Annotated in this window: 103 protein-coding genes and 2 tRNA genes (2 of these 105 running past the window's edge); 41 read left to right on the top strand and 64 right to left on the bottom strand. The window is 68.4% G+C overall.

Annotated features, from left to right (window positions below; translation table 11 throughout):
- The 4 genes in view from ASF76_RS10135 to ASF76_RS10120 are tightly spaced (at most 57 nt apart) and all read left to right on the top strand, a layout consistent with a single transcriptional unit that may run on beyond the window.
- Positions 1–900: the 3' portion of a hypothetical protein gene (locus tag ASF76_RS10135; protein WP_156459215.1), read on the top strand. It extends 195 nt beyond the left edge of the window; only the last 900 of its 1,095 coding nucleotides appear in the window; the start codon falls outside the window, past its left edge; the stop codon is at positions 898–900.
- Positions 897–1,763, top strand: coding sequence for an ABC transporter ATP-binding protein (locus tag ASF76_RS10130; protein ID WP_082484981.1), 867 nt, complete (start codon positions 897–899; stop codon positions 1,761–1,763). The genes ASF76_RS10135 and ASF76_RS10130 overlap by 4 nt, the downstream gene beginning before the upstream one ends.
- Positions 1,763–3,058: an ABC transporter permease gene (locus ASF76_RS10125; RefSeq protein WP_055956857.1), complete on the top strand. Its 1,296-nt coding sequence runs from the start codon at positions 1,763–1,765 to the stop codon at positions 3,056–3,058. The genes ASF76_RS10130 and ASF76_RS10125 overlap by 1 nt, the downstream gene beginning before the upstream one ends.
- Before the next feature lie 57 nt (positions 3,059–3,115).
- Positions 3,116–3,544, top strand: coding sequence for a VOC family protein (locus tag ASF76_RS10120; RefSeq protein WP_055956854.1), 429 nt, complete (start codon positions 3,116–3,118; stop codon positions 3,542–3,544).
- Here the strand turns inward: ASF76_RS10120 and ASF76_RS17355 are convergent.
- On the bottom strand, positions 3,504–3,785 hold the full coding sequence (locus ASF76_RS17355; protein WP_055956850.1) for a hypothetical protein: 282 nt from the start codon (positions 3,783–3,785) through the stop codon (positions 3,504–3,506). The genes ASF76_RS10120 and ASF76_RS17355 overlap by 41 nt on opposite strands.
- A gap of 61 nt (positions 3,786–3,846) precedes the next feature.
- On the opposite strand from ASF76_RS17355, the gene ASF76_RS10110 reads away from it, so the two are divergent.
- The 5 genes from ASF76_RS10110 to ASF76_RS10090 all read left to right on the top strand — a co-directional run bounded on the left by ASF76_RS10110 (position 3,847) and on the right by ASF76_RS10090 (position 9,012).
- Positions 3,847–5,217 carry an ABC transporter substrate-binding protein gene (locus ASF76_RS10110; RefSeq protein WP_055956847.1) on the top strand — a complete coding sequence of 457 codons (1,371 nt, stop codon included), beginning with the start codon at positions 3,847–3,849 and terminating at the stop codon, positions 5,215–5,217.
- A gap of 78 nt (positions 5,218–5,295) precedes the next feature.
- Positions 5,296–6,171 (top strand): carbohydrate ABC transporter permease, encoded by an 876-nt coding sequence (locus ASF76_RS10105; RefSeq protein WP_156459214.1) that lies wholly within the window; start codon positions 5,296–5,298, stop codon positions 6,169–6,171.
- Positions 6,158–7,048, top strand: coding sequence for a carbohydrate ABC transporter permease (locus ASF76_RS10100; protein WP_082484980.1), 891 nt, complete (start codon positions 6,158–6,160; stop codon positions 7,046–7,048). Before ASF76_RS10105 ends, ASF76_RS10100 begins: the two co-directional genes overlap by 14 nt.
- A gap of 31 nt (positions 7,049–7,079) precedes the next feature.
- Positions 7,080–8,243 carry a mandelate racemase/muconate lactonizing enzyme family protein gene (locus ASF76_RS10095; protein ID WP_055956840.1) on the top strand — a complete coding sequence of 388 codons (1,164 nt, stop codon included), beginning with the start codon at positions 7,080–7,082 and terminating at the stop codon, positions 8,241–8,243.
- 10 nt (positions 8,244–8,253) lie between these two features.
- On the top strand, positions 8,254–9,012 hold the full coding sequence (locus tag ASF76_RS10090) for a FadR/GntR family transcriptional regulator (protein ID WP_055956837.1): 759 nt from the start codon (positions 8,254–8,256) through the stop codon (positions 9,010–9,012).
- On the opposite strand, the gene ASF76_RS10085 is transcribed toward ASF76_RS10090, so the two are convergent.
- From ASF76_RS10085 to ASF76_RS10020, 14 genes are all read right to left on the bottom strand, one after another.
- The gene (locus ASF76_RS10085) at positions 9,002–9,352 is read right to left on the bottom strand and encodes an L-rhamnose mutarotase (RefSeq protein ID WP_235561282.1); all 351 of its coding nucleotides are present in this window, start codon (positions 9,350–9,352) and stop codon (positions 9,002–9,004) included. The genes ASF76_RS10090 and ASF76_RS10085 overlap by 11 nt on opposite strands.
- A 211-nt stretch (positions 9,353–9,563) precedes the next feature.
- Positions 9,564–12,797 (bottom strand): ricin-type beta-trefoil lectin domain protein, encoded by a 3,234-nt coding sequence (locus tag ASF76_RS10080; protein ID WP_082485010.1) that lies wholly within the window; start codon positions 12,795–12,797, stop codon positions 9,564–9,566.
- 270 nt (positions 12,798–13,067) lie between these two features.
- Entirely contained in the window at positions 13,068–13,394 is a 327-nt protein-coding gene (locus ASF76_RS10075) for an LPXTG cell wall anchor domain-containing protein (protein ID WP_156459213.1), read from the bottom strand.
- Between the two features lie 11 nt (positions 13,395–13,405).
- Positions 13,406–14,491 (bottom strand): hypothetical protein, encoded by a 1,086-nt coding sequence (locus tag ASF76_RS10070; RefSeq protein ID WP_055956830.1) that lies wholly within the window; start codon positions 14,489–14,491, stop codon positions 13,406–13,408.
- A 60-nt stretch (positions 14,492–14,551) separates the two neighbouring features.
- Complete coding sequence (locus ASF76_RS10065) at positions 14,552–15,172, bottom strand: hypothetical protein (RefSeq protein WP_055956827.1); 621 nt, start codon at positions 15,170–15,172, stop codon at positions 14,552–14,554.
- Between the two features lie 81 nt (positions 15,173–15,253).
- The gene (locus ASF76_RS10060) at positions 15,254–19,390 is read right to left on the bottom strand and encodes a glycosyl hydrolase family 95 catalytic domain-containing protein (protein WP_162240817.1); all 4,137 of its coding nucleotides are present in this window, start codon (positions 19,388–19,390) and stop codon (positions 15,254–15,256) included.
- Positions 19,391–19,440: 50 nt separating this feature from the next.
- Entirely contained in the window at positions 19,441–20,763 is a 1,323-nt protein-coding gene (locus ASF76_RS10055; protein WP_055956818.1) for a leucine-rich repeat protein, read from the bottom strand.
- 36 nt (positions 20,764–20,799) lie between these two features.
- Complete coding sequence (locus ASF76_RS10050; protein ID WP_055956815.1) at positions 20,800–25,320, bottom strand: glycoside hydrolase family 2; 4,521 nt, start codon at positions 25,318–25,320, stop codon at positions 20,800–20,802.
- A gap of 50 nt (positions 25,321–25,370) precedes the next feature.
- Positions 25,371–29,642 carry a family 43 glycosylhydrolase gene (locus ASF76_RS10045; protein ID WP_082484977.1) on the bottom strand — a complete coding sequence of 1,424 codons (4,272 nt, stop codon included), beginning with the start codon at positions 29,640–29,642 and terminating at the stop codon, positions 25,371–25,373.
- Positions 29,643–30,008: 366 nt separating this feature from the next.
- A complete protein-coding gene (locus tag ASF76_RS10040; protein WP_055956810.1) occupies positions 30,009–30,995 on the bottom strand; it encodes an ABC transporter substrate-binding protein in 987 nt (328 codons plus the stop codon).
- Positions 30,996–31,136: 141 nt separating this feature from the next.
- Positions 31,137–32,162 carry an ABC transporter permease gene (locus ASF76_RS10035; RefSeq protein WP_235561281.1) on the bottom strand — a complete coding sequence of 342 codons (1,026 nt, stop codon included), beginning with the start codon at positions 32,160–32,162 and terminating at the stop codon, positions 31,137–31,139.
- 5 nt (positions 32,163–32,167) lie between these two features.
- Positions 32,168–33,685 (bottom strand): sugar ABC transporter ATP-binding protein, encoded by a 1,518-nt coding sequence (locus tag ASF76_RS10030; protein WP_055956807.1) that lies wholly within the window; start codon positions 33,683–33,685, stop codon positions 32,168–32,170.
- Complete coding sequence (locus ASF76_RS10025; protein ID WP_235561280.1) at positions 33,682–34,623, bottom strand: aldo/keto reductase; 942 nt, start codon at positions 34,621–34,623, stop codon at positions 33,682–33,684. Before ASF76_RS10025 ends, ASF76_RS10030 begins: the two co-directional genes overlap by 4 nt.
- An 8-nt stretch (positions 34,624–34,631) precedes the next feature.
- Complete coding sequence (locus ASF76_RS10020; protein ID WP_055956801.1) at positions 34,632–35,927, bottom strand: enolase C-terminal domain-like protein; 1,296 nt, start codon at positions 35,925–35,927, stop codon at positions 34,632–34,634.
- A 128-nt stretch (positions 35,928–36,055) separates the two neighbouring features.
- Here ASF76_RS10020 and ASF76_RS10015 point away from each other — a divergent pair, with 128 nt between their 5' ends.
- Positions 36,056–36,922: a fumarylacetoacetate hydrolase family protein gene (locus tag ASF76_RS10015; protein WP_055956798.1), complete on the top strand. Its 867-nt coding sequence runs from the start codon at positions 36,056–36,058 to the stop codon at positions 36,920–36,922.
- Positions 36,915–37,682: an SDR family NAD(P)-dependent oxidoreductase gene (locus ASF76_RS10010; RefSeq protein WP_055956795.1), complete on the top strand. Its 768-nt coding sequence runs from the start codon at positions 36,915–36,917 to the stop codon at positions 37,680–37,682. Before ASF76_RS10015 ends, ASF76_RS10010 begins: the two co-directional genes overlap by 8 nt.
- A gap of 126 nt (positions 37,683–37,808) precedes the next feature.
- Here the strand turns inward: ASF76_RS10010 and ASF76_RS10005 are convergent, their stop codons facing one another.
- Together ASF76_RS10005 and ASF76_RS10000 are read right to left on the bottom strand one after the other, a co-directional pair.
- Entirely contained in the window at positions 37,809–38,669 is an 861-nt protein-coding gene (locus ASF76_RS10005) for an amidohydrolase family protein (RefSeq protein WP_082484976.1), read from the bottom strand.
- A 79-nt stretch (positions 38,670–38,748) separates the two neighbouring features.
- Positions 38,749–39,432, bottom strand: a complete 684-nt coding sequence (locus tag ASF76_RS10000; protein ID WP_055956788.1) for a FadR/GntR family transcriptional regulator — start codon at positions 39,430–39,432, stop codon at positions 38,749–38,751.
- A 91-nt stretch (positions 39,433–39,523) separates the two neighbouring features.
- Here ASF76_RS10000 and ASF76_RS09995 point away from each other — a divergent pair, with 91 nt between their 5' ends.
- The 3 genes from ASF76_RS09995 (at position 39,524) to ASF76_RS09985 (ending at position 41,395) form a co-directional block, all read left to right on the top strand.
- Positions 39,524–40,018, top strand: coding sequence for a MarR family winged helix-turn-helix transcriptional regulator (locus ASF76_RS09995; RefSeq protein ID WP_055956784.1), 495 nt, complete (start codon positions 39,524–39,526; stop codon positions 40,016–40,018).
- Positions 40,019–40,160: 142 nt separating this feature from the next.
- Positions 40,161–40,967 (top strand): MBL fold metallo-hydrolase, encoded by an 807-nt coding sequence (locus ASF76_RS09990; protein WP_055956781.1) that lies wholly within the window; start codon positions 40,161–40,163, stop codon positions 40,965–40,967.
- Positions 40,958–41,395 carry a nuclear transport factor 2 family protein gene (locus ASF76_RS09985; protein ID WP_055956778.1) on the top strand — a complete coding sequence of 146 codons (438 nt, stop codon included), beginning with the start codon at positions 40,958–40,960 and terminating at the stop codon, positions 41,393–41,395. Before ASF76_RS09990 ends, ASF76_RS09985 begins: the two co-directional genes overlap by 10 nt.
- Before the next feature lie 214 nt (positions 41,396–41,609).
- On the opposite strand, the gene ASF76_RS09980 is transcribed toward ASF76_RS09985, so the two are convergent.
- From ASF76_RS09980 to ASF76_RS09965, 4 genes are all read right to left on the bottom strand, one after another.
- On the bottom strand, positions 41,610–42,014 hold the full coding sequence (locus ASF76_RS09980) for a winged helix-turn-helix transcriptional regulator (protein WP_055956775.1): 405 nt from the start codon (positions 42,012–42,014) through the stop codon (positions 41,610–41,612).
- Positions 42,015–42,186: 172 nt separating this feature from the next.
- On the bottom strand, positions 42,187–42,864 hold the full coding sequence (locus ASF76_RS09975; RefSeq protein ID WP_055956772.1) for an NADPH-dependent F420 reductase: 678 nt from the start codon (positions 42,862–42,864) through the stop codon (positions 42,187–42,189).
- A 12-nt stretch (positions 42,865–42,876) separates the two neighbouring features.
- Entirely contained in the window at positions 42,877–43,905 is a 1,029-nt protein-coding gene (locus ASF76_RS09970) for an LLM class flavin-dependent oxidoreductase (RefSeq protein WP_055956770.1), read from the bottom strand.
- The gene (locus ASF76_RS09965) at positions 43,898–44,947 is read right to left on the bottom strand and encodes an LLM class flavin-dependent oxidoreductase (RefSeq protein ID WP_055956767.1); all 1,050 of its coding nucleotides are present in this window, start codon (positions 44,945–44,947) and stop codon (positions 43,898–43,900) included. Before ASF76_RS09965 ends, ASF76_RS09970 begins: the two co-directional genes overlap by 8 nt.
- A gap of 75 nt (positions 44,948–45,022) precedes the next feature.
- On the opposite strand from ASF76_RS09965, the gene ASF76_RS09960 reads away from it, so the two are divergent.
- Complete coding sequence (locus ASF76_RS09960; RefSeq protein ID WP_055956764.1) at positions 45,023–45,508, top strand: MarR family winged helix-turn-helix transcriptional regulator; 486 nt, start codon at positions 45,023–45,025, stop codon at positions 45,506–45,508.
- Between the two features lie 169 nt (positions 45,509–45,677).
- Here the strand turns inward: ASF76_RS09960 and ASF76_RS09955 are convergent, their stop codons facing one another.
- The 5 genes from ASF76_RS09955 to ASF76_RS09935 form a co-directional block, all read right to left on the bottom strand.
- Complete coding sequence (locus tag ASF76_RS09955) at positions 45,678–46,250, bottom strand: NADPH-dependent FMN reductase (protein ID WP_055956762.1); 573 nt, start codon at positions 46,248–46,250, stop codon at positions 45,678–45,680.
- Between the two features lie 170 nt (positions 46,251–46,420).
- Entirely contained in the window at positions 46,421–47,914 is a 1,494-nt protein-coding gene (locus tag ASF76_RS09950; protein ID WP_055957220.1) for a multicopper oxidase family protein, read from the bottom strand.
- Positions 47,915–48,222: 308 nt separating this feature from the next.
- Complete coding sequence (locus ASF76_RS09945; protein ID WP_055956759.1) at positions 48,223–48,831, bottom strand: DUF305 domain-containing protein; 609 nt, start codon at positions 48,829–48,831, stop codon at positions 48,223–48,225.
- Positions 48,832–48,928: 97 nt separating this feature from the next.
- Positions 48,929–49,414 (bottom strand): DUF6153 family protein, encoded by a 486-nt coding sequence (locus ASF76_RS09940; protein WP_055956755.1) that lies wholly within the window; start codon positions 49,412–49,414, stop codon positions 48,929–48,931.
- Between the two features lie 261 nt (positions 49,415–49,675).
- Complete coding sequence (locus ASF76_RS09935) at positions 49,676–50,689, bottom strand: carbon-nitrogen hydrolase family protein (RefSeq protein ID WP_082484974.1); 1,014 nt, start codon at positions 50,687–50,689, stop codon at positions 49,676–49,678.
- A gap of 161 nt (positions 50,690–50,850) precedes the next feature.
- Between ASF76_RS09935 and ASF76_RS09930 the strand changes: the two genes are divergently transcribed.
- On the top strand, positions 50,851–51,735 hold the full coding sequence (locus ASF76_RS09930; protein WP_055956752.1) for an AraC family transcriptional regulator: 885 nt from the start codon (positions 50,851–50,853) through the stop codon (positions 51,733–51,735).
- Between the two features lie 285 nt (positions 51,736–52,020).
- On the opposite strand, the gene ASF76_RS09925 is transcribed toward ASF76_RS09930, so the two are convergent.
- Positions 52,021–52,947 carry an alpha/beta hydrolase gene (locus ASF76_RS09925; RefSeq protein WP_055956749.1) on the bottom strand — a complete coding sequence of 309 codons (927 nt, stop codon included), beginning with the start codon at positions 52,945–52,947 and terminating at the stop codon, positions 52,021–52,023.
- 86 nt (positions 52,948–53,033) lie between these two features.
- Here ASF76_RS09925 and ASF76_RS09920 point away from each other — a divergent pair, with 86 nt between their 5' ends.
- The 3 genes from ASF76_RS09920 to ASF76_RS17070 all read left to right on the top strand — a co-directional run bounded on the left by ASF76_RS09920 (position 53,034) and on the right by ASF76_RS17070 (position 54,931).
- Complete coding sequence (locus ASF76_RS09920) at positions 53,034–53,372, top strand: ArsR/SmtB family transcription factor (RefSeq protein ID WP_200936111.1); 339 nt, start codon at positions 53,034–53,036, stop codon at positions 53,370–53,372.
- 70 nt (positions 53,373–53,442) lie between these two features.
- The gene (locus tag ASF76_RS09915; RefSeq protein ID WP_055956746.1) at positions 53,443–54,522 is read left to right on the top strand and encodes an NADH:flavin oxidoreductase; all 1,080 of its coding nucleotides are present in this window, start codon (positions 53,443–53,445) and stop codon (positions 54,520–54,522) included.
- 169 nt (positions 54,523–54,691) lie between these two features.
- A complete protein-coding gene (locus tag ASF76_RS17070) occupies positions 54,692–54,931 on the top strand; it encodes a hypothetical protein (protein WP_156459212.1) in 240 nt (79 codons plus the stop codon).
- A 77-nt stretch (positions 54,932–55,008) separates the two neighbouring features.
- On the opposite strand, the gene ASF76_RS09910 is transcribed toward ASF76_RS17070, so the two are convergent.
- The 4 genes from ASF76_RS09910 to galU all read right to left on the bottom strand — a co-directional run bounded on the left by ASF76_RS09910 (position 55,009) and on the right by galU (position 58,000).
- Positions 55,009–55,084, bottom strand: a tRNA-Ala gene (locus ASF76_RS09910).
- Between the two features lie 214 nt (positions 55,085–55,298).
- A complete protein-coding gene (locus ASF76_RS09905) occupies positions 55,299–56,384 on the bottom strand; it encodes a hypothetical protein (protein WP_055956742.1) in 1,086 nt (361 codons plus the stop codon).
- Between the two features lie 87 nt (positions 56,385–56,471).
- On the bottom strand, positions 56,472–57,095 hold the full coding sequence (locus ASF76_RS09900; RefSeq protein ID WP_055956739.1) for a GNAT family N-acetyltransferase: 624 nt from the start codon (positions 57,093–57,095) through the stop codon (positions 56,472–56,474).
- A gap of 14 nt (positions 57,096–57,109) precedes the next feature.
- A complete protein-coding gene (gene galU / locus ASF76_RS09895; RefSeq protein ID WP_055956736.1) occupies positions 57,110–58,000 on the bottom strand; it encodes a UTP--glucose-1-phosphate uridylyltransferase GalU in 891 nt (296 codons plus the stop codon).
- A gap of 62 nt (positions 58,001–58,062) precedes the next feature.
- On the opposite strand from galU, the gene ASF76_RS09890 reads away from it, so the two are divergent.
- The 3 genes from ASF76_RS09890 to mscL are packed head-to-tail and all read left to right on the top strand — an operon-like array spanning position 58,063 to position 59,412.
- Entirely contained in the window at positions 58,063–58,659 is a 597-nt protein-coding gene (locus ASF76_RS09890; protein ID WP_055956733.1) for a 5-formyltetrahydrofolate cyclo-ligase, read from the top strand.
- A 17-nt stretch (positions 58,660–58,676) separates the two neighbouring features.
- Entirely contained in the window at positions 58,677–58,958 is a 282-nt protein-coding gene (locus ASF76_RS09885) for an FmdB family zinc ribbon protein (protein WP_055956730.1), read from the top strand.
- Positions 58,959–58,992: 34 nt separating this feature from the next.
- Complete coding sequence (gene mscL / locus ASF76_RS09880) at positions 58,993–59,412, top strand: large conductance mechanosensitive channel protein MscL (RefSeq protein ID WP_055956727.1); 420 nt, start codon at positions 58,993–58,995, stop codon at positions 59,410–59,412.
- 60 nt (positions 59,413–59,472) lie between these two features.
- Here the strand turns inward: mscL and ASF76_RS17485 are convergent, their stop codons facing one another.
- Both ASF76_RS17485 and ASF76_RS09870 read right to left on the bottom strand, forming a co-directional pair.
- The gene (locus ASF76_RS17485) at positions 59,473–59,835 is read right to left on the bottom strand and encodes a hypothetical protein (RefSeq protein WP_235561279.1); all 363 of its coding nucleotides are present in this window, start codon (positions 59,833–59,835) and stop codon (positions 59,473–59,475) included.
- Positions 59,836–59,842: 7 nt separating this feature from the next.
- A complete protein-coding gene (locus ASF76_RS09870) occupies positions 59,843–63,547 on the bottom strand; it encodes an AAA family ATPase (RefSeq protein WP_156459211.1) in 3,705 nt (1,234 codons plus the stop codon).
- Between the two features lie 200 nt (positions 63,548–63,747).
- On the opposite strand from ASF76_RS09870, the gene ASF76_RS09865 reads away from it, so the two are divergent.
- A complete protein-coding gene (locus ASF76_RS09865; protein WP_055956725.1) occupies positions 63,748–64,281 on the top strand; it encodes a methylated-DNA--[protein]-cysteine S-methyltransferase in 534 nt (177 codons plus the stop codon).
- 123 nt (positions 64,282–64,404) lie between these two features.
- On the opposite strand, the gene ASF76_RS09860 is transcribed toward ASF76_RS09865, so the two are convergent.
- A complete protein-coding gene (locus ASF76_RS09860) occupies positions 64,405–66,021 on the bottom strand; it encodes a solute symporter family protein (RefSeq protein ID WP_200936110.1) in 1,617 nt (538 codons plus the stop codon).
- The gene (locus tag ASF76_RS09855; RefSeq protein WP_200936109.1) at positions 66,018–66,371 is read right to left on the bottom strand and encodes a DUF485 domain-containing protein; all 354 of its coding nucleotides are present in this window, start codon (positions 66,369–66,371) and stop codon (positions 66,018–66,020) included. The genes ASF76_RS09860 and ASF76_RS09855 overlap by 4 nt, the downstream gene beginning before the upstream one ends.
- A 139-nt stretch (positions 66,372–66,510) precedes the next feature.
- Here ASF76_RS09855 and ASF76_RS09850 point away from each other — a divergent pair, with 139 nt between their 5' ends.
- Together ASF76_RS09850 and ASF76_RS09845 are read left to right on the top strand one after the other, a co-directional pair.
- The gene (locus tag ASF76_RS09850) at positions 66,511–67,362 is read left to right on the top strand and encodes a helix-turn-helix transcriptional regulator (RefSeq protein WP_055956722.1); all 852 of its coding nucleotides are present in this window, start codon (positions 66,511–66,513) and stop codon (positions 67,360–67,362) included.
- A 113-nt stretch (positions 67,363–67,475) separates the two neighbouring features.
- Positions 67,476–67,760, top strand: coding sequence for a Fe-S cluster assembly protein HesB (locus ASF76_RS09845; protein WP_055956720.1), 285 nt, complete (start codon positions 67,476–67,478; stop codon positions 67,758–67,760).
- A gap of 229 nt (positions 67,761–67,989) precedes the next feature.
- Here ASF76_RS09845 and ASF76_RS09840 read toward each other — a convergent pair whose 3' ends face one another.
- The 12 genes from ASF76_RS09840 to ASF76_RS09785 form a co-directional block, all read right to left on the bottom strand.
- Entirely contained in the window at positions 67,990–68,718 is a 729-nt protein-coding gene (locus ASF76_RS09840) for a hypothetical protein (protein WP_055956717.1), read from the bottom strand.
- Positions 68,719–68,942: 224 nt separating this feature from the next.
- Positions 68,943–69,713 (bottom strand): enoyl-CoA hydratase/isomerase family protein, encoded by a 771-nt coding sequence (locus tag ASF76_RS09835; RefSeq protein ID WP_055956714.1) that lies wholly within the window; start codon positions 69,711–69,713, stop codon positions 68,943–68,945.
- A gap of 10 nt (positions 69,714–69,723) precedes the next feature.
- Entirely contained in the window at positions 69,724–70,893 is a 1,170-nt protein-coding gene (gene paaE / locus ASF76_RS09830) for a 1,2-phenylacetyl-CoA epoxidase subunit PaaE (protein WP_235561278.1), read from the bottom strand.
- A complete protein-coding gene (gene paaD, locus ASF76_RS09825; protein ID WP_055956711.1) occupies positions 70,893–71,372 on the bottom strand; it encodes a 1,2-phenylacetyl-CoA epoxidase subunit PaaD in 480 nt (159 codons plus the stop codon). The genes paaE and paaD overlap by 1 nt, the downstream gene beginning before the upstream one ends.
- Positions 71,372–72,226 carry a 1,2-phenylacetyl-CoA epoxidase subunit PaaC gene (paaC, locus tag ASF76_RS09820; protein WP_055956708.1) on the bottom strand — a complete coding sequence of 285 codons (855 nt, stop codon included), beginning with the start codon at positions 72,224–72,226 and terminating at the stop codon, positions 71,372–71,374. The genes paaD and paaC overlap by 1 nt, the downstream gene beginning before the upstream one ends.
- 104 nt (positions 72,227–72,330) lie before the next feature.
- Positions 72,331–72,636, bottom strand: a complete 306-nt coding sequence (paaB, locus tag ASF76_RS09815; protein WP_055956705.1) for a 1,2-phenylacetyl-CoA epoxidase subunit PaaB — start codon at positions 72,634–72,636, stop codon at positions 72,331–72,333.
- Positions 72,636–73,610, bottom strand: coding sequence for a 1,2-phenylacetyl-CoA epoxidase subunit PaaA (gene paaA / locus ASF76_RS09810; protein WP_200936108.1), 975 nt, complete (start codon positions 73,608–73,610; stop codon positions 72,636–72,638). The genes paaB and paaA overlap by 1 nt, the downstream gene beginning before the upstream one ends.
- Before the next feature lie 73 nt (positions 73,611–73,683).
- On the bottom strand, positions 73,684–75,747 hold the full coding sequence (paaZ, locus tag ASF76_RS09805) for a phenylacetic acid degradation bifunctional protein PaaZ (RefSeq protein ID WP_200936107.1): 2,064 nt from the start codon (positions 75,745–75,747) through the stop codon (positions 73,684–73,686).
- On the bottom strand, positions 75,744–76,634 hold the full coding sequence (locus ASF76_RS09800; RefSeq protein WP_055956700.1) for a 3-hydroxyacyl-CoA dehydrogenase family protein: 891 nt from the start codon (positions 76,632–76,634) through the stop codon (positions 75,744–75,746). Before ASF76_RS09800 ends, paaZ begins: the two co-directional genes overlap by 4 nt.
- Entirely contained in the window at positions 76,631–77,416 is a 786-nt protein-coding gene (locus ASF76_RS09795) for an enoyl-CoA hydratase/isomerase family protein (protein WP_055956697.1), read from the bottom strand. Before ASF76_RS09795 ends, ASF76_RS09800 begins: the two co-directional genes overlap by 4 nt.
- A gap of 257 nt (positions 77,417–77,673) precedes the next feature.
- A tRNA-Arg gene (locus ASF76_RS09790) sits at positions 77,674–77,746 on the bottom strand.
- Positions 77,747–78,110: 364 nt separating this feature from the next.
- Positions 78,111–78,851, bottom strand: a complete 741-nt coding sequence (locus ASF76_RS09785) for an NRDE family protein (RefSeq protein WP_055956694.1) — start codon at positions 78,849–78,851, stop codon at positions 78,111–78,113.
- 286 nt (positions 78,852–79,137) lie between these two features.
- Here ASF76_RS09785 and coaBC point away from each other — a divergent pair, with 286 nt between their 5' ends.
- On the top strand, positions 79,138–80,349 hold the full coding sequence (coaBC, locus tag ASF76_RS09780) for a bifunctional phosphopantothenoylcysteine decarboxylase/phosphopantothenate--cysteine ligase CoaBC (RefSeq protein ID WP_055956691.1): 1,212 nt from the start codon (positions 79,138–79,140) through the stop codon (positions 80,347–80,349).
- A 54-nt stretch (positions 80,350–80,403) separates the two neighbouring features.
- Here the strand turns inward: coaBC and ASF76_RS09775 are convergent, their stop codons facing one another.
- The 7 genes from ASF76_RS09775 to ASF76_RS09745 all read right to left on the bottom strand — a co-directional run bounded on the left by ASF76_RS09775 (position 80,404) and on the right by ASF76_RS09745 (position 89,931).
- On the bottom strand, positions 80,404–81,069 hold the full coding sequence (locus ASF76_RS09775) for a peroxiredoxin-like family protein (RefSeq protein WP_055956688.1): 666 nt from the start codon (positions 81,067–81,069) through the stop codon (positions 80,404–80,406).
- 207 nt (positions 81,070–81,276) lie between these two features.
- A complete protein-coding gene (locus tag ASF76_RS17480) occupies positions 81,277–82,614 on the bottom strand; it encodes a DUF2510 domain-containing protein (protein ID WP_055956685.1) in 1,338 nt (445 codons plus the stop codon).
- Positions 82,615–82,869: 255 nt separating this feature from the next.
- Positions 82,870–83,454, bottom strand: a complete 585-nt coding sequence (locus ASF76_RS09765) for a LamG-like jellyroll fold domain-containing protein (RefSeq protein ID WP_055956682.1) — start codon at positions 83,452–83,454, stop codon at positions 82,870–82,872.
- Positions 83,455–83,466: 12 nt separating this feature from the next.
- Positions 83,467–86,940: an error-prone DNA polymerase gene (locus ASF76_RS09760; RefSeq protein ID WP_055956678.1), complete on the bottom strand. Its 3,474-nt coding sequence runs from the start codon at positions 86,938–86,940 to the stop codon at positions 83,467–83,469.
- Between the two features lie 15 nt (positions 86,941–86,955).
- Positions 86,956–88,500 carry a DNA polymerase Y family protein gene (locus ASF76_RS09755; RefSeq protein WP_055956675.1) on the bottom strand — a complete coding sequence of 515 codons (1,545 nt, stop codon included), beginning with the start codon at positions 88,498–88,500 and terminating at the stop codon, positions 86,956–86,958.
- Positions 88,500–89,231 carry a hypothetical protein gene (locus ASF76_RS09750; protein ID WP_055956672.1) on the bottom strand — a complete coding sequence of 244 codons (732 nt, stop codon included), beginning with the start codon at positions 89,229–89,231 and terminating at the stop codon, positions 88,500–88,502. Before ASF76_RS09750 ends, ASF76_RS09755 begins: the two co-directional genes overlap by 1 nt.
- A 202-nt stretch (positions 89,232–89,433) precedes the next feature.
- Positions 89,434–89,931: an HNH endonuclease gene (locus ASF76_RS09745; protein WP_055956669.1), complete on the bottom strand. Its 498-nt coding sequence runs from the start codon at positions 89,929–89,931 to the stop codon at positions 89,434–89,436.
- Positions 89,932–90,102: 171 nt separating this feature from the next.
- Here ASF76_RS09745 and ASF76_RS17730 point away from each other — a divergent pair, with 171 nt between their 5' ends.
- The gene (locus tag ASF76_RS17730; RefSeq protein WP_374108639.1) at positions 90,103–90,303 is read left to right on the top strand and encodes a MerR family transcriptional regulator; all 201 of its coding nucleotides are present in this window, start codon (positions 90,103–90,105) and stop codon (positions 90,301–90,303) included.
- On the opposite strand, the gene ASF76_RS09740 is transcribed toward ASF76_RS17730, so the two are convergent.
- Together ASF76_RS09740 and ASF76_RS09735 are read right to left on the bottom strand one after the other, a co-directional pair.
- Positions 90,273–91,055, bottom strand: a complete 783-nt coding sequence (locus ASF76_RS09740; RefSeq protein WP_235561276.1) for a M23 family metallopeptidase — start codon at positions 91,053–91,055, stop codon at positions 90,273–90,275. The genes ASF76_RS17730 and ASF76_RS09740 overlap by 31 nt on opposite strands.
- 386 nt (positions 91,056–91,441) lie before the next feature.
- Positions 91,442–92,140 carry a metal-dependent transcriptional regulator gene (locus ASF76_RS09735; RefSeq protein WP_055956666.1) on the bottom strand — a complete coding sequence of 233 codons (699 nt, stop codon included), beginning with the start codon at positions 92,138–92,140 and terminating at the stop codon, positions 91,442–91,444.
- 98 nt (positions 92,141–92,238) lie between these two features.
- Between ASF76_RS09735 and serC the strand changes: the two genes are divergently transcribed.
- Positions 92,239–93,360 (top strand): phosphoserine transaminase, encoded by a 1,122-nt coding sequence (gene serC, locus ASF76_RS09730; protein ID WP_055956663.1) that lies wholly within the window; start codon positions 92,239–92,241, stop codon positions 93,358–93,360.
- Here serC and ASF76_RS09725 read toward each other — a convergent pair.
- Positions 93,314–94,093: a DUF3027 domain-containing protein gene (locus ASF76_RS09725; protein ID WP_082484972.1), complete on the bottom strand. Its 780-nt coding sequence runs from the start codon at positions 94,091–94,093 to the stop codon at positions 93,314–93,316. The genes serC and ASF76_RS09725 overlap by 47 nt on opposite strands.
- Positions 94,077–94,460 carry a cold-shock protein gene (locus tag ASF76_RS09720; RefSeq protein WP_055957202.1) on the bottom strand — a complete coding sequence of 128 codons (384 nt, stop codon included), beginning with the start codon at positions 94,458–94,460 and terminating at the stop codon, positions 94,077–94,079. The genes ASF76_RS09725 and ASF76_RS09720 overlap by 17 nt, the downstream gene beginning before the upstream one ends.
- Positions 94,461–94,566: 106 nt before the next feature.
- On the opposite strand from ASF76_RS09720, the gene ASF76_RS09715 reads away from it, so the two are divergent.
- The 5 genes from ASF76_RS09715 to ASF76_RS09695 all read left to right on the top strand — a co-directional run bounded on the left by ASF76_RS09715 (position 94,567) and on the right by ASF76_RS09695 (position 100,863).
- A complete protein-coding gene (locus tag ASF76_RS09715; RefSeq protein ID WP_055956660.1) occupies positions 94,567–94,848 on the top strand; it encodes a hypothetical protein in 282 nt (93 codons plus the stop codon).
- A 1-nt stretch (position 94,849) separates the two neighbouring features.
- The gene (locus ASF76_RS09710) at positions 94,850–96,577 is read left to right on the top strand and encodes a helicase-associated domain-containing protein (RefSeq protein ID WP_055956657.1); all 1,728 of its coding nucleotides are present in this window, start codon (positions 94,850–94,852) and stop codon (positions 96,575–96,577) included.
- 58 nt (positions 96,578–96,635) lie between these two features.
- Entirely contained in the window at positions 96,636–98,285 is a 1,650-nt protein-coding gene (locus tag ASF76_RS09705; RefSeq protein WP_055956654.1) for a DNA repair helicase XPB, read from the top strand.
- Positions 98,286–98,354: 69 nt separating this feature from the next.
- Complete coding sequence (locus ASF76_RS09700; RefSeq protein WP_055956651.1) at positions 98,355–99,047, top strand: response regulator transcription factor; 693 nt, start codon at positions 98,355–98,357, stop codon at positions 99,045–99,047.
- Positions 99,048–99,141: 94 nt separating this feature from the next.
- Entirely contained in the window at positions 99,142–100,863 is a 1,722-nt protein-coding gene (locus ASF76_RS09695) for a sensor histidine kinase (protein WP_055956649.1), read from the top strand.
- Between the two features lie 342 nt (positions 100,864–101,205).
- Here the strand turns inward: ASF76_RS09695 and groL are convergent, their stop codons facing one another.
- From groL to ASF76_RS09670, 5 genes are all read right to left on the bottom strand, one after another.
- Positions 101,206–102,825, bottom strand: coding sequence for a chaperonin GroEL (gene groL / locus ASF76_RS09690; protein ID WP_055956647.1), 1,620 nt, complete (start codon positions 102,823–102,825; stop codon positions 101,206–101,208).
- Positions 102,826–102,993: 168 nt separating this feature from the next.
- Positions 102,994–103,194 carry a cold-shock protein gene (locus ASF76_RS09685; RefSeq protein ID WP_055956643.1) on the bottom strand — a complete coding sequence of 67 codons (201 nt, stop codon included), beginning with the start codon at positions 103,192–103,194 and terminating at the stop codon, positions 102,994–102,996.
- Between the two features lie 130 nt (positions 103,195–103,324).
- Positions 103,325–103,927: a LytR C-terminal domain-containing protein gene (locus ASF76_RS09680; protein ID WP_055956641.1), complete on the bottom strand. Its 603-nt coding sequence runs from the start codon at positions 103,925–103,927 to the stop codon at positions 103,325–103,327.
- Positions 103,928–103,962: 35 nt separating this feature from the next.
- The gene (locus ASF76_RS09675; protein ID WP_055956638.1) at positions 103,963–104,217 is read right to left on the bottom strand and encodes a DUF3263 domain-containing protein; all 255 of its coding nucleotides are present in this window, start codon (positions 104,215–104,217) and stop codon (positions 103,963–103,965) included.
- A 9-nt stretch (positions 104,218–104,226) separates the two neighbouring features.
- Positions 104,227–105,216: a DUF2332 domain-containing protein gene (locus tag ASF76_RS09670; RefSeq protein ID WP_055956635.1), complete on the bottom strand. Its 990-nt coding sequence runs from the start codon at positions 105,214–105,216 to the stop codon at positions 104,227–104,229.
- A gap of 73 nt (positions 105,217–105,289) precedes the next feature.
- Here ASF76_RS09670 and msrB point away from each other — a divergent pair, with 73 nt between their 5' ends.
- Together msrB and ASF76_RS09660 are read left to right on the top strand one after the other, a co-directional pair.
- Positions 105,290–105,697 (top strand): peptide-methionine (R)-S-oxide reductase MsrB, encoded by a 408-nt coding sequence (msrB, locus tag ASF76_RS09665; protein WP_055956632.1) that lies wholly within the window; start codon positions 105,290–105,292, stop codon positions 105,695–105,697.
- Positions 105,698–105,711: 14 nt separating this feature from the next.
- The gene (locus tag ASF76_RS09660) at positions 105,712–106,263 is read left to right on the top strand and encodes a nitroreductase family protein (RefSeq protein ID WP_055957199.1); all 552 of its coding nucleotides are present in this window, start codon (positions 105,712–105,714) and stop codon (positions 106,261–106,263) included.
- Positions 106,264–106,336: 73 nt separating this feature from the next.
- Here ASF76_RS09660 and ASF76_RS09655 read toward each other — a convergent pair whose 3' ends face one another.
- On the bottom strand, positions 106,337–107,278 hold the full coding sequence (locus ASF76_RS09655; protein WP_200936106.1) for a DMT family transporter: 942 nt from the start codon (positions 107,276–107,278) through the stop codon (positions 106,337–106,339).
- Positions 107,279–107,476: 198 nt separating this feature from the next.
- Between ASF76_RS09655 and ASF76_RS09650 the strand changes: the two genes are divergently transcribed.
- From ASF76_RS09650 to ASF76_RS09625, 6 genes are all read left to right on the top strand, one after another.
- Positions 107,477–109,327: an amylosucrase gene (locus ASF76_RS09650; protein WP_055957195.1), complete on the top strand. Its 1,851-nt coding sequence runs from the start codon at positions 107,477–107,479 to the stop codon at positions 109,325–109,327.
- A 247-nt stretch (positions 109,328–109,574) separates the two neighbouring features.
- Positions 109,575–111,044 (top strand): O-antigen ligase family protein, encoded by a 1,470-nt coding sequence (locus ASF76_RS09645; RefSeq protein WP_156459209.1) that lies wholly within the window; start codon positions 109,575–109,577, stop codon positions 111,042–111,044.
- On the top strand, positions 111,025–112,521 hold the full coding sequence (locus ASF76_RS09640; RefSeq protein ID WP_055956626.1) for a lipopolysaccharide biosynthesis protein: 1,497 nt from the start codon (positions 111,025–111,027) through the stop codon (positions 112,519–112,521). The genes ASF76_RS09645 and ASF76_RS09640 overlap by 20 nt, the downstream gene beginning before the upstream one ends.
- The gene (locus ASF76_RS09635; RefSeq protein WP_055956625.1) at positions 112,518–113,753 is read left to right on the top strand and encodes a polysaccharide pyruvyl transferase family protein; all 1,236 of its coding nucleotides are present in this window, start codon (positions 112,518–112,520) and stop codon (positions 113,751–113,753) included. Before ASF76_RS09640 ends, ASF76_RS09635 begins: the two co-directional genes overlap by 4 nt.
- A 34-nt stretch (positions 113,754–113,787) precedes the next feature.
- On the top strand, positions 113,788–114,873 hold the full coding sequence (locus ASF76_RS09630; RefSeq protein ID WP_055956622.1) for an acyltransferase family protein: 1,086 nt from the start codon (positions 113,788–113,790) through the stop codon (positions 114,871–114,873).
- On the top strand, positions 114,874–115,343 hold the start of the coding sequence (locus ASF76_RS09625) for an acyltransferase family protein (RefSeq protein WP_082484970.1). Its footprint extends 553 nt past the window's final position; only the first 470 of its 1,023 coding nucleotides appear in the window; it begins with the start codon at positions 114,874–114,876; the stop codon falls past the right edge of the window.

Raw genomic sequence — 115,343 nt, 5'->3', positions numbered from 1 at the left:
GGCACCATCACGAACGACGTCGTCCTCAAGGCCACCGTCTCGGCCGACGCCGCCGTCGCGATGAAGTCGACGGCCGCGGGCACGGTGAACAAGATCTTCGTGGCCCAGGGCGCCACCGTCGCGCAGGGCGACGTGGTCTTCGACGTGAAGGTGCCGATCGAGCGGGACCCCGCCGACAGCGTGGATGCCGAGGGCAGACCCAAGCCGGCGATCTTCCGCTACGTGGAGGTCACCGCCCCCGCTGCGGGCACGCTCAGCTCGCTCTCGGTGATCGCGAACCAGGACGTCACGATCGGCGCGACCACCGGCACCGTGGCACCGCCCACCTTCTCGGTGACGGGCACGCTCGAGCCGTCGCAGCAGTACCGTCTGCTCGATCGCCCCACCGAGGCGACCGTGACGATCACCGGCGGGCCCGCGGCCTTCACGTGCGGCAACCTGCGCATCACGACACCGCTGGCCGGCAGCACCGGCGGCGACACCGCCGGCACCGGCGCCGTCGACGGGAGCGCAGGCGGGGGCGGCACGGCCACCGGGGCCGCCGGGTCCGGCACGACCGCCACGTGCTCGGTCCCGGGCGATGTCACCGCCTTCGCCGGCCTCGCCGCCGAGATGACGATCGCCGGCGGGCGAGCCGAGAACGTGCTGATCGTCCCGACGACCGCCGTGCGTGGGGCGGCGCAGAGCGGCACCGTGTGGGTCACGGCCGCAGACGGCTCCACCGAGGAGCGCGCCGTCGCCCTCGGCCTCACCGACGGCACGCAGGTGCAGGTCACCGAGGGCCTCGCAGAGGGCGACGAGATCCTGGAGTTCGCCCCGGGCGCGATGTCGGTGCCCGACGACGGATGCACCGTCTACCCCGACGGCGGAATGTACTGCGAACAGGCCCCCACGTCGTGAGTCTGCTCACCCTGAGCGAGGTCACCCGCACGGTGATCCCGCCGGACCAGCCCGCGCTGACGATCCTCTCGGGGGTCGACCTGACCATCGAGCCCGGCGACCACGTGTCGATCGTGGGCCGCTCCGGCTCCGGCAAGTCGACGCTGCTGAACATGCTCGGCCTGCTCGATCTGCCCACGAGCGGCGAGATCACCTTCGACGATCGCCCGGTGAAGGCGTACTCCGCGGCCAGGCGCGACCGTCTGCGCGGTGCCGCCATCGGCTTCGTCTTCCAGCAGTTCAACCTTCTCCCCGGGCGCACAGCCCTTGAGAACGTCACCATGCCGCTGCTGTACTCGACGGGGCGCACGTTCTGGCGCCGCAAGAGGATCGCGGCCGAAATGCTCGAGCTCGTAGGTCTCGGGCACCGTCTCAGCAGCATGCCCGACCGCCTGTCCGGAGGCGAGCAGCAGCGGGTCGCCATCGCCCGGTCGCTCGTCCGCGGCCCGCGGCTGATCCTCGCCGACGAACCCACCGGTGCCCTCGACCTCGACACCGGTCAGAGCGTCATGGAGCTCATCGACGAGGTGGCCGTCCGCACCGGGGCTGCCCAGGTGACGATCACGCACGACCCCACGATCGCCCGGCGCGCGCGCCGCCACTTCCGGCTCGACCGCGGCGTGCTCACGCCCGTCGACGATCCGAGCCTCGAACCGCTCACGCGCCGCGACAGGCGCCAGGTGACCCCGGATGCCGAGGGGAGCGGGGCCGCCGATTCCCCCGACGCCGACGCCGACTCCACCCTCGAGCGCCTCGGTCTGCGCGATCAGTCGACCTCGTCTTCCGACGCGCCACCCGTGAGCACCGAGCGGACAGACTCCTGATGCGCGCCCTGACAGCCCTCGTCGGCGCCCTGTTGGAGGCCTGGCAGGAGGTGCGGGTTCATCGCACCCGTGTTCTCCTCTCGCTCGTGGGCGTCGCCGTCGCCGTGTGCTCGCTCACCACCGTCGTCGCCCTCGGGGCGATCGTGCAGCAGGCGAACCAGGAGCTCAGCGAGCGCAGCTCCGGCCGCCCCGCCACGCTTGTCGTCTCCGTGTTCCCGAGCGGCGGCGAACCGCTGGATCCCGAGCGGATGGATGCCGCCTGGGCCGCGGTCGTGGAGCGCTACGACGTGACCTACGCGAGCCGTCTGCAGAACACGACGAACCTCGTGCCCTTCGCCGACGGGACCGTGGAAGTCGGCACACAGGCGGTGGACCAGCCGTACGGCGAGATGCATCGCGTGCAGATGCGCGAGGGCGAGTGGTTCACCGCCCTCGACACGCAGCAGCTCGCGCCGCAAGTCATCGTCAACGAGATCTTCTGGGACCGGATGGGCCGACCGCCGCTGTCGAGCCACCCGGTCGTCGCACTGGGCGGACAGGGAGTGCCGGACTCGGCATCCGGAATCCCGTCCGGCGGCGTGCGCGCTGTCGTGGTCGGTGTCACCCCGTCATCGACGTGGGACACAGCCCCGTCGATGTTCATGCTCATCGATCACATGACCGCGATGCAGGACGCCGCCGCCGGCGAGCGCGGAGCGAGTGCGGCAGCCCCCGTCGATCCGTACGGCGGCGGCGCCCCCCAGACGCAGTACGAGATGTGGGTGCCGACCGAGCTGTCCGACCAGCTGACCACGCTCGTCACGCGCGACCTCGCCGGAGCCCTCGGCGACGGCGTCGAGGTCAACATCAACCGGCAGGACTGGGCGACGTACGGCGACGACCCGTTCGCGGTCACCCGCACCGTCGTCACCGGCATCGCGGTTCTGGTACTGCTGCTGGGCGCCCTGGGTTTGGTGAATATCGCCCTCGTCACGGTGAAGCAGCGCGTGCGCGAGATCGGGATCCGCCGGAGCTTCGGTGCGACGGCGAGCCGGGTGTTCTTCGCGGTGATGATGGAGAGCGTCGTCGCCACGGTGGTCGCGGGCGGGGTGGGCGTGATCGTCTCGATCCTGGTCGTGCAGTCCCCCGCGGTACGCGACCTCATCGGTCAGGGAATGATCAGCGACTTCCCGCCCTTCCCCGCGGATGCCGCCATCACCGGCCTCGTCGCCGCGACCGCCGTCGGCGCTCTGGCGGGTCTTCTTCCCGCGCTCGTCGCGGTGCGTGTGAAGGTCATCGACGCGATCCGCTATTGACGCGAGGGGCCCGGGTCTAGGGTGAGGGCGATTCGTCCCCGCTGGAAGGATGCCCCCGTGTCGACTTCTCTCGTCGTGTACCTCTCGTTCTCCGGCGCCGCGCGCGAAGCGATGACGTTGTACCAGTCCGTGTTCGGAGGGGAACTCACCATCAGCACCTTCGCCGACTTCGGTATGACGGACGCCCCCGCCGACGGCGTCATGCATTCCGAACTCCGTGCCGACGGGTTCACCGTCATGGGCGCGGACGCGTTCCAGGAGCCCGCCGGAGGCTGGGGAACCAGTCGCGCGCAGGCCGCCTTCATGAGCGACGAGCTCGATCGCGTACAGGGGTTCTACGATCGGTTCGTCGAGCAGGGCGCGAAGGTCGTCCAGCCCCTGGAGAAGCAGGTGTGGGGAGACCTCTACGGTGAACTGACCGACCCGTGGGGTGTCGCGTGGATGTTCAACATCGCCGCTCCCGGCGGGTGGGCCGAAGGGATCTGAGCAGCGCTCGCACCTCCGCGGCCCGGCCCACCCCGGGGGCGCCGCGGGCCGTCAGACGCTGCTGCGACACGACGTAGTTCGGGATCGCGTCGAGACGGGTTCCGATCTCACCGTCGACGCCGGTCGTGTGGTGCGGCCGATACCCCGCGAGGACGTCGTACGTCCGGCGGCCGAGCAGGAGAGCGCCCATCCGGGCGATGCCGCGGACGACCTCGTACGGAGCGGTCGAGGTAAACCTCATACGTATGAGCTATATTTGACACCGGTCACCCGACCTCGTCGAAGAAGACAGGAGTTCAGCAATGCCGCAGCACTTCCCCGGCGCCCGTCGCCGTCTCACCCTGGCCGGTGGCCTCGCCGTCGTGTCGGCTCTCGCGCTCAGCGCGTGCAGCCCCGGAGCGACCGGCGGAGGCGACGCGGACAGCGCATACGGCTTCACCGCCGCCGATCAAGATACCTCCGGCGCCATCACCGTGTGGGTGGACTCCTCGCGTGAGCCTCTCGCGCAGGCATTCGAGACGGCCAACCCCGACGTCCCGCTGAACATCGAAACCTATGACGGTGGCGCCGGCGGCTCGGGCTCGTTCCAGCAGAAGGTGGCGCTGTTCGATCAGTCGGGCGAGGGCTGGCCCGACGTGGTCTTCTCCACGCAGCAGAACGACACCTCGTGGGCATCCAAGGAGAACAACGGCGTCCAGGCGTTCGCCGCTCCCCTCAACAAGGGCTTCTTCGATCAGAGCTTCCTCGACGGCTTCACCGACGGCGCACTCACCCCCATGACCGTGGACGACACCGTCTACGGCCTCCGCAACGACCTCGCCCCCGTCGTGTTCTGGTACAACCAGGCGCTGTTCGACCAGTTCGGATACGACGTGCCCACGACCTGGGAGCAGTACAAGGAACTCAGCGACAAGGTCGCTGCCGAGCACCCGGGCTACATTCTCGGCTCGGTGGGCGACTCGTTCCAGGCTCCCTACGTCTACTACTGGGGTGGCGAAGCGCCCATCTTCCAGGTCGACGGCGACACCTTCAGCTCGAACTTCTCCGACCCGAACTCCGAGAAGGTCACCGAACTGATCGACCACATGCTCGGTAATGGCACGCTCGTCACGGACAGCGTCTTCGGCACCGACTTCGTCGCGAAGTACAAGGACAAGATGCTCGGCATCCCGGGTCCGGCCTGGTACTCCGGAGCGCTGTTCGAAAATCCCGAGAGCCTCGGCTACTCCGCGGGCACGATCGGTGTGGGGGCTCCCTTGACCTGGTCGGATGGAGACAAGGTCACCGGCAACGTCGGCGGCGGCGTCTGGTACGCCTCGAGCCACTCGAAGAACCTCGACGCGGTCAAGACGTTCCTCGAGTTCGTCACCAGCTCCGACGACGCCGTGACACTGGCGTCGGGTCTGCCCGCGTACCAGTCGGCAGCGGACTCCTGGCTGGCCGAGCAGGCGGCATCCAACTTCTACACCGGCGACTTCACCGGCAACATCTCCGCCGCCGCGAGTTCGGTGTGGCAGGACTGGGGCTACCCCGGCTTCAGCGTCGAGGCCGCCTACTCCAAGGTCGTGCTGCCTGCCATCACCGCAGGCGACACCGTCGCCAGCGTGAGCGACGCCTGGAAGACCGAGATGGACAATCAGGCGCAGGTGCAGGGCTACACGGTCGCCGAATAGCCGCTCCGCCCCCTCCCCTGAGCTGGCCGCAGCTTTCTTCACCGCTGCGGCCAGCTCTTCCCCCGAACGGAAGTGACCATGCTCTCCCTCCGAAAAGCGCAGTCGACGTTCGCCTACCTCATGGTCGGTGGCTACGTCGTGCTGCTGCTGGCGTTCGGCGTCATCCCGACGCTGTACGCCGCCTTTCTCGCCTTCACCCGCGACGGTGCCTTCGTCTGGTTCGAGAACTTCCAGCGCGTCGTCACCGATTTCCGCTTTCTGCCCGCTGTGGGACACGTCGGGGCCTTCGTGGCGATCTGGCTGACCACCTTGGTGGTCATCGTCGTCATCCTCGCCGTCATCGTCCATGCGATCCGTGTGCGGTGGCTCTCATCCACGGCACGTTTCATCTTCTACATCCCCGGCGCACTCGCCGGCGCCTCCAGCGTGCTGCTCTGGCTGTTCATGCTCGACCCGACAGTGAGCCCTGTGAGCGGTCTCCTGAGGGCGCTCGGCTTCAACACCTTCGTCGACGTCGTCGGCAACGAGGGAAATCTGCCCGTCGTTTTCACCGTCATCGCCTTCTGGGCGGGAGCCGGTGGCTGGATCGTCATCATGTACGGCGCGCTGAACAACATCAGCGTCGAGGTCATGGAGGCCGCCCGCATCGACGGTGCGGGCCCGATCGCCACAGCCTGGTACATCCAGATCCCGCTGCTGCGCAAGTGGATCTCGTACATGGCCGTCATATCGCTCGCCGCCGGTACCCAGCTTTTCGTCGAACCGCGGGTGCTCTCGCAGGCGAGCAAGGGCGTCGTCGGTCTGGACTACTCGCTCAACCAGGTGGCCTACCTCTACGCCTTCCGGCAGAACGACTTCAACGGCTCCGCGGCGATCTCGCTGCTTCTGCTGGTCGTCGCCGCGGGCCTTGCCGCCTTCTTCGTCTTCCGAGGGGGACTCTTTGAACGCGACTAAGCGCGTGCTGACCCCGGCCGCCTTCCTCGGCCGGTCATTGGTCGCCGTGATCATCCTGTTCTTCGTCCTCGTCTTCGGCCTTCCGGTCGTGTGGTTGCTGCTGGCGCCGTCCAAGTCGTCGACCGAGCTGACCGGCCAACCGCCCTTCAGCTTCGGGTCGTTCGCGACGATCGCCGAAAACTGGGCGCGGCTCTCCGAGTTCCAGAACGGCATCATCTGGCAGTGGACCGGCAATGCGGTGTTGTATACCGGCGTCGCCCTGGTTCTCACTCTGCTCGTGACCATCCCCGCGGGCTACGCCCTGGCCATGACGAAGTTCCGGGGCCGCGGACTCCTGCTCGTCGTGACGCTCGTCGTCATGCTCATCCCGAACACCGCACTCGTCCTGCCGGTCTTCCTCGAGATGAGCGCGCTGAAGCTGGTGGGCACACCATGGGCCGTCATCTTGCCCTTCTCCTTCTTCCCGTTCGGGGTGTATCTGACGTACATCTACTTCACGACGAGCGTCTCGAAAGACCTGCTCAACGCCGCTCGCATCGACGGCGCGAGCGAGCTGCGGGTGTTCCGCTCGGTGGCGCTGCCCCTGGCCACCCCCGTGATCGCGCTGGTGGGCTTTTTCAACCTCGTCGGCAACTGGAACAACTACTTCCTGCCGTTCGTGATGGAGCCCGGCCGTAAGGCGCCCATCCAGGTGGGTCTGGCCGAACTGCTGTCGAACGTTCCCCTCTTCAACCCGACCTCGGCCGCATCGGTGACGCTCGATCTGCCCGTGATGGCGCTGGCCACTCTCGTCTCGGTCGCGCCCATCCTGATCGTCTTCCTCTTCTCGCAGAGATTCCTCGTCGAGGGAATGACCGCGGGCGGAACGAAGGAATGACCCCGGCACCCGGGGTCAGAAAGGTCCAGCTATGAAGATCACCGGCTACCGGCTGATCAACACCACCGTCGATTGGGGCCGCCCCGTCGGCGACGTGAACGGCTTCATCGCCTCGGGCATCACTGCCCTCCCCATCGTGATCGTCGAGACCGACGAGGGGATCGAGGGGGTGGGGATGGGGATGCACGACGGTATCCCCCAGCTGTTCGAGGCGGTCGAGGGAGAGGATCCTCGAGCCACCTCGGCGCTGTACGACCGGATGATCTCTCGAATGTTCAAGAACGGCCACGGGGGTGCGACCTTCGGTGGGATCGGCGCCCTCGACACCGCCTTCTGGGACATCAAGGCGAAGTCGGCGGGGCAGCCTCTGTGGCGTCTCCTGGGCGGGCGCGATCGGTTCGTCCCCGGTTACGCATCGGGGCTCGACATCGCCCTCGATTCGGACGCACTCGGCGCCTACTACCGCACCATGAGCGATCGGGGATTCACCGCCGCCAAGCTCAAGGGCGGTCGGGACGTGCAGCACGATTCCGAGCGACTGGCGCTGGTACGCGACGTCCTCGGCCGCGCGACCGACGAACCGTTGGTCATGCTGGATGCCAATGAGTCCTGGAATCTGACTCAAGCCGTTCGCTACATCCGCCACCTCGAAGAGACGGTGGAGCTGGCCTGGATCGAGGAACCACTGCGACGGTGGGATGCGCAAGGACTCCGCCGGCTCCGCGACAGCGTCGCGCCTGCCGTCGCCACCGGAGAGAACCTGACAGGACTGGAGCAGTATCAACAGCTCTTCGACGCCCAGGCGGTCGACATCGTGCAGTCGTCCGCGGTCTGGGGTGTGACGCACGGTCTTCGCGTCGCCATCGCCGCTCATGCGCGCGACCTCGTCGTCAGCCCGATCGGCATGGGATCCAACCCGGCGGTCTCGAGTGTGGCCACCGCCATCCCCAACCACCTCATGACCGAGGTCACGACGCCGCGCATGCCCGCTGGCATCCGCCTCGACTACGAGGTCGCCGACGGTGGACTCGTCCTCGGCGATCTCCCCGGCGCCGGCGTCGTGGTCGATGCCGGAGTCGGACACGGTGCCGCCGATTACGTGTGGGGCGGCGCCACCGGACCGCACGTGCGCAGCAGCCGAGCGGGCCTCGAGTTGAGTGTGCGCCTCCCGTCCCGGACCGTTTCCCCGGAGTAGCATGCACCCTATGCCTTCCGCCTCGTTCGATGAGCATGTGTTGCGCCCGAAGAGGGGACATATCGATCGCATCGGCGTTCGCGTTCTCGAAGAGCTCGTCGAGATGATCGTCACCGGAACCGTCGCTATCGGCGAGTTCCTCCCTCCGGAACAAGCATTGTGCGACGAGTTCGGCGTGAGTCGGACGGTCATCCGAGAGTGCATCAAGCGGATCCAGGAGAAGGGACTCATCCTGGTCACGCAAGGGCGCGGAACGCAGGTGCGCCACTTCAGCGACTGGAATGTGTTGGACCCGGACGTCTTCGATGCTCTCGTGCGACATGATGCCTCGCTCGGCGTGCTCGACGAAGTGAGCGTGGTGCGTGCGGCGCTGGAGGGCGTGATGGCGAGTGAGGTGGCCGCGAACGGAAGCGCTGAGGCGCTCCTCACGATCGAAGAGCACCTGAAGGACATGCGACGTCTGCAAGGCGATAGCGTCGCCTTCCTGGAAGCCGACAAGCAGTTCCACTTCGCCACCATGGTCGCCAGCAAGAACCGGATCGCAGGGATAATCGCGCGCTCGTTCTTCGTCCGACCACTGCAATCAGCCCGGTGGGAGGGAAACATCCCCGCGGATGGATTGAAGCGCACACTGGACGAACACGAACGCGTCTTCGCAGCCATCCACGCTCGCGACGCCCGTGCAGCCCGCGTCGCGATGGAGGAGCACATCCTGGGTTCGTGGCGCCGCCGCCGCCCCCTCGACGGAGACCACCACCTCAGTCCCTGAGGCCATCGAGGTGGAACACCTCGGGTAGCGGAAGCCACCGGGCCTGCTCGGCGCCATCGACGGGTGCCTGGAGCGTCGCCATCAGGGCGTTCCATTCGATGCAGGCGGGTATCAGGTCGAGTGCGGCGAGGTCGCCCTCGTAGTCCGTGCCCTCGTACTCCCAATACGAGAACAGCAGCGTCCCGTACCGATAGATCGAATAGGTGCGGATGCCGGCGGCGGATATCGCCGCGAGCACGTCGGGCCACACCTCGCGGTGGTACCGCTCGTACTCGGCGATTGCGGACCCGCGGAGACCGATGACAGCACCCGCTCGACGCACCGTGGACATCTCGGACATCGTCTTTCCTCCTCCTGTGAAGCACGTACGATTATCGGTCGTTCTCCCGCCGTGGTCGTCGAAACCGGCGGGGCCTCCTCGCCGCGGATCGACGTCCGACGCTCCCGTCCGGGACGGAGTGTCCAGACGGGAGCGTCGTCGACCCGGAGCATGCGCGGGCGGTGAATCGGCCACGTTCCCGCGGCCGATCCTCACGCCACGATTGCGAACCTCATCGGCACTGCACTGCGGCGTACGGGGCCGTCCGCGTCCGCGAACTGCCGCCCGCCTCCACTGTGGCGGTGATCTGCCCCGACGGCAGGACCGCCGTTCGGCTGTTCACCGTCGCGGTGACCGTCTTGTTCGTGGTGACCTGCGCGAACGACTTCTCGCCGTAGGGCGAGGCCAACGTCGCATCGAGCGGAGCCTGCCCGTTGTTGCGGAGGGACATCAGGACGTACGCCTTCCCTCCCACGCACCGCGACTCCGCCTTGACGGTGAATGCCGGGGTGGTGACGAATGCGCTCGCTGTCGATCGAGCACCCTCGCCGACAACATTGACGGCCGACACGACGTAGGCGGCCCTCGTTCCCGGCGCGATCCCCGTCACACGCACCTGCGCAGCCCCGGCTGCCGCGACGGCGACGGGCGCGGCACCGCCCGTGGCGTACACGCGGTACTCGAGCACGGCACTTCCCCCGTTCGACGAGGGGGCAGTCCACGAGACGAGAACGTCATCTCCGTCGGACACCGCGCTGACGGCCGTCGGTGCTGCGGGGGCGGTGGTGACGGGCGGGCTGATGATTCGCCACACCTGGTTGACGGCGTCGGTGCAGGTCCACAAGCCGATCCTCGTTCCCACGCTGTTGCCGCCGCCCAGGCCGTCGGCGCACAGGCCCGACCCGACTCCGACGAGATTGCCGTTGCTGATGATCTCCCATTTCTGGTCGGGCGATCCCGTGCAGTCCTGCGCCGCAAGCGGGGTCTCGAGCGCGCGGTTGCCGCCCTCCGCTGCGAGGCATTTGTCGAGCACGCGCAGCTCACGCTCCGCCGTGTAGGTGAATGACTGGTCGGCTCCGCCGTCGCAATTCGCAAGCGCGCCGCGCGAACCCGAACCGCCGACGTCGATGCACCGGCCCGCTCGGGTTTCGGTGATCTTCGCGTTGGTCGGTGCGGCATCGGTACGCCAGATGACGCCCGTCGAGGGGGACGACGCCGCGCCTGCCGAGTCGAGGGTGAACAGACGGTACTTGCCCGGGGTCGCAGGAACGGCGATGGACTCCGCCGAACCGGACGCCGTCGTGATCGTCGCTCCAGGCACGAACGACGACGTCCCCTCCGGTGCGATCCAGACCGAGCGGGTCGGGTCAGCCGAGCGCCTGATCGGGATCGATGCGCTGCCGCTCTCCACGCGCACGCTCGTCGGCAACACCTGATCGGCCGACGACAGCACCGGTGGTGCCAGGAGGTCCCAGTACTCCGGCTGCAGACCGGAACCGAGGGCGACGTCGTACGCCTCACGCGGCCAGATCTTGTCGGGGAACACCAGCAGGTTGTCGATACGACTCTGGGGAACGACGGCCTCGTAGATCTTGTTGTTGGGCGACCAGGTGTTGGTGATCGTCAGGTTGTTCTGCCGACCCCACACCCCCGAGTTCAAGGCCCACAGCACACCCTCGGAGATGTTCAGGACGTTCTTGTCCCATCGGAGTGAGGCGGATCCCTCGTCAGGGTGCAGGCCGTAGGTGTGACCCGCGCGTACGCCCTGGATGTAGTTGTTCGACAGCTCGGTGCCCGGCTGCGACCCGAGCGTGTAGATGGGAGCGGAGTCAGCGAGTGCGCCCATGGTGTCGTAGAACGCGTTGTATCGAACGGAGTTGTCGCGCGCGACGGTGGTCGGTACTCCGGGGCGGACCGAGTTCGCGTCGCCGTCGAAGTCCTTCCAGCCCCAGCCCAACGAGATTCCGTTCCAGGTCGTCTTCTCTACACGGTTGTGTTCGAAGACGAGCCCGTCCAAGAAATAGGCCGCGACGACGGGCGATCCCGCGAAAAGGGTGCCGGTGTCGTAGAGGTAGTTGTTGGTGACCCGGATGTCGGTGGGCGCACCCTCCACGCCGGGCATGTACTCCTCCCCGTTCGTGGGCGTGCCGTCGCCGATGTAGACATGCTGGGGGTGGCCGATGCTGATCGCCGTTCCGCCGATGTCGCTCGTCGAGTTCCCCGTGACGTCGCTGTCGACGACGTCGTTCATCAGGCTGAGGCCGTCGGCACCGGCGCGGTTCACGCTGTTGCGCGTGAACGAGAGCCCGCTTGCACTGGACACCTCGATGGCTGCCGGAGCAAGATCGACATTTCGGTACTCGTACTGGTGCCAATTGCTCTTGGCATAGGCCACGTTCGACAGGTTGGACTGCGTCGCCTGCTTGACCATCGAACCGTCGACCGTCGCGAGGTTCCAGTCGGTGTGTTCGACCGTCAGACCCTCGAAGCTGAGGTTCTGGATGCGATCTGAAGTCGAGTTTCCGGCGATATCGAGAACGGTCTCGAGCTTGTTGGGCGCCACCACCGGAGTCTTCGCCATGTCCACACCGGACGCGGCCTTGTAGAAGACGGTCTGAGCGGCACGGTCGAAGTAGAACTCGCCCGCGGCGTCGAGGAACTCGTAGGCATTGCTGATCGTGTGCGTGCCCCCCGTGGCGAAGGGCCCGTACATCGCCCCCATCGCGATCGCCGCACCCGGTTGTTGCAGTCGCAGCAGACGTTGGTTTCCTCCCGAGATGGTGTCGACCGCGCGCACACCGACCAGGGCCGTCGTCCAGGTCGTCGCGCTGGTGATCTCCACGTCATTCACGTTGCGAGTGATGGCGGGAACGGACCCCGCGTCATACGCGATGCCATCGCATTCGGTACCCGACTCCCATGCCCAGGGAGCCTGACCGGCTGTGATGGAGTATGTCCCGACGCATCCCCGCGACGACACCGTGGTGCTCGCCATCGTGGCACGCCGCCCATCGACGTAGAGCGACCGGAGCTTGCTGTCCCGGGCGAGAGGCGCCTTCCACACGTCGCCATCGTGCCGCGTCCACCCCGACACCGCGGTTCCGGCTTCCAGCACGGGGCGCTCCCCCTCGGCGGCGGCGTAGATCACGCGGTGCCCGTTGGTGCCGGAATCCTCCACCGTGAAGTCGATGGTCTGCGTGATGGGGTAGGTACCACCTCGGAGGAGGACGCGGATGTCGCCCGTCATGTCGTCGTTGACGGCGCGCACGGCATCCCGTGCCCTTTCCAGGGTCTTGAAGGGTGACGCCGACGAGCCGTCGGCGGAGTCATCGCCTTGAGGATCCACCGTGAACGTTATCGCCGCTGCGGCGTTGGCAGGGGCGGGCTGAGCCCACACCACCCCGGCGAGCGACACAGTGATCGCCGCGAGCCCCGCAATCAGCGCCCGCCACCGAAAAGTACTCATGAACGTCTCATCGTTGAGCATCGTTGATCTCCTCAGACCACTACACCCGCCATTGCAGCAGGCATACCTATGACATCCTACCAATACGGTTTCATTCCGTTCAAGACCGCGTCTCCGGGGCCGCGAACGCCATCTCGCATGCCGAGAGGTCGGATATCGCGGGTGCCTATCGAGTCGGTCGCGGCGTGAGTCCGCCGAACGAACCCGACGCGGATCATGCCGGATCGACGCACACGACCCTGGATCGCCCTGAGGCTCCCCGCCCCGCCATCACGAGCCTCTCGACGACTCGAGGCGTGCACGGCGCCGAGAACGGCGTCGCAGGACGACCCCTCCCGCGAGGGCGACACCGCCTGCCGCGAGAAGGAGGCTCGCCACTGCCCCGCCCGTCCGCGGTAGTGCCTCGATGCCGCAGATGATCGTGCAGTCGTCCTGCGGCAGCGGACTCGACGCGGGTTGAGGTGAGATGCGCACCGTGACGCTGATCGCGGCCGAATCCGGGCGATCCTCGGCACCGATCGACGCGGACCCGCAGAGCAGAGCGGGAACCAGCAGGATGACACCGACCATCGCTGTCGTCCGCGAGGTGGCTCGCACCGTTCGCGTCCTCACGATGCGGATCGGTCGCCGGTCACCGACGCGGCTGCCTCGCGGACGCCCTCCTCACGCGCCTGGGCGATCAACGCGCGCACGCGTCGGCGGTTGCGGATCGTGCTCCAGGTGAGGCCGCCGACGATGAGACCCGCACCGGCCATCAGGAGGAGCTGAGGAAGCGGCGGCGCCCACACGGTCGTCCCGCCACGGGCGACGATCGAGGGCACCTGCTCGCCGTCGAGAGCGATTCCGGTGAGATCGGCAGACGCGTCCACCGGCACCAGGAACAGGGGCACGACGTCGGCGATTCGAACCGCGAAACGTCGACTCTCGCCTGGAAGGAGTTCCTGGGCCTCGGCGCCCGAATCGGGGAAGGCGACCGACGTTCCGCCGATGTCGATACGCCCCGCGATGACGAGGCGAGTGTTGCCGGTGTTGGTGAGGACGACCTCTGCGTCCACCGTTCCACCGGAGAAGGGGTTCCATGCCGTCGTGTACGCCGCGGTGACGGACGTAACCTCCGCGCTCGGCGCGAGCGCCCCCGTCACCCGCGTCATCACCCGAAAACCGACGCGACCGTTCACGCCCACCGCGGCACCCCCCGCATCAGCGGCCGTGGTCGTTACCGACGCGGCAACCCCGGCGGCGTGGTCGCCGGGTTCGGCATTGTCGGGAACGGTCGTGGTGAAGGGGACGATCTCGGTCTCATCGGGCCCCACGGTGATCGAGGGGGCGATCGAGATCCAAGTGCCCGCCGCGACGGATTCCTCGCTCGCGGGGAGCATCGTGAACCGCCCCGTGTCGGTGAAGTAGCCGTCTGCCGCGGTGAGGGCGAAGGTGACCGGCTCGGTGCTGAAGTTACGCAGGACGAGGTGTTCTTCGCTGCGCGCTCCGGGGGCGAGCTCCTGCTCGATCCACGAGCGTCCGTCGGGGCCGGACTCGGTGCCCGGTCGTACCGACCAGGTCACCGGTGATGACGCGGAAGCGTCCGCCGCCTCCGCGTCGGCTGCACCGACCGGCATGACAGACGCGAGAGCGGAGAGGATGACGGCGCTCAGGGCCGTGAATGTGGCGCGACGGATGGCAGAGCTGTACGGCATGGAGGCGGCGGGTCCGGTTCGTTCGGGAGGTGGCGGCGCCGGATGGCGCCGCCACCGGAGTCACTCGAAGAGCGACAGCGTGAGGGTGGAGGAGTACGTTCCGGAGTCCGTGGTGACCGGCACCTTCAGGAACAGATCGGCATCCGCCTTCCACGTTCCGACCGCCTCGGCAGAGTCGTTCGCGAGGGCGAGCAGCTCCTGGTCGACGAGGCCGACGTTGTTCGGTGCCGGGTCGAGGACCGTGCCCACCTCGGGACCGGCCGCGACCAGTCCGGTGCCGTCGGGGTCGGCGACCTCGGGGGTCCAGCCGAAGTGGCCGGCGCTGATCGGGTCCTGGCCGGAATCACCGACGAAGTCCGTCGAGGTACCGACGACGTACCAGAACGCGCCGGCCGGGATCTCGTCAGGGGTGCGCGTGTCGGTCACGGTGACCGTGGGCAGCGCCCCCGTGAACTGACGGACGGTTCCCGTCGATCCCGACTCGGTCAGCGTCGCGGAAGATCCGTCGACCGTCATGGCCAGGACGCCGGGGGTGGTGATGTCGGCGATGTCGACCGAGACGTCGACGTCGCTGTCAGGCCCCACGGGATCGGCGGCGAATGCGGCGCTGGCGACGCCGCCCATCATGACGCATCCGACGACGACGGCCGACGCTCGGATAACGAGGCTACGCGTGCTCATTGGTGTTCTCCATCTCTCGACCGGCGAGACGTCGGTCGGTCCTGGTGCGCGATCGGCGGGTCCGATCGCAGGTTGTGGGGGTCAACCGAGATCGTCGATCGCGGAAGACAGGTCGGCGGTGGCGGTGCTCAGTTGCGTCGCCGTCGCGGAGGGATCGTTCATCACCGACGCAGCGGCCCGGAGGTCGACGGTGAACGCCTCCCAGGCCGCGGCCGAGTACGCCTGCTTGTCGAGAGCGTCGGCACGCTGCAGCTGTGCTTGCAGACCGGCCCGCTCGGCGGACGCGGCGAGAGGAGCGCTGACGGACAGGTAGTCCAGCTCGATCTTCGACCCCCCTTGGGCAGTTGCCGCGTTACGGATCTGCACCGTGTGGGAGCCGTTGCTCAGGCCGGTGACCGAGGCGAGCAGCACCTGATGGGCGTCCGAGGCGTCGTTCGTGGGAACGGCCGCCTTCTCGACCCCGTCGACCGACACGATGACCGTGCCCCAGGTTCGACGGCTGTTCGCGTCGTTCTTGGTTCCGTAGACGTCGACCCCGGTGCCCGTGAAGGTGTAGGTCGCCGTAGCACCCGGCCCACTCTCGACGTAGTGCAGTGTTCCGTTGCGGTTGCGGCTGTCCTGGTTCCAGACGCCCCACCCGGAGGAGTACGTGATCCCGGGATCCGCGTCGTCGACGACGGTTCTCGTCGTGGAGTCACCGTAGACCCTGATCTGCGTGGTCGCGCTGATCCCGCTTCCGTCCGTGGCGGTGGCCGTCACCGTGACCGTTCCGTTCTTGCTCCCGGCGGTCACGGTCCCTGCGGAGTCCACGGTGGCGAGCGACGAGTCGTTCACGCTCCACACGACCCCGCGGTTGCTCGCGTTCGACGGCGAGGCCTCGGCGACCAGCCGCAGCGTTCCCCCCGCGGCGCCGATGCTGCGGGAGCCGGAGAGAGAGTCGATCCGGATGGACTGCACCGGAACAGCGCTGTCATCCCGCACGCGGAACGCGTCGAACTCGATCTTGCTTCCGCCCGCCGGGCTGGACGCCCCGGTGGCGACGACCTTCAGCCGGTGGACTCCCTTCGGGAGGTTGTCGATGATCAGATGCTCCTGCTGAACCTTCGAGGTGGCGGAGTACAGGCTGTACGGCTGAGCACCGACCTTCTCTCCGTCGACGTAGAACTCGACCGACGTGAACGACGTGTTCATGGGCGAGATGAACGAGACACCCGTGCCGACGAAGTCGAGCGAGATGGATTCTCCCCCGGTCGTCTGCTCGATGAACTTGATCGTTCCGTTCAGATGCTTGGACTCGTTCCAGTTCCCCCACGCGCCGGTGTAGGTCAGCCGCGAACTCCGATCATCGATGACACCGATTGCGCGGATGTCCACGACCTGTACCGGCAGGGACGGCCGCGACGTACCGGATCCGACTCGGGTGGAGACCCGGTAGCGGTACTCCCCCGCCCCTGACGCGGCGGACTCGTCGACGAACGACGTTCCGGATGCCGCATCCGTGATCACCTGGAAGTCGCCGTCGCCGACCTTGCGCTCGACCACGAAGCTCGCCGACCCGGGAGCCCCGGCCGCCCAACGGACGTCGACAGCGGTGTCCGAGGTGCGCAGCGCAGCCACGTCGGTCGGCGTGGAGGCGAAGCTGCCGACCGCCGGCAGGGAGGTGACGGTGTAGGTCTGGCCTGCCACGGTCGGGAAGGAGATGCGGTCCTGGGAGATGACCGTCGGAGCGATCCGTTTTCCTGACCCGTCGGTCACCGTGCCGAGAGAGATGCCCGGGTAGTCGCCGACGAAGTCGCCTCCGGACCGCGACGTCACGCTCACCGTTGTGGCACGACCCTGCGCCCAGTCGATGCCCAGCTCGAAGTCGCCCCGAGCCACGATCCCGTCGACCGATCCGGAATCCCAGTCGGTCGGCAACGCGGGGAGGAGAGAGACGTACCCCATGTTGCTCTGCATGAGCATCTCGTTCACTCCGGCGGTGTAGCCGAAGTTGCCGTCGATCTGGAAGGGCGGGTGCGTGTCGAAGAGGTTGGCGTAGATACCCGTGCGCAGGAGCTGCTCGATGATCTTCAGCGAGCGGTCACCGTCACCGATTCGAGCCCAGGCGTTCAAGCGCTGCGCGATTCCCCAGCCGGTCGCGGCGTCGCCGCGATCGTTCAGGGAGACCTCGGCCGCCTGCAGGTACTCGGGGGTTTCGACCGAGATCAAGTCGCCAGGGTACAACCCGAGCAACTGCGAGATGTGGCGGTGATTGGACTGTGCCCCGGACACGCTGCCGAGAGTCGTCTCCTCGTACCACTCCTTGATCTGACCGCTGGCGCCGACCTCCACGGGCACGAGACGCGCCTTGGTCGCCTCCCAGGTCTGGACGAGGTCCGCGTCGAGGCCGAGCTTCTCGGCCGCGGTGATGACGTCGGAATAGAGCTGCCAGATGAGCTGCTCTTCGTAGAAGTTGCCGTTCGTGATGGGACCGTGCTCCGGTGAGTACGTCGGCGACGACACGAGCATGCCGGTCGCGGCATCTTCCACCAGGGTCTGGTCGTAGTACCGGGTCGCTTCTTTCATCATCGGGTAAACGACGTCGCGGAGGTAGGTCTCGTCACCGGTGTACTCGTAGTACTCGTACACGTTCTGCAGGATCCACGGCACGGCCGCTGGTGACCAGCCCCAGGTGAACTGCCACCCCGGGGTCGTCCATCCGAAGGGCGTGTTCTGGGTGTGGGCGGTGAAGCCGTTCTCCGGGTTGTCCGGCGTGCTCGCCACGCCGCCGTAGATCTCCGCGGTCACTCGACCGGGCTCACGCAGGCCCTCCACGTAATCGACGAGAGGCGTGGCGGTCTCGGCGAGGTTGCCCGAGTAGGCCGGCCAGTAATTCATCTGGAGGTTGACGTTCATGTGGTAGTCCGACCCCCAGGGAACGGGACTGCCCGAGTTCCCCGTGTTGCGGTCGGCCCAGATGCCCTGCAGGTTGGAGGGAAGAGTGCCCTCCCGCGAGGACTCGATGCCGAGGTAGCGCCCGTACTGGTACAGCACCACCTCGAGGGTGCGCTTCTCGACGTCGGTGGCGGTGGAGTTGCGGTACTTCGCGAGCAGGTCGTCCGTGGCATCCGTCGACAGCTGTCCACCCAGGGTCAGATCTACGCGCGAGTACAGCTCGCGGTAGTCGGCCAGATGCCGATCGCGCACCGTCGAGTAACCGTCGGCGGCAGCCAGGTCGACGCGGGTGCGCACCTCCGATGCGACATCGGCGTCACTCTGCCCGGTGCGATAGTTCGGGTAGACGTCTTCGTAGTCGGTCGACGCCGTGACGTAGAGCAGCACCTCGTCAGCATCGCGGATGCGCATCTGCGTGCCGTTCGCGCTGACGGTTCCCCCCGAGGGGACCGCCTTCACGATCGCATTGTGCTTGAGCTGGTTGTCGGCCAGCGCACCCGAAACCGTCAGGGTGTCGCCGCTGACGACCGTGGACGCTCCTCCGAGTGCGAAGTCGAAGGCCACGTCGATGTCGAGAGCGCCCGCCTGAGAGGCCGTCAGACGCACCACCATCACGTTGTCGGGGTAGCTCGTGAAGAAATCGCGCGTGTACCGCACCCCGCCGCGGTCGAACGCCACGGAGGCGGTCGCCGTCTCGAGGTCGAGAGAGCGCTGGTAGTTCGAGACCCCGGATCCGTCGAATCCGTAATCGAGCCAGAGATCGCCGTACGACTCGTACGCGCCGTACCCGTTCTCGCCACCGACCAGTGCGCTCTGCGCCAGGCTCTGGGCCTCAGCCGTCTGTCCATTGGCGAACAGTCGCTGGACCTCGCGCAGAGCCTCGCCATTGCGGCCCTTGTCTTCGAGGTTCCCGCCCACATAGTCGGGGCGCGAGCTGCTCGGGCCTCCGGTCCACAACGTCTTCTCGTTGAAGACGAGGTGCTCCTTGCCGATCTCTCCGTAGACGGTGGCACCGATGTTGCCGTTTCCGATCGGCAGCGTGCGCTGCTGCCAGATCTGGTTCTCCGTCGTGCTGGGGAAGGACTCCCCGGGGAAGTTCTCCCGCGCGCCGGCCGAGGCGGGCTCGTCGTACCAGAGACGGGGACCGTACTCGGCGGCCGGCACCGTCTCGGCGTGCGCCTGGTCGCCCGCGCTGACGAACCCGAGCGGTGCCACGAGCGCGGCCGCTACGGCGGCGGTGAGCAAGAGGCGCCGACGAGAGCGGGCTTCAGTGGAATTCGTCATGGTTCCGTTCCTGGAAGTACTCGGGATACGACGTGAGAGGGGGGCGCGCATCAGACCGCTCCGCAGGAGAGAGCGGGATAGGGCGCGCTCATCGTGGAGCTCTGACCGTCCGTGGTCCGAGCAGCGACCGTGACAGCACCGGCGGGCATGTTCGTCAGACGCGAGGTCCACGAGACCGAGGTGGACTTCGACGGCGCGAGGGCCGCCACGGATTTCGAGCCATAGCCCGAAGTCAGTTGCAGCGAAACCGACGCCGTCCCGGTGTTCTTGACCGTGACGTAGACGTAGGCCTTGCCTGCCACGCACTTGGAGGTGGCGACGGCTTCGACGCCGGTCGCCGAAGTGGCCTCCACCGTCATGTCGTTCTTCCCCATGGGAATGGTCACCGTCGGCGAGGCGAGCTGCTCCGGGGTCAGCTGGGCGCCTGTCACCCGCCACCCGCGGAAAGACGCAGGATTGCTGGCGGTGATCGTCACCATGTCCGGGGCGGATCCGGTCGAGCCGTCGGCTTTCACGCCCGGCCCGGCGAAGAGTCCGGTCCCGCCGCGGAAGGGGTTCTGCGCTGCGCCCGCGCTCGGCGCCGCGGTGCCCCCCACGACACGAACGGACGACAGCGGAACGAGTTGCTCGGGCCGCGCACCGTAAACGGCGAGGCCGGTGAATGTGCGTGCAGTGGTGTCCCACCCCGCGGAGCCGGAGCGGAAGTACACGGGCATGCCACGGGTGAGCCCGAGCCGCTGGGCCTGTGCGAGCGGGGCGGCGACGTAGACGCTTCGAAGATTCGCCGCCGAGGTGAAGGGAATCGAGGGGGCCTTCGAGAGGCTGACGGGCAGGGCCCCGTCCAGCAGTGATCGCGTGCTGGCGAACGCACCCGTGCCGATTGCGGAGACGGCGTCGTTGGCCTCGAGACCGGTAGAGGTCAAGGCGGTCGCGCTGGCGAAGGCGAAGTCGCCGATCGACGTCACCGATCGGTTCTGAGCAAGCCCGGTCGAGGTGATCGCCGACGCCCCGCGGAAGGCGTTACGGGCGATCCCCGTGATGCGGTACTGCGCGCCGTCGTGCTGGATGACGGTCGGGATGCCCACATCCCCCGCGGCGGAGGTCCGGATCGCGGGGGAAGAGCCATCTCCGACGCTCACCTCCCCGGGCGCCGAATCCGGCGCCCGGGTGATCGAGAAGGTCGTCGGCAGGGTGGAACCGCCCACGGTGATGCCCGGGGCCGAGAAAGTGTCGCCCTTCTCGGCGGCCGAGACCGCGGTCTGACCCACGAGCGCGGGCACCAGTGCGGCGACCAGGGCAACGGATGCCAGGATCGCCCACCGGCTGCGCGCCGCGAGCGGGGAAGGAGCCGTTGCCGGCGGATAAAGAGCCATTGTTTCGCTTCGCCTCGTTCTCACGTCTTCGTTGGATCAGTTAGCGCAGGTGGTGGCGGGGAAGGAGACCGGCGCGTCGAGGGGGGTACGCCCCTCGGCGGTGGCAGTGACCCTTACGGTGCCCGCGGGGATGGAGCCCTTTCGGGTGCTGAACGACGTGGAACTCGATTTCGTGGGCTGGATGTTCATCCCGCTCTTCGAGCCGTAGACGGAGCTCAACCCGACGGTCGCCGCCGCAGAGTCGACGTTCTTCGCCACCACGTAGAGCGTGACCTTCCCGGCGACACAGCGCGGGGTGACGGTGGTCTGGATGTTCACCGTCGGCGGCGTCGGGTCGAGGCCGTCGAGCGCTGCCCGAAGTGCCGTTGCGCGGGTGGAGTACGCGGCGGTCGTCGCCGCGTTGTCGCGGTAGACCGCGTAGGAGGCATCGAGCTCATCCGCCAGAGTGGCTCGCGGCTGCGGTTCCGCGTCGTTGATCTCCCCGGTTTCGATGACCTCGACCACGTCGGCGACGACCTGGAGCAGGTCACCGTAAGCGCGGGCCGGAGCCGTCGGCACGGGCGCGGTGCCCGTCTCGATGTAGTCGATCCCGATCTTCCCGGCAGAAGTCAGCTCCACCGTGTGCGAGCCCGACGAAAGCCGTTCCGAGGTCCACGCCACACGGTAGGAGTTGCTGCCGTCCGTGACGCGAGTGGACACCGAGCCCACATCGACTCCGTCGATCTTGACGCCGAAGCCGGTCTGGCTGCCGTCGAACTTGGCGCCGATGCGGACGAACTCGCCCGTGAACTGCAGCGACATGGTCGATCCGCTTGCTTCGGTGAACGTCTCGGTACCCGCGAAGGCGGAGCTGGTGGGATAGTTCGCCCAGCTGCCGGTCTTGCGCAGCGACCCGCTCTCGCCGTCGACCTTCTGTCCCCACGTGATCGAACTCGCCGGAGTGGCGATGAGCAGGTCCGGATCCGCACTCACGCGCACGAACGACGACAGGGGCTGAAGGTTCTCGGAGTCCCAGACTCCGACCGTGGCGTAGTGCCCCGCGATGGCGGCATCCACGGGGATGACCAGATCGGCATCCGCCGACTTACCCGGGTCGATCGTGAGCTTCTGCGTGCGGATCTCCCGCAGTCGCCCGGAGCCGTCATAGACCTCGATGCCCGCGGTGACGCCGCGGGCGGTGTCGCCCGTGTTGGCCACGCTGACGGCGGCGCGGTAATCCACGCCGGCCTGGAGCTGGTCGGTCATCCCCACGAAAGAGCTGCGCAGTCCGCTCTGCGGCGCGGTGATGTCACGGATCGCTCCGAGCAGACGCAGATCGGCCCAGTCGGTGTGATCCATGCGGTCGGATCCGTTGGTCTCGGTCACCAACCGCAGCTGCGTGACGTCGCTGACGGAGAGGTCGAATCGCTCGGTCTCGGTCCCCGACAACTCGCGCGAGAAGATCAGCTGGCCGTCGGCGTAGATCTCGAACAGCGCGTCGCCCTGGTCTGCTTCGTCGTCGATGCCGGCGATGCCCACGAGACGCGAGTACTTCGCGTCGAGGTCGACGACCGCCACACTCTCGGCGTGCAGGCCGACGCCCTTCGCGTACGTCGTCCCGCCCACCCGGATGGGGTTCCCATCGGCGGAGCGGTCCTTCTGCTTCGACCCGTAACCGGTGGTCACGTCGTTGGCGTAGTCGAGGATGTCCGAAACGTACACGCCGTCGGCGGAGTACTGCGGGCTCTGAGCGGCGTCGTTACCGAAGACCTGAAGCTCGGCGAGACCCGCGCGCTGGGTCGAGGTGAGCGCGGGGAACGAGACCCGGATCGACTTCGCGTAGAGCCCGTCGAGCGACTCTTCGCGGGGGCGGCTTCCGACGGTGCTCGCCGTGTACGTTGCGACCGTGGTCCAGGCATCGTCCGCCCCCTGCACCTCGAGGGTGTAAGGCAGAGCCGCTCCCTGGAAGTCCAGTCGCACCTTGTAGACGTACTGGGCGACCTCCAAGAACGAGGCGATGCTCTGCCCCGATCCGGTCGACGCTGCCAACCAGCTCGTAGCAGGGTTGCCGTCGGCGGCGAGCGCTCGTCCGTTTCCAGACTGCTCCGAGGTCGCGGTGAGCGGACGCGAGAGGGCCTTGTTCACGTCGCCGTACTGCGTCGGCGCAGCGATAGAGGTCTGCTGGCCGCCCCAGAGGCTGGCGTTCCCGAAGTTCTCCGGCTCCGTGTCATCCGCCGATCCGGCGACCGCTTCGGTGGTCACCTGGAACGTGGCGTCCGCCAGTCCCTCGGATGACGCGGTGATGGTCGACGTCCCCGCGAAGGCTGAGCGGAACGCCACGGCGCCCTTCCCGTCGAACAGGTTCAGTCCGGGGGTGAAGGAGTAGCTCTTGCCCCCGGGCAGGATGCCCGGACCATCGGTCACCGTCAAGGTGACGGGACGCGTGTCGTTCACCCAGGCTCCCGCGCTGTTACGCAGGGTCACGACCAGTTGCGTGTCGGAGCGTCCGTCATCCGTGATGGTGTCGCTGGAGTACTTATACGGAGCGAGCGTCATCGCGGTTGCCGCGCCCTGGACGGACGACTCGCGGGCCACGGAAACGGGGTCGGCGACGATCGCCTCGTCGGTCCACCGCTGCTTGTTGGCACGGAACCAGTACCACTGGTCCTTCGGAAGCCTGCTGAAATCGATCATGCCCATACGAGCGAGACCCGCACCGCCGATGGTGCCGTGATCGAAACCGGCCCAGATGGTGAGTCCGGCGCTGCCGGTGGTGAGGTCGAACTCCTGCCGATCGCCGGAACTGGCCACGTAGTCGTAGTGCGGGTCGTACGAGCCCGGACGATCCGAGGTGTACGAACCGTACTCGGCCACGAGGTTCGGCATCCGCGTGTTCTCGATGTCGCCGCCGTCGCCGTTGTATCCGGCGATGTCGCTGACGCTCAGTTCGTCGTATCCGCTTCGCTGCACACCACCCATGCCGGCCTTCCGCGTGGGATCCAGCTTGTGCGAGAGGTCGCGGAGTCGGCTGACGAGGGCCTTCGCCTTGGCCTGGGTGGAATCGGAGGTGAAGAAGACCTCGTTGCCCATCGACCAGTTGATGATGGAGGGGTGGTTGCGGTTCACCCGGATCATGGCCACGAGGGCGTCTTCGACGCTCTTCTCGAACGCGGCCTCATCGGCGGGGTTCTGCGGGTAGGCGTCGCGCAGCCAGTCGCTGGGACGATCGATCGGGTCGGCATCCTTGCCGGCTTGTCCGCCCATGCCCCAGAACACGCCTTCCGACCAGTACATGACGCCGAGTTCGTCGGTCGCCTGCACGTAGTCAGGGTCGTGAGGATAGTGGGATCCTCGGATGAGGTTCATGCCCGCTTCGCGGATCATCTCCACATCGCGGTGGAAAGCGCTGTTCGGAACGGCGTTCCCCCACCCGGCTTGATCCTGGTGGGCGTTCGCGCCGAACAGCAGGGTCTTCGACCCGTTCAGGTAGAAGCCGTCGGTACGGAACTGCGCGCTGCGGAAGCCGAAGGAGCTGTCGAAGGTGTCGACCACGCGGTCGCCGACGACCACCGAGGTGGTCACGCCGTAGAGCGCCGGGTCGGTGGGCGACCACAGGCGAAGGTCGTCGAGCATGGCGCCCGTGTCGGCGAGTGAACCGCTCGAGGCGTCGATGCTCGCGGTGGCGTCGGCGGCCACCGTGACGCGCTCGGACTCGAAGGTGGCGAGCACCGTGCCGTCCTCATCCGTGACCTCGTGGACGACCGCGACGTCGGCCGAGGTCGAGCCCTCGTTCGTCACCTCGGTCTGCACGCGCACGTTCGAACGACGGGCGTCGATGTTCGCCTGCAGGTCGGTCTGCGACGGGTACTGGCTCAGATCGATGTTGCGGTAGTACGCGGGGTCGCTGGTGTTCCAATCCGGGTTGGTCAGCGCGGGGGTCGTCACCGCGGTGCCGTACCAGTCGACGTGCACCGGGTCGGTGACGTTCAGCGTGACGTCGCGGTAGATGCCGCCGGTGAACTGGTGGTCGCCTGCGCGCGGAGCCAGATCGTGGCGCCACCGGTTGTCGACACTGATGGCGATCTCGTTGGCTCCGGACACGACGTAGTCGGAGATGTCGACTTCGAAGCCCGAGAAGCCGCCTTCGTGGGTGGTGACGTTGCGTCCGTTCACCCAGATGTCGGTGACCTGGAACGAACCCTCGAAGTCGAGCTTCAGGACCTTGCCCGCCCACTCCTCGCCGACCTGGAAGGTCTTGCGGTACCAGCCGACGCCGATGAAGAACTTCTCCCCACCGTTGTCACCGCCCACGTTGTAGGGAGCGTCGAAACTGTGGGGCAGTGCGACATCGACCCAGGCTGAATCGTCGTAGTCGACGTTCTTCGCGTCGGGGACGTCCTGGCGGATGAATTTCCACTCACGGTTGAAGTTCACCTCGTCGCGAGGGGAATCCGCGCCCGCGGCGGCCGCGACGACGGGAGCCGCCGGCGGGGTCGCGGCGGTCGCCGACGTGGCACTGAGTCCGGAGAGCAGCAGTGCGCTGCTCACGGCGACAGCAACGATGCTGAGCCTCTTCATCGGGGTAACTCCTGGGTTGGTCGAACGGCGACGGGACGAGCGGGTGAGGCTCATTGACAGGTGGTTGCGGGATACGCCGCAGCGATGGTGCGAGTCACGGGCGACCCCGCGACGGAGGCGTCGGCACGGACGCTCACGACTCCCGCCGCGACGTTCGCGGAGCGGGTCGTGAACGCTTGAGCGACGGACTTTCCGGGTGCGACGGAGGCGAAGGACTTCTTCCCGAAAGGAGAATCCATCGTGATAGACATCGGAACCGCGTCGGTGTTGGTCGTCTGCACGGTCACCACCACCTTCTTCGCCACACACTTCGTGGTGGCGACGGCGGTGACGGCGAGCGAGGGGGCGGCAGGCTGATCCAAGACCACCATGAGCCAGCTCAGCTGGACGTCGGGTGCGCGGGTCTTGCTGAGGGTGAACGTCACCTGCCGATCGGCACCCACCGTGATGTTGCGGTAGCTCCCCGTGGCATCCGCCGCTCCATAGACATGCTCGGCCTCGACGACAGCACCATGGACTGTCGCCCGGGCTGCCCGGTCCGCCCACTGATCCCACGGGTCGGAGTAACCCGCATAGACGCTGTACGTGCCGGGAGCCAGATCACCGAAGCGGTACGTGAGGTCACGGCCGCTCACCGCGTAGCGCAGTGTCGAGAACATCGTTCCGTCGGCGGAGCCGTAGGGCTGGCTCCCTGCGCTCTCGTATCCCCACGACGCTCCGGATGCCGCGTCGACTCCGTACGGCTGCTCGGGGCGGCTGTTCAGGAGGGGTGCCTGCTGCGCGGCAGCCGACGTGAGAGCGGTCCAGTCAGACGTGGTCTGACCGCCGGCGTTCACCGCGTAACGCACCCCGTCGGGAACAACGGCGACCGTGCGCGTGAAGGTCCTCCCGCCGAAACCGGGCAGTGTCCCGGTCAGGGTGACGACGCCCGGAACGTCGAACGAGCCCGACGTCGCCCACTGCACCGCCTCCGTGCGGGTGGAGCCGTTCTGCGTCACCGTGACGGTGGAGACGTCGAACCGCTGTCCGAGTTTGAGCGTGGCGGGAACTCCAGACACCGTCCAGACCGCCAGCGGGTCGAGGTCCGACAGGGTCCATTCCTGTCTCACATCCACGGAAAGACTGTCCCCCCCTTCGCCCATCGCGATGGGCAACCAGACCATCTGCGCGTTCCGAAGGTCGGTGCCGCCGTTCCAGCGGTCGCCCATGTAGATGTACTTGCCGTTCTCGCGATCGACGGGGATGACGGACGACGGCTGGGAGTTCCACGAGTTGCTCTGGGCCGAGGCCGGGAACGGATCGCCCATCGTGGCCCACTCGCCCATGATGTTCGTGGCCGTTCCCCACCGCGACGGGTTGGGGTTCCACCCGGTCGTTCCCGAGGTGATGAGGAAGTACCGATCGTCGTGCCGGAAGATCGCCGGAGACTCCCGCGATTCGTTGACGAAGATGCGGTTGTAGTCGACGCCCTGGACGGCGCGGTCTGCCGGTGTCGCCAGGTCGGTGTAGTCGGCGTTGAGCTTGGAGATGAACATGGTGGCGTTCTCTTCGCTCGAGTAGATGATGTAGCCGGTTCCGTCGTCATCGACGAAGAGGTTCATGTCGCGCGCCATGCCCTTGTTGTCGGGCGCACGGTTCGGCGGCACCGCGTCTGCCGGCGCGTAGTTCAGCCGGTAGCTGTCGATGTAGCGGAACGGACCCTCAGGGGAATCCGCGATCGCGACGCCGGCGTTCGCCTTGGCGTACTGGGCGGTCGACGTGGCGGACGGGCCGTCCATGTGGGCCCACATGACCCATTTGCCCGTTGCCGCGTTGTAGATCACCTTGGGACGTTCGATGATCGGAGGAGTCGTGCCCGCAACCGGGACGGTTCCGAGATCCCGGTACACCGCGTCGCGCTGCGCCGGGGTGTAGGTGCCGTAGAGCGCCGAGAAGTAGGGCTTCTGGAAATCAGCGGTCGAGCTCAACGACCGCAGCGCGACCCCGCGGTCCTCCCAGTTGTAGAGATCGGTCGAGCGGTAGACGTGGACACCGGGAGATGAGAACGTGCCGTTCGCGCGGTCCTCGCCGTACAGGTAGTAAACCGTCCGCCCCTGCTCGTCCGTGGAGGGGACCACCTGGCCGCCGTGCGCCTGAATGACCTTGCCCTCGGTGTCGAGCCACTCCTGACCCGGGCGGAACGAGTCGTACACGGGGGTGGTGTCTGCCGAGGCGAGGGTCCACGACTGGTTCGCGCCCCAGTTCGATCCCCACAGGCCGACCGACGACCCCGTCGCGGTCTTGGCGTCCGCGACGTCGAGCACGTCTTCGCGGCCGGCGTTGAGAAGGGTGAAGGTCGTACCGTCCGTCGTGCTCAACAGCCACTGGAAGGTTGCATCTGCGGCGGCTTGCTCATCGCTGACCGTTCCGAACGCCGTACTCCCGCCGTTCGACTTCAAGGCCCGGCCGTCGGCCAGGCGAAGGGCGAAACGGTCACGTGAGGTGCCGGGGGCGTCGACCACCCGCGTCGCGGTCCAGCTCTGGGTAGCAGCCGCTTCGCTTCCGGGGGTGCCCAGGACGGCGCCCGACGAGGAAGCGGCGAGCGGCTTGGCGCTCTGAACGCCCGTGATGGTGTACGTACCGCCATCGCGCATCCCGGATGCGGAGTCTGAGACACCCGAGACGCCGGAGACGACGAGCGTCGAGACGGACTTGGCCGGCACGGTGACGACGGCCGTCCGTGAGGCGGCGTCGACGGGCACGGCGGCTCCGGCCACCAGTGCGTTCGCGGTGCGGTCATCGGACGGCGACTGCGTGGTCACGATCGGCGTCACCGTCGCTCCCGCACCGATCTGACCGAACCGCGACAGGTCGACCCGCACCGTGCGGGCGCTGTCACCGTTGTTCGTGTAGACGAGGGTCGCTCCCGACCCATCACCGTCGATTGCGGCCGTGGTGTCGCCGTCGTCGACGGCAACGAGCTGGTCTCCGGGCTCGATGTAGTGGGTGAAGTTGCGCAGCGTGTTGAACTTCGAGTTGACCTCGATGCCACAAGAGGGGTCGGCCTCACCGTCGGCGATGCGACGGGTCGAGTTTCCGTTGGCGTCGCAGTCGAAGTCGATGAAGACGGATCCCCAGTTCTTCTTTTCGACCTTCTCCATGTTGTAGAGGTCCTCGACCGGCTGCCACAGCACCCACGCCTCGGACTCGAGCTCGCGAAGATCGCCGGTGATCCGCGACGCGACACCGAGACCGTTCTCGATGGAGTCGGGGTTCCAGGAGTCGCCGCCCCAGTTCCCTTCGACCTCGCTCATCCACAGCGGCTTGCCGCTGGCCTTGGAGATGTCGCGGGCACGGTTGCGGTCTCCCGTGGAGTACGTGTGGACGTTCAGCTGGTCGACGGCGTCCTTCGTCTGCTGATCCCAGCCGTACCAGTCTTGGACGAAGCGGCTCGGGTTCGTCTCGTCGGGACCGGAGAGCTTGGCGGCGGTCGTCGCACCGGGCTCGGCGAGCTCCGCGGACATCGCCTTCAGAACCTGTGACTGCAGACCCGGACCGGCGTGGGCGCCCTCTTGTCCGCCGCGGTAGGGCCACCCGTTGTTCCCGAGTGTGGTGCTCCAGTAGTCGGTGTTGGGCTCGTTCAGAGGATCGATGCTGTCGAACCGGATGCCATGGGTGTCCTCGACGTGCTCGGTCACCGTTCGCAGGTAGGTGGCGAACTCGTCGACCGAGTCGGTGCGGATCTGGTCGGAGTTACCGTCGAAGCCACCGCTGACGAAACCACTGTTCGTCATGAAGTAGGGCGGTGAGTTGCTGAATGCTTCCCAGGTGTCGACGTCGTCTTTGATCGCATCCACCCACGCCAGCTGCGCAGAATCGGCGGAGAAATCGTAGTCGCTGGCATTCTCGCCGGTCCACGCGGCTCGGAACCGGTCGCGGTCCGCGAAGTTGGAGGAGATCGGGCCCTGAGCGTCGCTCAGGGGGGCCGAGGGGTTCCACCACCCCGGCACGGCTCCACCGGGGCGGAGGTAGCCCGGAACGTCGGATGCGTTCCCGCCGCCGATGTTGTATCGGGCGATGTTGAGGTTCAGGCCGTCGTCGCCGAACACGGCGTCGATGAGCTCGTTGCGCAGCTCCGTGGGATATCCGCCGGTGGCGTTCGCCATCCACACCAGGCTGGTCCCCCAGCCCTTGAACGGAGCGCCTGCGTAGGCGGGGTTCGGGGTGATGGTGCGATCCGGGGTCACGGCGAAAGCGCTGGGAGCGGTGGCGACAATGGTCCCCGCAACGAGTGTGGCGGTGGCCACTGCGCTTGTGGCGCGCAGGGCGTTGAGCCTCGACATTCTGGGCATCTTCATTGATTCCGTTCGTCCGCATGCTGCTTGCGTCATCAGAAGCTAGCAGATACATCCTACCTTATTGAGGGATTCACAGCGTCATTGCATGAACACCCTTAACTTCATGCGGCCCCGTCGAAACCGTCGACAAGATCAGTCCTATGTCTGTGAACACCGCTGCACCCGTACGCCAGTTCTCGTGCTCACTCGCTCAACGACGAGTCGCCCCGGAGGGGTCGCGTGATCGTGCACGGAGACGACCGGCTCTGACGGGCGTCAGCATCGGGCTCCCGCGCCGCCTGCGCGCACGCGGTGAGCCGCCGGCAGCAATGGGGGGAGGCGGCGGAGGACCGCCGCCTCCCCCTCACCGCATTACTTGTAGAGAACGGCCTGGATCTTCGGGTCGTCGATGTTGGTCGCGTCGTACCAGTAGAAGCCCGTGTCGATGGACTTCGGGAGGGACTCACCGCGGATGGCCTCGACGGCCGCCTTGACGGTCTCGTAGCCGATACCCACGGGGTTCTGCGTGATCGCGCCGAGCATCAGCCCATCGGTGATGGCATCCATCTGCGCCTCGCCCGAGTCGAAGCCGACGACGGCGAGGTCACTCGGGCTGAGGCTGAGTTCCTTGACCGCCTGGACGACGCCGATCGCCGAGCCCTCGTTGGTGCCGTAGATCCCCTTGAGGTCGGGGTTGGCGGCGATGATCGCCTTGGCAAGGTCAGCGGACTTGGCCTGGTCGCCCCCGCCGTACTGGATGTCGACGATCTGCACGCCGGGTGCATTCTCTTCGATGTAATCGACGAAACCGTCGCGCCGCTGCTGGCCGGTCAGAGAGGTCTGGTCGTGAGCGACGACCGCGACCTTTCCGGACCCGCCGATGGCTTCGACCAGGTGCTTCGCGGCCTCGGCCGCGGCGGCCGTGTTGTCCGTCGCGGCCGTCGTCAGCGGGATGTCACTGTCGACACCCGAGTCGAACGCGATCACCGGGATGCCGCTGTTCTGTGCCTGAGTCAGCAGAGGCCCGACGGCCTGGCTGTCCAGAGCGGCGATTCCGACCGCGGCGGGATTCTTGTCCAAGGCCGTCTGAAGCTGCTGAATCTGCTGGTCCACGTCGGCTTCGGTGTCGGGCCCCTCGAAAGTCACCTCGACGTCGAACTCCTCCGCCGCCTGCTCCGCGCCCGACTTGACGGCCTGCCAGAACTGGTGCTGGAAACCCTTCGAGACGAGGGCGACGTAGGGCTTGTCCCCGTCGCTACCGCCCGATGCCCCGGGTGCGCCGGACCCGGCGCAGCCCGACAGCGCGATTCCTAGAGCGGCCAGTGCCGCTACTGCGCCGATCGTTCGTTTGGTCCACATGTGATGTCACTCCTTTGTGCTTGGTGTCACGTTCGAAGACGAAAACCGTGTTCGAGGACGTTTCTCTGGATTGCGGGTTTTTGGGTACACGAAACGGACCTGACTCACGCCGGGGTGGTCAGAACGGGTCCTTCGCGACGGTCAGGCTCGTCGACGACGAAGCATGTCGAGATAGACAGCCACGAGAATGACGATGCCGACGGCAACGGACTGCCATTCCTGAGGCACGGAGATGATCCGTAGGCCGTTGGTCAGCACGGCCATGATGAGCGCACCGATGACAGTGCCGACGATGGATCCCTTGCCGCCTTGCAGCGACGTGCCGCCGATCACGACGGCGGCGATCGCCTCGAGTTCCAGCCCCATGCCGCCGGTCGGTTGGGCTGACGACAGTCGCGACGCCGAAAGAACTCCGGCGAGACCGACGAAGAGCCCGGCCATGGTGTAGATCAGAGTCTTCCATCGCCGCACATTCACTCCGGAGAGTGCGGTGGCCGCCTCATTGGAGCCGATCGAGAAGGTGTAGCGACCGACGATCGTCTTCGAGAGGAGGAACGCGGCGATCAGAATCATGACCACGAAGATCACCACGCCGAGCGGGAAGCGCACGCCCGGAATGATCGACAGGTTCATGATCGACTGGAAGTCGGGGTGATTGGGGAAGTAGATGGGCTTCGTCCCCGAGATCACGAGCGACAGTCCCGCGGCGACCAGCATCATGCCCAGCGTCGCGATGAAAGGGGGAATGCCGAGGAATGCGATGTTGGTGCCGTTGATGAGGCCGATGAGTCCGCCGAAGGCGATGGTCGCTGCAACGCCCAACCACAGTGGCCAGCCCCAGTACGTGAGAAAGACACCGCACATGACACCGCACAGGATCATTCCGGTGCCGATGGAGAGATCGATGCCGCCGGTGATGATGACGAACGTCGTTCCGAGCGCGAGAATGCCCGTCACCGTGGCGGCGGTGAAGATCGAGATCAGGTTGTTGGCCGTGAAGAAGTGCGGGCTGGCGACCGAGAAGAAGATGACGATCACCACGAGGCTCGCAGCCGCGAGGAGCTGCTGAAGCGACCCGCGGATCCGAGCGAATCGCGGCCCACGGGCCTGTACGGCCCGCACCGTGGTCGTGGACCTCGCTTCTTCGCGGGGGGGCGAGGATGGCACGGTCATCATGCGATGATCCCTTCGGCAGTGAATCGGGTGGCGTAGTCCATGAGGTTCTCTTGTGTGGCGTCGGCGTTGTCGAGGATCTTCACGAGGCGCCCCTGGGCCATGACCGCCACGCGGTCGGAGAGGCGGAGCACCTCCGGCAGTTCGGACGAGATCATGATGATCGCCTTGCCCTGATCGGCCAGCTGTCGCAGCAGGAGATAGATCTCCTCCTTCGCGCCCACGTCGATACCTCGCGTCGGCTCATCGAAGATGAGGACGTCGCAGTCCTTCACGAGCCACTTCGCAATCACCACTTTCTGCTGATTGCCGCCGGACAGGTTGCCCACGAGTTGCGCCGTCGACGGGGTCTTGATGCGGAGAGTGGAGACGTACTCTCGACCGGTCTTTTCGATCTTGCGCCCGTTGACCACTCCGAGCCCGCCGACGAAAGCAGGCAGCGATGCGAGGACGATGTTTTCTCGGACACTGCGCTCCAAGAGCACGCCGAGCTTCTTCCGATCTTCCGAGAGGTAGCCGATACCCCATCGCGCGGCGTCCGCAGGATTGCTGATCGACGCAACGCGGCCGTTCACCGTGATCGTGCCGCTCGTGGTTCGATCCGCACCGACGATCGCTCGCGCGACCTCCGTCCGACCGGCTCCCATGAGTCCCGCGAAACCGAGGATCTCGCCCTGGCGAACCTCGAAGCTCACATCGCGCAGAAGGTGCTTCGTCGACAGGCTCTCCACTGCGAGCGCGACAGGCGACTCATTCACGGTCGCCGACGGTCGCGCCTCGACCTGGATGGTTCGACCGACCATCATGGAGATGATCTCGCGCTGGTCGGTGGCCGCGGTGTCACGGGTGCCGATGTACTGACCGTCGCGGAGAACGGTGATCCGGTCGGAGATCCGGCTGAGTTCCGGCATCCGGTGGGAGATGTAGATCACACCCGTCTCAGGGGATCGGAATCGCTCGATCAACTCGAAGAGCACATCGACCTCGGCATCGTTCAGCGCCGCCGTGGGCTCATCCATGATGAGAACCTTCGCGTCGAAAGACAACGCCTTGGCGATCTCCACCATCTGCTGCCGAGCGACGGTCAACTGTTCGACGGGCTCGTCGGGATCCAGGTCGATGCCGAGTCGATCGAAGAGCGTCGACGCCCGCCGCGCGAGTGCACGGTTGTCGAGGAGCCAGCCCGCCCGGCGCGGTTCTCGGCCGATGAAGATGTTCTGGGCGACGGTCAGGTCAGGCATCAGGTTGAACTCCTGATGGATGATGCTGATGCCCATCTCCTGCGCGTGGCGCGGGTTCTGTGCGCGGAAGTCGCGACCATCGAGACGGAACGACCCGGAATCCGGGACGTAGATCCCGGCGAGCAGCTTCATCAGGGTCGACTTCCCTGCGCCGTTCTCACCGACGAGTGCGAGAACCTCTCCGTGGCGGAGGTCGAAACCCACGCCGTCGAGAGCCTTCACACCGGGGAAACTCTTGGAGATCCCTTCGGCTTCGAGAAGCAGTGTGGAGTTCATCGCGTTGCCTCCCTGTATGCCTCGATGTCGACCCACAGCTGGTCGGGCACGGGCGCCTCGAGGCGAGCCGCGTTCTCGGCGATCGCCTCGGCACGCGCCGATCCCACGACCACGGATGCCACGAGCGGGTGCCGCAGCGGAAACTGGAGTGCCGCCACGGGCAGCTCCACACCATGGGCCGCACAGATCTCGGCGATGTCACTCACGCGCTCGCGGATGCTGTCCGGTACCGCTCCGTAGTCGTAGGTGGCACCCGCTTGGGGCGTGGCCGTCGCGAGAAGGCCGGAGTTGTAAGGCGCCGCAGCCACGACGCGGGTTCCCTGTGAGGTGCAGGCCGGGAACAACTCCCGCTCCGCCTCCTGATCGAGCAACGTGTAACGCCCGGCGATCATCACGAGATCGAGGCTCGCCTCACGGACGGCGCGCGTGGCGGTCGCGGCGTCGTTGACACCGACACCGATCTGACGGACGAGCCCTTCGTCGCGAAGCGTATCGAGGGCGGGGAGCCCGGACGACAGGCCCGCCTCCAGGTCGTAGACGTCGGGGTCGTGGAGGAACAGGATGTCGAAGCTGTCGAGACCCGTGCGCTCCAGGGACGCCTCCAGGCTCTGGCGCACCCCGGAGATCGTCGGGTCGAAGCGTCGGACGAGATCGTCCGGCACATCGAATCCGTTGTCGAGGTCTGTGCCGCCCGCGAAAGAAGGATTCGGTTCGAGCAGGCGTCCGACCTTGGTGGAGATCACGAACTCATGCCGAGGCTTTTCCTTCAGGAATGCGCCGAGGCGTCGTTCCGAGAGACCGAGTCCGTAGTGCGGGGCCGTGTCGAAGTAACGGATGCCCGCCGCCCAGGCCTGCTCCAACGCATCGTGAGCCTGCTGGTCGGTGACCGCCCGGTAGAGGTTCCCAACCGGCGCTCCCCCGAAGCCGAGCCGACTCATGGGCGCGGTCATACGCGCACCTGCTCCGGCGTCCAGGTGTATTCGGCGATCGAGGCGCGCAACATCTCCGTGCCGGCTCCCGCCGCGATCGGTGCCATGTAGCGTCCCCGGCGGATCACGGTCGGGGTGACGAAATGCTCGTGCAGGTGATCGACGAACTCGATCATTCGCCCGTCCAGAGAACCGGAGACAGCGACGAAGTCGAACATCGAGAGGTGCTGGACCGCTTCGCACAGCCCGACGCCGCCCGCGTGCGGGCACACGGGTACCCCGAACTTGGCCGCGAGCAGAAGGTTGGCGATGTTCTCGGCCACCCCGCCGACCCGAGTCGCATCGATCTGCATCACGGAGATCGCACCCGCCTGCAGCATCTGCTTGAAGACCACACGGTTGGGCACGTGCTCGCCGGTCGCCACACGGATGGGCGCCACCGCGCGGGCGATCGCCGCATGTCCGAGGATGTCGTCGGGGCTGGTGGGCTCTTCGATCCACGCCGGGTCGAACTCGGCAAGCGCCGTCACCCAGTCGATCGCCTCCGCGACATCCCACCGTTGGTTCGCATCGATGGCGACGGGGAAGTCAGGACCGACGCACTCCCGGGCTATGCGCATCCGCCGCTTGTCGTCGTCCAGGTCGGCGCCCACCTTGAGCTTGATCTGGGGGAACCCGTCGGCGACCGCTTCCTTGCACAGCCGAGCGAGCTTCTCGTCCGAGTAGCCCAGCCATCCGGGCGTCGTCGTGTACGCCGGGTACCCGTGCTCGAGGAGCTGATCGATGCGCTCGGCCCTGCCGCTCTCTGCCGCGCGGAGGATGCTGAGCGCTTCCTCGGGCGTCAGCGCGTCGGACAAGTAGCGGAAGTCGACCAGCGAGACGATCTCCTCGCTCGTCAGCCGCGACAGATGCAGCCACAGCGGCTCACCCGCGCGCTTCGCGCGCAGATCCCAGAGCGCGTTGAGGACCGCGCCGACCGCCATGTGCATGACGCCCTTGTCGGGCCCGAGCCACCTCAGCTGCGAGTCGTCCATCAGCAGCCGAGCAGTGGCTGCCATGTCTTTCAGCAGCACGTCGAGGTCTTGCCCGATGAGGTGTCCGCGCGTCGCATCGATCGCGGCGACCTCCACATCGTTGCCTCGACCGATCGTAAAGACGAACGCGTGCCCCTCGAGGTGGTCAGCGGCATCCGTGTGAATGATCACGTACGCCGCCGAGTAATCGGGGTCGAGATTCATCGCGTCGGAGCCGTCAAGACTCAGGGACGTGGGGAATCGGATGTCGATCGTCTCGACATCGGTGATGACAGCCATGTCTTCCTCTCCGCCACCGACTATAAACATGGGATGTATGAAGGTCAAGTCGTCCCAGTTGTGGGACGATTGGCCCATCGGAGCACATCCGTGCTCCGCAGAGTTCCGACCTTAAGGAAGACTCGATTATGCGTTTCGCACGTCTGGGAAGCTTCGGCGATGAAGTTCCCGTTGTCATCGAAGACGATCGCGTCCTCGACCTCCGCCCGCTGACGCCCGACCTCGACGGGGCGTTCTTCGCCTCGGGCGGCATCGCCCGCGCGGCCGACGCCGTCGAACGCGGGATCCTTCCGGAGTTGCCCAGCGGTGGTCGAATCGGCGCTCCCATCGGACGCCCCTCGGCCGTGTACTGCGTCGGTATGAACTATGCGGCCCACGCCGCCGAGTCGGGATCGACGCCACCGGAGAACCTCGTCCTCTTTCTGAAAGCGCCCAACACGGTGGTCGGCCCCGACGACGACGTCGCGATCCCCCCGGGGAGCGTCAAGCTGGACTGGGAGGTCGAGCTGGGAATCGTCATCGGCTCGCGCGCGAGCTATCTCGACTCGCCGGAGAACTCGCGGGAACACATCGCCGGGTTCGTCCTGGCCAACGACCTCTCCGAGCGCGACTGGCAACTGTCTGTCTCGGGGGGCCAGTGGTCCAAAGGGAAGTGCGGACCGGGCTTCCTTCCCATCGGGCCGTGGTTGGTGACACCCGATGAGATCGACGCGGACGACGTGCGGCTGCGGTCGTGGGTCAATGGGGAACCTCGCCAGGATTCTCGTACCAGCGACCTCATCTTCGCGATCGACACCGTGGTGTGGGAGCTCAGCCAGTTCCTCGTCCTCGAGCCCGGTGACCTTATCCTCACCGGGACCCCAGAGGGTGTCGGCTTGTCGGGGAGGTTCCCGTACATCTCGCACGGCGACGTCGTCGAGGTGGAGATCGACGGGTTGGGCCGTCAGCGACAGACGTACGTCGGCTCGGACCGCCGCGGGACGAACCATGGCTGAGCCGCTCGAAGGGCTGGTCGCGATCGTCACCGGAGGCGCTTCCGGAATCGGCAGCGCCATCGCGCGCCGACTGATCGCCGATGGGGCGCGAGTGGCGGTGCTGGATCTGAACCCCGCGGGTGCTCCGTGGGCAGATCTCGCCGTGCACGCCGACGTCTCGAGCGACGGCAGCGTCACCGCTGCCATCGAGGATGTCGTTCGCGGCCTCGGGGGTATCGACATCGTGGTCAACAACGCCGGGATCGGGGCGCAGGGCGACATCGCGGCCAACTCGGACGACGAGTGGCATCGGGTCTTCGACATCAACGTCATCGGCATCGCGCGCGTGACCCGGGCGGCCTTGCCGTACCTACGTGCGTCATCCGCAGCGGCGATCTGCAACACCTCGTCGATCGCGGCTACCGCCGGCCTGCCCCAGCGGGCGCTGTACAGCGCTACGAAGGGCGCCGTGCTGTCGCTGACCAAGGCGATGGCCGCCGACCACCTCCGAGAGGGAATCCGCGTCAACGCCGTGAACCCCGGCACGGCCGACACCCCGTGGGTCCAACGACTCCTGGAGTCCGCCGCCGACCCGGAGGGCGAACGCGTTGCCCTCGCCGCCCGCCAACCCCACGGCAGACTCGTCTCCGCCGAGGAGGTCGCCGATGCGGTCGCGTACCTGGTCAGCCCCCGTGCGGGCTCGACGAGCGGGGTGGCGCTGGCTGTGGACGGTGGCATGCAGGCGCTGCGGATGCGACCCATCCCGTCACCGCAGCACTGACGAGATCGCCGCGATCACAGGTCGAGGAGCCGGCTCCGTCCCCCCGGGAGTGGCTTCCTTCGCGTGATCCTTCCGCGCGAGCGCCGGCCCGACGGAGCCATCAGAGCCGTCGGGCCGAAGCGCTTCTCATCGCGCCGGCGCAAGGCCGTAGAAGCGCTCGCCGACACCACCCGCGAGGAGATCCCACTCCTCGGGGGTGGGAAAGACCGCACGCCGGACTCTCTCGACCCACCCCGACGTCGTGGATCTTCCGCCGAGCACGGCGCTGACGGGCCAATCGCTTCCGATCATCGACCGCTCGACACCGAACGCCTCGACTGCCGCAGCGATGAACGCATCCGCGTTCGCGTCGAAGGACGCTTCGTCCGTCGACTCGGCCGCCAGACCCGAGATCTTGACCGTGACGTTGGGGAGCTCCGCGAGTCGCTGGATGGAGTCCTTCCACGCCAGTCCCTCGGCGCTCGCGATCCCCGCATCGACGGGGGGCTTGCCCAGATGATCGATGACGATCTTGGACCCTGGGCTCGACCGGGCGATCTCGAGGAAGGCGGGAAGCTGCCGATGCCGAACGCACGCATCGAACGTCCACCCTCGACGTGCAAGTTCTGCCAAGCCGGCGGAGATCGCGTCCACCCGCCAAGACTCCGCTGGTTCGGACTGCAGCTGATGGCGTACTCCGACGACCAGGTCGATCTGCGACAGCGCGTCGAGCTGACGCGGAACGTCGCCGCCGAGATCCACGCCTGCCACGATTGCCGCAAGCTCGGGCCACTCATTCTGCAGGCCGGCGATCCACTGCGCCTCACTCAGGCGGTCGGTAGGCGCCGCGTCTGCCTCGACCGCCACCATGCGTGTCGTCAGAGCATCAGCTCGGTCGATCTGGTGCGGCGCGCACACACGACCGAGGTCAGGGACCTCGGCAAGCCAGGGATAGGCGATGGTCGACCCACCCCAGACGTGCACATGGGTGTCAAGAAGTGTCGTCATGGCAGTCCGACCTCTCGCGAGCTGTGCAGGAGGCGACGCGCGATGATCGCGGTCCGAACCGACTCGGCTCCGCCGATCCTCATGCACCACTCGAGGACGCGTCGCGGATCCACTGCTCGATTCCCGCGATATGGGTCAGGCACAGCGCCGCCGACAGTTGTGCATCGCGGCGTCGCAGGGATTCCAAGATCGCCCGATGCTCGGCGATCGTCCGATCGACGGCGCCTTGCTGAGTAATCCCCCGCCAGATGCGCGCTCGCAGGGTGCTGCTCTGCATCGATTCCACCAGCCGGCTCAGATACTCGTTCCCTGCTGCTTCGACGATCCCTTGATGAAAGGCCAGGTCATGCTGCACCAAGTCTTCGATGGTCACGGTCTCGTCGATTTCGTTGAGGAGAGCGTCCAGTCGCGCGAGGTGCTCGTCGGTGAGACGGACCGCCGCGATGCTCGCGGCCGCGGGTTCGAGCATGCGCCGAACTTCGAACGCCTCCAGGATCGAGCGATCCGTGTGGAGGTCGACGACGAAGCTCAGAGCCTCGAGAAGCAGGCGCGGCTCCAGACTGGTCACGTACGTGCCGTCGCCACGCCTGACGTCCAAGACGCGGATGACTTCGAGCGCCTTGACCGCCTCTCGCAGAGAGTTGCGCGACACGCCGAGCTTCTCCCCGAGTTCCTTCTCGGGGGGAAGTCGATCACCGGGACCGAGCTCACCGGAGGTGATCATTCCCTTGATGCGGATGATCGCATCGTCCGTGACAGCCATCTACGAAGTCTAGACATGCGACGCGATCGAACCCACGCGGGGCGGTTGTCGGGCCACGAGGCGAATTGGCGGACCGCCCTATCATCGGGGGGTGACCGCCGACCCCACGTTCCGCACGCCGCTGGAAGCAGCCAACGATCCGCGCATCCTCATCTTCGGCCGGCTGATGGGCGCGGCGAATCGACTCGAATACATTCTCGGTCGCGACCTCGAATCCGAGACGGGCCTCAGCCACACCCTCTTCGAACTCCTGCTCATGGTGGGGCGCAGCGGAGACGGCGGGCTTCCTGTGCGCGACATCGCCCAGGGCAGGGTCCTCACCTCCGGCGGCGCAACCCGTCTCGTCCAGCGCGGGGTGGACCAGGGACTCGTCGCGCGCACCCCGTCGGAGACCGACGCACGCGTGCAGTTGATCACGCTGACACCCGCGGGACGCACCCTCTTACTGCGAGCGAGCGCGCTGCATGCTCGCAACATCGAGCGGCACATCGTCGACGTTCTCGGTGCCGACCAGGCGGCAGACTTCGCGCGTTCCGTTCGCGCCCTCAGCATCAGCGCCGCACGGTCTCTTCCCCCCATGCCATGACCCCGGGACCCCGGGGAACGTGCGGATCGATCCTGCGGGAATAGCTGACTAGTCAGCTATTGTTGAGAGGGTCACACCGCTCAACGGAGCGGATGACCCGGTGCGGTTTCCGGGTGCCCCTCAGGAAGGATCACTCACTGCCATGTCACTCACTTTCGAGGTCTTCGATCTGGACTTCCCGGTCGGATCGAAGAACAAGTCTGCTGTCCTCGTCACCGGCGAGACCGAGGCTGTCCTGATCGACGCCGGTTTCACGCTGGCTGACGGGCACCGCCTGGCTGCCGCCGTACTCGACTCCGGTAAGAAGCTCACGACGGTGTTCGTCAGCCACGCCGACCCCGACTATTACTTCGGCCTCGAGGTCCTCGCGGACGCCTTCCCGGATGCCGAACTGGTCGCCACCCCGATCGTGATCGAGCACATCGCGGCATCCTTCGAGGGCAAGCTGCGGGCGTGGGCGGCGCTCGGCGCGAACCTGCCGACCCGTCTCACCCCCCTGACCCCGTTCGAGGACGACGCCATCCACATCGATGGTGAGCGGCTCGAGCTCCGCGGCGGGTCGGCCCCGCTCTCAGACCGGCATTACCTGTGGCACGCGGAAAGCCGCACCGTCCTGGGTGGCGTTCTGGTCTTCCAGCAGGAGCACGTCTGGACCGCGGATACCGCCACCCCGGAACTCCGCACCGCCTGGATCACCGCCCTCGACGAGATGAAGAGCCTCGACCCGGCGGTCGTGATCGCCGGCCATCGACTCCCCGGAACGCCGAACGACGTCGGCGCGATCGACTACACGCGTGAATACCTCGCGAACTTCGAGAGTCTCGTCGTACCGTCTCCGGATGGCGCAGCCATCACCGCAGCGCTCGTCGATCGATACCCTGAGTCAGGCATGCTGATCGCGGCCCAGATCGGGCCGAAGGTTGCGAAGGGTGAGATGACATGGGGCTGAACACCGAATCCGATTTCGACACGTCGCCAGCGCCTCGCGACGTGGTGCGCCGTCAGTACCTCGCGTCGGCGGCGGGCGACCTCGAGGCGCTCCGCGCCACGATGGCCCCCGACGTCGAGTGGACCGAGATGGCGGGGTTCCCGCTCGCGGGCACGTATCGCACCCCTCACGGCGTCACCTCGAACGTGATGGAGATCCTGGGCAGGGATTGGGACGGATGGGCCGCCCACGACGACACCTATGTCGTCGACGGTGAGAACGTCGTCGTGCTGGCTCGTTACACTGCCACGAACAAGGCCACGAACAAGGACCTCGACGTGCGCGTTGCTCACCACTTCGTGGTGCGGGGCGGACTCATCGTGCGATTCGAGCAGTTCGTCGACACCGCGAAGGTCGCCGAGGCGGCCACGGCCGCCCTCCCCGCCTGAGCGCGCGGCCCGCGCCGGGGCGGCCAGGTCGAAACAACTGGTCACCCCGGCGTGCGGGGCGGTCCCGCCCTCGTCGCCCGTCGACCCGCAGGGCGACGAGGGCGCTGCCGCTTCGGGAGCGAAATCTCACGGATCGCGGGGGCGCGTCCCTGCTACCTCGGCGAGCAACGGATGCCGACCCGTCTTCCGTGAGCGAAGACGAGCAGTCTCGACGTCAGCGGTCGAATCGGTGACGACTGGCTTTGATCTCGGCCTGGTGTTCCAACGTCCAGGAAACGAATACTTCCAGAGGGTGGCGGAACGAAGCTCCCCGTGCGGTCAACTCGTACTCCACACGCGGCGGCGACTCCGGATAGCTGGTACGCGTCACCAGGCCATCGCGCTCCAACCGTCGCAGCGTCTGAGTCAACATCCGGTGCGAGACGCCGGACACGTTCGCCATCAATCTGGTGAATCGGACCGGACCGTCGGACAGCGCGCCGATGACACGCATCGACCAGCGGTCGCTCGTCATGGCCAGCATCTCGCGCACGAGGCCGTGCGCGTCGGTCTCATCGCAACGGGCCTGGATGTCGGCATCCGCGGCGACCGCCGATGGAGGGTTCGGCACGGGGATCACGTCGACCGTGCCTCCCCTCTCGCCCTGCGGACACGGGCGGGCGAGGTGTCCGACAGACGCACTGGGCGCCCGTGCGCGGTCGTCGCACCCGTGATCAAGACACGCTCGAGGCGGTCTTCGAGCTGATCGTCACGGGTGCGCTCGGGCCTCGGCCCCTTCGGCTGAGGATGAGTCACGAGACGGTGACCGAGTCGGCGCGCGCGGCGCGAACGATGGCTTCGATCTCGCGGGCGCCGATGTCGGCTCCGAACAACGGACGGCCGGGCTGGAGGATCGCACCCTCCGCGAGAGTTCCGATGTCGACGGGATCGAAGCCGAGTGCGTCGACGACGGCGGCGACGGCGCGACGGTCGGCGGGATCGTCGCCCGCGACCGCGATGCCTTTGCGGCCGGCCGCCCCCGCCGGACGGGGCTCCTCATCGAGGTCGTGGTAGCCCATGTGGTTGAAAGCCTTGACGACCCGTGATCCGCGGAGGTGATCGCGGATGATCTCGCTCGTGGTGGTGCGCGGATCGTTCAGATCGTCGCGTTCACCATCGACCTCCCACCAGTAGTTCATGGCATCGATGACGAGCTTCCCGCGGAGCGCCTCGACCGGCAGAGTGCGGTACTTGCCGAGCGGCAGAGCGAGGATCACGATGTCGCCTTGCGAAGCCGCGTCCGCGGAAGTGGTGGCCTCGGCACCGGGGGCGAGGACCTCGATGGTGAGAGCGATTGCGGAGGGGTCTCGCGATCCGCTGATCAGCACCCGGTAACCGGCGCTGAGGGCGAGTCGGGCGAGGACGGTGCCGACCTTTCCGGCGCCGAGGATGCTGATCGTCTCGGGGTGGACGACGGGGGTGGTGGTCATCGGATTCTTCTCTCAGCTGGCCAGGATGTCGCGGATCTGCGGGATGACGCGGGTGCCGTAGAGCTCGACGGCACGCATGCGGTCGCTCATCGGGATGGGCCCCGCGGAGTAGATGAGATCGAAACGACCGACACCGAGGGTCGTGATCGCCGATGCGATCCGCCGAGCGACGGTGTCGGGTGAGCCGACGTACATCGAGCCGTGCTCGACCTCCTGGTCGAACTCCTCCCGGCGTACCGGCGGCCAGCCCCGGAGGGCCCCGATCCGGTCGCGGACGATCTTGTAGCGCGGGAAGAAGATCTCGCGGGCTTCCTCGTCGGTGTCCGCGATGAAGCCGGGCGAGTGCATCCCGATCGGATGCGCGGTGGTGCCGAATTGCTCGGCCGCCCGCCTATAGAGGTCGGTGTACGGAGCGAATCGCTCGGGGCTGCCGCCGATGATCGCGAGCATGAGGGGAAAGCCGTACTTCGCGGTACGGATGACCGACTGCGGTGATCCACCCACCCCGACCCAGGTCGACAATCCGGACGCCGTCTTGGGGAAGACATCGGCGTTCGTCAACGCGGGACGTGTGGTGCCGCTCCAGGTGACGGGCGTCTCGGACAGCAGCTGCGAGAAGAGTCCGATCTTCTCCTCGAAGAGGGTGTCGTAGTCGCTGAGGTCGTAACCGAAGAGGGGGAACGACTCGGTGAAGGATCCGCGTCCGAGGATGACCTCGGCGCGGCCGTTCGAGAGCGCATCGACCGTGGCGAAGCGCTGGAAGACGCGCACGGGGTCATCGGAGCTGAGCACCGTGACACCCGAGGCCAGACGGATGCGACTGGTCTGGGTGGCGATGCCGGCGAGCACCGTCTCCGGGGTCGAGATGGCGTACTCGGGCCGGTGGTGCTCTCCGACCGCGAAGACGTCGACGCCGAGCTGATCGGCGAGAACGGCTTCGGCGACGACTTGGCGGATGGCTTCGGGATGGGTGGCGAGCGCCCCGGAATCGGTTTCCGGGATGTCGCCGAACGTGTCGAGTCCGAATTCGATGTCAGGCATGGAGTGCGTCTTTCGTGAGGAGTTCATCGAGGAGAGGGGCTACTTCGCGACCGAGGAGGTCGATGGTCTGTGCGCGGGCGTCGCGGGGAAGCCCGATGAGGTCGTACTTGAGGTCGAAACGGCTGAGATGCAGATCGCGAGCCATCGTGGCGATCTTCGTGGCGACGGTTTCGGGTGAACCCACGAACAGGGCACCGCTGTCGAGCTCGCGAGCGAAGCGCTCGCGTGTCGGAGCGTAGAAGCCGCGCTCGCGCGCGATGGTCTTCACCACGGGCTGCCACCACTCCCACCAGAGGTCCTGGGCTTCCTCGTCGGTTGGCGCGACGAGCCCCAGCGAGTGCTGGCCGATCGGCTGAGGCGCGTGCCCGAACTGCGCGAGGGCTCGTTCGTAGAGCTGCACGTTCCGGCTGAAGCGTTGCGGGATTCCGCCGATGATCGCCATCATCAGCGGCAGCCCGTGACGCGCAGCCCGGACGACGGAGTCCGGGGTCCCGCCCACACCGATCCACGTGGGGATGCCACCCTCCCGCATCCGAGGATGAAGAGTCTGACCGGTGAGCGCCGGTCGGGTCGACCCCGACCACGTGACCGGTCCCCCCTTCTGGAGCTGCATGAACAGGTCGAGCTTCTCGTCGAAGAGCGCCTCGTACTCGGCGACGTCGTAGCCGAAGAGAGGGAACGACTCGGTTGCCGACGCTCGCCCCAGCACCAGTTCGGCGCGGCCGTTCGACGCGGCATCCAGGGTCGAGAATTCGTGGAAGAGGCGCACGGGGTCGTTGGTGCTGAGCACCGTGACCGCCGTCCCCAGGCGGATGCGGCTGGTGACACCCGACATGGCGGCCAGCAGCACGGCCGTGGCCGAGTCCACCTGGTTGGTGCGGTAGTGCTCGCCGACGCTGAAGATGTCGAGGCCCACGTGCTCCGCCGCTTGCACCTCGTCGAGGAGAAGGCGCACCGTCTCGGCGTCGCTGAACATCCGGCCACCGTCGCTCGCCACATCCCCGAAGGAGTTCAGCCCCAACTCGATCCGATGACCGGTCATTCTCTTTCCCCGCTCCATGTTGTTGATGTGTCAATCATGCGATGATGTAGTTGACATGTCAACGAAGGGTCGGTCATGAGTATTCCCCCGTCCGCGCCGCGGCGTCGGCAGTCGCCCACGGCCGCAGAGCTGCGGGCCTGGAGGCTCTTCATCGAGACGTCCGAACAGGTGAAGAACGTCGTGGCCGCACGCCTGCAGAACGATGCCGGGCTGTCCACCGGCGACTACGGGGTTCTGCTCGCGCTCTCGGAGCATCCGGAGAAGCGGATGCGTTCGTCCCTGCTCGCGGAACACATCGGCTGGGAGCGCAGTAGGCTCTCGCACCATCTGGGTCGGATGGAGCGCCGGGGGCTCATTAACCGCGAGCCCGTCGCCGGCGACAGTCGAGGAGCGGAGATCGCGCTCACCGTCGTCGGGGCACAGCTCTTCCGCGCTGGTTCGGCGCCACACCTTCACGCGATTCGCGATGTCTTCTCACGGGCACTCTCTCCGGAGCAGCTCGCCTCGCTCGAGGACGTGATGCGGACGCTCCGAGAACACGTGGACGACCTGCCTCACTGAGGCTGCCCCGCCGGCACCGGTCGACCCGCATCTCCGCGATGTCGCTCCGGGCCGAGGCGGGACCGCGTGACGCACGGTACCCGGGACCGTAAAACCACGGGTTCGGTGGAGTACCGCCATCCGGCCGCGGCGCGTCGGGTGTACGCGCGGCCGGATGGCGACTCGAGGGCTACGCGGCAGCGACGCCAGCCCGAACGGTCTGCAGCGCCTTCGACCACGACACGAGCTGGTCGAGCATCGTGTCGACCTGCGGCAGCAGGTAGTCGTTCGGCTTGAACACCGAGAAGTTCTCGAACTCCGTCATCAGCGAGATGGCGACCTGGCCGCGCACCGTGGCGAGCTGCAGCTCGGAGGCGATGAGGCGGAGGTGTTCCACCGCGCGCGCCCCTCCGACGCCGCCGTAGCTGACGAACGCGGCAGCCTTGTTGTTCCACTCGTTGTACAGGTAGTCGAGGGCGTTCTTCAGCACACCCGACGTGGAGTGGTTGTACTCCGGCGTGACGAAGACGTAGCCGTCGAAAGCGGCGATCCTCGCCGACCAGGCCTTGGTGTGCTCGTTCTGGTAGGCGCCGTACGCGGCGGGGCCGGGCTCGTCGAGGTGGGGAAGCGGGTAGTCGGCAAGGTCGACGAGCTCGAACTCGGCGTCCGTGCGACGCGAGGCGATCTCCTCTACCCACCTGGCGACAGCCTCACCGTTACGGCCCGGGCGGGTGCTGCCGAGGATGATGGCGATCTTCGTCATTGTGTCTCTCCTTCTGAACGCGGACGGGGCGTTGTCCCGACCGTCCCCCTCCCAGAACGCGCTCTCGCAGGGTTTACTCCCGCCCCCCGCCTCGCACTTTGAGGTGCGTCACGCACTTCCGAGGAAGTCTTGCCGTATGGCGCAGCCCACCCGCACGGGCCACCGGGGAGCTACGACGCGCGGTAGCCGATCACCGTCGCCATGCCGGATTCCGCGTGGTAGAGGTTATGGCAATGCGCGAGCCAGACGCCGGGATTGTCGGCGTCGAATTCCACCGTGAGGGTCTGCCGGGGCAGCACGATGGACGTGTCCTTTCGGGGGCCGCCCTTTGCGTGCTGATACGTATGGCCGTGCAGGTGAAAGGGATGCCACATGTCGGTGCTGTTGGCGACCTGGAGCTGAACGCGCTCGCCGGCCCGAACCTCGTGCGCCGCGGTGAGTGGTCGGTCCATATCGAAACGCTTGCCGTCGATGCCCCAGTCGTATTTCTCCATCCCTCCCGTCAATGTCAGAGCGATGGTGCGATCCGGCGCTCGCGCAGGAAGGCCCGCGCCCGACGCAGCCGTCAGGACGTCCGCGACTCCCACGCGACCCCCACTCAGTTCGGACATGCTTTCCGGGGCGGCGGGAGCCTCCCCTCCGCCCGTTCGGACCAGGGCGAATGCGCGGTCGCGTTTCCCCTCCGCGAAAGCGACCAGGGGGAACACCCCATCGCCCAGAGTGATGATCGCGTCATACCGTTCACCCATTCCCAGCAGAATGCTGTCGACCACGGTCGGATCCACCGGAAACCCGTCAGTGTGGGTGACGGTGAGCGAGTGACCACCAACAGCGAAGCGGAAAGCGGTGTCGCCGCCCGCGTTGATGATCCGCAGTCGGATCCGGCTCCCCGGCCTCGCGACAAACTGGGCGGGGTCAGTGGGGGGTTTCCCGTTCACGAGATAATGCGGGTAGAAGACGTCGCCGGCGTCACCGGCAAGCAGGTCGGACGTGGCACCCATCAGGGTGTTTCCCATCCGCATGAACATGTCGCCCATCCCTCCCCCGCTGCCCATTCCCGCGGAAAGGTCCGCGAGGACGCCGTCCGGTGTCGCAGTGACACCGTCGAGCCAGTCATCGAGAACGATGACCCATTCATCGTCATATGCACCCGGCTCGGACGGATCCTCGATGATCAGCGCGCCGTACAACCCGCGATCGAGTTGCGTGCCGACGTGAGAGTGGAACCAGTACGTTCCTGGATCGGGTGCGCGGAACCGATACTCGAAGTCCCCACCGGCACCGATGGGCTGCTGAGTGAGCGGTGAGACACCGTCCATGTCGTTGCGGAGCGCGAGGCCGTGCCAGTGAACGGACAAGTCGGCCTCGAGTCGATTGCGGACGGTCGCCGCCACCGTGTCACCGGCGCGCAGCCGTACCACCGACGCCGGGCCGGAATCGAAAGCCCAGGTCGCCGCAGGGCTTCCCGCCAGGTCCCAGACCGTCTGAGCTGCCGTCAACGTAACGCTGGTCGCTCGGCCGCTGTTCTTCCGGCGCCGTTCTCGGTCCTCCACCTCGGGCCCGTCAGGGCGAACCCAGTTCGCCCTCGGCGTGCACGACGCCAATCCGACAGCTGCAACGGCGCCCACGCCCACTCCGAGGAAGCCGCGCCGGCTCAGTTTCACGCTGTCGCCCCTCACAATCGAGAGCTTGCGTCGTCAGCCCGCGCGTCGTTCACGGGGATACCTACGTCTGAGACCGGGTGAGGAGTGGGGGTCGATCGAGGAGAGATACCGCGTAGAAGTGTCATGAGCTCTTTCTTCGCTGATGAGAGGAGAGGGGCACCGTGAGCACCCCCGGTGATGACCGCCGAACGACTCGTGGACGCGTGACCGGAGACCTTCCGTCGTCGCACGGGGGCGGTGCTCCCGGACAGGGGCTGTAGATGGGCACCTCGGCCCCCGTCCGGGCGGCCACGTCAGACTGTGACCCTTCAGAGGGTGGCGCGGATCTCCCTCATCACGGCGATCTCCGCTGTCTGACCGTCGATGATGTTCTGCGCGAGGGCGGCGACGTCGGGATCCTTCCCCTCGGCGAGGATCGATTCGGCCATCGTCACCGCGCCCTCGTGGTGCGCGATCATGCCGTCCAGGAACAGGCGGGCAGCGTCGTTTCCGGTCGCTGTGTCCAGAGCAATCATGTCGTCGGCCGACATCATGCCGTCGGCCATACCTTCCATTCCCGACGACGACTCGGCGGCGGCGACGCCCCATGTCTCCAGCCAGCCGCGCATGGTGCGGATCTCCGGCCCCTGGGCGGCCGTGATCCCCTCTGCCAGGGTGACCACTCGTCCGTCGACGCCGGTTTTCGAGAGGATCTGATCGGCCATTTCGATGGCCTGCTCGTGGTGCGGGATCATCATCGTCACGAACATCTCGTCCGCCGCGTTCCACGTTGCCGCGCTCTGCGACGGAGCGGTGCTCGTCATGGCGCCGGAGCCGTGGTCCATGCCGGGCATTGTTGCATCTGCGGGCGCGCAGCCGGAAAGCGCCAGGAGGGTCGCAGCGGTGCCGGCGACTACGGTGAGGGTACGAAAACGCATCAGGTGTGTCCTATTCTGCTCAGTCGGTGGGGTTCTGATTCATCGCCCAGGAGGGCGGAGCGAGCGTGCCGACGACGGTCGTCGGGATGCCGTGGAATCAGGTCCGGCTGATGCAGAGGACGAGCAGCGAGGGCGGGCGGGGCCGCCGCAGAGCGGCGAGCAGAACCCGTAGCGGAAGGCGCAGAGTGCACAGGGGGCGCGTGCCGGATGTCCGAAGACCCGCGGCGAACACCATGACCAGGGCGGTGAGCAGCGCCAGCACGCACGTCATCATCAACATCGAATGATCTGGCATGCCCGAAGGGTCGTCGCACTCGCCCGGAGAGCAGGCCGCACCGCCCCCTTCGGCCGCTACCGGTCTCGTCGGGCTCGCGCCAACGAGCGGGGAGTCGAGGTTCGTTCCCGCCGCGCTCATCGCCGTGATCGCCGTGCCGTGCGCGGGGTCGTGGGGCGCGGGGTCGTGAGGAGCCGTCAGCACGTGCATGGACAGCAGCCCGGCGATGATGGCGAGAGCCACGGGAACGGCCAGGACGAGCCGCGCCGCACCGAAGCCCCGACGTACGAGCTCGCTCATCACTTTCATGACGACCTCCTCCCGCCGATGGACGTGGGCCTGAGTCAAGATGACAAGGCCTGCTCGCGTCGGTGAACGCTCTTCCCGTAACCGTATACCCACGGGGGGTATGCCATGAACCTTACGCGGTGAGGCGGACCAGGGTGCCGAAGCATCCCCGCGTTGCACCTGTTCGGCGCGGACCGAAGGACGTCCCCGGTCTGCAGGGGGTAGCTGGAGAGATCGACCCGATTCCGTGTGACACCTTCGGTCACGGAGGTCACTTTCCCGTCAGGCGAGCATCGGCTCTGGTGGCGCTGCGGCTTCCGGGTCGAGCGCGCCCGAGAAGGCGGAGCCTTCTCCGGTAAGGACTGCGACGTGGCGGGGACGCCGGTCGACGGTGAAGCCGAAAACGTCGGGGCGGCTGTAGTGCCCTACGGGATCAGCGAAGGTCTTCGCCATCGCGATGGCACCGAGATCGATGTCCGCCACGATGAAACCCTCTTGGTCCGTCGGAAGGGGATCGCCGAGAGGTCCACCGTCGGGACCGAAGATGCGTGCATAGCCGCCACCGCCGTCGATGATCGGCGACGGCGATCCGTTCACCAGGAACTGTTGCGCGCCTTCTTCCGAGATCATCTGGCACGACGCGAGCACGAATGCGCTGCCCTCGATGGCATACGTTCGGGTCACGGCCAGGCACGCTTCCGCGCCCAGGCTGGGATGTTCCTGGAAGATCCCGAAGCACGGCCAGCCGGCGACGTGCACCTGCTCGTGCTGGGCATACAAGGCGAACTTCACCAAGGGTTGGATGTGCTCCCAGCAGTTGAGGGCGCCCATCCGACCGAAAGGTGTGTCGACGACCTGCAGCCCAGACCCGTCCGACTCGCCGAACAGGGTCCGCTCGGCATGGGTCGGCTTCAGCTTGCGTCGGTGGAGCAGGATCGTCCCGTCGGCACTGATGATGGCCTGTGACATGTAAAGCGATCCTTGGTCACGTTCGCTGAAGCCCAGCACCACGCTCACTTTTCTGCGTGCAGCGGCTTCCCGGATGCGGGCGAGCTCCGGCCCGTCGATCCGGGGCGAGTTGCGGTGGTAGCGGTCGATGGATGCCAGTTGTTCCGGCACCGGGTGCGACCAGAGAAAGATCGGATACCCGGGCAACCATGTCTCCGGGAACGCGAGCAACTCCACGCCCGCCGCCGCCGCTTCCTCGATCATCGAAACTGTCTTCTCCGTCGTAGCTGCGAGGTCGAACCACACTGGTTCGGCTTGCACAGCAGCTACTCGCATCGTTTCACTCATCCGTGTCTCCTCCGGCCTGCTTCGATCGTAGGAGCGGTCGCACGCAGCAAGAGAGGCAAAAACCGCAGCCCATCGCGCAGATCCCGCACAAGAACGCCTGCGGCAACAGTGTCGTCGCCGCGCGGAGATGCGCTCGAAACGCGGGTAGCCGACGATGAGACATGCCCGAAATCCTCGTGCGCGACAAAGACAGCTGGGCTGACCTCGCCAGTCGGTCTTTCGTGCCGGTCGAGGTCACCCGCATTGCACCCGACTTCATCGGCACCATGCGCACGCGCCTGGGCACGCACACCTCCCTCACCAATGTGGCCTCGTCTGCCTGCACGATCGAGCGTGCGCGTACGGACGCGCCAGCGATGGTGTTCGTCGCACTCCAAACCCGAGGGGCAACCACCCTCACCCAGGGCCGCACGAGCACCTACGCGGTCGCCGGCCGGTGCATCGCATATCGTTCGGATCGCCCTTACCGGCTCGAGCACGCCGGGCCCTACGCATCGACGATCCAGCGAATACCTCGGGATCTGCTTCCACTTACCGAGGCACAGCTCGACAGTGCGCTCAGCGCCAGAATCCCTATCGACGACGTCATCGGGAGGACGTGGAGCCGCCTGGTGTTCAGCAGGAACACCGCCGGAGCGCGCGAGCTCGCTGGCGAGGAACGCGTCGAGATCGAGCTACTGGGTGCGCTCCTCGGAGCTGCGGCAGGGCGAGCTGGACGTGTCCAGACTTCGCGTGCTCAACATGCTGCGATGCTCACCACGATCGAGGGTAACCTCGACAACCCCCGGCTGAACGTGGCATTCCTCGCGCGCCAGCACCACCTCTCGGAGAGAGGCGTGCACGCGATCTTCGCTCGTGAGCGGACGACGCCGGCGTATACGATCCGCCAACGTCGAGCCCAGAGAGCATTGGGTCTGCTGCAAAACTCGAGCAGCTCCATTCTTGAAATCGCCGCCTTGTGCGGATTCACCGGCGCAAGCAGCCTCCGCCGCGCCATCAACGAGCACTTTGACACCACCCCAACCGGACTAAGGCAGAAAGACTGAGCGATCCTGCGTGACCTCTGACAGATTTCACGTGAGCTCGACGTAGGCGCTATCGAACTGCCATCGAACGATTGCAAGATGCCGCGATCGAGCAATCAAACCTAAGAACGATCGCTCCGCGGAAACCAGCTACTCCGACGCGCTTGCCGACCGACTTATGGGCGGCGGACGCGTGCCGGTGAAAATGACGCCCGCTGGCCGCCGAACCCGTTCCGGAGGCCCACCTCAGATCTCGGGTAACTGGGCGAAGAATGGTTCCAGAACCGACCGGGCCCGTGGGGGCACTCAGCGGGTGGGCAGCGCCTGGAGCAGGAAGCGGGCGGCGTCGTCGAGGGCCCGTCGAGCTTCGGGCAGCTGGTCGTGGTGCATCTGCCAGACGTGAAACATTCCGGGCCACACATCAAGGCTCACTCGCACACGATTCTCCGCGAGGTGAACGGCCAGGCGCATAGCGTCGCTGAGCATCAATTCGCTTTCGCCAATGGTGACGAGGATCGGAGGTAGGCCGCGAACGTCAGCAAAGACCGGCGACGCATCAGGGTTGTTGGGCAGTTCCCCATCGAGGAATGAGCGCGCCAGAAGGTCGAGGACTTCCTTGCTGTTCAGCGGGTCGAGGCCTTCCCTGTTCGTCATCGACGCACCTGTATGTTCCAGATTCGCCCAGGGCGAGAACGCCACCCCCGCTGCAGGCAGGCTCAAGCCGAGGTCGCGGGCCTTCGTCATGACGGTGACCGTCATTGCGCCGCCGGCAGAGTCTCCGGCGACCATCAGATGCTCGGGGTCCTGGCCCTGGTCCAACAACCACCGGTAAGCGCTCACTGTGTCATTGAGAGGCGTCGGGAACGGGAACTCAGGAGCGAGCCGGTAGTGCGGGAGGAACACGCGTGCTTTGAGGCGAAGCGCGAGGTTCCCGGCAAGTCCGTGATAGCCCGCCGGGCTCCCGACGATGTAAGCGCCGCCATGGATGTAAAACAGCGTGCGCCCCGTCTCGACGGTCTTCGGGGTCACCACGATCCCCGGCACTCCTCCCATATCGATCTCTTGGATGCTGATTCCTCCGGGGGCGGGATGAGCCCCAAGGATCGCGTCGTAGGCGCTCCGGACCGCCTCGAGCGTCGTCTCAGACGGTTCTCCGCGCATCAAGGGCGGAAGGGCGGCCAGGCTGGAGCTCCAACGCTGAACTGCGGCTGCAGCTTCTGGGGTGACGGGCATGATCGTTCCTTTCCTCGGGGACGACCCCAACCGTAGCATCAAATCGGTAAATTGCGATTTGCCGATACGGGAGTAGTATTTCGAGAGTGAGCATCCATGAGGACACCAAGGCCGAGCTGCCGCAAGATGACATGCTCGTCGCGTTGCGTGCGCTGTCAAACCCCCACCGGCTCGCGATCTTGCAGTGGCTGCGCGACCCCGTCTCGAACTTCGAGGAGCAAAAGGTCGATGCAACCCACTTCGGTGTGTGCGTGTCGAGTATCAGGAAGCGCTGCGAGATATCTCAGTCAACAGCCTCCCAGTTCATGGCTACCCTCGCCGATGCCGGACTCGTACAGACCACTCGCGTCGGGCAGTGGACATACTTCGCCCGCAACGAGGACGCAATCGAGCGTCTGAAAGCCACGCTGGACTCGGCACTCTGAATACGCCCGCACGACCAGGAAACCAGTTCTGTTTGCCCGGCAAGGCAAATTCCTACCCGACAGGAGCCGCATGACGAATCTGTCCGACCCGCTGGGACTGCGCAACGGGCGTACTCTGCCCAATCGTTTGGTCCTCGCGCCCATGACAAACCAACAGAGCAACCCAGACGGGACGCTGTCAGAAGACGAGCTCGCCTGGCTGGGCGCCCGCGCTGAAGGAGGATTCGGCCTCCTGCAGACGGCGGCCGCGTACGTGCACCCGGCCGGACAGGTCTGGCCAGGCCAGCTCGGTGTCTCCTCTGACAAGCACCTGCCCGGGTTGGAGCGCCTTGCCGCCGCTCTGTCCGCCGCGGGTGCTCGTTCCTCGCTGCAGCTCCATCACGGAGGCGTCCGAGCGGAGAGAACACTCTCCGGACAGGAAGTCGTGGGTCCCTGGGACGATGCGCAGACCGGGGCGAGAAGCATGACGACCGGTGAGGTGCACCGAGCGGTTGAAGACTTCTCCACGGCCGCCGCCCGGGCTGAGAAAGCCGGAATGGACGGTATCGAAGTTCACGGAGGCCACGGCTACCTGGTCGGCCAGTTCCTCGATGCCTCGAGCAACCTCCGCACGGACGGGTACGGGAGCGACTCTGCGGGTCGTGCCCGCTTCGTGAAGGAGGTCGTCCGCGCGATCCGGGAAATCACCGGCCCGGACTTTCACGTAGGACTCAGGCTGTCCGTCGAACGTCACGGAGTGGTCTTGGCGGACATGGTCGAGCTCGTCCGCGAGCTCCTGGCCGGCGGAGACATCGACATCCTCGACCTGTCGTTGTGGGATGTCGCCAAGCTCCCCGCGAACGCTCCCGAGGGGAGCCGCACACTCCTCGAGCACTTCCTCGACCTGCCACGCCACGGAACAGCCGTCGGTGTAGCCGGACAACTGGCGAGCGCCGCAGCAGTGCAGCGGGCACTCGACCAGGGGGTCGACCTGGCCTACATCGGCAAAGGCGCCATCGCCGACCAGTCCTTCGCTCATCGGGCAATTGCCGACGCCGGCTATCGCGCACCGTCGTTCCCTGTGACACGAGAGCACCTCCGCGCGGAAAAACTCGCGGAGCCGTTCGTGACCTACTTCGCGACCACCTGGCCCCACCTCGTCGAAGACTGAGACCTCCCGACTCCTCCGTTGCAAAAGGGAAAGTTGCGGCTCGGCTTCACCCCACACGTCATCCCGCCCTTTCCCCCGACGCCCCCTCCCCCGAGGGTGACAACGGTGCCTGATCGTTCAGGCCGCGCACGTGCGGCGCACACTGCGCGCGCGATCAGACGGTCAGTAGATGATCTCTCCGAAGCCGGTGGCCGCGAGCGAGCGCCGGATGAGTGGCGAGAACACGATGAAAAGAACGCCGGCAGCGATTCCGACGATCGCGAGCACCGAGAAGAATGCGTCGTGCGTCTCAGCTCGTCCGGAAGCGCACCGAGACGACGAAGGCCCCGTGAGCAGCAAACCGGAGGACTGGACGCCGAAGCCACAGGCGGGTCGCAGCGATGTGGTGGCCGGCGTGGGAGAAGCGTGAATGAACACGGCGCCCCGCCATGAGGCGGGGCGCCGTGTTCGACAGATGCGGAGCAGCCGCTCGTCTCAGAGACGAATTGGTGGACCTGAGGGGATTCGAACCCCTGACCTCCTCGATGCGAACGAGGCGCGCTACCAACTGCGCCACAGGCCCGGAAACCTCGTAAACACTATCACGGCGCCCGCGCGCCACCCGACGCGCCTGCACGTCGGGCGCGTCGCACCGCGTTCCCGAGGGAGCGTTCCGGCGAGCCCCTTCCCCCGCGCCGAGACGCCACGGTGAGCCGGGTGACCGGCAGTCGCCTGGGGCCAGTGGTCGGAGGCCTGAAGCCGCGACGCTGCCACCAAGGCCAGCCCCAAGGGGTGTGTTACTGGCCCGACGCGCGACGCTCGAGGAGGTGGCGCACGTGGTCCTCGATCTCGCTGTCGTCGACGTAGCCCATGGCCGCGTACGGCGAGGGAGCGGCGGCGGCCGGACGCACCGTCTCGATCGGGGTCGGCGCCTGCTCGGCGGCGATCTCCCGAGCGGCTTCCTCACGGGCGGCTGCACGCAGCGCCTCGCGAGCCATCTGCTCGTCGACGACGGCGGCCGCACGCGAGCCGGCCGACGCGACGAGGGGCCGGGGAAGTTCCCGGGGTGTCCACGTGGGGCGCGGCGTCGGCACGAGCGGCACGTCCTGCAGCTCGGGGGCGACGGAACGGGTGACGGACACTTCGGCAGGGCGCACCGCGCGGCGCGCGGCGATGACCGTGACCCGCCGGAGGACGACGAGGGATGCCACGATGACGGCGGCGCCCGTCACCAGGAGCAGCGGAGCCGCTCCCCCGACGACCTGCACGATGCCGATCACGGCCGCGACGACTCCGGCGAGAGCGACAAGAGCGACGGCGCGGCGGAAGCGGCGGCGAGCCTGCGCGCGGCGGGCCTCCGGCCGGACCTCGACCGCCTGACGTTCGGCGTGAGCGCGTTCGAGCGCGGCGGCCTTCTGCGCCCGCGTCTTCTCGAGGGCCGCGGCCTGCTCGGCGCGGGCGATTTCGAGGGCCGCGGCACGCTCGGCGCGAGCGACCTCGAGCGCGGCAGCACGCTCGGCACGAGCCACCTCGACCCCTGCCGCACGCTGCTCTCTGACGAGGTCACGCTCGCGAGCGCCCTCGAGCCGGGCGACCTCGAGACGCGCTTTCGCCGCCGCGAGTTCGGTGCGCGCCTTGTCGGCTTGCACCTGCCGCGCGAGCTTCTGCTGCTGATGGGCCGTGCGGGCGGTCAGCTCGAGCTGCACCTCACGCGGGGCCTCGGCGGTCTCGGCGAGCACCCGGAGGGCCTGGTTGAGGCGGACGGCGTTGCGCTCGGCGGACGTGAAACGGTGCCGGCTCTGCCACGACGGCAACAGGTAGACCAACCACAACGCGACCGCGACGAAGACGATCACGCCACCGCTCAGAACCTGCCCACCCATGGGACAAAGCTAGGTCACCGAGCGATCACAGAGCGGCATCCCTCCGCGTGTCGTCGGGACCATCCGGCCATCCGCGCGCAAGAACGCTCAGATGCGGTCGGACGGAGGCACGCGCGCCGCGTCGGGGGGCACCTGGCCGCGGTTCCAGCGATCGAGCACGCCGTAGGGCACTTCTTCGCGCACGAGCGCGAAGGAGTAGTGGTCGCGCCAGTCCCCGTCGATGTGGATGTACCGCCGACGCAGTCCCTCGTACCGGAAGCCGAGCTTCTCGACCACGCGCAGACTCGCGTGGTTCTCAGGGCGGATGCAGATTTCGACCCGGTGCAGATTCAGGGCGGTGAAGCAGACGTCGGTCGCCATCGCGACGGAGACCGTCGTGATGCCGCGACCGGCGTACGCCTCGGCCACCCAGTACCCGATCGTGGCCGAGGCGAGGGACCCTCGCGAGACACCCCAGACGTTCAGCTGACCGGCGACCTCGTCGTTCCACTCCATGACGAAGGGGACGCCGAGGCCGTCTCGGTACTGCTGGAGAAGCCGCCGTATCCCGAGGCGCATGTCGAACGACACCGGGCCGTCGGGGCTCGTCGCCTCCCAGCGGCGCAACCACGAGCGGTTGTCGGTCAGCTGCTGCTGAAGGACGCGCGCGTCACGATTGCGGATGAGGCGTATCGACACCTCGCCGTGCCGCCGTGGGACGGAGAGATCCATGGAAGCGGGCGGGGTCACAGACCCTGCGCGAACTCCTTGAACCACGGACGCAGGGCCGGACCCAGGTCGTCACGGTCGGCCGCGAGCTGCACGATGGCCTTGATGTAGTCGACGCGGTCACCCGTGTCGTAACGACGGCCGCGGAACACCACGCCGTACACGCCGCCGCCGTCTCCGCCGCCGGTCGCGAGTTCTTCGAGCGCGTCGGTCAGCTGGATCTCGCCGCCCTTGCCGGGCTCCGTGTGCTCCAGGACGCCGAACACGTCGGGGCCGAGCACGTAGCGGCCGATGATCGCGAGGTTGGAGGGGGCGTCTTCGGCCTTGGGCTTCTCGACGAGCTTGGTGACCTTGACGACACCGTCTTCATCGGTGGGCTCGACGGCAGCGACACCGTAGAGGTGGATGTGCTCGGGGTCGACCTCCATGAGCGCGATCACGGTGGCGCCGCGCTTGTCGTACTCCTCCATCATCTTGGTGAGGAGGGGGTCACGCTCGTCGATGAGGTCGTCGCCGAGAAGCACGGCGAACGGGTGGTCGCCCACGTGCGCGCGCGCACGCAGCACGGCGTGTCCGAGGCCACGCGGCTCCCCCTGACGGACCAGGTGGATGTCGGCCAGGTCGGACGAGTGCTCGACCTTGGCGAGCTTGTCGTCGTCGCCCTTCTCGCGCAGCTTCGCCTCGAGCTCGGGCATGGAGTCGAAGTGGTTGGCGATGTTGTTCTTGTTGCGGCCGATGATGATCAGGACGTCATCGATGCCCGCGTGGGTGGCCTCTTCGACGACGTACTGGATCGCCGGCTTGTCGACGACGGGGAGCATCTCTTTGGGCATCGCCTTCGTGGCGGGGAGGAAGCGAGTACCGAGACCGGCGGCCGGGATGACGGCCTTGAAGGGCTTATGAGGCATGGGCATACCTTAGCGGTGACCGATGACGCTGCTGTAACACGCGCGCACGTAGACTGAACGGCATGGCGGACCGCATCGAGCAGGCCAAACGCGCGCTTCGCGCCGACCTGCGCGAACGTCGGCAGACGGTGTCCGCACACGCCCGTGAGGTGGCTGAGGCAGGGGTGAAAGCCCAGCTCGACGCCCTCGTCGAACGCCTCGGCGCCCGGAGCATCTCGTGCTTTCTGTCGACACCGACCGAGCCGGGCACGCACGCCTTCGTCGCCGACGCGGTCGCCCGCGGCATCCGGGTGCTGCTTCCCATCACGCGGGAGGACGGCCTGCTCGACTGGAGCGTCGCCACGCCCGACGCCGAGATCGCCGAGGGCCTGTTCGGTTTGCCCGAGCCCGTCGGCGACGTGCTCGGACCGATCGCGGTCAACGACGTCGATCTGCTCGTCATCCCCGCCGCCGCCGTCGACCAGCGCGGGATGCGCCTGGGCTGGGGCCGTGGCTACTTCGACAAGACCCTCGGCTCGATGGAGAAGTGCCCGCCGGTGTACGCGGTCATCTTCGACTCCGAGTTCGTCGACGACGTGCCGCGCGACGTGCACGACCAGCCGGTCACCGGCGTGGTCACCCCCACGCGCACGGTGTCGATCGTGGACCCCGCCGCCTGAACACCCGAAGGAACACCATGCCCACCTATTCCTACGCCTGCAAACAGTGCGGCCACCGCTTCGACACCGTGCAGTCCTTCACGGACGCCGCCCTCACCGAGTGCCCCGAGTGCGGCGGCGAGGTGCGCAAGCAGTACGGGTCGATCGGCGTGACGTTCAACGGCTCGGGCTTCTACCGCACCGACTCGCGCGCATCGTCGTCGTCGAGCTCTTCGGGCGCAAGCAGTGGCGACTCGTCGTCATCCACGACATCATCGAAGTCGGAAACGAAGGCGTCCGCTCCGTCCTCGGCCTCCTGAGCCCCGGTCGGCGCGGCAGAAGGGGAGCCAGCGCATGATCAAAGGATTCAAGGAGTTCATTCTCCGCGGAAACGTCATCGACCTCGCGGTCGCGGTCGTCATCGGAGCGGCGTTCACCGCCATCGTGGGTGCCATCGTCGAGGGTCTCGTGAACCCTCTGATCGGCTTCCTGTTCCAGGTGGGCGACCTCAGCGGCCTCGATTGGGAGGTCACGACCCTATCCGGGCAGACCGCGACGTTCGCGTTCGGCGCGATCCTGGTGGCGATCATCAACTTCCTCGCCGTCGCCGCGATCGTCTACTTCGTGTTCGTCTACCCGATGAACCACTGGAAGGCCCGCGCCGCCGCACGCGCCGGCGTGGCCGCCGCGGCATCCGATGAGCCCAAGCTGCCGACCGAGCAGGAACTGCTGGTGCAGATCCGCGACCTGCTGGAGCGCCAGAACAAGCTGTGATGTTCGACGGCGTCCGCGACCGGAGTCGTCTCCGGCGCGGGCGCCGTCGGTCATGAGACCTCAGTAATGGGGCGGGACGTCGCCGAGCATGCGGTCGTCGTTCGGACCGGATGCCACCGGCTTGGACCCCCGACCCCGTTCGCGGTCGTCGGCGGGAGCCGGCTCGGCCGTCGTGCCCGGTGCGGGAAGCAGCCGGGCGCGCCGCGAGCCGCGCACGCGGACGACGGGCTGACGCGCGGGCGGCGCCGTGCGGGTACCGAAGGCTTCGACGGGCTCAGTCACCTCGGGCGTACCGGGGACACCGCGAGCGTCGACACGCTCACCCTCCGCCGAGGCGGGGACGGCAGGTCCCCCTGACGCTGTCGAACGGACCGGGAGGACAGGCTCGACGTCGCCCCCGGCGGCATCCGGAGAATCGGTCATCGGACGATCAACCGGGCAGGTCGAGGGGCTCGGTCGTCGACTCGGGCGCACCGGCGTCGGGCGCCGCTCCCAGCAGTTCGGCGATCCGCGACGCAATCCCCGCGGGGTCGCTGTAGAGGTCGAACGCGTGCACGCGGACGTAGTGCCAGCCCAAGCGTCGGAGGATCTGCGGGCGCAATCGGAGCGTCTCGCGCAGCGACTCCCCGATCGTCTCGGGATCGCTCTCCGCGACGACGGCCTTGCCCTTGTAACGCGCGACGAGCGGTAGCAGGCCTCGATAGTCGACGTCGACCTCGACGCCGAGGCGGCGGAGCTCGCGCGCCAAGGCGCGGGTGAGCGGGTCGGCGAGGTCTTCGAGACGGCTCTCGCGGCCGCGCGAGGCGAGGTTGCCGAGGATGCCCATGAGAGTCGCCGCACCATGCTCGAGGCGGCCGTCGTCGAACGCCGACGGACGGATCGACGACACGATCACCATCGAGCGGCGCGCGCGGGTCATGCCGACCGTCAGCAGGCGCTCCCCGTCAGGGGTCGACAGGTCGCCGAAGTCGCTGAGCACGCGTCCATGGCGGGTGAGGCCGAAGCCGAGCGAGAACACCACGCGGTCGCGGCTCTCGGCCACCGACTCCTCGAGGGTGAGCACGGCGAAGGGCTCCGCGGCATCCCGCGAGACGAACTCCGCCACATCGGACCGGCCCACCAGAGCAGCCACGACCGAGGCCCGCACACGCTCGGCGTGCCGACGGCTGGCGGTGACGACCATGAGCGACTCGGACGCGCGGTTGACCGCGTGCTCCACGACGAGCGTCACGACGCGGGCGACTTCGGCATCGGGACTCTCGACCGCACCGCTCACGGGGTCAGGGGCACCGACGCCGCCCTCGACGTAGTCGACGCTCAGGCTGCCGCGTCCGAGGTAGGACCCCGCCCACGGCAACGACACGATCTCGCCGCCGTAGAACGCGTCGTTCACCAACTGAGAAAGATCTTCGCCACCGGCGCGGTAGCTGCGGGTGAGCGTCTCGACCGGGAGCAGCTCGGCGATGCGTTCGAAGACGGAGGTCTCGTCGAACGGCACCTCGTCGGTGTCCTCGGGGGCGGGGACGATCGACGCGCTCACGTGGAAGGGCGTGGGCTTCTGCACGACCGGGTCGCCGAACAGCACGACCTGGCGGGCCCGGCGAAGCGCCGGAGCAGCCTCAGCGAGGCAGAGGGCCGCGGCATCCGCGATGATCACGACGTCGAAGGCCAGATCCTGCGGCACGTCGGGGACTTCGTAGGGTGAGGCGAGCCACACGGGCGCGAGTGTGCGCAGCAGGATGGGCGCGGCATCCGAGATCTCTTGCGCGGTGTGGAGGCCGTCTTTGAGGGCGCGCTTGAGGGCGGCCGCCTCATCGGCGTGATCGACGATGCCGATGCGCCACTGCGTCGCCAGGTGCGCCGCCAGCAACGGACCCGCCGCCGCGGCATGCGCCTCGTCGACGAGACGGAAGTCGCGCTCGAGCCTGTCGACGACGCTCGTGTTCGCGCCCAGCAGCGCGCGGTCGGTGCGGAGCACGTGCTCGAGTGCCGACTGCCACCACGCGAACTCCAGCTCGGCGCCGACCCGTTCCTCGGGCACATGGCGCACCGAGAGTTCGACGAGCAGCTGTTCGAGCCCGAGGCGGGCGAGTTCCGAGCGCAACTGCGCGCGCTCGACGAGGTTGTCGAAGAACGTCGACTCGGCGGCGAGCCCTGCCAGCGTCCGCACGAGGCGCTGAACCGGCAGCGTCGTCAGGCGCTCGGAGCCCTGACGGCCGAGGATCTGATCGAGTTCTCCGAGCAGGGCGTCGGTGCGCTGCCAGGCGACGTGGACGTCGGCCAGTCCCAGGGGCACCTCGGGCGCGACGCCGGCTTCGACCACGCGCTGCCACTCGGTGCGCTGCTGCTGGATGCGCACCAGCGCCTCGTACATGTCGGGCACGTGGACGCCCGGACGCACGTACTCCTTCGACAGGCGCTTGAGGCGACGGCGGTTGGGCCCGCTCATCGGCGACGCGTCACGGCGCGGCGAGTGCGCGTCGATCAGCTCGCCGAGCGGGCGCTCGAAGACCGTGGGACTGAAGCGATCGAGCGACTCGCGGATGCCCTGCAGCAGTTTGAGGTAAGCGCCCAGCTCCGACACGGTCTGGAAAGGACGCATCCGCGTCTTGGCGATCAGCTCGTATCCGCGCTCGAGCAGACGCGGCACCTCGTGGGCGTGGAGCTTTCCAGCGAGGTCGTGCGCGGCACGAGCGTCTTCGGTGCGTGTGAAGCTGACGCCGTACCAGGGCGAATCGTCGGGTCCGAACCGGAACTCCCCCAGGCGAGCGGCCATCGCGAGGGCCCGGGCGGCGGCATCCCGTCGCCCGGCGAGCTTCTCGAGCGTGGCGAGGTCGAACCGCGCCTCGGTCGAGGGGGCAGGGGAAACGGATGCCAGCGAGGTGAGCGCGCGCAGTACGTCGAGGGCCGAGACACCCAGTGCCAGGTGCGGCTCGGTCACCGCTGAGCGGTAGTCGCGAAGGACCGTGCGCAACCGCACCAGCGCGTCGTCGATCTCGGCGACCTTCGGCTGCTCGGCCTTCTCGTTGCGGCTGATCGCGCGGATGAGGTCGCGGCGCACGTGGCCCGGCGAGACGGCGAGACCGGTGAGGCCGACGCCGGCGAGACGGTGGCGGATGCCATCGAGCGTCGACCGGCGCGCGCTCACGACCAGCACGCGCTTGTTGTCGCGGACGAGCTGACCGACCGCATTGATCACGGTCTGGGTGCCGCCCGTGCCGGGCAGGGTGTGCACGGCGAGCGAGTGGCCGGCGCCGATGCGGGCGAGCACGCGCTCCTGCTCGGCGTCGGCGTCGAGCAGCAGCGTGTCGGCCGCGGGGGTCCGCTCGTCGGGGCTCACGATCACGGGGTCGTCGCGGCGCACCGTGACCCGTGCGCGGTCGTCGTGGTGCCCGGCGAGGGCGTTCAGCAGCGGGTCGTCGAGATGGTGGGTGTCACGGGCCATGCCCGAGGCGACATCGGCGAACGACGAGATCACCAGACGCGGGTGCACGACGAAGGTCGGCACGTGCGTGGTCAGACGGCGGATGTGGTCGATGACCGGCTGCGGCTTGAACACACCTTGGTCGTAGGCGAGGCCGGCCAGGGCCGCACTGTCGATCTGGATGCCGAGGTGCGTACGGAATGCGCGGGCGAGTTCGGGGTTCATCACGAACGCGCCGTGCAGCTTCAGCTCGAAGTCGCCGTGATGGCGGCGGATGGCCAGCGGGCGCAGCAGCACGGGGGCCGACCACTCCACTCCCCCGATCTTCCACGCCGACAGGCCCACGGCGAGGTGCACCGGCTCGAGACCGCGCGCGGTGCGCAGCTCGACGTTCTTCGCGGTGATGCGCTCGGCGGCCAGGCGTGCCGTGCGCAGCGCCACCTCGTCGCGGAAGAGGTTGGACAGCATGGTCGCGCGACCCGTGATGAACTGCGGGAGCGAGCCCGGGTGCGCCTTGGTGATGTCGATCCCGGCGTCGCGCGCGTCGTCGAAACGCAGCAGGGTCGATCGTCCGCCCAGGGCGGCCGCCTCCGCGCGAATGCGGTCGCGCTCGGGGTCGGCGACGTGGCGGACCACGATGCCGGGCTCCGACAATCGCAGCTCGCCCGGATCGACGGACGAACCCGTCTCGTCTCCGTCGATACCGCTCACGGCACCGTCCTCAGCTCGCCACACACCTGCCAGACTAAGCCGGGCACCTGTGGATCCCTTGCAGTGGGCGCGAGTTTCGCGGTAATCGGCGACACGCCGCCCCATCGGCGGTTCCTCCCCAGCGGGCAGGTCACCGGCATCCTCCACCGATCGCCCGAACGCCCCGGGCGTCGGAGTTCGCGCCTCGTGAAGATGGGCCCATGAACAGAGTCACCAGCACCGAGTACGACAGCCCCGTCGGGCCGGTCCTCCTCACCTTCGTCGACGACGCCCTCGTGTGCCTGCAGGTCGCCCACGACGGCATCGACATCGCCCGTGCACAGATCGCCCAGCGACTGGGGGTGCTGCCCGACCCCGACCCCTCCCCCGGCGACGACCTCGCCCGCCAACTCGACGAGTACTTCGACGGCGCGCGCCGGTCATTCGAGGTGCCGCTCGATTGGCGTCTGGTGCGCGGGTTCACGCGCGACGCGCTCGAGGCGTCGCAACAGATCCCGTACGGGGAGGTCGCCTCGTACGGCGAGGTCGCCGCGATGGCCGGGGCGCCTCGCGCGGCGCGAGCCGTGGGCACCGCGTGCGCGTCGAGTCCGTTCTCGATCGTCGTGCCGGTGCACCGGGTCGTGCGCGCCGACGGGTCGATCGGCGAGTACGGGGGCCACCCCGAGGTGAAGGAGTTCCTGCTCTCGCTCGAGGACGAGACGGTGCTCGGGGACGGGCTACGCACCGGAGGGTGACGGCCGACCCACTCGGATTCCACGTACGCCGACGTCGGCGATGAGTCGCGCGACGCTCGCGCGCCGGCCCCCACGCGCGATGGTGCCCGGCCCCGCGAATGCGGAGCCGGGCACCGGGTGTCGTCAGTGGTTCGACGCCTTCTCTGCGCCGAAGCCGGTGAGCGAGCGGACGTCCATCTCGGCGGCCTTGCGCGGGTCCTCTGCGGTGCGAGAGGTGACCGAGCCGAGCCAGCCGAGGAAGAACCCGAGCGGGATCGACACGATGCCGGGGTTGTTCAGCGGCCAGATCGCCACCCCGGTATCGGCGAACACGCTGGTGGGCGTGCCCCAGAACACGGGCGAGAGGAAGATCAGCACGAGGGCCGACCCGAGACCGCCGTACATGCTCCAGACCGCGCCGCGCGTGGTGAACCTGCGCCAGAACAGCGAGAACAAGATGGTCGGCAGGTTGGCCGAAGCCGCCACGGCGAAGGCGAGGGCCACGAGGAACGCCACGTTCTGCCCCTGCACGCCGATGCCGCCGAGGATCGCCAGCACGCCGATGACGATCACGGTGCGGCGGGCGACCTTGACCTCGCCGTCGGGAGGGACGTCGCCCTTCTTCATCACGTTGGCGTAGATGTCGTGCGCGAACGAGGCTGCGGCGGTGATCGTCAGACCCGCCACCACCGCGAGGATGGTCGCGAACGCCACCGCCGAGATGAAACCGAGCAGCAGCGGACCGCCGAGGGCGAGGGCGAGCAGGGGTGCCGCCGCGTTGACGCCGCCGGGAGCGGCGAGGATCGCCTCCGACCCCACAAGAGCACCGGCGCCGTAGCCCAGCACAAGGGTGAGGATGTAGAAGAGCCCGATGAGCCAGATCGCCCACACGACCGAGCGCCGCGCCTCCTTGGCGGTCGGCACGGTGTAGAAGCGCATCAGCACGTGCGGAAGACCCGCGGTGCCGAGCACGAGCGCGAGAGCGAGCGAGATGAAGTCCCACGGATTCTTGCCGTACTGCAGGCCCGGCGCCAGAATCGCCTCCCCCTTCGGCGACGCCGCGACAGCGCTCTCGAGGAGTGTGTTGAAGTTGAAGCCGTTGATCGCCAGCACCCACACCGTCATGACCAGCGCCCCGCCGATGAGCAGGAACGCCTTGACGATCTGCACCCAGGTCGTTCCCTTCATGCCGCCGATGAGCACGTACACGATCATCAGGATGCCGACCACCCCGACGACGATCGACTGGCCCACGCGTTCGGTGATCCCGAGGAGCAGCGACACCAGGCCACCGGCACCGGCCATCTGCGCGAGGAGGTAGAAGAAGCACACCGCGAGCGTCGTGATGGCTGCGGCCATCCGCACCGGCCGCTCCTTGAGGCGGAACGACAGCACGTCGGCCATCGTGAACTTGCCGGTGTTGCGCATGAGCTCCGCCACCAGCAGCAGCGCGACCAGCCACGCCACGAGGAACCCGATGGAGTAGAGGAAGCCGTCGTAGCCATTGATCGCGATCGCTCCGACGATGCCGAGGAACGACGCCGCGGAGAGGTAGTCGCCGGCGATCGCGAAGCCGTTCTGCGGACCGGTGAAAGACCGACCGGCGGCGTAGTAGTCGGCGGCGGTCTTGCTGTTGCGGCTGGCCCGGATGACGATGAACAACGTCACGGCGACGAACGCGCCGAAGATCGAGATGTTCAGCACGGGGTTGTTCTCGACCGTCTGTGCGGCCGCGTCGAGCTGGGTGAGCACGTCGTTCACGACCGACCCCCCTCAGTCCGCTCGAGCTCCTCGCGCAACTGCTGCGCTCCGGGGTCGAGTCGACGGTTGGCGTACGCGACGTAGCCCATGGTGATGGCGAACGTGGTGACGAACTGACCGAGCCCGAACAGCAGCCCTACGGTGATCGCGCCCGATACCGGCTGGGCCATGAAGTCAGGCGCGAACGACGACAGCAGAACGTAGACGAAGTACCAGACGAGGAACGCCACCGCCAACGGGAAGACGAAGCTGCGCTGGCGCCGCTTCAATTCCTGGAACGGTGCGGACTCCTCGACCGCGATGTAGTCGACGCCGCCCGTGGGGGCACCGTCGATGCGACGATCCGTCATGTGGCCTCCTTGCCTCATGAGTCCGGCGCTGCACTGCGCCGAAAGGGGGGTATGACCGGGCTGTGAAAACGCTCCCGGTGGTAGGGTCGACGCTACGAAACGCGGCGATGAGGCCGTCACCCCCGGAAGTAGGTAGTGCGTGGGAGCACCATCCACTCTTCGAGACGACACGAGCCTGATCTCGCACGCCGTGGCCGAGCTCGCCCGGCGTACGCATTTCCCCGTCGCCTTCGGTGGCCTCGAGCACGACGGCGCCGTTCACGTCACGACCGTCGTGGGCGCGCGTACGCGGAGCATCGAGGGCCTCGTGGTGCACGAGTCCCGCGGCCTCGGCGGACGCGCGCTCATCGAGCGTCGTCCGCGGATGACGCTGGACTACCGCACCTCCCGCACGATCACCCACGACTACGACCGCGCCATCCTCGGTGAGGGCATCGCGACGCTGTTCGCCGTACCCGTGCTCGTCGCAGGCGCGGCCCGCGGCGTGCTGTACTGCGGCTCGTGGACGCAGACGCCGATCAGCGACGCGCAGGCGCGACCGGCGTTCGACGTCGCCGGCGAGCTCGGCGCCGAGCTGCGCGTGCGCGCGGAGGTGGAGCGACGACTCTCGGCGGCTCCGACCGTCGAGGGCGGCCTCGGCGCCGGAGCGCGCGAAGAGATCCGGGAGAGCTACGCGCAGCTGCGCAGCATCGCCGCGACCGTCGGCGACGCGGACGTGCGCCGCCGCCTCGAAGACATCGAGGCGCGCCTCGCCGCGCTGACCGGCGACGCACCGGCCGCCGCCGTCGATTCGGACCTGCACCTCTCACGGCGCGAGACCGATGTGTTGGCGTGCGCGGCCGTGGGGTCGACGAACGGCGAGATCGCGACATCCCTCGGTCTTCGCGAGACCACGGTGAAGTCGTACCTGGCCTCGGCGATGGCGAAACTCGACGCCTCCACCCGGCACGCCGCCGTGACCCGCGCGCGGCGCGCGGGGCTGCTTCCCTGACGCCTGAGCGGACGGTGGGAAACCCCTGGCAATGGCCGCGAGGAGTTGAGAGCCGCTGCCATTCTCGGCATCGTGGCTGGCTCCTGTCGTCGATCAGAAAAGGAGAGTCACCCATGCTGACGCTCACCGAAGAGGCCACGACCGCCGTCAAGACCATCACCGCCCAGTTCCCGGATGCCGCCCAGGGCGGCGTACGCATCGCCGGAGCCGGATCGCCCGAGTCGCAGTTCGCGCTCTCGGTCGTCGACTCCCCCGAACCGGCCGACACCGTCGTGGAGAACGCCGGCGCGCGGGTCTTCCTCGACACCGACGCCGCGGCCGTCCTCGACGACCGCGTGCTCGACGCGCAGATCGACCCCCAGGGTTCGGTGCAGTTCGCGGTGACGAACACCGCCTGACCCCCTCGCTGCGCGAACGATGCCCCGGCCCGGTGCCGGGGCATCGTCGTGTCTCCGGGGTCTCTGCACAGCGAGAAGGCATCTCGCGGACGAATCGGCTGCGCGCGGCGATCCGGGTATCAGCAGGACGCCGCCGCGAGGGCACCGAGCAGGCGGATGCGGGGCGGGCAAGCGGCGGGCGAGCACCGGCGGGACGAGCAAACGGCCGCGGGGCGGGCGAGCGGTGGGGTCAGCCTCGGAAGACGACGACCTCGTCGTTCTCCTCGTCGTACACGAACTGCAGGGCGGTGCCCGCGGGGAAATTCGTCTGCTCGCGCTCGGGTGTCTCCTCCCGAAGCAGCATCGTCGAGGCCGGCGGAAAGACACCGGCGCCACAGACGCTCATCACGAAGTAATCCCCGTTGTAGGAGAAGCCGGACCCGCCGCTCGTGTCGAGCAACGCGGGCTGCCAGAGCGTCATGCAGCGCGCCGTTCCCCCCGGATCCTGATACGAGGGCAGGGTCACCGCCCGGAAACCCTCGAACTCCTCGTAGGCGGTGACCTCGCCGGTGACGCCCCGTGCCAGCGTGGAGGGGACGTCGAAAGTCGGATCGGCCGGCAGCCGTGCGATCTGCGTCGCACCGGTCTGCAGAGGGTCGGTCTGCACGCGCTGGACGAGGGTCAGGGCCGTGACCAGGGTTGCGACGACGAGGGCCGCCGCTCCCAGGAGCACGACCGTCGATCGACGCGGGCGCGGTAGGGAGAAGCGCGGCGGGGCGGGAGCGACATCCGGTGCCGTTTCACGAGCGGGGATGAGGGGTTCCCCCTCGACCGGAGCGGGTTCCGTTTCCGCCGCGACCGGCCGCGCCTCGAGCTCGATCAGTCGTTGCAGGGCGAGCGGGTCGGAGGCGATGTCAGCCGTCGGAGAGTAGGCCCGGCGACGCAACCGGGCGAGTTCGTCTTGTTCATCGATCGACATGAGGCGATCTCACCATCAACGGCGGCCGGGGGTCGCGCGGCGAACCGGGCCTCGCCCAGATCGGCGGGCCGGCCGGCTCATGCCCCACTCCGTGCAGCCCCGATACCGCTCTGTCGCACGACTCGGGACATGGACTGTGGGGTCGGTGCGACGACATGTCCCACTCCGGGCCGTCTCGACCCCCGGAATGCGCACGCAGGGGGACATGTCCCGCGCCGTCGACCTCACCGCCCCGTGAACTCCGGCGCGCGCTTCGCCTGGAACGCCGCGAAGCCCTCGCGGTAGTCGTCGGTGCGGGCGAGGGCCGTCTGCGCGCGGTTCTCGAGCGCCATCGCCTCCCAGAGGCCCAGCCGCTCGTCGCGGACGGTCGTCACGATGCGCTTGCTGGCGCGGAACGCCTCGGTGGGCCCGGCCGCCGCGCGACGGGCGGCGAGCCCGGTGGCATCCTGGATCTCGGATGCCGGGACCACCCGTGAGAAGAGCCCGGCGCGTACCGCCTCCTCACCGGTCAGCATGCGGCCGGTGTAGATGAGATCGAGGGTGGCGTGCGTGCCGAGGCGTTCGACGAAGAGCGCGTGGCCGCCGGAGTCGAGGGTCGCGCCGAGGGCGGCGAACGGGGAGCCGATCTTGGCGTCGTCCGCGACGTAGACCACGTCGGTGGCGATGAGCAGACCGAGACCCACGCCGAGGCACGCCCCATGGGCGGCGGCGAAAGTCGGCGCGGGGAACGCCGACATGCGACGGAGCAGGGGCGCGAGTGTGCCCTCGAGGTACCCCGCGACGTCGTCGGTGGCCGGGTCGACGCCCGAGATGTCGCGCCCGGCGCAGAACGAGGGTCCCTCGCCGCACAGCAGCACGGCGCGCGCCCCATCGGCCTCGGCACGGTCGTAGGCCTCGGCGAGCGCGCGCAGATCGTCGACACGGAGGGCGTTCCGGCGCGACGGCGCGTTCAGGGTGATCTCGGCGAGACCCTCGGCGAAGGCGTAGTCGATCACGGCATCCCTCTCATCCGTCGTAGTCGACGCGCACGACGTCGGTGCGCGGGTGCGACTGGCAGGTGAGGACGTAGCCGCGCTCGATCTCGTCGGGTTCGAGCGCATAATTCTCGGTCATCGACACCGCCCCCTCGATCACGCGGGCGCGGCAGGTGCCGCACACACCACCGGCGCAGGCGAAGGGCACGTCGGGGCGCACGCGGAGGGCGGCGGCGAGGATCGTCTCGTTCGCGGCGACCGGGCTCTCGACCGCGGCGGACTGCCCATCGAGCGTGAACGCGATGCGGCGCACCGCCTCGTCGGCGCGGACGCGCACGGGGCGCACTCCGCCGGCCTGCGCGGGCGCATCGCCGTCGCCCGCGGTGAAGAGCTCGAATCGCACGCGGTCCCGCGGCACGCCCACCTCCCCCAGCACCCCGCGGCACAGCTCGACCAGCGCGTACGGCCCGCACAGGAACCACTCGTCGACGGATGCCGTATCGATGAGCCGCGACAGGATCACGTGTAGGCGCTCCTCGTCGAGGCGACCGGAGAACAGCGGTGCGGTGCGCTGCTCGCGTGAGAGCACGTGGTGAAGGGTCAGTCGGGCCGGGTAGCGGTCCTTCAGGTCGGCGAGCTCGTCGACGAACATGACGTCGGTCGACGAGCGATTGGCGTACACGATCGTCACGCGCGTCTCGGCGGATCGTTCGAGCACGCCCTCGGCGAGCGCCATGATCGGGGTGATCCCCGATCCCGCGGCGATCGCGACGACGTGGCCGGTGGCCGTCGAGTCCCTCGAGACGAAGGTGCCCTGCGGACTCATGACGTCGATCCGGTCGCCGGGATGCAGTCCCTCGTGAGCCCAGGACGAGAACCGGCCCTCGGGGTCGCGTTTGATGCCGACGCTGAGAGAGCCACGCGCGGGCGGGCGGCACAGCGAGTAGGAGCGACGCAGCTCCTCTCCGTCGACATGGGCACGCAGCGCGACGTATTGACCGGGCGCGTAGTCGAAGGCGTCGGCGAGATCGTCGGGGACGGTGAAAGTCACCTCGATCGCCGTCGGCGTGAGCGGGCGCACCTCGGCGACCCGCAGGGTGTGAAATCGCGCGCGGGCGTGCGGGATGTCGGCACGCGCGACGCCGGTGACCGACGCGGGGACTCGCGCGGGGCTCGGGGGCACGGCATCCATCGTCGTCATCAGAGCGCCTTGAAGTGGTCGAAGGGCTCGAGGCAGGCGCGGCATTCCCAGTGCGACGTGCACGAGGTGGAGCCGAAGCGGGAGACCTCGCGCGTGTCGAGGGAGCCGCAGCGCGGGCAGGCGACGCTGAGAGTCAGGCGGATGGGTCCGGCGGGCGCGCGTCCGGTGGGCGGGGCGATGCCGTAGGCGGTGAGTTTGCGCCTGCCGGCCTCGCTCATCCAGTCGGTCGTCCACGCGGGGGCGAGGGTGGTCTGCACGACGACGCGCTCGAAGCCGGCCGAGGTCAGCGCGAGCAGGATGTCGTCGCGGATCGCGTCGACGGCGGGACACCCCGAATACGTGGGCGTGATCGTGACCGTGACGGTGTCGCCGTCGAGGCGCACATCGCGGAGCACCCCGAGGTCGTCGATCGTGAGCACCGGGACCTCGGGATCGACGACCGCCGCGACGACCTCGCGTGCACGTTCGAACAGCGCCATCACCAGGTCGCCCCCGGGTGGCGGCGGGCCAGCACCTGCATCTCGGCGAGGAGCGGCCCGAAAGCGGGGTGATGGATGCCGCGGCGTCCGCCGGCCGAGGACCCGGGGATCGCGGGAACCGGCACGTCCTCCTCCGCGAGCACCGCCGCCAGCACGTCATCGACGCGCCCGCGCAGCGTCGAGGGACGCACCGCGACGTCTCCGAGACGGTCGTGCAGGGGCTCGTCGCGGAAGAGCTCGTCGAGGAACGGCCAGGTGTCGTCGAGCGCGACGAGGAAGCGTCGGCGGGACTCGTCGGTCCCCCCGGCCAGGCGCAGCGTCCACTGCACGGCGTGGTCGCGGTGGTAGTCCACCTCTTTCTCCGCTTTGGCCGCGACGGCGGCGAGGACGGGATCGGTGGATGCCGTGAGCTCGCGGTACAGCTCGAGGAGGAATGCCGAGGCGAGGAGTTGGCGCGCGACCGTGTGCGCGAAGTCGCCGCGCGGGAGCTCGAACAGCCACGCGCAGCGGAACGCGCGCTCGTCGCGCCAGTAGGCGAGGTCGTCCTCACTCCGGCCGTCGTGACTACCGGCGTAGCGCAGGAGCGAACGGGCGTGGCCGAGCAGATCGAGGGCGATATTGCCGAGGGCCACGTCCTCTTCGAGCTCGGGCGCACGCGCGATCCACCCGCTGAGGTTCTGCGCGAGGATGAGCGCGTCGTCGCCGAGGCGCATCGCGTAGGCGGCGACGTCGGAATCGACGGCGCGTTGCTCTTCCCCGGCGAACTCGGAGGAGAGCGGGCGCGCGTCGAGCGAGACGTCGCCGTGCGGGTCTGCGGCGTGGGGGTCCTCGGAGACTTCGACGGGCCTCGCCACCGACGCCGCGTCAGGTCCCTGAGCCTGTCGAAGGGGCCGGTCCCCCGCGCCGGAAGCGTCGACAGGCTCAGCCACCGACGCCGCGCCGGATCCGGTCGCGGTGCTCACAGGTGCGGCACCCCCTCGGACGCGGTGTAGTACACGGCGTGGCGATAGTTCTTCCCCGACGGCGACTCGAAGAATGCGCCTTTCGCTCCCGGGTCGCTGGTGGTCACGGCATCCGAGGGCACGACCCACACCGACACCCCCTCTCCACGGCGGGTGTAAAGGTCGCGGGCGTTGCGCACGGCGAACGCGGCATCGGGGGCGTGGAGCGATCCGACGTGAACGTGGCTGAGGCCGCGGCTCGCGCGTACGAACACTTCCCACAGGGGCCAGGTCTCGGCGGGGCTGCCGCCGGGCGTGGCCATCAGGCGGCCTCTTGCGCGATGCGGCGCTGCTTCTTCGCGGCGTAAGCCGCGGCGGCTTGGCGCACCCATGCGCCCTCTTCGTGGGCGTCGCGGCGGTGCCGGCGGCGGGTGGTGTTGAGCGGTCCGCGCCCGGCGAGCACCTCGTGGAACTCGGTCCAGTCGATCTCGCCCATCTCGTACCGCCCGGTCTCGTCATCGAAACGGAGCTCGGGGTCGGGAAGCGTGACGCCGAGCACGGCTGCCTGCGGAACCAGCATCGACACGAACCGTTGGCGCAGGTCGTCGTTGCTGAAGCGCTTGATGTTCCATGCCATCGACTGGACGGAGTTGGGCGAGTCGTCGTCGGGGGGCCCGAACATCATGAGGCTCGGCCAGTACCAGCGGTCGACGGCATCCTGAGCCATCTCGCGCTGCGCCTCGGTGCCCTGCATCAGGGTGAGCAGGATCTCAAAACCCTGCCGCTGGTGGAACGACTCCTCTTTGCAGATACGCACCATCGCGCGGCCGTAGGGTCCGTACGATGCCCGGCACAGCGGCACCTGATTGCAGATCGCGGCGCCGTCGACGAGCCACCCGATCGCGCCCATGTCGGCCCAGGTCGGGGCGGGGTAGTTGAAGATCGACGAGTAGCGCGCCTTCCCGTCGACGAGCTGCTGCGTCATCTCGTCGCGCGTGATGCCCAGGGTCTGCGCGGCGGAATAGAGGTACAGGCCGTGACCGGCTTCGTCCTGCACCTTGGCGAGCAGGATCGCCTTGCGCTTCAGGCTCGGCGCCCGGGTGATCCACGCCCCCTCGGGCTGCATACCGATGATCTCGGAATGCGCGTGCTGCGAGATCTGCCGGATGAGCGTGCGGCGGTACCCCTCCGGCATCCAGTCGCGCGGTTCGATACGGCCGTCGGCCTCGATGAGGGCGTCGAACACGACCTCGCCGTCGTCGACGACGGGGGCGGACTCGGGTGCGGTCATCGTCATCATCGACTCCTTTACAGACCGATCGTTCAGTAAATTGTATCCACGGGGTTGTCGAACCGCAACGGCCGCACGCTCACGCCGGCACCGGCGCCGGCTGCCACGTCTTCGCCACCAGCGTCAGCACGTCGTACTGGGCGACGATCTCGTCATCCTGGTTCCGGATGACGGCGTCCCACCGCACCTCGCCGTACTCGTCGGTCTCGCGCGGGGTGATCTGCTTGGCCGTGAGGGCGACGCGGATGCGGTCGCCGGGTGAGACGGGGGTGACGAAGCGGAGGTTCTCCAGGCCCGAGTTCGCCAGCACCGGACCCGGTGCGGGATCGACGAACAACCCGGCCGCCCACGACACGAGCAGGTATCCGTGCGCGACGCGCCCCGGGAAGAAAGGATTCGCCGCGGCGGACGCCTCGTCCATGTGAGCGTAGAACGTGTCGCCGGTGAAGGTCGCGAACACCTCGATGTCGTCGAGGGTGACCTCGCGTTCGGCCGAGTCCACGGCATCCCCGATCCTCAGCTCCGAGAGGGCCTTGCGGAAGGGATGGATGCCGCCGGTGTCGGTGTCGGCACCCGGATGCCACACCCCGGTGAGCGCGGTGAGCATGCGGGGAGATCCCTGGATGGCCGTCCGCTGCATGTAGTGGAGCACAGAGCGGATGCCGCCGAGCTCCTCGCCACCGCCGGCACGGCCGGGGCCACCGTGCACGAGATGCGGCACGGGGGCACCGTGGCCGGTCGAGGTGCGGGCGTCGTCGCGGTCGAGGAAGAGCACACGGCCGTTCATCGCGCCCATGCGCGTGAGCAGCTCGGTCGCGACGTCGAGGTCGTGGGTGGCGACGCTCGTGACGAGCGACCCGCCGCCCCGACCCACGATCTCGGCCGCCTCGGCGACGTCGGTGTACTCCACGATGCTGGCGACGGGGCCGAAAGCCTCGATGTCGTTGACGGCGGGGGTCGCGGCATCCGCGAAGGCCAGGAGCATCGGCTGGAGGAAGGCACCGTCGGTCGGGGAACCGTCGACCGTCCGGGCATCGGGAGCCTCGGCCGATCCGACGACGAAGCGCCCACCGGCGTCGGTGAGCGCCGCCACCTGACGCCGCACCTCCTCGCGCTGCGCGAGGGAGACGACCGGGCCCATCGTCACACCCTCGGCACGCGGGTCGCCGACGACGACGCGCTCCGCGATCTTCTGCCGCAGCGCCTCGGCCACGGCATCCGTCATCCCCGCCGGCACGATCGCCCGACGGATCGCGGTGCACTTCTGTCCCGCCTTGGTGGTGAGCTCTACGAGCAGCTGCTTCACGTACGCGTCGAACTCGGGGGTGCCGCGCACCGCGTCGGGGCCGAGGATCGAGGCGTTGATCGAGTCGGTCTCGCTGGTGAAGCGGACGCCCGATCTCGACTGTGCGCGCAGGCGTTCGGCCGTGGAGGCGCTGCCGGTGAAGCCGACGGTGTCGCCCACGTCGAGCAGGTCGAACAGGCCCGGGACACCGCCGCTCACCAGCTGCAGCGAGCCCTCGGGAAGCAGCCCCGACTCGACGGCGATGCGCACCCACGCCTCGGCGACGTACGAGGTGGGGGTCGCGGGCTTGACGATGGTCGGGAGGCCCGCGAGGAAGGCCGGGGCGAACTTCTCGAGCGCGCCCCACATGGGGAAGTTGAAGGCGTTGATCTGCACCGCGACGCCCGGGAGGCGCGTGTACACGTGCCGGCCGAGGAAGGAGCCGTCCTTCGACAGCGGCTCGATCGGCCCATCGAGCACGACGTTGCCGGCGGGCAGCTCGCGGCGCGCTTTCGACGAGAAGGTGAAGAGCACGCCGATGCCGCCGTCGACGTCGCTGAGCGAATCGCGGCGGGTCGAGCCGGAGCGCTCCGACAGGGCATAGAGCTCTTCGCGGCGGTCGTTCAGGGCGATCGCGAGGTTCTTCAGCACCATCGCGCGCTGGGGGAAGGTGTGTGAGCCGATGCTTTTCCGGCCGGCCTTGCGCGCGTACTCCACCGCGCGGGCGAGGTCCAACCCGCGGGTGCTGACGCGCACGATCTCGTCGCCCGTCGATGCGTCGCGAACGATCGCGGCATCCGGATCCCCCTCGGGCGTCCACCACGCGCCGTTCACGTAGCTGGGGAGAAACGTCATCATTCGCTCCATTCGTAGAAACCGCGGCCGGACTTCCGGCCCAGATGCCCCTCGGCGACGAGTCTCCTCAGCAGCGCGGGCGGGGTGAAGCGGGCGCCGAACGCGCGCTCGAGTTCTTCGGCGATGCCCAGGCGCACGTCGAGTCCAACGAGGTCGGTCGTTCGAAGCGGTCCCATCGGATGCCGATACCCCCGCTCCATCGCCGTGTCGATGTCGTGCGCCGAGGCGACCCCCTCCTCGAGCATGCGGATGGCCTCGAGCCCCAGCGCCACCCCGAGCCGACTCGACGCGAAACCCGGCGCATCGCGCACGACGACGGCGGTCTTGCCGATGGCGTCGACCCACCGCGTCGCCCTCTCGACCACCCCCGGGTGCGTGCGCGCGCCGATCACGACCTCGACCAGCGCGGATGCCGGCACGGGGTTGAAGAAGTGCAGGCCGAGGAACCGCTCGGGGTACGCCAGCGATGCGGCGAGCGCGTCGATCGAGATCGACGAGGTGTTGGATGCCAGGACCGCATCCTCGTCGACGACCTCCTCGATCCGCCGGAGGGCGTCGAGCTTGAGGGCACGATCCTCGGGGACGGCCTCGACGACGAGCCCCGCACCGGCGAAGGCGGCGAGGTCAATGCCGGCGGTGAGGGTGTCGGCATCCGGGATCTGCGCGCCCTTCAGCGCGGAGCGGGTCAATGCGGTCTCCACGCGGCTGCGCGCCGCCTCGACGGTGTCGGCATCGCGCTCGACGATGTGCACGCGGCAGCCGGCGAGCAGGAACGCGTGCGCGATGCCGGCTCCCATGCGACCCCCGCCGAGCACCCCGACGGCGGCGGGGAGGGATCCGGAGAGCGCGGGCTGCGTCGTCGTGGCGGTGCGGGTGTCGGGAGGGGTCACGGCTTCTTCCTGTCCAGGAACGCGGTCATTCGCCGGCGTTTGTCGGCGCCGTCGAAGAGCTCCGCCTGCAGCTCGCCGTCGATGGCGGGGTGCGCGGCGCGCGGGGCCAGCAGAACGCGTTTGGTGAGAACCGTGGCGCGGGCGGAGTTCGCGGCGATCCGGTCGGCGATCGCGTGCGCACTGGCGAGCAGGTCGTCGGGCTCGTGCACGCTCGACAGCAGCCCCCAGGCGAGGGCCTCGTCGGCGTCGATCACGCGCCCGGTGAGCAGCAGTTCGCTCGCGCGCGCGTGCCCCACGATCTCGGGCAGTCGCCACGACGCTCCCGCCGCCGCGATGATGCCGAGGCCCGGCTCGGGGTTGCCGAAGCGCGCGCGAGGGGTGCCGATGCGGATGTCGGCCGCGTACGCGAGCTCGGCGCCGCCGCCCAGGGCGAGGCCGTCGACGGCGGCGATCACGGGCATCGGCAGGTGGCGGATGCGGTCGAAGACGGCGGCGTTGATGCCGCGGCGTGCGTCGTCGCCGGTGCGTTCGCGTAGCTGGGCGATGTCTGCTCCGGCGGCGAAGATTCCGCCCGCCCCGGCCAGGACGAGGGTGCGCGGCTGCTCCTCGAGCGCGGCGCAGAGCTCGTGCAGCTCGTCAACCGTCGCCTGATCGATCGCGTTGCGCCGGTCGGGGCGGTCGAGGGTCGCGACGACGCGATCACCCGCCGACTCGATCCGCAACCGCGGCTCTTGCTGCTCACCCGGTGCGCGTGCACCGCCGGTGAGAATCGCGTCCGACATCGCCGTCCTCTCCCCCGCCGACTCCGGCGGGATCGTCCGCCCTCGACTTCGAGAATTTCCGACCGATCGTTCAGTAATCATGCCAGGCGAACGCGGTGGCGGCAATGCACGCCGCAGGATCCCCCGATCGTGACGAACGCACGCGGCTGATCCCGGTCTCGTCAGACGTGCGGTCTCACGAGGGGGGGGTCGACGGCCACTCGCCGCTGTGGCGTCGACGGCCACTCGCCGCTCTGCCGTCGACGACGGAGGAAGGGTGCCCCCGACAGGATTCGAACCTGCGACGCCCGCGTTAGGAGTGCGGCGCTCTATCCCCTGAGCTACGAAGGCGGGATGCCACCAGTTTAGTGCGCGACGATCGGCGGGTCGGATGCGTGTTCGCGGGCCGCCTCGGTGGGGATGTCTGGGGCGGGGGTGGTGTGGCCTCGGCGCAGGGGTCGACGACGCTACAGGCGGTGACGCCTGGGCGGGGATGTCCGGGGCGGGGATGGTGTGGCCTCGGTGCAGGGCTCGACGACGCTACAGGCGTAGAAACCTGGGCGGGGATGTCCGGGGCGGGGATGGCGTGGTCTCGGGTGCGAGGCTCGGCGACGCTACGGTCGGACGCCCTGGTCAGGGACGCGTGATCGGGGATACTGCCGTCAGGACACCATGGTCGGGGATGCCGTGGTCGGGATGCCGTGGCCGAGACGCCTCAGCCGACGACGTCCGGGTCGCCGACGCGACGGCGCAGCCCCGCGATGAGCCCGTCGTCCCAGCGGCCGGGTTCGGCGGGGGTCGCCTGACGCATGTCGACTCCCTGCGGTCCGATGCTCGCCACGCACACCAGCAACGACTCCAGAACGTGACCGTCGTGGGCGTCTCGCCGCAGCACCGACGCCGACGGATCGCTGGTGGAGTGCGCGACGACGTCGAGCCATGGCATCCACCAGCCGTCGCCCGGTCCGATGCCGGCACGACGGAAGTCCTCGAGCCACCGTCCGATGCGCGGGGTCGCCGGGTCGTCGACCGCGTGGTGGGCGACCATGTGGGTGCCGGGCGCGATCCGCGAGCGCCGTGCGACGAGGCCGTCCCACTCCACGAGGTGGGCACCGTCGGCATCCACCTCGACGAGGTTGAACCCCCTCGTGATCGGTCGATCCGGGATGCCCGCCCCCACCGCGTCGAGCGGGATGCCACCTCGGCTGACGACCTCGTCGTCCGAGCGAGCAGACAGGTCCTGCCGGTTGAGGAGCACGGCCAGTCGTCCCGCGTCGGGGTCGACGGCCAGCCACGCGCCGCCCGCGCGGTCGTCGCGAACGCCCAGGATGCCGCCACGCTCGGGCCACCAGGGTCCCAGGCCGCGCCACGGTCGGTCGCGCTCCTCGTCACGGACGGCGAGCAGGCGAACAGGCTCGCCCGCGGCCTCGGGGACGTCGATCACGACCGTGCACATTTCGTCCACGCTACCCGCGTCACGGCTGACACGGCCCGCGGTCGGCACGGGCGTCGGTCGGTGCGGGCAGCGCCGAAGATAGCGCTTGCGCCGGGATCAGGGCTGTCTGATAAACCGGCGTCGCGCGAGAACAGGCTTCGCGCCGAGAACAGGCCCGATTCGCCGCAGATCGGCCTGTTCTCGGCGCATCCCCTGTTCTCGTGACGTCCCACACGGGAGCCCCACCCCGCGCTCGCATCCCGCCGCGGCCGCCCCGCGATGCGAAGCGACCTGGAAGACTGGAGCGATGTTCGTCGTGGTGGGAGTGACCGGCGGTATCGCCGCGTACAAGACCGTCAGCCTCGTGAGGTTGCTCGTGAAGGCGGGACACGACGTGCACGTCATCCCCACAGACGACGCGCTGCGCTTCGTCGGTCTGCCGACCTGGGAATCGCTCAGCCGCAATCCCGTCACGACGTCGGTGCACGACGACGTCGCGAGCGTGCGTCACGTCGCCCTGGGCCAGTCCGCCGACCTGGTCATCGTCGCCCCGGCCACCGCCAACACCCTCGCCGCCATGGCCGCGGGCCTCGCATCCGATCTGCTCGGCACGACGCTGCTCGCCACGACCGCGCCGGTGGTGGTCGCCCCGGCGATGCACACCGAGATGTGGCGGCACCCGGCGACGACGCACAACATGGAGGTGCTCCGCGCCCGTGGGGTGCACGTGGTCGGTCCCGCCGACGGCGTGCTGACGGGCGGAGACTCGGGACCCGGGCGCATGTCGGAGCCCGAAGAGATCGTCGCCGCGGCCCTCGCCCTCGTCGAGCGCCCGCAAGACCTCCGGGGCCTGTCGATCGTCGTGAGCGCCGGTGGCACACGCGAGCCGATCGATCCGGTGCGCTTCATCGGCAACCGCTCCAGCGGACGCCAGGGCGTCGCCATCGCGCGCGCCGCCGCCGACCGCGGCGCGGATGTCACGCTCGTCGCCGCACACCTCGACGCCCACGTCCGTCCGGATCCGAGGGTCGAGGTGATCGCCGCGGGCACCGCCGAGGATCTCGGAAGGACGATGGATGCCGTGGCCCCCGGCGCCGACGTGATCGTCATGGCCGCGGCCGTCGCGGACTACTCCGTGGCCGCGGTCGCCGACCAGAAGATCCGCAAACAGGACTCCCCCGGCGGCGTGACCCTTGAGCTCGTCGAGAACCGCGACATCGTGGCGGGCTTGGTGGCTCACCGCCGCGACGGTCAGACGATCATCGCTTTCGCCGCCGAGACGGTGGCCGACGATGAGGAGCTGCGCGAGCGCGCCCGCGTGAAGGCGGCGCGAAAGGGCGTCGACCTGCTCGCGGCCAATGCGGTCGGCTGGGCACAGGGTTTCGAGACCGTCGACAACGCCCTCACGATCGTCGGACGCGACGGCGACGTCGTCGCCACGGCATCCGGGTCGAAGGACGACACCGCGCACGCCCTGCTCGATGCGATCATCGCGGTGCGGCGGACAACCGCGACGTGAACGTCCGCTGAGTCGACGCCCGACGCCGACGCGACGATAGACACCGGGCCTGAGCTACCGACCGCTGAGCCGGTCGAGGACGTCGACGATCTGTTCCGGCTCGGTGCGGGTGGTGTAGTCGACGTGCACGTCGGCGAAGCGCACGACACCCGCCTCGTCGATGACGTAGACGGACGGGAACGGCACCCGAGCGGTGTCGTCGGCGTTGCTATCGGCCACGTCGAAGCCGAGATCCGTGTGCGCTGCACGCGCGGCGGCGCTGGGCTCGGTGACGATACCGAACTTCTCCGCGAGGACGTTACCGGGGTCCGACAGCACCGTGAACTCGAGGGACCCGTTCGTCGCGCTCTGCGACGACCCGTCGGGCGTCTGCGGCGACACGGCGATCAGCCTCACGCCGCGCTCGCGCAGCGCCGGAAGGAGCTTCTGCTGGTACGAGCGCAGGGTGATGTTGCAGTACGGGCACCACGCGCCGCGATAGAACACGACGACGGACACCTCCCCGCCCCGAGCCGCTGAGAACGACGACGCCGTCCCGTCGACCTCGACGAGGACGGCGTCGGGAGCCGCATCGCCGATGCCGAGCGCCGCGTCGGGCACCCCGGCGTCGCGCAGATCGGCCTGCTCACCGGCGAAGACGCCGGCAAGGCGATCGCCGATCTGCGCCTCGAAACCCGACGTGAAGTCGCCGATCTGCTGAGCGATGGACGGTGCGGACATGAGGGGCCTCCCCGGGCGTCGTCGGCGTCTGGCGCCGGTCCCAGGAGCGTATGTTCGCCCGCGAACGGCACGGCCGATTCCGTCATACAGCGAGACACGGCGTCACCGGACGTCACTTCACGCGACCCATTCGCCGCACGCCAACCCCGTCGCGAAAAGACGAGATGACCAAACCGTCGCCGCAGGCCGCGGCGCACTGCGCGGCGCTCAGTAGCCGTAGGTGTACTGCAGCTCCTGCACGAGAGAGAAGATCTGCGTCAGGAGCATGACCACCCACACGCTCGCGATGATCCACGTCACCACGGTCACACCGATCGCCGCCCAGAGCGGGGCGAGGCCCTTGCCGGTGTGACGGCGCACGATCACGCTGCGCCCGATGATGTAGACGAGGCCGCTGCCGATCGCGAGGACGAAGAAGCTCCACGCCCAGTGGAACGGCCGCTCGATTCCGCGGGCGCGCAGCTGACGCCAGTCCAAGAACGCGAACAGGACGGTGGCAGCCGCCAGCACGAGACTCAGGACCGACGACACCACCGTGAGGAGCGTGCCGGCCATCGACGGGCCCGCCAGGGACTCGGAGTACAGGTCGTTGTACACCGACTCGCGCATGAACGAGCCCCAGTCGAATGCGAACAGGCTCAGAACCCCCACCAGCGGCAGCGCCACCAGAAGCCAGATCCACACGGTGTTCGTGTTGATGTCACGACGTGGAGCGGCACCGTATCCGACCGGCGGCGCGGAGGCATACCCCGGGGCGCCCGCGGTGGGTGCTCCGGGGTACGACGGTGCGCCGGCGGAGACGGTTCCCGGGTACGCCGGCGCCCCCGCCGAGGTCGCCGAGGCGGGAGCACCGGGATACGCCGCCGCTGAGGGGAACGCGGGGGCCGGAGTGACGGGAGGGGTGACCGACGATGCCGCGAGAGCAGCCGCGGCGGCGGCGCCGGCGCCTGCGGCGGGAGCGACATACGGATCGTGGGCAGCGGGCGGCTCCTCGGCGGCCAGCGGCTCTCGGGCAGCGCGCGGCTCCTCGGCGGCGGGCCGATCCTGAGCGCCGAACGGCTCCGGAACGGCGGACGCCTCCTGAGCCGCGATCGACTCCCACCCGGCGGACGAACCCTGCGTCGCGGCCGACTCGCCCGACGTCGAAGAGGGGACCGCGGGGGTGTCGTCGTGCCCGGTGGGAGCGTCTTCGGTCGAGCCGTGACCCACATGGGCGGCGACCGAGTCGGAGGCGACCGAGTCGGAGGCGAGCGGCGAGGATCCGCCCTCTACACCGAAGGACTCGGTCGACGTCTCGTCGGCGGCGCGGTGGTCGTCGGGGGTCGTGGTCGCCGAGGTGACCGCGTCGCGGTCGGAGGCGGCGACATGCGAAGCGTCGTCATCCGTCGGCACCGTGGCATCCTCCCCCTCTCCGGAGGAGATCGGTTTGCTCCCGTCGACCGCCCGCACCTCGTCGGTCCACGACGTGCCGTTCCAGCGGCGGAGGCCGCCACCTCCGGCGGGATCGGGGTACCAGCCGTCGGGCGGAGTGGGTGTGTCGGTCATGGCGCTCCCTGTCTGATGCGGAACCGGCGGGATGGCCCGAGTCTAGTGAGGGCACGAGGATGCCGTGGGCGTCCGTCCCCAGGCCGCGGGCGTCGCGGGCGGGGCGTCGTCGTGCGTCCGGCAGGCCCCTCGCCTGTGGTCTGAGACCCTGCCGGGGATCGGCAGCGGGCAGGCAGCCGGCGAGACCACGGCCGGACACCCGTTCGCCGGGGCGGGGCGGAATCCCCGCGTGCGGCGGGATCACCTCCGACACTGTCAGGGCACGACGGGGCGCTCGTTCTCGTACAGGGCCCGAACCTGTTCGGCGGTCAGAGCACGGTCCCAGACGCGGACGCGGGCGAAGGTGCCCTCGGCGTAGTTGCCGACGGTCGAGGCCATCTGCACCGCGCCGACGGTGAACTCCGCGGGCGTCGGATTCAAGCCGTCCGGGTAGGGGTACGGGTTCTTCATGGAGGTGTTGCCGAACTTGTCCTTCACCGGCCCCAAGGGGACGGAGAGGCCATCGAGGTAGGAGACGGCTTCTCGACCGTCGTACGTGCCGACGTGCAGTTGCCAGACGCGGCGGGTGAAGGTCTGTCCGGATGCGGAGTAGTCGATCGAATACGGGTGACCGGCCGTGGGTCCTCCCGTCCGCGACACATGGAAGTTGCCGCGTTCGTCTCCGCCGTACATGGAGAGGTCGTAGAAGAGTCCGTACGACCTGCGCGGATCCCCACTCGACTCGGACCACATGCCGGCGACGAACCCGGCGTTGTCGTCGGTCATCAGGACCCAGGCCGCAACGCCCGGATCGATGGGCGAGCCCCTGAAGTTGCGCGGACCGGCCGGACGCTGCGCCACCCCTCTGCCTTCTCACCGGAAGTCCCGCGACGCGTGGGCGACCCCCACGCGCAGATCGGTGAATCCGTCGGCGACCACGTTCGTCACGCCCTCCATGGAACGTTCGAGCATGCCACGCACGATCAGCGCGGGTGATTCGCGGGCGACCCGGCGATACCTGTTCCACACCCCGACGGAGCAGATGATGTTCATGAGCCCGTGTTCGTCTTCGAGATTGAGGAACGTGATGCCGGATGCCGTGGCCGGTCGCTGGCGGTGGGTGACGAGCCCCGCGACCTCGATGCGCCGGTCGGTCTCGAACGTGCGGAGCTCGCGCGAGGTCAGCACCCCGCGCGCGTCGAGCGCCGACCGGAAGTGGGTGAGCGGGTGGTCGTCGGCCGAGAGACCCGTCGCCCAGAGGTCGGAGGCGAGGATCTCGTAGCTCGACGGGTCGGTGAACAACGGCGGCTGCACGGCGACGAGGGAGTCGGGGAGGAATTCGGCGCGGTCCAGTGCGGCCGAACCCGACAACCAGATCGCCTCGCGTCGCGTGTGCCCGAAGCACTCGAATGCCCCCGCCGTCGCGAGCGCCTCGAGCTGCGCCGTGACCAGCCCGGTGCGACGCACGAGGTCGCGGAGGTCGCGGTACGCACCGCCGCGCTCTCGTTCGGAGACGATGCGCGCAGCCACTTTTGTGCCGATACCGGTGACCCCGGCGAGGCCGAGGCGCACGGCGAACCCACCATCACGACGGTGCGCCAGGGTCTCGTCGGGCTCCGACGGGTCGAAGTCGCCGGTCGGAGGCTGCCGCGCGTGCGCGCACGCGTCGAGCCCGGTCGGCGACCCCTTGCCTCGTCGCTGCTCCGCTGCGGGCGTGGCTCCGCCGGCATCCGCCCGTCCATCTTCCGGCGCCGTCGTATCGACCGCCTCGAGGGTCGCTTCAACCCCCGACCGCGACAGGTCGGGCCGGCGCACCACCACGCCGTGCCGCCGTGCGTCGGCGGTCAGGGTCGCGGGCGAGTAGAACCCCATGGGCTGTGCGCGCAGCAGTCCCGCGAGGAACGCCGCCGGATAGTGCAGCTTGATCCACGAGCTCGCATAGACCAGCAGCGCGAACGACAGCGAGTGCGACTCGGCGAAGCCGAAGTTCGCGAACGCCTGGATCTTGGCGTACAGCTCGTCGGCGACCTGACCGACGAGGCCGTTCTCGGCCATGCCGGCGTACAGCGTCTCGCGAAGTGAGTCGATGCGCTCCAAGCCCCGTTTGGACCCCATGGCCCGGCGCAGCAGGTCGGCGTCTTCGGCCGAGCAGTTGCCGACCGCCACGGCCATCTGCATCAGCTGCTCCTGGAAGACCGGCACCCCCATCGTCCGCGCCAGGACCGGCTCGAGCTTGGGGTGCACGTAGGTCACCTTCTCTTGCCCGAGCTTGCGACGGACGAACGGATGCACCGCCCCGCCCTGGATCGGTCCCGGACGGATGAGTGCGATCTGCACCACGAGGTCGTAGAACTTCCGCGGCTGCAGGCGGGGCAGCAGCCCCATCTGCGCGCGGGACTCCACTTGGAACACCCCGATCGAGTCGGCCCGGCACAGCATGTCGTACACGGCCTTCTCTTCTTTCGGCAGGGTCGACAGCTCCCACTCCTCGCCGGTGGCATCCCGGATCAGGTCGAAGCAGTACTGCAGGGCCGCGAGCATGCCGAGCCCCAGCAGGTCGAACTTCACCAGTCCCATCCACGCGGCGTCGTCTTTGTCCCACTGGATGACCGTGCGGTCCTCCATGCGCGCGTGTTCGATGGGCACGACCTCGCCCACCGGCCGATCGGTGAGCACCATGCCCCCGGAATGGATGCCGAGGTGTCGCGGCGCCTTCAGCAGCTCCGACGCGAACTCGATGACCTGATCGGGGATGTCGTGGTCGCCTCCGGTCTCGAGCGTCGCCCCCCAGCGCTCGACCTGCTTCGACCAGGCATCCTGCTGACCGGGCGAATGTCCGAGGGCCCGGGCCATGTCGCGCACGGCGTTCTTGGGGCGGTACTGGATGACGTTGGCCACCTGCGCCGCCCGCTCACGCCCGTACTCCCGGTAGACCCACTGGATGATCTCTTCTCGGCGGTCGGAGTCGAAATCGACGTCGATGTCGGGCTCCTCGTCGCGCAGGCTCGACAGGAACCGCTCGAACGGCAGCTTGTAGAAGATGGAGTCGACCGCGGTGATGTCGAGCAGGTAGCAGACCGCGCTGTTGGCGGCCGACCCGCGCCCCTGGCACAGGATGCCGCGACGGCGGGCCTCGGCCACGATGCCGTAGACGATGAGGAAGTACCCCGGGAAGTCCTTCATCTCGATGACGCCGAGCTCGCGTTCGATGCGGCGGCGGTCGTCGTCGGAGAGGTCCGGGTACTTGCGGGGCACGGCCTCCCACACCAGGTGTCGCAGCCACGACATGGGCGTGTGGCCCTCGGGAACCTTCTGTTTCGGTAGCGCGGGCTTGGCGCGGCGCAGCGGAAAGGCGATCTCGTCGGCCAGCGTCACGGTGCGCGCGACCGCGCCCGGGTAGCGCGCGAACCGGGCCGACATCTCGACGCCCGAGCGCAGGTGCGCGCCGGCATGGGCGGGCAGCCACCCGTCGAGCTCGTCGAGACCCCGGTTCGCCCGCACCGCGGCCACGGCGGCGGCGAGCAGTTCTTTATGCGGAGCGGCGTAGTGCACGTTGTTGGTGGCGAGGGTGGCCAGCCCCCGCTCGGCGGCGAGCGCCGCCAGCACGTCGTTCCGACGGGAATCGAGCGGGTCGCCCTGATCCATCAGCTCGACGTAGACGGCCTGCGCGCCGAACAGGTCGACGAGGGTGTCGAGTTCACGCGCGGCCCCCGCCGGTCCCTCGGATGCCAGCGCCTGCCGGACCGCTCCCTTGCGGCATCCGGTGAGCACGGCCCAGTGCGGGTCACGGGGACCGCCCGCCCGCTCGGCGAGGTCGGTGAGGTCGTAGACGGGCCGCCCCTTCTCGGCGCCGGTGAGCTGCGCGTGGGTGATCGCGGCGGCGAGACGGTGGTACCCCTCTTCTCGCCGCGCGAGGACGAGCAGGTGCGAACCCTCGGGGTCGGCCGCGCCGTTCTGCGGGCCGCTGAGTCCCAGCGACAATTCCGCCCCGAACACGGTCTTCACCGTGCGGGCCTCGGCCGCCTCGGCGAAGCGCACGATGCCGTAGAAACCGTCGTGGTCTGTGAGGGCGAGGGCGTGCAAGCCCAGGCGCTCGGCCTCTTCGACGAGCTCTTCGGGCGAGGAGGCGCCGTCGAGGAACGAATACGACGAGTGCGCGTGCAATTCGGCGTACGGGATCGGGTCGTCGGGGCGCTCGATCGACGGCGGCACATAAGCCCCGCGCTTGTGCGACCAGGCCGGACTGTCGCCGCCGTCGCCGTTCGGCGGCGTGCCGGTCGGCCGACGGGCGTCGCTGAGCAGACGCTCCAGCTCCGACCACTTCACCGGGGGGTTGGTCCATCCCATCAGCTCACCCCCGCCTCAGTCATATCGACCCTCCGCCCGCCACTCGCCCTCTTCGACCACCAGCAGCCACGCGCCGCCATCGGCATCGATCACCTGGAATCGGTGCGCCCGGCGTGCCCGCAACGGGTCCCACCCGCGCTCGCTGATCGGCCAGGGCCCCGCCCACTCGTGGATACGACGACGCTGCCCCGCCGTCTCGAGCACCGCGGGCGGGGCGCTCAGCACGTCGCGCTCCCCCACCGTCACGGGGGCGCCCGCGATGTCCGTCACGCCGACCAGGCGTGGTTCGGGGTACACCGTGGCCGGTAGGGGGTCGGGAAGGCTGCCGGGCCAGGGCCGCGCACGATCTTTCGCCGTGACGGCTCGATCGCCCCACGGCACGTTCACCTGGCGTTCGGCGAGCCATCGCCCGCCGCCGACGACCGGCGTCACCACGGCACGATGACCGAGCATGGCCTGCACGCGCGACAGCGCGTGGTGCACGCGTTCGTCGGGGCCGGCCCCGAAGAGCCCTTTGGCGTGATGGGCTGCGGCATCCACCGCTTCGGGTTCGATGTGCACACCGGCCACACCGCTGCCGAAGATGCCCTGCGCGTCTTCGGCGAGTTGCCACCGCACCCGGTCGACCACGGCGGCGGCGTCGAACGACCCCGGATGCAACCAGACGCGTTCACTGCGCTCGGCTCGTTCGCCGGTGAGGACGACACGCAGTTCGGTGCACACGAGGTCGTGCGCGCCCAACCCGGCGATGAACTCCTCGGCCGCCACGCGCATGCCGAAGGCGATCTGATCGGCGAGTTCGAGCGGGGGTTCGAAGGCGATGTCGCGGTGCAGTTCGGGCGGAGGCGTCCGCGGCTGCACCGGCTGGGAGTCGAGCCCTCCCGATAGGGCATGCAGCCGCACCCCGCGGCCGCCGAAGCGCTCCCGCACCCGCTCGACCGGGAGCGCGGCCAGATCGCCGAGCGTGTGTACGCCCAGGCGCGCGAGCAGGCTCCCGAACTCGTCGTCGTCGAGCGTCGCGACGGACAGGGGTGCCAGGAACGCGCCGGCTTCCCCCGGTGGGACGATCCGCACCGGGTCGTCGCTGCGCGCTGATCGCGCCGCCTGCTCGGCGGTGAAGACGCCGTCGGCGACACTCGCCCGCACGTCGCTGAAACCGACGTCGTCGAGCAGACGGATCAGCGTACGAGCCGCCTCGCGTTCGCCGCCGTAGTATCGGGCCGGTCCTCGCGCTTTCAGCGCGCACAGCCCGGGTCGCACGACCTGCACTCCGGGGGCGTACTCCTCGACGCGCGCGACGACGGGGGCGAAGGCGCGCGCGTCGCGCACGGGGTCGGCGGGCACGACCTGCAGCGCCGGGCACAGGGCCTGTGCGTCGCGGCGCTTCTGACCCCGACGCACCCCCCGCGCCCGGGCCGCCCACGAGCACGCCACGACGATGTTGTTCGCGAACACCGCGACGGCGGCATCCGGCTTCGGGGGCGAGACGGTCTCGTGAGCGAACGCCGTGATCGGCCAGTCGGGAAACCACAGCACGAGGCTGCGTGTGGGCGCCTGCATCAGCCCACCGCCCGTACGGGGTAAGCCGCCCCTGAGTAGGCGTCATGATCACGCGGCATGAGGCGTTCGGCGGGTGCACCCAGCAGCTCGATCGACCCGTCGGCGGCGGGCAGCAACATGCGCGCGCGACGGGCGTTCGGCGAACGCCGGCTGCTGACCGAGACCGTCAGTTCACGACCGGCGAGATACCCGTTGCCCTGACCGAGCCCCGACCACTGCGGGTCGGCCACGTCGATCACCGCTTCGGCCTGCGGCCAAGCGCCCTGCACGAGCAGCACCGACCCGCGGTCGCGCAGGCGTGCGGCCAGGCGCGTGGTCTCGGCACCCCCGCGAGCCGCCGTGGAACCCGCGGGCGGGCGCACGGCCACCACCGGCAGCACCTCGGTGATCGTCGCGGTCACCGCGAGCCACCGTGGCCCTGGATCGGGGATGAAGACGAGCCGGTCGAGATCGAGACCGTACTTCTCTGCGGCTTCGGCCCCCAGCTCGGGCATGCCGATCACTCCGCACCACGCCCCGTCTTGCGAGGGTCGGGCCATGAGCGCCAGCAGCAGCGAGGACGAGCGGGCGAGGGCGTAGGCCGAGCCCGGGCGTAACCCGCCTCCGGGCAGCAGCGGCGAGAACGCGGGATGCGTCGGAAGTACCGGGGCGTCCATACGACGCCCCTGCATGCGCTCGAGGCGATCGCGCAGCGCATGGATGTCGGGTACGGCCTGTACCTGGTCTCGCATGATCGCCCTCACTCCCACAGGTTAGAACATGTGTTCTATTCCCTCAATCCCTGTGGGTCAAAGATACGATCGACCTCCGACATCGGCGGAGGAGGTCGATTGCGGCGCCCCCGAGACACGACGTCCATCCCTCGACAAACACCCTCGGGCGGCATGACGATGAGCCCAGCGAGCCGGGGCGGGCGGGCGGGCGGGCGGAGCGTCAGGCCGCGAGCGCCAGGTACGGCTCCCACCGTGGGTCGCTCTTGTCGACGCCGCGGACCGTCCACGACGAGCCATGCGGCGGGGCGGGCACGAGCCGCAGCTCCCACCGCATCTCCTGCGGCGTGCGATCGCCCTTGATGTTGTTGCATGCGAGACAGCACGCCACCAGGTTCTCCCACGTGTCCTTGCCGCCACGCGAGCGCGGCATCACGTGGTCGATCGTCGAGGCCGCCTTGCCGCAGTACCCGCAGCGGTGCCCGTCGCGGCGGAGGACGCCGCGACGCGTCACCGGCACACGCCGTGCGCCCGGCACGCGCACGTAACGGGTCAGGATGATCACCGCCGGGCGATCGTACGTGCCGGCGGAGGCCCAGACGGGATCCTCCTCGACGCGTTCGACGACCACGGCCTTCTCGTTCATCACGAGCACGAGCGCTCGCTTGAACGACACGACGGCGAGGGGCTCGTAGCCCGCGTTGAGCACCAGTGTGCGCATGTACGTCTCCTCTCGAATGGCCGAGACGGCTTCTCGGATGTTCGACTCGCGACGACGGCAGGCGCGGAAAGGGTATGAAAAAAGGCGCTGTCAGGCAGACAGCGCCTTCGGACGCGCGGCCAGGCCACGGCATCCGAACTCACGATGCCGAAGAACGAGCAGCCCGAGCGCATCCATGGTGCGGATGCGCGGACTGGCGTTCATCGGCGTTCCCTCCGGTTCTTCCGACGTCGAGGAAAGGCTAACCCACCACGACACGCCCGGGGTCGGGCGGGAGGGGAAACGGAAGACGGCGTGTCGGAGAACGATGGTCTCCGGCACGCCGTCTCGCGTAGGGAAGGTCAGCCTGCGTTCTGCTGCAGCCAGGCGTAGGGGTCGACCACCGAGTTGTTGATGTGCACCTCGAAGTGCAGGTGGTTGGCGGTCGAACTGCCTGTCGAACCGACGAGACCGATGAGCTGACCCGCGGCGACGGTCTGCCCCGCCTGCACTACTCGGCTGCCGTAGGTCATGTGACCGTAGGTGGTCGACACCTTCTGGCCGTTGATGACGTGCTCGAGCACGATCGCGACGCCGTACCCGCCGTAGCTCTCCTGCGAGATGCTCACGACACCCGCGGCGGCGGCGAAGATCGGCTGGCCACCGGGCGCGAGAAGATCCACGCCCTGGTGGTAACCGGAATCCCACAGACCACGGCCGAGGATGTAGCTCGTCAGAGGCCAGCGAACCTCGCCCGAGCCGGGCGCGGTCATGGTGAGGTCGACGGACGAAACGGAGGTGCTGGCCGTGGATGCCGCCTGGCGTGCGCGCTCGGCGGCGGCAGCGGCAGCGGCCGCGGCGGCCTCTTCGTCCTTCTTCTTCTTGATCTCGTCCGCGGTGGTGGCGGAGTAGCTGCTGCGGTCGAGCGTCTCGGCCGTGGCGTCGGATGCGACGACCAGCGACTGGTTGTCGGCGGCCGACATCTGCTGCAGCGTCATGGTTTCGGCGGCGGGCATGGTGGCCGCGTAAGCCGGGATGGCCACCGTCGCCACGAGCCCCGCCACCATCGACAGGATGACGGCGCTGCGCAATGGCTTGCCGATGCCGCGCGTCGATGAGGGACGGGGAGCAGGGATGGCACGCACGGCCGGTGCAGCCGCGGTGCGGGCGACCGGTACGGCCGCGATGCGAGCGGAACGGTTCGTCGTTCGGGCGACGGCCGCGCGTGTGCTCTTTCGGGTGGGGCCCGTTACGGGGACCTCGGGTAGGTCCGCAGCGGGATCGTTGTGTTCAGCCAAAGTTCCTCCGGCGCCTCTGCGTCTTCGGGGACGCTGGCTCGTCAGCACTCGATCATTGGGGGCACGATGTGCGGGCTTAGCCCTCTGCAGACGACGAGCCGATGAGGCAAACCGCGAGGGGTCCGACGGCGGGCTTCCAGCCTGTGGACCCTCTGAGGCTACCTGAAGATAACGAACAAGTCACGCTTCGGTCAGGTGCCCCGACGAACACCGGGGTGAATTCGCGCTGACGTTCAGTCGCCGGCGACCAGGAAGATGTGCGAAGCCACCTCGACGGGCAGCTCCAACCCCTCGTCGATGCCCTCCATCTGCAGGAGGACGTAGCCCTCGTTGAAGCGGTAGTCGCCGCGCTTTCCGGGCAGAACGCCGGCGGCCTTGAGCTGCTGCAGGAGTTCGGGGTCGACCTGCGCGGGTTCGGCGAGGCGCCGGATCGTGCCGGAGACGGGGCCACCGGCATCCGTCAGCTTTCGCACGAGACCGACCACGCCATCGTCGAAGGTGGCGCTGGAGGCGTCGCCGAGCTGGTCGAGTCCGGGGATCGGGTTGCCGTACGGGGACTCGGTCGGGTGCCCGAGCAGTTCGACGAGACGTCGCTCGACCTGCTCGCTCATGACGTGCTCCCACCGGCACGCCTCGTCGTGCACGTAGGCCCAATCGAGCCCGATGACGTCGCTCAGGAGGCGCTCGGCGAGACGGTGCTTGCGCATGACGTCGACGGCCTTCTGGCGTCCGTCGTCGGTCAGCTCGAGTCGGCGGTCCTCGGAGACGACGACGAGACCGTCGCGCTCCATGCGGCCCACGGTCTGCGAGACCGTCGGACCCGAGTGGCCGAGACGCTCGGAGATGCGCGCGCGCAGCGGCACGATCTTCTCTTCCTCGAGCTCGAGGATCGTGCGCAGGTACATCTCGGTGGTGTCGATCAGGTCGGTCATTTAGGTGTCCTCGATGTCGCGCGGCAAGTCCTCCCAGCCTACCGACCCCCTCCGACATGAGCGCGGGAGAGGCGGGACGGGGACTCTAGAATCGGTCCATGCCGCACGTGGAACTCCCCAGCGAACTCCTGCCCGCCGACGGCCGCTTCGGGTGCGGCCCCTCCAAGGTGCGCGGTGCGCAGCTCGAGGCCCTCGTCACCCGCGGAGCGTCGATCCTCGGTACCTCTCACCGCCAGGCCCCCGTCAAGAACCTCGTCGCCAGCACGCGCGAGCGCCTGTCGCAGCTGCTCCGCCTGCCCGAGGGCTACGAGATCATCCTGGGCAACGGCGGGTCGACCGCCTTCTGGGATGCCGCGGCGTTCGGCCTCATCGACACCCGCAGCCAGAACCTGGTGTTCGGCGAGTTCGGCGGCAAGTTCGCCTCCGCGGCCGCCGCTCCCTGGCTGCAGGCGCCCGACGTGCGCAAGGCCGCACCGGGCACGCGCACCGTGGCCGAGGCCGTCGAGGGTGTCGACGTGTACGCCTGGCCGCACAACGAGACCTCCACCGGCGTATCCGCTCCGATCGAGCGCGTCCAGGCGGATGCCGGTGCGCTCACCGTCATCGACGCGACCAGCGCCGCCGGCGGGATCGACTTCGACGTGACGCAGGCCGACGTGTACTACTTCGCGCCGCAGAAGAACCTCGGCTCCGACGGGGGACTCTGGTACGCCGCCGTGTCGCCGGCCGCCATCGAGCGCATCGAGCGCATCGCGGCATCCGATCGGTACATCCCCGAGTTCTTGAGCCTGAAGAACGCCCTCGACAACTCCCGCCTCCAGCAGACGCTCAACACCCCCGCGTTGGCGACCCTGCTGCTGCTCGACGAGCAGCTCGGCTGGATCCTCGACAACGGCGGTCTGTCGTGGGCCGCCGCCCGCACGGCCGAGTCGTCGGCGGCGCTGTACGAGTGGGCCGATGCGAGCGCCGTGGCGACCCCCTTCGTCGCCGATCCTTCAGACCGCTCCCCCGTCGTCGTCACCATCGACTTCGACGACAGCATCGATGCGGCCGCGATCGCCAAGAGCCTCCGCGCGAACGGCATCGTCGACACCGAGCCCTACCGCAAGCTCGGGCGCAACCAGTTGCGCGTCGCGACGTTCGTCTCGATCGAGCCGGCTGACGTCCGCCGTCTCATCGGCGCGATCGACTACACGATCGAGCACCTTCCCGGCGCCTGACGCCCGAACGACGAAGGCCGTCCCGCATCGTGCGGGACGGCCTTCGTCGTGAACTCAGTAGCTGCGGTCGCCCTCGTCGCCGTCCTCGTCGGAGTCGCCCTCGTCGGAGTCGTCCTCGTCGGAGTCGTCCTCGTCGGAGTCGTCCCGCCTCGTCGAGGTCGTCGTCCGCCTCGTCGAGGTCGTCGTCCGCCTCGTCGAGGTCGTCGTCCGCCTCGTCGAGGTCGTCGTCCGCCTCGTCGGGGTGATCGGCGTCCAGCTCATCGATGTCGACGCCGTCGAGGTCGCCGGCGTGGAAGCGCGCCTTCGGCTCGTCTTCGTCGTCATCCGCCTCGTCGTCGTCGACGTCATCCGTGTCGTCGTCGTCATCGTCGAGATCGTCGTCTTCGTCATCGACCGTGGCCGCGGCCACCTGCGCCGCCTGATAGTCGGCCAGGCGCGTCGCCCACGGCACCCAGTCGGGCGCGAGGAGGGCTCCGTCACCCGGCAACAGCTCGACCTCGAGCACGGTGGGATCGGACCCGTCGACCACGGCGACGCTCACCGTCCAGAACCAACCCGGGTACCCGGAGAGCCGGGTGTGAAAACGCAGCGATACGGCTCCGTCGTCTTCGGCCGTGTACCCGGCCGCGGGACCGACGGTGTCGGCGGGCGTGATCTCGTACAGGGCGGCGAGCGCCAGGTCGTGGGCGCCGGTCAGACGCTTGTCGACGAACTGCTCAGGCTTCGAAGTCATCGGCGACCTTGCGCAGGACGGCCGCGATCTTCTGCGCGTGGGGGCCGTTGGGGTACCGGCCGCGGCGCAGGTCGCCACCGATGCCGTCGAGGAGCTTGACGAGGTCTTCGACGATGATCGCCATGTCGTCGGCGGGCTTGCGGGAGCGCTTGGACAGGCTCACCGGGGCGTCGAGGACGCGCACGGACAGGGCCTGGGGGCCGCGCTTGCCGTCGGCGACGCCGAACTCCAGTCGCGTCCCGGCCTTGGGCCCGGGGGTTCCGGCGGGCAGAGCCGTGGCGTGCAGGAACACGTCCTGGCCGTCATCGGTGCTGATGAAGCCGAAGCCCTTCTCGTCGTCGTAGAACCTGACCTTGCCGGTGGGCATGGACACCTCGCTGAGTGTGTGCGCGATCGCGCGGCGGAACGCAGGACCCGATCGGATCCCGGTCTTCCAGACTACGGCACCGCCGCCAGGCAGTAGGCTGAGGCCGATGAGCACCCGCACCTCCGGCGGCAGCACGCCGGGCGACGACGTTCCCGTTCGCCGCATCGACCGCATCCTGGCGTTCATGTCGCTCGGGTTGCTCGTGCTGGCGCTCGTATGTTTCTTCGCGATCATCATCGGCTCCACCGCCGGCGCCGATCTGGCCTCGGGCGTGTGGCCCGTGGTGAGCCTGCTCGTCCTCGTCACACCCCCCATCGCGTTCGGATGCCTGCTGGCCGTGCTCATCATGAGCTTCGTCCGAAGGGCCCGGGCCAACAAGGCTCGTTGACGTGGCCGAGACCTCCGCTCAACGCGCACTGGCGGTCTCGTTGGGCGCGCGCTCCGACGACGAGCTCGCGCGCCTGTTCGCCGACCGGCACGTCTCGCCGTCGGCGACCTGGCGTGACATGTTCGACGCCGCCGAGGCGCTGCTCGAGCCGGTCTCGGTCGCCCGCGCACTGCCGGCCCTCACCCGTCGGGAGTCCGACGCGCTGTTCGCCGCCCTCGCCGGCACCCCCGCCACCGGCGACGTGCGTGACGATCTGATCTCCCGCGCGCTGGTCGGAGACGACGGCCTCCTCTTCCCGAGCGTGGCCGACGCGGTCCGCGAGGCGCTGCCCGACGGCGTTCCCGCCGCCGCGACACCGTCGCCCACGCCATCCGCGGCCGAGACCGCCGCGGCATCCGAGGCCGCTTTCACGTACGCCGCATCCGTGGCCGACATCCTTCTGCAGACCCTCGAGGCGCCGCTCGGACGCATCGGATCGGGATCCCTCGGGGCGACGGAACGCCGTCGACTCGTCGACGCCGGAGCCGTCTCGACGCCCGCCGACGCCGACCTGCTCGTCGGTCTCGCCGCCGACGTCGGCCTGCTGGGCGCGAATGATCGCGCATGGCTCGTCTCATCGGCCGGCCGGGAGTGGCTGCGCCTGCCCACCCTCGAACGCTGGCAGCGCACGGCGGTGGCGCTGCGCGACGCCCTTCCCCGCGCCTACCGGTCAGCCGACGGAGGGTGGATCCCCGTCGACGAATGGGCCGGAGCCACGCCGTTCGACCCCGAGGGCGCGGACCGCGCGGCCCTGTGGGCACGCCGCCTGCGGCGGTGGGGGCTCGTGGATGCCGCGGGGCGCACCGCCCCGTGGGCGGAACCCCTCGCCCGGGGCGGCGACGTCGACACGTCGGCGCTGCGCGAACTGCTCCCGCCCGAGGTCGATCGTGTGTACCTGCAGAACGACCTGACCGCGATCGCGCCCGGGCCCCTCGCCCCGCACCTCGACGTCCGGTTGCGGTCGATGGCCGTGCGCGAGTCGCGGGCGCAGGCCTCGAGCTACCGTTTCAGCGCCGCCTCGATCGGCGCGGCGATCACGGCCGGCGAGACGGCCGACTCCCTCCGCGACTTCCTCAGCGGCATCTCGCTGACCGGACTCCCGCAACCGCTCGCGTATGTCATCGAGCGCACGTCCGCCGAGCACGGGCGGGTGCGCGTGATGAGCGACCCGGCCACCCGCCTGACGCGCGTCGTGACCGATGACGAGACACTCTTGCGCTCGATGGAGATCGATCAGTCGTTGCGCTCGATCGCGCTGTCGCGCACCGACGACGACGAACTGGTGTCGCACGTGTCGAGCGACGTCGTGTTCTGGGCACTCACCGACGCGCACTACCCCGCCGTCGCCGTCGACTCCCACGGACGACCGCGCGCGCTGGAGCGCGCGAGGCTGGCCCCGGGCTCGCAGCCCGCCGCCGAACCCGCCGACGTCTACACCGACCTGCTGCGGCGCCTGCGCGAGGGCGTGGGCGACTCGGATGCCGCGTGGCTCGAACGCGAGCTCGACCAGGCCGTCCGCGCCCGCGCCGTCATCGACGTGACCGTGCGCCTCCCCGACGGCTCCGCCCGCGTGTTCCGTCTGGAAGCGACGGGGCTGGGCGGCGGACGCCTGCGGGGTCGCGACCGGGGAGCCGACGTCGAGCGCACCGTGCCGCTGTCGCACATCGACGGTGTGACCCCCGTCGGGTGACGCCCCTTCGTCGGCGTGGTCGGCCGTCTGCGCTGCGACCCCGGTAGAATCGAACGCTATGGCTGACGGTCCCCTCATCGTGCAGAGCGACCGCACCGTCCTCCTCGAGGTCGCACACCCTCAGGCGGAGACGGCGCGGCACGAGCTCGCCATCTTCGCCGAGCTCGAGCGCGCACCCGAGCACATTCACACGTATCGCATCACGCGCCTGGGGCTGTGGAACGCCCGCGCGGCAGGTCACGACGCCGACGCGATGCTCGACACCCTCGACCGGTGGTCGCGCTTCCCGGTCCCGGCCTCGGTCAGCACCGACATCCGTGAGACGGTCAACCGTTACGGCCGACTCGTGATCGAGCGCAACGACGACAAAGAACTCGTGCTGCGCTCCACCGATGCCGCGGTCCTCAGCGAGGTGTCCCGCAACAAGCGCATCGCGCCGCTGCTCATCGGCCACCCCACCCCCGACAGTTTCCTCGTCGACGCGTGGGCTCGCGGGCACATCAAGCAGGAACTGCTCAAGATCGGCTGGCCGGCCGAAGACCTCGCCGGCTACACGCCCGGCACGCCGCACCCCATCGATCTCGCCGAAGACGGCTGGAGCCTCCGGCCCTACCAGCGACAGGCGGTGGACTCCTTCTCCGAGGGCGGCTCCGGTGTCGTGGTGCTCCCCTGCGGCGCCGGCAAGACCCTCGTGGGCGCGGGCGCGATGGCCGACACCCGCACCACCACGCTCATCCTCGTCACCAACACCGTGAGTGCGCGGCAGTGGCGCGACGAGCTGCTGCGACGCACCACGCTCACCCCCGAGGAGATCGGCGAGTACTCCGGTCAGGTCAAAGAGATCAAGCCCGTCACCATCGCGACGTACCAGATCCTCACCGCCAAGCGAAAAGGTCAGTACGCCCACCTCGCGCTCCTCGACGCCCTCGACTGGGGCCTGGTGCTCTACGACGAGGTGCACCTGCTGCCCGCCCCCGTCTTCAAGCTCACCGCCGACCTGCAGGCGCGACGCCGTCTGGGACTGACAGCGACGCTGGTTCGGGAAGACGGCCGCGAGGGCGACGTCTTCAGCCTCATCGGGCCGAAGCGCTTCGACGCGCCGTGGAAAGAGATCGAGGCTCAGGGCTTCATCTCTCCGGCCGCCTGCTACGAGGTGCGCATCGACCTCCCCGCCGGTGAACGCCTCGAGTACGCGGCCGCCGCCGACGAGGACCGCTACCGTCTCGCCGCCACCGCGCCCGCGAAGATCGACGTCGCTCGCCGCCTCGTCGAACGGCATCCGGGTGAGCGCGTCCTCGTCATCGGGCAGTACCTCGACCAGATCGACGAGCTCGCCGAAGCGCTCGGCGCCCCCCAGATCACCGGGGCGACGCCGATCTCGGAGCGCGAAGAACTGTTCCAGGGTTTCCGCGACGGCAGCATCCCCCTGTTGGTGGTGTCGAAGGTCGCCAACTTCTCGGTCGACCTGCCGGAGGCCTCGGTCGCCATCCAGGTGTCGGGCTCGTTCGGATCGCGTCAGGAAGAGGCACAACGTCTCGGTCGACTCCTGCGGCCGAAGCAGTCCAACCACACGGCGAGCTTCTACACGCTCATCGCGCGCGACACGGTCGACCAGGACTTCGCCCAGAACCGCCAGCGGTTCCTCGCCGAGCAGGGGTACGCCTACACGATCCTGGATGCCGACGGAATCGACGCCGCGGCGGCCTGATCCATAGCAGGGCGCGCCCATCGGTTCCATATCCAGCGGATTGCTGGGTCGGGTCACGATAATGAGGTCATGACAGCACCTCGCATCCTCGTCGTCGACGACGAACCGAATATCCGCGACCTGCTCATCACGAGCCTGCGCTTCGCCGGGTTCCAGGTGCGAGCCGTCGCGAACGGCGCGCAGACGATCTCGGCCGTGCTCGAGGAGGAACCCGACCTCATCGTGCTCGATGTGATGCTCCCCGATATGAACGGCTTCAGCGTCACCAAGCGTCTTCGCGGCGCGGGTTACACCGCGCCCATCCTGTTCCTGACGGCGAAAGACGAAACCGAAGACAAGATCGAGGGCCTGAACGCCGGAGGCGACGATTACGTCACCAAGCCGTTCAGCCTCGACGAGATCGTCGCCCGCATCCAGGCGATCCTCCGCCGCACCATGCAGGCCGACGAGGAGTCGATCATCCGCACGGGCGAACTCACGATGGATCAGGACACCCACGACGTCAGCGTCGGCGATGTGTCGATCGATCTAAGTCCTACCGAGTTCAAGCTCCTGCGCTACCTCATGCTCAACCCCAACCGCGTGCTGTCGAAGGCGCAGATCCTCGACCACGTCTGGGAGTACGACTTCAACGGCGACGCCGGCATCGTCGAGAGTTACATCTCGTACCTCCGCCGCAAGATCGACCCGCACTCCTCCGAGCCGCTCATCCAGACCAAGCGCGGCTTCGGCTACATGCTGAAGTCGGGCAAGACCGCCTGACGAGAAGGCATCCGCCCTGTCGCATCCTGACGATTCCCTCACGCGCTGGTGGCGCGGCCTGAGCCTTCGCACCAAGGTCACCGGCGTCACGGTCATGCTCCTGGCGATCGGCTTGTTCACGGCGGGCATCGGCACCATGGTGTTCCTGCGGACGACCTTGGTGAACAACCTCGACGAGCAGCTCGCCCAGCAGGCGGCGGGCAACATCGCCGACAGCGTGTTCACCGTGACGCCCGTCGACGGTCAGGTCGTCTTCTCGCAGATCGAGAACGCGCCGCAGATCGGGTCGATGGTCGTCGTCTACGGCCCCGACGGTGAGCGCAAGGCGTTCTACAACGGCACGGCATCGCAAACACTGCCCGAGTTGCCGTCGACGTTCAGCGTCGAGCAGACATACGGGCAACTCGATCGACGCATCGAGCTGCACGACGGCGATTCGGGTCAGCATTTCCTCGCCCGCGTCGGCGTGCTGCCGGTCAACGGGAGTTCTGGCGTCTACACCCAGATGGTGATTCAGCCGCTGGCGCCGACCGATCGCATCGTCGCCGCCTACATCGGCATCTACGCCTTCGTCGCGCTGCTCATCCTCGTCGCGACCGCCCTGCTCACCCGATGGCTGGTCACGCTGGCGTTCAGAAACCTCCGCCAGGTCGAGACGACCGCGATGGACATCGCCGCCGGCGACTTCAGCCAACGCCTCACCGACATCGTCCCCGACACCGAAGTGGGCCGGCTCAAGACCGCCATCAACGCGATGCTCGCGCGCATCGACGGCGCCCTCGGCCAACGGGACGCCACAGTCCGGCAGATGCGCCGCTTCATCGGTGACGCCAGCCATGAGTTGCGCACGCCTCTGGTGACGATGCGCGGGTACGCGGAGCTCTACCGGATGGGCGCGATCCGCTCAGATGAGGACGTCGCGCAGTCGATGGAACGCATCGAGAAGGAAGCCATCCGCATGGGTGCGCTCGTCGAGGATCTCCTCGCCCTCGCGCGTCTCGACGAGCGACGCGACGTGACCATCACCCCGCTCGACCTGCGCCCGATTGCCCGCGACGCGGCTCTCGATCTGCGGGTCACCTCGCCCCAGCGGGAGGTGACGGTCGACGACACCACCTCACGCGACGAGATCGTGCTGCCCACCATCACCCTCGACCCCCTGCTCGATGCCGGCGGGGATCCTGCAACGGCCGCGAGCCGACGACGCGCCGCCCCGACCACGTCGGCCATGGCCATCGCAGGTGCGACGCTGTCGCGGCTGCGGCGCAAGCCCAGGGATGCCGGCGAGTCGCCGTCGACGTCTGCTGACGCCGCCCCGGCCGCGGCGCCCACCTCTCCGACCGGAGTGGTACGCACGCCCGCGCGGATCGCGCCCATTGTGCTGGGGGATGAGAACAAGGTGCGCCAGGTCGTGGCGAACCTCCTCGGAAACGCCCGCCGATTCACCGGCGACAACTCTCCCATCGGTCTCCGCGTGGGCGTCGACGTAGAGAGCGACATGGGGTGGATCGAGATCATCGATCACGGAGAGGGCGTTCCGGAGCAGATCCGCGATCAGATCTTCCAGCGCTTCTGGCGCGCCGACACCTCTCGCACCCGCGAGACGGGCGGGTCGGGCCTCGGTCTGTCGATCGTGGCATCCATCGTCGATCTGCTGCACGGAACGGTCGAGGTGCGCGACACACCGGGAGGCGGTGCGACCTTCCGCGTCTCGCTCCCCCTCGCCGACCGTCGTGACGCCCAGGAGCACGCGCTCATCGAGACGCAGCCCCTCGAGCGTCTCCCTGCGGGCTATCGGCCCGAGCCGACCGCCTGACGACGCAGGACAGCCGCCCGCGAGTCCTCCCTCGCCCGGTCCCGCCGCGGGCCGACGGGCGCGTGACGGGCGGACGAGCCGAAGACAGCGAAGCGCCGTCAGCGGCGGCGGGGCGTCGAGAGCGGAGGAGACCCGGGCGGCGGAGGATCTCCCGGTGCGGATCCTTCCTCCCGTCGCGGAATCACCTCCGCTTCCGACTCCGCCGGGTGGCGCGCCTGCGACGCGTCACCCGGCCGAGTGCCACGTGTCGACCGCGCGGCCGGACACACGAGAGAACGCGCCGCACACACGCAGAACGCCCCCTCCCGGAGGAGGGGGCGTTCTGCTGACGTCAGGCGTGGATCAGAAGTCCATGCCGCCCGTCGGGTCGCCAGCCGGAGCGGCGTTCTTCTCGGGCTTGTCGGCGACGACGACCTCGGTGGTGAGGAAGAGGCCGGCGATGGATGCCGCGTTCTGCAGCGCCGAACGCGTCACCTTGGCGGGGTCGATGATGCCCTGTGCGAACAGGTCACCGTACTCGCCGGTCGCGGCGTTGAGGCCGTGGCCCACGGGGAGCTCGGCGACCTTGTTGGCAACGACGCCGGGCTCGAGACCGGCGTTGAGCGCGATCTGCTTGAGCGGGGCCTCGATGGCGACGCGAACGATGTTGGCGCCCGTCGCCTCGTCACCGACGAGGTTGAGGTTGCCGAGAGCGTTCTTGCCGGCCTGGATGAGCGCGACGCCACCACCGGCGACGACACCCTCTTCCACAGCGGCCTTGGCGTTGCGCACGGCGTCTTCGATGCGGTGCTTGCGCTCCTTGAGCTCGACCTCGGTCGCGGCTCCGGCCTTGATGACGGCGACGCCACCGGCGAGCTTCGCGAGGCGCTCCTGGAGCTTCTCACGGTCGTAGTCGCTGTCGGTGTTCTCGATCTCGCGGCGGATCTGGGTCACGCGACCCTCGATCAGCTCCGACTCACCCGCACCCTCGACGATCGTGGTCTCATCCTTGGTGATGATGACCTTGCGGGCGCGGCCGAGCAGGTCGACGGTCGCGTTCTCGAGCTTGAGGCCCACCTCTTCGGTGATGACCTGGCCGCCGGTGAGGATCGCGATGTCCTGCAGCTGCGCCTTGCGGCGGTCGCCGAAGCCGGGAGCCTTGACGGCGACCGACTTGAAGATGCCGCGGATCTTGTTGAGCACGAGCGTCGCGAGGGCTTCGCCCTCGACGTCTTCGGCGATGATGAGGAGCTCTTTGCCCTCCTGGATCACCTTGTCGACGATGGGCAGAAGGTCCTTGATGTTCGAGATCTTCTGGTTGGCGATCAGGATGTACGGGTCTTCGAAGACCGCTTCCTGACGCTCGGGGTCGGTGACGAAGTAGGGGTTGATGTATCCCTTGTCGAAGCGCATGCCCTCGGTGAGCTCGAGCTCGGTGCCGAAGGTGTTGCTCTCCTCGACGGTGACGACGCCTTCCTTGCCCACCTTGTCGATGGCCTCGGCGATGAGCGCGCCGATCGCGGGGTCGGCGGCGGAGATCGACGCGGTCGCGGCGATCTGCTCCTTCGACTCGACCTCCTTGGCGGAGGCGAGGAGCTCGTCGGTGACGGCCTTGACGGCCTTCTCGATGCCCTTCTTGAGCGAGATGGGGTCGGCGCCGGCGGCGACGTTGCGCAGGCCCTCGCGCACGAGCGCCTGGGCGAGAACGGTGGCGGTGGTGGTGCCGTCACCCGCGACGTCGTCGGTCTTCTTGGCGACTTCCTTGACCAGCTCGGCGCCGATCTTCTCGTACGGGTCGTCGAGCTCGATCTCCTTGGCGATCGAGACACCGTCGTTCGTGATCGTGGGGGCGCCCCACTTCTTCTCGAGCACGACGTTGCGACCGCGGGGGCCCAGGGTCACCTTGACGGCGTCGGCCAGCGTGTTGAGGCCGCGCTCGAGGCCGCGCCGTGCCTCTTCGTCGAAAGCGATGATCTTTGCCATAAGTGTGTCGTCCCTCCCGGACGGGTGACTTGCAGAATTGGCACTCGACGAAAGCGAGTGCTAATTCATTCTGGCACTCGCCCCTAGGGAGTGCAAGCCACGAGCCGCCTCGAAACGACGAACGCCGCGGCATCCGGAACTCGGATGCCGCGGCGTTCGATTCAGCACTCAGGCCAGACGGACGGACTCCGCCTGCGGACCCTTCTGGCCGCTGCCGACGGTGAACTCGACGGCCTGCCCCTCCTCGAGGACGCGGAAGCCCGACATCTCGATGCTCGAGTAGTGGACGAACACGTCCTGCCCGTCAGCGACGGTGATGAAGCCGAAACCCTTCTCGGCGTTGAACCATTTGACAGTGCCCTGCGTCATGCGAATCTCCTGTTGCTGAACGACGAGGTCATCGTAAGCACGGACGCATCTGCCGGATGAGGGTCCGGGGGCATTGTTGACGCGCGCGGCGTCAAGTTGTTACCCCGCGGAAACACGGGGCACTCGGGGGTCAGGACGCGGGCGACTCGGACGCTTGACCGGCCGCGCGATCCAGGCCGATGACGACGATCAGCCGTTTGACCGCACTCTCGTCATCGGGGGTGGCCGGGTCGTCGGTCGGCTGCAGGAAGTCGCTCTGCGCCACGGCGGCCCCGCCGATGGTCTGGGCCAGGCCTTCCGCGGCCGCCTGATCGCTCTCGCGGAGGTAGAAGACCGTGGTCTGGGGGAAGTCGGTGCTGTCGGAATCGCCGGTCTCGACGCCGTCGCCCGGCCATCCGGCCGCGACGATCTGATCCCGCAGCGCACCGGCGAGCCCCTCGTCGGCGGTGCCGTTAAGCACGACCACCGAGTAGGACGTGTCGACGACGGCGGGGGTCGTCGCCTCGACCGTCGGCACGGGCGTCGCGGCGTCGTCGGGGCCGAGCGAGATGCGCCCTGACACGACGAGCGTGGCGAAGATGCCCGCGATGATCAGGACGAGCGTCGCGATGGCCGCCCACAGGAAGACGATCCATCCGCGCAGCCGGGGGTTCTCGGCCCGGTGAGCGCCGATGCGGCCGGAGGGATCGGGCAGGTCGTCGAAGCGATCCCGAGGGAAGGTCGATCTGGCCATTGGACGATGCTATCGGTCGGAGCCTGGCCGCTCCCTCAGCGCGACGCCGCCCGACCGAGCCGTGACCGGTGGCGGTCCGCGGCCTCGTCTCGACGGCGTCGAAGGCGGCGCACGAGCATCGGGTCGTGGGCGAGGGCGTCGGGGGTGTCGATCAGGCGGCCGAGCACCTGGTAGTACCGGGCGGGCGTGAGGCCGAACTCGGCGCGGATCGCCTCTTCTTTCGCCCCCGCGTGGCGCCGCCACTCACCCTCGAAGGCGAGGAAGGCGAGTTCGCTGTCCGACAGAGTCACGCCTCCACGCTAACGGCGGACCGCTTCGGATCCGGGATGCCACGCCACCCACGCCCCCAGCGGATCCACCTCCGCGATCACGTCGCCGTCGAGTGCCAGCGTGAAGCCTCCCCGCAGCGACTCGACGGGTCGTGTCCAGCCGTCGTGAAGACCCGGCGCGTCGAGGGTGATCCACCGCCCCGCGGTGCGGGCGGCCGCGATCACCGCCGCGCGACGGGCACGCGGAATGTGCGCGAGGACGCCGGGGGTCGTCACGACCAGGGTGGCGTCGCGCGGTGCGCGGGCGGCGAGGGTCGGGAGCGCGTCGGCTCCGTCGCCGGCCACGAGCAGGGGCGGATCGGCCGCGGCGATGGCGAGTGCGCCGACGATGCGTTCCCGCCGCCCCTCCTCCCCCGGCCACACGAGGCCCGTGAGCCACGCCCGGTCCTCGGCTCGGCGCGCGTCGAGCGGGTTCAGATCGATGCCCGCTCGCCACACCACCTGCGGCATCCGCACCTCCGGCATCCCCTCCAGCACGCTGTCGAGCACGACCGGACTCACCCCGTCGGCAGGATCCAGCGCGAGGGTGTCCGCACCGCGTCGGTAGCGGTACGAGTAGCGGTCGGGGAAGAGGCAGAGCCCTGCGCTCGCGCCCACCTCGAGCAGCGCGATGGGGCCCTCGATCAGGGACAGCGCCGGCAGCAGAGCGGCGCAGCGCAGCGGCTCGTTCGTCTGCACGCTCCGTCGCCCGCACTCGGCCGCGATCTCGTCGGAGTGCGAGACGACCCACGACGCCCAGGCGTCGACGTCGCCGAACGGGGCGCCGAGCACGCGGAGGACGGCGAAGACGAGCGGAGGCTGACGTCGCGTCTCTGCGATTCGCGCGAGCGCGGTCGCCACCGCGGGATCGTCGGCCACCCGGCGCGCCCACGCCTCGTACACGGCGGATCGACCGGGCGCCTCGTCGCGGGCGAAGCGCCCGTACCTCTCCACGACGGCGGTCACGGCATCCTGATCCATCCCGCAGATTATGCCGGGCCGACCTGACCGCTCCCGGGCACGACAGAATGGATGCCGGAGAAGGGAAGTTTCCATGACTTACGCCGTCGACAAGTCCGACGACCAGTGGCGCGAAGAGCTGACGCCCGAGCAGTACGCGGTGCTCCGCCAGGCCGGCACCGAGCGCGCCTGGACGGGTGAGCTGCTCGACGAGAGCCGCGCCGGTTTCTACACCTGCGCCGCATGCGGTGCGGAGCTGTTCCAGAGCGGCACGAAGTTCGACTCGCACTGCGGGTGGCCGAGCTTCTACGAATCGGTACGCCCCGAGGCCGTCGAACTCATCGACGACAACAGCCACGGCATGCAGCGCACCGAGGTTCGCTGCGCCAACTGCGGCTCGCACCTCGGCCATGTGTTCCCCGACGGCTTCGGCACGCCGACCGGCGACCGCTACTGCATGAACTCGCTCTCGCTGACCTTCACCCCGGAAGACAAGGCGTGAGCGCACTCGAGGCGATGCGCGACCGCCGGTCGTGGTCGAAAGTCACCGACCTCGCCCCCACCGGACCCGAGCTCGAGGCGTTCGTCGCCGCGGCCGGTCGTGTCGCCGACCACAAGACGCTGCGCCCGTGGCGCATCATCGAGATCCGCGGCAGCGACCGCGATGTGCTGGCGCGCGCCCTGAACAAAGCCGACGGCAAGCGCGGGTATTCCTCGAAGCCGCGTCGTGCGCCCCTCATCATCGCGCTGGTGGCCGACGTGTCGTCGAAGAAGATCCCCGCGTGGGAGCAGGAGGCCACGGCATCCGGTGTCGCCCACATGCTCAGCCTCGTGCTCGACGAAGCGGGCTTCGGCGTGTTCTGGCGCACCGACGACAACACCCGCAGCAAAGTGCTCGCGAAGGCGCACGGCCTGAACAAGGGCGAGGTGCTGCTGGGCTGGCTGTACGTCGGGGGCAAGCCGCAGCGCTCGCGCCCGGTGCGCCGCAAGACGGTGGATGCCGCGAAGCACATCTCGCGTATGCCCGGAGGCAAGAAGAGCCGCAAGGTCGACGACGTCTCCCTCTGATCCGTACGAGTCAAGCGGCGCCGCCCGGGGCTTGCCTCGGGCGGCGTCGTCGTCCGGATCGGCGGAGCGACCCTCAGCGGTGTCGGCGACGCCAGGGCACGGCCGCGACGACGACCCCGGCGATGGCGACCGCCGACGCGAGCACCGCGACCGCGGGGGACGGTGCCGCCGGAGCGGGCCACGCCGCGTCGAGCAGCACCGAGGTGGTGAGGAGCCCGACGACCGACCCGAGTCCGAGCAGCAGCACGCCCGTGCGACGCACGACCACCGACGACAGGAAGATGTAGATCACGCCCACCGCACCGCCGCTGTACAACCACGGTTCGGTCGGCACGGCGCGGGGTGCGCCGACCACGGCGGTGTGCACGACCGCCGCGACGAGCAGCACCGCGGTGCCGCCGATGAAGTTCACCAGCGTCGCTGTCAGCGGGCTCTCGACCCGCACGCGGAGGCGCCCGTTGGTGCCCTGCTGCCACGACACGGCGGCTCCGGCGATCGCGGGCACGACGAGCATCCACAGGGGCACACCCCCGAGGGCGTCGCCCGACAGGCAGACGACGACACCCGCGATCGCGAGGGCCGCCCCCACGGCGCGGCGCACGGTGACGGGGACGACCCCGGCCGGACCGTAGCCGATCCGATCGAGCACGAGGCCACCGGTGGTCTGACCGGCGACGAAGCCGACCGTGAACAGGGCGACGCCGATCGTGGCGACCGTCAGACCTTGACTCGCCACGGTGAAGGCGCCGACGAGGCCGCCCAGGAGCATCCACGGGGGAACGGACCGGGTCCGGATGCCGTGGACCAGCCGCCCGAACCCTCGCCGCCCTTCCGGGAGCAGTGCCGACAGCACGATGAGGATCAGCAGCCCGGAACTGAACGACACCGCCGCGGCTACGATGCCGTCACCGAACGCGGCGCCGAGGGTGCCGTTGATGCGCGCCTGCAGGGCGGTGAGGGCACCGATGAGCACCGCTCCCCCGACGGCCACGCCGACCGCACCCCGTTCCGACACCGTGTCCCCCTCGTGCCCGATGTTCGGGCCGTCGTCGATCGTACGACGTGGGCTCGCGCGGCGCGCGCCCGGACGCCGCCGCCGACCGCGTGAGCGTCGTCGGGATCGCGGGCACGTCGCTGCCGACCGGGACCGATTCCATGCGTCAGGCTGTCATCCGTGACACAGCTCAACCCCGGCCCCCACGATGTCTCGCACATCCTCGGCGAACTCAACAGCGTCGGCGCCGACCGCGAGTTCCTCGCCCACGCCGAACTGCACCTCCCGCGCCTGCACGAGCTGTTCGTGCGCCTCTACGGTGAGCGCCCCGACGGCCTCGAGCGCCTGGCATCCGTCGTCGAGCTCGCCCGCCGCTCCTGGACCGAGCGTCCACGCGCGCTGAAGTCCCTCGACCGCGAACGCGACAGCACCCCCGACTGGTTCGAGAGCGAGCGCATGCTCGGCGGTGTCTGCTACGTCGACCGCTATGCGGGCGGACTCAGCAGCATCCGGGATCGGATCCCCTATTTCCGCGAACTAGGGCTGACCTACCTGCACCTCATGCCGTTGTTCGACAGCCCCGAGGGCAATAGCGACGGTGGCTACGCCGTGTCGAGCTATCGCCGTGTGAATCCGGCACTGGGAACGATGGAGGAGCTCGCGTCCCTCGCCGCCGACCTCCGGCGTGCGGGCATATCGCTCGTGGTCGATTTCATCTTCAACCACACCAGCAACGAGCACGAGTGGGCGAAGAAGGCCGTCGCCGGCGAGCCGGGGTTCGAGGACTTCTACCTCATCTACCCCGACCGCGAGATGCCCGACGCGTTCGAGCGGACGACGCGGGAGATCTTCCCCGACGACCACCCCGGCTCGTTCGTGCAGCTCGACGACGGGCGCTGGGTCTGGGCGACGTTCTACCACTTCCAGTGGGACCTGAACTACGCCAACCCCGCCGTCTTCGAGGCGATGGCCGGCGAGATGCTTTTCCTGGCGAACCAGGGCGTCGAGATCCTGCGGATGGACGCCGTGGCCTTCATCTGGAAGCGACTGGGCACGACCTGCGAGTCGCTGCCCGAGGCGCACCTGCTGCTGCAGGCGTTCAACGCCGTGCTGCGGATGGCGGCGCCGGGGCTGCTGTTCAAGTCGGAGGCCATCGTGCACCCCGACGAAGTCGTCTCGTACGTCTCCCCCGACGAGTGCCAGATCTCGTACAACCCGCTGCAGATGGCCCTCACCTGGGAGGCGCTGGCGACGCGCGACGGTCGCCTGCTGCAGCAGGCGCTCGAGCGCCGTCATGCGCTCCCCGACGGCACGGCCTGGGTCAACTACGTGCGCAGCCACGACGATATCGGGTGGACCTTCGCCGACGAGGATGCCGCCGAGCTCGGCATCGACGGCTACCCGCACCGCCGGTTCCTCAACGACTTCTACGTCGGCAGGTCCGACGGCACCTTCGCCCGCGGGGTGCCGTTCCAGGAGAACCCGCGCACCGGTGACGCGCGGGTCACCGGCACCACGGCATCCCTCGCCGGCATCGAGGCGGGCGACGCCGGCGGTGAGGATCGAGTCGTCCTGGCGCACGCCCTGGCGCTGTCGACCGGCGGGATCCCGCTGCTCTACCTCGGCGACGAGGTCGCCCAGCTCAACGACTACGGCTACGCCGATCGCCCTGCGGAGGCGGGCGACAGCCGGTGGGTGCACCGCCCGTTCCGCCCCGAACAGAACTACGCCGACCGCACGGATGCGGCCACCCCGGCGGGGCGCGTCTTCTCCCGATTGTCGCGCCTGCTCGCCGTCCGCCGCGCAACGCCCGAGTTCGCCGGCAACGAGCTGGTCGCCTTCGACGCCCATGTGGGGTCGGTGGTGGCGTTCCTGCGCCCCGGTGACGGCGGGTTCGCGGTGCTGGTCGCGGCGAACGTCGCAGACTCGGCCGTCGAGATCGACGCGCTCACGCTCTCGGGGCTCGCCCCCGAGGCGCTCGACCTGGTCACCGGCGATCCCGTGTGGCTTGGCGCGGGCGTGACTCTCGGCGCGCACGGCGAGCGCTGGTTGCGCGTACGGGCGCGCTGAGATCCACCGCCGAGTCGCATCCGCCGCTGCCAGGGCGGACATGATGCGTTCCGTCGCCTGCACGTCCGCTCGCCCTCGGGACTCTCCGTTCCGGTCGAGGACGATCCTGAAAAATGCGCGAACACCGCTCCGACTGCCCCTCGGAATGCACGCCCGACGCCCTCTCGAGCCTTCACGTGAAACGCGCCGGACATCATGAGGGGCTATCGTTTGCTGAGCACATTCGGTGCATAGGGGGCTGCTTCGGGTGAGGAAGAAATCACAACATCTCGTCGCCCGTCGTCGGGCTCCGGACGGGTGGCGGCTCTGGGCGTTGTTCAGCATCGTCTCGGTGGCCATCATCGGCGGAACGGCCGCGGCGATCCGGGCGATCGACGAACCCAGCCTCGCAATAGCGGCGCTGATACCCGCGGGTGTGGTTTTCGCCGTTGCACTCTTCGTGATGCCCGTGCACTGGCTTCCTGCCTTGACGATGGTGATTCTGGCGCTGTTCCCCACGCGGTTCATACCCGCGCAGGGACCATTCAACGCCCTCCCGGCACTCGCCATCGTGCTCGGGATCTGGGTTCTTCGTCGTACTCTCATCCCCGACGGCCGCGCGACGCTTCCACTGGAACGCCCGGTGGCGCTCACCGCGCGCTACGCCGTGTACGCCACCGGCGCGCTGCTAGTCGTCTGGCTCATCAGCTCCGTCCTGCTGAACGGCTCCACCGACACCTCGGTCGGCTGGTCCATCGCTTTCAGCGCGAGCGTGTTCGTACCCCTTCTGGTCATCGACGCGCGACGGGAAGCGCAGCTGCTCCGCAAGACGCTTCTCGTCGTCGGCGCCCTATCGGGCCTGTACATCCTCGGCGAGAGCGTCCTACGGTTCTCGCCGTTGTACGGTGTTGCGACCGGCGACCTCGTCTTCAGCGTCTACCGAGCGCGCGGCGCCTTCTCGCACCCGCTCTTCGCCGCGGCGTTCCTCACCGTGCCCGCTCTGCTCGGTCTCGGGACGTGGCTGACACAGGGACGCCGATGGCCACTCGTCGCCGGACTGATCTCCGCTGCCGGAGTGATGGCGACCGTCTCTCGCGGACCCCTCGCCGCCGTCGCCATCGCCGTCAGCTTCGCCATCCTCGTCAGCCCGATATTCATCGGATGGTCCAACCTGACACGGTGGGTGCAACTGCTCGTCGTCACCATTGTCGGCAGCATCGGTGCGCTCAACTTCGGGCCGCTCGTCGAGCGCGGTGACTCCATCGAATCCCGCATCTCCGCCGACGTGCGCGACCGGGCGGTCGACGTCGCTCTGCGTTCCGCCGACTACTCGGGTTTCATCGGAACCGGCCCTGGTACGTCCGGAGAGACGAGTCGCCTGTTCGACACGATCATCATCGAGAACAGCATCCTGCAGCTGCTCATCAGCATCGGCGTGCCCGGGCTGTTGCTTTTCCTCGCATTCATCGCCGCCCTCGGCTGGCGAGCCGCTGTCACCGGCAATCTCGGAACAGCGCTTGCGATCATCGCCTACGTCGTCGCAATTTCCGGCTTCAACACGATCGACGCAGTCCGCAGCATGCACATCATCATCGGGATGCTCGCCCTGCTCGCCGTGCACGGAGGAGAACGTCTTGAATCGCCCTTCCCACCGTCGGCGACGCGCACGCCGGGGCCCGCGTCTCGCCAGGGAAACACGACGTCGAACAGGTCACAGCGTGAGCGCACCCCCGCGTAGCCTCGGGCGCACCGCCTCCCGGGGCGCGGTGACGATGATGGGCGCCCAGGGCGTTCGCATCCTCGTTCAGGTCACCGGGATCGTTCTCCTGGCGCGTCTGCTCGCACCCAGCGACTACGGCGTCACGGCAATGGTGCTCGCCATCGTCGGCGTCGGTGAGATCCTGCGCGACTTCGGACTCTCGAGTGCGGCCATCCAGGCGAAGACTCTGTCGTCCGGTCAGAGGTCGACACTGTTCTGGATCAACCTCGGCATCGGTTTCGTTCTGGCCGTGGCGTGCGCGTCCCTCGCGGTCCCGATCGCAGCTCTATACGGCGATCCGCGACTCGTCGCGGTGTCCCTGGCACTGGCTCCGACATTCCTGCTCAATGGGTTCTCGACGCAGTTTCGCGCGCATCTCAACCGAGACTTCCGCTTCGTGGCGCTCTCCTCGGTCGAAGTGGGCGCGCAACTGGCCGGGCTCTGTACCGCGTTGATTCTCGCCCTCTCCGGGTGGGGGTACTGGGCGCTGGTCGTTCAGCAGGTGCTCCCGGTCGTCCTCATCGCCATCGCCCTCCCCGTGGTCGCCTCCTGGTGGCCAGGCCTGCCGGGTCGTGGTGAGTCCGTGAAAGGACTCCTCACGTTCGGAGGGCACCTCGTGGCATCCCAGGTTCTCGTGTACGCGAGCCGCAACATCGACTCGGTCATGATCGGCCGCCTCTACGGCCCCGCCGACCTGGGGTTCTACAACCGCGCGTTCCAGCTCATGGTTCTTCCGCTGAACCAGATCAACGCTCCGGCGTCTCGCGTAGCGCTTCCCACACTGTCGCGACTGCAGGACGACCCCGAGCGCTACGCACGATTCCTCGCCGTAGGCCAGGTCGTGCTGCTCAACGTCGTCGCCGGGGTCCTGGCTTTCAGCGTGGCGCAGGCACCGGCCCTCGTGGCCGTCGCTCTAGGTCCGCAGTGGGAGCCGACGGTTCACCTATTCCAGATCCTGGCGATCGCGGGATTCTTCCAAGCGGCGTCGTACGCCACCTACTGGTTGTCCGTCTCGCTGGGTCTCACCCGACGCTACTTCTGGTACACGGTCTCGACGCGCCCCGTCGTCATCGGACTCATCATCGCAGGAGCCAGCTGGGGCGTCGAAGGCGTCGCCTGGGCCTACACGATCGGCAACGCCCTGGTGTGGCCGATCGGGATCTTCTGGATGACGAGGAAGATCAGTCTCCGAGCGGCACCGCTGTTCTGGGCCGCGGCGCGCACCGTCGCGGTGTATGGCGTCGCCGCTCTCATCTCCGCCGGATCCACGCAGCTGTGGCCAGATCTCCCGGAGATCGTCCATCTCGTCCTCGGCGGCGTCATTCTCGTCGCCGCCCTCGCGCTGCTGGCACTCGTCCTGCCCGCCTACCGTCGCGATGTGAAGATGATCGTGGGCCTTCGTCAGCACCTCAGGAAGGCCCGGAGCACCGGGTCCGCGGGAACGGATACCGAGTGAAGCTCAACAACCTGGGGCGGCGGCTCCGTCGCCTGTCCCGTCGCATTATCGACAGAACGGGTGTACCCACCCGTCGTTTCGCCACCGCGCTGAGCTCGGCCGCCGGAGCACCCGGCGACGGTTTTCACGTCCTCATCGCTCCCCCTGGAGCCGGGAACATCGGCGATCAGGCGATGGTGGAGGCCTTCGTTGCGAGCGCCGACCGCCCGGTCGTCGTCGTCACGCGTCACGACGAGGATTTCGTCCTGCCTGCCGATCTCCACGACCGCGCGCGATTCGTCGCCCTCCCGCGACTGCTGTACGGCGACGGCCCCGAGCACGACCGCGACGTGCGGTCCCTGGGCGCCCTGCTCGAAGGGGCCGCCACCGTGTCGATCGTGGGCGCGGACATCATGGACGGTATCTACTCCCTGCGACCGTCCGTGCGCCGCGCGACGATCGCCGCAGTCGCCGCAGGACGTGGATTCGACACCTCGGTCATCGGTTTCAGTTGGAACGCCGCCGCCCCCGCCCCGGCACGAAAGGCACTTCGACTGGCCGGCGCGGCGGGCACCCGACTCCTCCTGAGAGATCCGGCCTCCGCCGCGCGAGTCCGCGATCTCGGCGTCCGCGGGGTGGTGGAAACGGCGGACATCGTCTTCACCGACGATCGTCTGGCGGATGACCTTCCGGTCGCCCTGAAGGACCTGTCCGAGCCCTACGCCCTCATCAATGCGAGCGGGCTGATCGCGCGATCCGTCGATCAGGCGGTCGAGTACGCGCCCGTCATCGCTGAGCTGCGCGATCGCGGCATCCACGTCGTCCTGCTTCCCCACGTCTTGCGGAGCAGCGCCGACGATCTTGCCGCCTGTCGCGCGGTCGCCGAAGCAGTGGGGCCCGAGGGCGTCACGCTTGTCGAGTCGATGCTCGGACCAGCCGAGATCCGACGCCTCGCCACGAAGGCATCGGTGGTCGTCACGGGACGGATGCACCTCGCCGTCATGTCCCTGGGGCAAGGCGTGCCCGCTGTGACGCTCGCCTCGCAGGGCAAGGTCGAAGGCCTGATGCGTCTCTTCGAGTGGCCGGAACTCTGTGTCCCTCCGCGCATCGGGATGGGTGTCGGTCTGCGCGACATCGTCAGGCGCGCGTTGGACGATCCCGAATCCCGGGTGCGTGTAGACAGGGGAGCACATCGAGCGCGCGAACTCGCCCGCTCGAATATCGAACGTGTCGGCCAGGGGGGCCACGGCTGAGCCGGGGCGGTCGATCAACACTGGGGGTAACAGCATGAAATCCACCGCCGCAAAGAGCATGTGGTTTCGAGACGATGTCGGGCGACGCGACTGGATCGACGTCGTAAAGGGCGTGGCGATCATCATGATCGTCGCCTATCACGTCTCCCTCTTCCTGAACTCCCTGGGGATGGATGCCGCGGGCGTCGGTCGCGCACGCATCATCCTCGACCTTTTCCCGATGCCGGCGTTCTTCCTCATCTCCGGCCTCTTCCACAACCGGATCTCGGGGTGGTCGTTCGCCGACCTCTGGCGTCGACGCCTGCGCCAGTACCTCTACCTCTACGTGCTGTGGTCCGTGCTCAGGTTTCTCTTCTACCTCGTCGTGCCCAATGTGCGCGCAGACGGAGCGGGCGCATCGGCATCCGATCCTCTGGCTCTCCTGGGGATCCTGGTCTGGCCGATCAGCTCGTACTGGTTCATTTACGCGCTCTTCGTCTTCACCCTCGTGCTCTGGTTGTTCCGCTCCGTGCCGCCGTGGGTCCTGGTCGCCCTCGCCCTCGTGGCCTCGACTCTCATGTCGGCGGGTCTGATCAGCACGGGCAACGTCGGGTGGAACCGCATGATCGAGTACTTCGTGTTCTTCGTCATCGGCGCTGCCTTCCATCGCTGGATCCACTCGACGGTAGAACGCACGACGCCGGTGACGATCGTGCTCAGCATCGCCGCGTTCGCCGCCTTCGCCGCGGCCGCGACCCTGATTCCGCGCGTCGCCAGCATCCCCGGCGTCGCATTCCTCGGCCAGGTGCTGGTGGTTGTCGCTGGATTCGCACTCGCAACGCAGGTGACCCGCCTGAAGCCGCTCAGCTGGATCTCCTACATCGGAATTCGTTCGCTGAACATCTATCTCGTCCACATCTTCGTGATCGCGCTGATCGCCCTGCCGCTCTCGCCGGTCGCGCGATGGCTCGACACCCTGCCAGGTCGAGGGTTGATCGTCATCCTCGTCGTGACCGCGATCGTGACGGCCCTGTCGATCTTCGTGACCCGCTATCTCACACGGGTGTCCTGGCTGTTCGTGTATCCGTTCGGACGGTCGTCAGCGGCTCGTGCAGCGCGCGCACAGAAGCGGAGTGCGTGAATGGCCACGGAGCGTCTGAGGTGGCCCGACACCGCACGAGGTGGGGCGATGGTTCTCGTCGTCCTCGCCCACACGCTCCAGCTCATGGCCGCGTACGGCTGGGAGTTGGGGTGGCTCGACACGGCCAATACCTTCCTCACGGCCATCCGCATGCCGCTCTTCTTCGTCATCTCGGGCATGCTCGCCGCGACGGTCGTCCGAAAGCCGTGGTCGCAAGTGTGGGCGCGCAGACTATGGCTGCTGGTTTACGTCTACGTGCTGTGGTCGGCCGTCCGAGCTCTGTGGTTCACGATCGTGCCCTGGCCTCTGAGCGACGTCCCCCCGTGGCAGGCGTTCGTGCTTCTCCCCGTCTGGCCGACAACGGGACTGTGGTTCCTGTTCGCCCTCGTGCTCTACATCACGCTTCTGCGCTTCGCGCGATCGACACCGACCTGGGCGGTGCTCGGCCTGGCGGGCGGTCTGTCGGTGGC

The sequence above is a fragment of the Microbacterium sp. Leaf151 genome (genome assembly GCF_001424225.1).
Classification (GTDB): domain Bacteria; phylum Actinomycetota; class Actinomycetes; order Actinomycetales; family Microbacteriaceae; genus Microbacterium.
The sequence above is the reverse complement of the archived record's forward strand: the minus strand, read 5'-3'. Positions and strand labels throughout refer to the sequence as shown.

Coding starts and splice junctions, on each gene's coding strand:
- ASF76_RS17480 (WP_055956685.1), bottom strand. CDS start 82,614: ATGACCGACACACCCACTCCGCCCGACGGCTGGTACCCCGATCCCGCC.
- ASF76_RS09900 (WP_055956739.1), bottom strand. CDS start 57,095: ATGGATCTCTCCGTCCCACGGCGGCACGGCGAGGTGTCGATACGCCTC.
- ASF76_RS10110 (WP_055956847.1), top strand. CDS start 3,847: ATGCCGCAGCACTTCCCCGGCGCCCGTCGCCGTCTCACCCTGGCCGGT.
- ASF76_RS09925 (WP_055956749.1), bottom strand. CDS start 52,947: ATGCCCGTCACCCCAGAAGCTGCAGCCGCAGTTCAGCGTTGGAGCTCC.
- ASF76_RS09905 (WP_055956742.1), bottom strand. CDS start 56,384: ATGGGTGGGCAGGTTCTGAGCGGTGGCGTGATCGTCTTCGTCGCGGTC.
- ASF76_RS09660 (WP_055957199.1), top strand. CDS start 105,712: ATGCGCGACCGCCGGTCGTGGTCGAAAGTCACCGACCTCGCCCCCACC.
- ASF76_RS09785 (WP_055956694.1), bottom strand. CDS start 78,851: ATGTGCACGGTCGTGATCGACGTCCCCGAGGCCGCGGGCGAGCCTGTT.
- ASF76_RS09755 (WP_055956675.1), bottom strand. CDS start 88,500: ATGCAGGCGCCCACACGCAGCCTCGTGCTGTGGTTTCCCGACTGGCCG.
- ASF76_RS09845 (WP_055956720.1), top strand. CDS start 67,476: ATGCTGACGCTCACCGAAGAGGCCACGACCGCCGTCAAGACCATCACC.
- ASF76_RS09930 (WP_055956752.1), top strand. CDS start 50,851: ATGCCCGAAATCCTCGTGCGCGACAAAGACAGCTGGGCTGACCTCGCC.
- ASF76_RS10095 (WP_055956840.1), top strand. CDS start 7,080: ATGAAGATCACCGGCTACCGGCTGATCAACACCACCGTCGATTGGGGC.
- groL (WP_055956647.1), bottom strand. CDS start 102,825: ATGGCAAAGATCATCGCTTTCGACGAAGAGGCACGGCGCGGCCTCGAG.
- ASF76_RS09725 (WP_082484972.1), bottom strand. CDS start 94,093: ATGACTTCGAAGCCTGAGCAGTTCGTCGACAAGCGTCTGACCGGCGCC.
- ASF76_RS09685 (WP_055956643.1), bottom strand. CDS start 103,194: ATGACGCAGGGCACTGTCAAATGGTTCAACGCCGAGAAGGGTTTCGGC.
- ASF76_RS09985 (WP_055956778.1), top strand. CDS start 40,958: ATGGGGCTGAACACCGAATCCGATTTCGACACGTCGCCAGCGCCTCGC.
- ASF76_RS10055 (WP_055956818.1), bottom strand. CDS start 20,763: ATGGCTCTTTATCCGCCGGCAACGGCTCCTTCCCCGCTCGCGGCGCGC.
- ASF76_RS10030 (WP_055956807.1), bottom strand. CDS start 33,685: ATGAACTCCACACTGCTTCTCGAAGCCGAAGGGATCTCCAAGAGTTTC.
- ASF76_RS09670 (WP_055956635.1), bottom strand. CDS start 105,216: ATGGATCAGGATGCCGTGACCGCCGTCGTGGAGAGGTACGGGCGCTTC.
- ASF76_RS10045 (WP_082484977.1), bottom strand. CDS start 29,642: ATGTCGAGGCTCAACGCCCTGCGCGCCACAAGCGCAGTGGCCACCGCC.
- ASF76_RS09750 (WP_055956672.1), bottom strand. CDS start 89,231: ATGCGAGACCAGGTACAGGCCGTACCCGACATCCATGCGCTGCGCGAT.
- ASF76_RS10065 (WP_055956827.1), bottom strand. CDS start 15,172: ATGAGCACGCGTAGCCTCGTTATCCGAGCGTCGGCCGTCGTCGTCGGA.
- ASF76_RS10000 (WP_055956788.1), bottom strand. CDS start 39,432: ATGGCTGTCACGGACGATGCGATCATCCGCATCAAGGGAATGATCACC.
- ASF76_RS09680 (WP_055956641.1), bottom strand. CDS start 103,927: ATGGCCAGATCGACCTTCCCTCGGGATCGCTTCGACGACCTGCCCGAT.
- serC (WP_055956663.1), top strand. CDS start 92,239: ATGCCGCACGTGGAACTCCCCAGCGAACTCCTGCCCGCCGACGGCCGC.
- paaZ (WP_200936107.1), bottom strand. CDS start 75,747: ATGATGACGTTTCTCCCCAGCTACGTGAACGGCGCGTGGTGGACGCCC.
- ASF76_RS10105 (WP_156459214.1), top strand. CDS start 5,296: ATGCTCTCCCTCCGAAAAGCGCAGTCGACGTTCGCCTACCTCATGGTC.
- ASF76_RS10005 (WP_082484976.1), bottom strand. CDS start 38,669: ATGACGACACTTCTTGACACCCATGTGCACGTCTGGGGTGGGTCGACC.
- ASF76_RS09965 (WP_055956767.1), bottom strand. CDS start 44,947: ATGACCGGTCATCGGATCGAGTTGGGGCTGAACTCCTTCGGGGATGTG.
- ASF76_RS09960 (WP_055956764.1), top strand. CDS start 45,023: ATGAGTATTCCCCCGTCCGCGCCGCGGCGTCGGCAGTCGCCCACGGCC.
- ASF76_RS17070 (WP_156459212.1), top strand. CDS start 54,692: ATGATCTCTCCGAAGCCGGTGGCCGCGAGCGAGCGCCGGATGAGTGGC.
- ASF76_RS10125 (WP_055956857.1), top strand. CDS start 1,763: ATGCGCGCCCTGACAGCCCTCGTCGGCGCCCTGTTGGAGGCCTGGCAG.
- ASF76_RS10010 (WP_055956795.1), top strand. CDS start 36,915: ATGGCTGAGCCGCTCGAAGGGCTGGTCGCGATCGTCACCGGAGGCGCT.
- ASF76_RS09775 (WP_055956688.1), bottom strand. CDS start 81,069: ATGTCCGCACCGTCCATCGCTCAGCAGATCGGCGACTTCACGTCGGGT.
- ASF76_RS10090 (WP_055956837.1), top strand. CDS start 8,254: ATGCCTTCCGCCTCGTTCGATGAGCATGTGTTGCGCCCGAAGAGGGGA.
- galU (WP_055956736.1), bottom strand. CDS start 58,000: ATGCCTCATAAGCCCTTCAAGGCCGTCATCCCGGCCGCCGGTCTCGGT.
- ASF76_RS10025 (WP_235561280.1), bottom strand. CDS start 34,623: ATGAGTCGGCTCGGCTTCGGGGGAGCGCCGGTTGGGAACCTCTACCGG.
- ASF76_RS09955 (WP_055956762.1), bottom strand. CDS start 46,250: ATGACGAAGATCGCCATCATCCTCGGCAGCACCCGCCCGGGCCGTAAC.
- msrB (WP_055956632.1), top strand. CDS start 105,290: ATGACTTACGCCGTCGACAAGTCCGACGACCAGTGGCGCGAAGAGCTG.
- ASF76_RS09935 (WP_082484974.1), bottom strand. CDS start 50,689: ATGAGTGAAACGATGCGAGTAGCTGCTGTGCAAGCCGAACCAGTGTGG.
- ASF76_RS09940 (WP_055956755.1), bottom strand. CDS start 49,414: ATGAAAGTGATGAGCGAGCTCGTACGTCGGGGCTTCGGTGCGGCGCGG.
- ASF76_RS10060 (WP_162240817.1), bottom strand. CDS start 19,390: ATGACGAATTCCACTGAAGCCCGCTCTCGTCGGCGCCTCTTGCTCACC.
- coaBC (WP_055956691.1), top strand. CDS start 79,138: ATGTTCGTCGTGGTGGGAGTGACCGGCGGTATCGCCGCGTACAAGACC.
- ASF76_RS09700 (WP_055956651.1), top strand. CDS start 98,355: ATGACAGCACCTCGCATCCTCGTCGTCGACGACGAACCGAATATCCGC.
- paaB (WP_055956705.1), bottom strand. CDS start 72,636: ATGGCCACGCCCGGCGGCAGCCCCGCCGAGACCTGGCCCCTGTGGGAA.
- paaE (WP_235561278.1), bottom strand. CDS start 70,893: ATGACGACGATGGATGCCGTGCCCCCGAGCCCCGCGCGAGTCCCCGCG.
- mscL (WP_055956727.1), top strand. CDS start 58,993: ATGATCAAAGGATTCAAGGAGTTCATTCTCCGCGGAAACGTCATCGAC.
- ASF76_RS09890 (WP_055956733.1), top strand. CDS start 58,063: ATGGCGGACCGCATCGAGCAGGCCAAACGCGCGCTTCGCGCCGACCTG.
- ASF76_RS09885 (WP_055956730.1), top strand. CDS start 58,677: ATGCCCACCTATTCCTACGCCTGCAAACAGTGCGGCCACCGCTTCGAC.
- ASF76_RS10085 (WP_235561282.1), bottom strand. CDS start 9,352: ATGTCCGAGATGTCCACGGTGCGTCGAGCGGGTGCTGTCATCGGTCTC.
- ASF76_RS09990 (WP_055956781.1), top strand. CDS start 40,161: ATGTCACTCACTTTCGAGGTCTTCGATCTGGACTTCCCGGTCGGATCG.
- paaA (WP_200936108.1), bottom strand. CDS start 73,610: ATGACGATGACCGCACCCGAGTCCGCCCCCGTCGTCGACGACGGCGAG.
- ASF76_RS10040 (WP_055956810.1), bottom strand. CDS start 30,995: ATGTGGACCAAACGAACGATCGGCGCAGTAGCGGCACTGGCCGCTCTA.
- ASF76_RS09795 (WP_055956697.1), bottom strand. CDS start 77,416: ATGTCGGACGCGATTCTCACCGGCGGTGCACGCGCACCGGGTGAGCAG.
- ASF76_RS09745 (WP_055956669.1), bottom strand. CDS start 89,931: ATGCGCACACTGGTGCTCAACGCGGGCTACGAGCCCCTCGCCGTCGTG.
- ASF76_RS10050 (WP_055956815.1), bottom strand. CDS start 25,320: ATGAAGAGGCTCAGCATCGTTGCTGTCGCCGTGAGCAGCGCACTGCTG.
- ASF76_RS09705 (WP_055956654.1), top strand. CDS start 96,636: ATGGCTGACGGTCCCCTCATCGTGCAGAGCGACCGCACCGTCCTCCTC.
- ASF76_RS09715 (WP_055956660.1), top strand. CDS start 94,567: ATGAGCACCCGCACCTCCGGCGGCAGCACGCCGGGCGACGACGTTCCC.
- ASF76_RS17485 (WP_235561279.1), bottom strand. CDS start 59,835: ATGACCGATTCTCCGGATGCCGCCGGGGGCGACGTCGAGCCTGTCCTC.
- ASF76_RS09840 (WP_055956717.1), bottom strand. CDS start 68,718: ATGTCGATCGATGAACAAGACGAACTCGCCCGGTTGCGTCGCCGGGCC.
- ASF76_RS17355 (WP_055956850.1), bottom strand. CDS start 3,785: ATGAGGTTTACCTCGACCGCTCCGTACGAGGTCGTCCGCGGCATCGCC.
- ASF76_RS09695 (WP_055956649.1), top strand. CDS start 99,142: ATGCTCCTGGCGATCGGCTTGTTCACGGCGGGCATCGGCACCATGGTG.
- paaD (WP_055956711.1), bottom strand. CDS start 71,372: ATGGCGCTGTTCGAACGTGCACGCGAGGTCGTCGCGGCGGTCGTCGAT.
- ASF76_RS09720 (WP_055957202.1), bottom strand. CDS start 94,460: ATGCCCACCGGCAAGGTCAGGTTCTACGACGACGAGAAGGGCTTCGGC.
- ASF76_RS09630 (WP_055956622.1), top strand. CDS start 113,788: ATGAAATCCACCGCCGCAAAGAGCATGTGGTTTCGAGACGATGTCGGG.
- ASF76_RS09735 (WP_055956666.1), bottom strand. CDS start 92,140: ATGACCGACCTGATCGACACCACCGAGATGTACCTGCGCACGATCCTC.
- ASF76_RS10080 (WP_082485010.1), bottom strand. CDS start 12,797: ATGAGTACTTTTCGGTGGCGGGCGCTGATTGCGGGGCTCGCGGCGATC.
- ASF76_RS10020 (WP_055956801.1), bottom strand. CDS start 35,927: ATGGCTGTCATCACCGATGTCGAGACGATCGACATCCGATTCCCCACG.
- ASF76_RS10015 (WP_055956798.1), top strand. CDS start 36,056: ATGCGTTTCGCACGTCTGGGAAGCTTCGGCGATGAAGTTCCCGTTGTC.
- ASF76_RS09760 (WP_055956678.1), bottom strand. CDS start 86,940: ATGGGATGGACCAACCCCCCGGTGAAGTGGTCGGAGCTGGAGCGTCTG.
- ASF76_RS09855 (WP_200936109.1), bottom strand. CDS start 66,371: ATGACGGATCGTCGCATCGACGGTGCCCCCACGGGCGGCGTCGACTAC.
- ASF76_RS09915 (WP_055956746.1), top strand. CDS start 53,443: ATGACGAATCTGTCCGACCCGCTGGGACTGCGCAACGGGCGTACTCTG.
- ASF76_RS10070 (WP_055956830.1), bottom strand. CDS start 14,491: ATGCCGTACAGCTCTGCCATCCGTCGCGCCACATTCACGGCCCTGAGC.
- ASF76_RS09865 (WP_055956725.1), top strand. CDS start 63,748: ATGAACAGAGTCACCAGCACCGAGTACGACAGCCCCGTCGGGCCGGTC.
- ASF76_RS09970 (WP_055956770.1), bottom strand. CDS start 43,905: ATGCCTGACATCGAATTCGGACTCGACACGTTCGGCGACATCCCGGAA.
- ASF76_RS09975 (WP_055956772.1), bottom strand. CDS start 42,864: ATGACCACCACCCCCGTCGTCCACCCCGAGACGATCAGCATCCTCGGC.
- ASF76_RS09945 (WP_055956759.1), bottom strand. CDS start 48,831: ATGCGTTTTCGTACCCTCACCGTAGTCGCCGGCACCGCTGCGACCCTC.